This is a genomic window from Azospirillum cavernae (genome assembly GCF_003590795.1).
Taxonomy (GTDB): Bacteria; Pseudomonadota; Alphaproteobacteria; order Azospirillales; family Azospirillaceae; genus Azospirillum; species Azospirillum cavernae.
The window spans coordinates 398,358-480,000 of record NZ_QYUL01000005.1; the positions used below are offsets into that span (position 1 = coordinate 398,358).

Annotated in this window: 53 protein-coding genes, 1 tRNA gene, 2 rRNA genes and 3 pseudogenes (2 of these 59 only partly in view); 24 read left to right on the top strand and 35 right to left on the bottom strand. The window is 64.5% G+C overall.

The window, feature by feature from the left end; genetic code table 11:
• From D3877_RS27135 to D3877_RS27150, 4 genes are all read left to right on the top strand, one after another.
• Positions 1-440: the 3' portion of an amino acid ABC transporter ATP-binding protein gene (locus D3877_RS27135; protein WP_119833906.1), read on the top strand. 304 nt of this gene lie to the left of the window's left edge; only the last 440 of its 744 coding nucleotides appear in the window; its start codon lies off the left edge, out of view; it ends in the stop codon at positions 438-440.
• A gap of 33 nt (positions 441-473) precedes the next feature.
• Positions 474-1,181 (top strand): response regulator, encoded by a 708-nt coding sequence (locus D3877_RS27140; RefSeq protein ID WP_119833907.1) that lies wholly within the window; start codon positions 474-476, stop codon positions 1,179-1,181.
• A 412-nt stretch (positions 1,182-1,593) separates the two neighbouring features.
• Positions 1,594-3,795 carry a methyl-accepting chemotaxis protein gene (locus D3877_RS27145; protein ID WP_119833908.1) on the top strand — a complete coding sequence of 734 codons (2,202 nt, stop codon included), beginning with the start codon at positions 1,594-1,596 and terminating at the stop codon, positions 3,793-3,795.
• 60 nt (positions 3,796-3,855) lie between these two features.
• Entirely contained in the window at positions 3,856-4,899 is a 1,044-nt protein-coding gene (locus tag D3877_RS27150; protein WP_119833909.1) for an amino acid ABC transporter substrate-binding protein, read from the top strand.
• Between the two features lie 55 nt (positions 4,900-4,954).
• Here D3877_RS27150 and hisC read toward each other — a convergent pair whose 3' ends face one another.
• Entirely contained in the window at positions 4,955-6,046 is a 1,092-nt protein-coding gene (gene hisC, locus D3877_RS27155; RefSeq protein WP_119833910.1) for a histidinol-phosphate transaminase, read from the bottom strand.
• Positions 6,047-6,088: 42 nt separating this feature from the next.
• On the bottom strand, positions 6,089-6,964 hold the full coding sequence (pheA, locus tag D3877_RS27160; RefSeq protein ID WP_119833911.1) for a chorismate mutase: 876 nt from the start codon (positions 6,962-6,964) through the stop codon (positions 6,089-6,091).
• 143 nt (positions 6,965-7,107) lie between these two features.
• Here pheA and metX point away from each other — a divergent pair.
• The 4 genes and pseudogenes from metX (at position 7,108) to D3877_RS27180 (ending at position 9,607) form a co-directional block, all read left to right on the top strand.
• Positions 7,108-8,306, top strand: a pseudogene (metX, locus tag D3877_RS27165) (homoserine O-acetyltransferase MetX).
• A gap of 17 nt (positions 8,307-8,323) precedes the next feature.
• The gene (gene metW, locus D3877_RS27170; RefSeq protein WP_199721012.1) at positions 8,324-8,926 is read left to right on the top strand and encodes a methionine biosynthesis protein MetW; all 603 of its coding nucleotides are present in this window, start codon (positions 8,324-8,326) and stop codon (positions 8,924-8,926) included.
• Between the two features lie 76 nt (positions 8,927-9,002).
• A complete protein-coding gene (locus D3877_RS27175) occupies positions 9,003-9,302 on the top strand; it encodes a type II toxin-antitoxin system RelE/ParE family toxin (protein ID WP_338014634.1) in 300 nt (99 codons plus the stop codon).
• Between the two features lie 2 nt (positions 9,303-9,304).
• On the top strand, positions 9,305-9,607 hold the full coding sequence (locus D3877_RS27180; RefSeq protein WP_338014635.1) for an addiction module antidote protein: 303 nt from the start codon (positions 9,305-9,307) through the stop codon (positions 9,605-9,607).
• 20 nt (positions 9,608-9,627) lie between these two features.
• Here the strand turns inward: D3877_RS27180 and D3877_RS27185 are convergent, their stop codons facing one another.
• From D3877_RS27185 to D3877_RS27240, 12 genes are all read right to left on the bottom strand, one after another.
• A complete protein-coding gene (locus D3877_RS27185; protein ID WP_238475120.1) occupies positions 9,628-11,040 on the bottom strand; it encodes an MFS transporter in 1,413 nt (470 codons plus the stop codon).
• Between the two features lie 65 nt (positions 11,041-11,105).
• Complete coding sequence (locus tag D3877_RS27190) at positions 11,106-11,549, bottom strand: response regulator (protein ID WP_119833914.1); 444 nt, start codon at positions 11,547-11,549, stop codon at positions 11,106-11,108.
• Positions 11,550-11,650: 101 nt separating this feature from the next.
• Complete coding sequence (locus D3877_RS27195) at positions 11,651-12,661, bottom strand: NAD(P)H-dependent flavin oxidoreductase (RefSeq protein WP_119833915.1); 1,011 nt, start codon at positions 12,659-12,661, stop codon at positions 11,651-11,653.
• A gap of 4 nt (positions 12,662-12,665) precedes the next feature.
• Complete coding sequence (locus tag D3877_RS27200; protein WP_119833916.1) at positions 12,666-13,448, bottom strand: oxepin-CoA hydrolase, alternative type; 783 nt, start codon at positions 13,446-13,448, stop codon at positions 12,666-12,668.
• Positions 13,445-13,876, bottom strand: a complete 432-nt coding sequence (locus D3877_RS27205) for a PaaI family thioesterase (protein WP_119833917.1) — start codon at positions 13,874-13,876, stop codon at positions 13,445-13,447. The genes D3877_RS27200 and D3877_RS27205 overlap by 4 nt, the downstream gene beginning before the upstream one ends.
• 25 nt (positions 13,877-13,901) lie before the next feature.
• Positions 13,902-14,621 carry an ABC transporter ATP-binding protein gene (locus tag D3877_RS27210; protein WP_119833918.1) on the bottom strand — a complete coding sequence of 240 codons (720 nt, stop codon included), beginning with the start codon at positions 14,619-14,621 and terminating at the stop codon, positions 13,902-13,904.
• 13 nt (positions 14,622-14,634) lie between these two features.
• Positions 14,635-15,348 (bottom strand): ABC transporter ATP-binding protein, encoded by a 714-nt coding sequence (locus D3877_RS27215; RefSeq protein WP_119833919.1) that lies wholly within the window; start codon positions 15,346-15,348, stop codon positions 14,635-14,637.
• A complete protein-coding gene (locus D3877_RS27220; RefSeq protein WP_119833920.1) occupies positions 15,335-16,294 on the bottom strand; it encodes a branched-chain amino acid ABC transporter permease in 960 nt (319 codons plus the stop codon). The genes D3877_RS27215 and D3877_RS27220 overlap by 14 nt, the downstream gene beginning before the upstream one ends.
• An 8-nt stretch (positions 16,295-16,302) precedes the next feature.
• Entirely contained in the window at positions 16,303-17,181 is an 879-nt protein-coding gene (locus tag D3877_RS27225) for a branched-chain amino acid ABC transporter permease (protein WP_119833921.1), read from the bottom strand.
• 186 nt (positions 17,182-17,367) lie between these two features.
• Positions 17,368-18,549, bottom strand: a complete 1,182-nt coding sequence (locus D3877_RS27230) for an ABC transporter substrate-binding protein (RefSeq protein WP_119833922.1) — start codon at positions 18,547-18,549, stop codon at positions 17,368-17,370.
• 86 nt (positions 18,550-18,635) lie between these two features.
• Entirely contained in the window at positions 18,636-20,210 is a 1,575-nt protein-coding gene (locus D3877_RS27235) for a class I adenylate-forming enzyme family protein (protein ID WP_238475121.1), read from the bottom strand.
• A 2-nt stretch (positions 20,211-20,212) separates the two neighbouring features.
• Positions 20,213-21,364 (bottom strand): acyl-CoA dehydrogenase family protein, encoded by a 1,152-nt coding sequence (locus D3877_RS27240; protein WP_119833923.1) that lies wholly within the window; start codon positions 21,362-21,364, stop codon positions 20,213-20,215.
• 226 nt (positions 21,365-21,590) lie between these two features.
• On the opposite strand from D3877_RS27240, the gene D3877_RS27245 reads away from it, so the two are divergent.
• From D3877_RS27245 to D3877_RS27255, 3 genes are all read left to right on the top strand, one after another.
• A complete protein-coding gene (locus D3877_RS27245; RefSeq protein ID WP_119833924.1) occupies positions 21,591-22,298 on the top strand; it encodes a glutathione binding-like protein in 708 nt (235 codons plus the stop codon).
• A 193-nt stretch (positions 22,299-22,491) separates the two neighbouring features.
• The gene (locus D3877_RS27250) at positions 22,492-24,051 is read left to right on the top strand and encodes a bifunctional metallophosphatase/5'-nucleotidase (RefSeq protein WP_119833925.1); all 1,560 of its coding nucleotides are present in this window, start codon (positions 22,492-22,494) and stop codon (positions 24,049-24,051) included.
• Between the two features lie 22 nt (positions 24,052-24,073).
• Positions 24,074-26,500 carry a sensor histidine kinase gene (locus tag D3877_RS27255; RefSeq protein ID WP_119833926.1) on the top strand — a complete coding sequence of 809 codons (2,427 nt, stop codon included), beginning with the start codon at positions 24,074-24,076 and terminating at the stop codon, positions 26,498-26,500.
• Positions 26,501-26,518: 18 nt separating this feature from the next.
• On the opposite strand, the gene D3877_RS27260 is transcribed toward D3877_RS27255, so the two are convergent.
• Positions 26,519-26,851 carry a DUF1491 family protein gene (locus D3877_RS27260; protein ID WP_119833927.1) on the bottom strand — a complete coding sequence of 111 codons (333 nt, stop codon included), beginning with the start codon at positions 26,849-26,851 and terminating at the stop codon, positions 26,519-26,521.
• Between the two features lie 82 nt (positions 26,852-26,933).
• On the opposite strand from D3877_RS27260, the gene D3877_RS27265 reads away from it, so the two are divergent.
• The 6 genes from D3877_RS27265 to D3877_RS27290 all read left to right on the top strand — a co-directional run bounded on the left by D3877_RS27265 (position 26,934) and on the right by D3877_RS27290 (position 38,464).
• Complete coding sequence (locus D3877_RS27265) at positions 26,934-28,397, top strand: tetratricopeptide repeat protein (protein ID WP_119833928.1); 1,464 nt, start codon at positions 26,934-26,936, stop codon at positions 28,395-28,397.
• Positions 28,394-30,556, top strand: coding sequence for a tetratricopeptide repeat protein (locus D3877_RS27270; protein ID WP_119833929.1), 2,163 nt, complete (start codon positions 28,394-28,396; stop codon positions 30,554-30,556). The genes D3877_RS27265 and D3877_RS27270 overlap by 4 nt, the downstream gene beginning before the upstream one ends.
• Positions 30,557-30,784: 228 nt before the next feature.
• On the top strand, positions 30,785-33,427 hold the full coding sequence (locus tag D3877_RS27275; protein WP_119833930.1) for a flagellar hook-basal body complex protein: 2,643 nt from the start codon (positions 30,785-30,787) through the stop codon (positions 33,425-33,427).
• Between the two features lie 109 nt (positions 33,428-33,536).
• On the top strand, positions 33,537-34,946 hold the full coding sequence (flgK, locus tag D3877_RS27280) for a flagellar hook-associated protein FlgK (RefSeq protein ID WP_119833931.1): 1,410 nt from the start codon (positions 33,537-33,539) through the stop codon (positions 34,944-34,946).
• Complete coding sequence (locus D3877_RS27285; protein WP_119833932.1) at positions 34,943-36,991, top strand: flagellin; 2,049 nt, start codon at positions 34,943-34,945, stop codon at positions 36,989-36,991. Before flgK ends, D3877_RS27285 begins: the two co-directional genes overlap by 4 nt.
• Positions 36,992-37,153: 162 nt before the next feature.
• A complete protein-coding gene (locus tag D3877_RS27290; RefSeq protein WP_119833933.1) occupies positions 37,154-38,464 on the top strand; it encodes a tetratricopeptide repeat protein in 1,311 nt (436 codons plus the stop codon).
• A 43-nt stretch (positions 38,465-38,507) separates the two neighbouring features.
• Here the strand turns inward: D3877_RS27290 and D3877_RS27295 are convergent, their stop codons facing one another.
• Positions 38,508-40,457, bottom strand: a complete 1,950-nt coding sequence (locus D3877_RS27295) for an O-linked N-acetylglucosamine transferase family protein (RefSeq protein ID WP_238475122.1) — start codon at positions 40,455-40,457, stop codon at positions 38,508-38,510.
• A 174-nt stretch (positions 40,458-40,631) separates the two neighbouring features.
• Here D3877_RS27295 and D3877_RS27300 point away from each other — a divergent pair, with 174 nt between their 5' ends.
• The 3 genes from D3877_RS27300 to D3877_RS27310 are packed head-to-tail and all read left to right on the top strand — an operon-like array spanning position 40,632 to position 46,239.
• Positions 40,632-41,798 (top strand): glycosyltransferase family 4 protein, encoded by a 1,167-nt coding sequence (locus D3877_RS27300; protein WP_119833934.1) that lies wholly within the window; start codon positions 40,632-40,634, stop codon positions 41,796-41,798.
• A 9-nt stretch (positions 41,799-41,807) separates the two neighbouring features.
• Entirely contained in the window at positions 41,808-44,423 is a 2,616-nt protein-coding gene (locus D3877_RS27305; RefSeq protein ID WP_119833935.1) for a glycosyltransferase, read from the top strand.
• Between the two features lie 19 nt (positions 44,424-44,442).
• Positions 44,443-46,239: a tetratricopeptide repeat protein gene (locus D3877_RS27310; protein WP_119833936.1), complete on the top strand. Its 1,797-nt coding sequence runs from the start codon at positions 44,443-44,445 to the stop codon at positions 46,237-46,239.
• Positions 46,240-46,243: 4 nt separating this feature from the next.
• Here D3877_RS27310 and D3877_RS27315 read toward each other — a convergent pair whose 3' ends face one another.
• The 6 genes and pseudogenes from D3877_RS27315 to D3877_RS27335 all read right to left on the bottom strand — a co-directional run bounded on the left by D3877_RS27315 (position 46,244) and on the right by D3877_RS27335 (position 58,654).
• A complete protein-coding gene (locus D3877_RS27315) occupies positions 46,244-48,067 on the bottom strand; it encodes a tetratricopeptide repeat protein (protein WP_119833937.1) in 1,824 nt (607 codons plus the stop codon).
• Positions 48,068-48,214: 147 nt separating this feature from the next.
• The gene (locus tag D3877_RS27320) at positions 48,215-52,207 is read right to left on the bottom strand and encodes a beta strand repeat-containing protein (RefSeq protein ID WP_119833938.1); all 3,993 of its coding nucleotides are present in this window, start codon (positions 52,205-52,207) and stop codon (positions 48,215-48,217) included.
• 792 nt (positions 52,208-52,999) lie between these two features.
• Positions 53,000-53,584 (bottom strand): annotated as a pseudogene (locus tag D3877_RS27325) (IS5 family transposase); the annotation flags it as partial.
• Positions 53,585-53,666: 82 nt separating this feature from the next.
• Complete coding sequence (locus tag D3877_RS29650; protein ID WP_147395303.1) at positions 53,667-54,422, bottom strand: hypothetical protein; 756 nt, start codon at positions 54,420-54,422, stop codon at positions 53,667-53,669.
• A 45-nt stretch (positions 54,423-54,467) separates the two neighbouring features.
• The gene (locus D3877_RS27330; RefSeq protein ID WP_147395304.1) at positions 54,468-56,006 is read right to left on the bottom strand and encodes a hypothetical protein; all 1,539 of its coding nucleotides are present in this window, start codon (positions 56,004-56,006) and stop codon (positions 54,468-54,470) included.
• Complete coding sequence (locus tag D3877_RS27335; protein WP_119833940.1) at positions 56,003-58,654, bottom strand: vWA domain-containing protein; 2,652 nt, start codon at positions 58,652-58,654, stop codon at positions 56,003-56,005. The genes D3877_RS27330 and D3877_RS27335 overlap by 4 nt, the downstream gene beginning before the upstream one ends.
• Positions 58,655-58,912: 258 nt before the next feature.
• On the opposite strand from D3877_RS27335, the gene D3877_RS27340 reads away from it, so the two are divergent.
• Genes D3877_RS27340 through D3877_RS27350 form a run of 3 tightly spaced genes read left to right on the top strand, consistent with a single transcriptional unit; the run spans position 58,913 to position 67,217 of the window.
• Complete coding sequence (locus D3877_RS27340; protein WP_238475139.1) at positions 58,913-62,569, top strand: tubulin-like doman-containing protein; 3,657 nt, start codon at positions 58,913-58,915, stop codon at positions 62,567-62,569.
• Positions 62,566-64,362, top strand: coding sequence for a hypothetical protein (locus D3877_RS27345; protein WP_119833942.1), 1,797 nt, complete (start codon positions 62,566-62,568; stop codon positions 64,360-64,362). Before D3877_RS27340 ends, D3877_RS27345 begins: the two co-directional genes overlap by 4 nt.
• Positions 64,359-67,217 (top strand): hypothetical protein, encoded by a 2,859-nt coding sequence (locus D3877_RS27350; protein WP_119833943.1) that lies wholly within the window; start codon positions 64,359-64,361, stop codon positions 67,215-67,217. The genes D3877_RS27345 and D3877_RS27350 overlap by 4 nt, the downstream gene beginning before the upstream one ends.
• A 214-nt stretch (positions 67,218-67,431) precedes the next feature.
• On the opposite strand, the pseudogene D3877_RS27355 reads toward D3877_RS27350, so the two are convergent.
• From D3877_RS27355 to D3877_RS27400, 9 genes and pseudogenes are all read right to left on the bottom strand, one after another.
• Positions 67,432-68,174 (bottom strand): annotated as a pseudogene (locus D3877_RS27355) (IS5 family transposase); the annotation flags it as partial.
• Between the two features lie 93 nt (positions 68,175-68,267).
• Positions 68,268-69,626, bottom strand: coding sequence for an MFS transporter (locus tag D3877_RS27360; protein WP_119833944.1), 1,359 nt, complete (start codon positions 69,624-69,626; stop codon positions 68,268-68,270).
• Positions 69,627-69,920: 294 nt separating this feature from the next.
• Positions 69,921-71,633 (bottom strand): tannase/feruloyl esterase family alpha/beta hydrolase, encoded by a 1,713-nt coding sequence (locus D3877_RS27365; RefSeq protein ID WP_119833945.1) that lies wholly within the window; start codon positions 71,631-71,633, stop codon positions 69,921-69,923.
• 22 nt (positions 71,634-71,655) lie between these two features.
• Positions 71,656-72,867 carry a porin gene (locus D3877_RS27370; RefSeq protein WP_119833946.1) on the bottom strand — a complete coding sequence of 404 codons (1,212 nt, stop codon included), beginning with the start codon at positions 72,865-72,867 and terminating at the stop codon, positions 71,656-71,658.
• 397 nt (positions 72,868-73,264) lie between these two features.
• Positions 73,265-74,182: a helix-turn-helix domain-containing protein gene (locus D3877_RS27375; protein ID WP_158600018.1), complete on the bottom strand. Its 918-nt coding sequence runs from the start codon at positions 74,180-74,182 to the stop codon at positions 73,265-73,267.
• Positions 74,183-74,412: 230 nt separating this feature from the next.
• Positions 74,413-75,021 carry a DUF4435 domain-containing protein gene (locus D3877_RS27380; RefSeq protein ID WP_119833948.1) on the bottom strand — a complete coding sequence of 203 codons (609 nt, stop codon included), beginning with the start codon at positions 75,019-75,021 and terminating at the stop codon, positions 74,413-74,415.
• Positions 75,022-75,070: 49 nt separating this feature from the next.
• On the bottom strand, positions 75,071-75,364 hold the full coding sequence (locus tag D3877_RS27385) for an AAA family ATPase (protein WP_119833949.1): 294 nt from the start codon (positions 75,362-75,364) through the stop codon (positions 75,071-75,073).
• 426 nt (positions 75,365-75,790) lie between these two features.
• Entirely contained in the window at positions 75,791-76,270 is a 480-nt protein-coding gene (locus tag D3877_RS27395) for an FtsK/SpoIIIE domain-containing protein (protein WP_158600019.1), read from the bottom strand.
• 4 nt (positions 76,271-76,274) lie between these two features.
• Positions 76,275-77,312: an FtsK/SpoIIIE domain-containing protein gene (locus D3877_RS27400; RefSeq protein ID WP_274379653.1), complete on the bottom strand. Its 1,038-nt coding sequence runs from the start codon at positions 77,310-77,312 to the stop codon at positions 76,275-76,277.
• An 18-nt stretch (positions 77,313-77,330) separates the two neighbouring features.
• Here D3877_RS27400 and D3877_RS27405 point away from each other — a divergent pair.
• Positions 77,331-78,288, top strand: a protein-coding gene (locus tag D3877_RS27405; RefSeq protein WP_119829451.1) for an IS630 family transposase whose coding sequence is annotated in 2 segments (ribosomal slippage) — positions 77,331-77,672 and positions 77,674-78,288 — 957 coding nt in all. Because the reading frame shifts where the segments join, the coding sequence is not laid out codon by codon here.
• On the opposite strand, the gene D3877_RS30045 is transcribed toward D3877_RS27405, so the two are convergent.
• The 4 genes from D3877_RS30045 to D3877_RS27425 all read right to left on the bottom strand — a co-directional run.
• Positions 78,285-78,443, bottom strand: coding sequence for a hypothetical protein (locus D3877_RS30045; RefSeq protein ID WP_158600021.1), 159 nt, complete (start codon positions 78,441-78,443; stop codon positions 78,285-78,287). The two genes, D3877_RS27405 and D3877_RS30045, sit on opposite strands and share 4 nt — an antisense overlap.
• Positions 78,444-79,427: 984 nt before the next feature.
• Positions 79,428-79,504: transfer RNA gene (locus tag D3877_RS27415), tRNA-Met, on the bottom strand.
• A gap of 96 nt (positions 79,505-79,600) precedes the next feature.
• Positions 79,601-79,716: ribosomal RNA gene (gene rrf / locus D3877_RS27420) — 5S ribosomal RNA — on the bottom strand.
• 208 nt (positions 79,717-79,924) lie between these two features.
• Positions 79,925-81,643 (bottom strand): 23S ribosomal RNA (locus D3877_RS27425) (it continues 1,025 nt past the right edge of the window).

Genomic DNA, 81,643 nt, shown 5'->3' on the forward strand with positions numbered 1-81,643 from the left:
ATTTGACGCTCGCCCCGATCTGGGTGCGCGGCATGGCGAAGTCGGAGATCGAAGAGATCGCCATGATGTATCTGCGCCGCGTCCGCATCCCCGATCAGGCGCACAAGTTCCCCGGCCAATTGTCGGGCGGTCAGCAACAGCGCGTCGCCATCGCCCGCGCCCTGTGCATGCGCCCGGAAATCATGCTGTTCGACGAGCCGACCTCCGCCCTTGACCCGGAAATGGTCAAGGAGGTGCTGGACGTCATGATCGAACTGGCGGATGAAGGCATGACGATGGTCTGCGTCACGCACGAAATGGGTTTCGCCCGTTCGGTCGCCGACTCGATCATCTTCATGGCCGAGGGTACGATCATCGAGAGCGGATCCCCGGCGCAGTTCTTTGAAAACCCGAAAAGCGAGCGGACCCGCCAGTTCCTCGGCCAGATCCTGGAGCATTGAGGGCGGCGGGCGCGCAAGGCGAGAGGAGCGGCCATGGCGGCGACCATTGCCATCACCGACGACGACGCGGTGACGCGTGAAACCCTGAAATCCTATCTGATGGACGAGGGGTTCACCGTCCGGCTCGCCAAAAGCGCCGAGGAGTTGAAACTCCTGCTGGCCAGCGAAACCATCGATCTGGTGCTGCTGGACATCCGGCTGCCGCGCCAGGATGGCCTGACCCTGACCCGCGAACTGCGCGCGGTGTCGGAGATCGGCATCATCCTGGTGTCCAGCCGGGGGGAAAAGCTGGACCGCATCATCGGATTGGAGATGGGGGCCGACGATTACATCGCCAAGCCCTTTGAACCGCGCGAGATTCTGGCCCGCGTGCGGAACCTGTTGCGGCGTCTGAAGGCGCCTGGCAGCCCGCGCGACGACCGCCGCCGCTGCTTTTCCGGTTGGACGCTCTACCTCGACCGCATGCGCCTGACCGATCCGCAGGAGCAGCCGGTGCGGCTGACCGGGGCCGAGTTCGAGCTGTTGTCCACCTTCGTCTGCAACGCCGGGCGGGTGATGAACCGCGACTATCTGTTGACGGCGACGACGCGGCGCAAGACCGACGCCACCGACCGCACCATCGACAGTCTGGTCCGCCGCCTGCGACGCCTGATCGAACCGGACCCCGCCGACCCGCGCCTTATCATCACGGTGCATGGCACCGGCTATCTGTTCGCCGGAGACGTGACGCAGAGCGCTTGAGTTTTTTTGAGTTCTGAACCCCGGGCCAACTCCCCCGTCGCAAGCGTTTCTCGCGGCGGCCTCGCGCTCGGCAAACTGCCACGGACGCCCTGAGGCTTTGGCCTCATCGGCTTCCGTGGCTTATTTTTTATGCGAGCGTCCGCGTGGAATTTGTGCAACTGCACAATTCAGCGACAAGACAGAACCATGAGTTGTCTGGCTCTGATGATTGTCCACTTGAAACCACAAGATTTCAACTTTGCTTGCGCGTTGGGTTCTTGGTTAATCATTTAATTTCGGCGAAGAATTTTTTATCTATAGATGAAAAGTCACATCCTGTTCACATATTCCGCCTAAATTGTTCAAAGACTGAAGCGATGATGTCCGTGTTGCAATCCAACAGCCCGTCTTGATGGCGGCAAGGGGGTCGGACATGAAGGCGTTGGCGAAGGTGGATGAATCCGGGGCGCGTTTCCGCTTCTGGACCTTGCGGCGGGCGATGGTGTCGGTGGTCGGCGTTCTGGTCGCCGCGCTGTTCGGCAGCCAGGCTTGGGTGTCGCAACGCTACAGCGATTTTGCGGTGGCCACCTTCAACAGCAGCAGCGCCGCGACCCTCAGCGTGCTGGTCAACGACCGCATCCGCAAAAACTACACCGAATGGCTGCAAGGCCACGCCAACGAATGGAGCCGCGACGGCTTCCTGGTGGACAGCGTCAACCAAAAGGAATACGCGAAGGCGACGCTGGCGCTCAAGAACATCTCCTCCCGCCCGGTGGTGGTGGATCGCGAGGTGAAGCTGATTTCGGTTGGCGTCTTCGACGCCGACATGAAGCGCGTCGCGGAAACCGGCGGAACCCCGCAAGACAGCATCGCCAGCGTTCCCAGCCTGTATGAAGGCTTGAAAGCCCGCGAACTGGCCGACAAACGCCGCCCCGCCGGCCTGTTGTGGCGCAACGACAAGGGCCAACCGTTGTTCAGCATGATTATGCCGATCGGCGGCTTCCGGGTTTTGGGTTTTCTGGAGGTGGTGACGGATCCCCTGCCCGCGCTCAGCACGCTAGGCGCGGTTCTGAACGCCGACATCCGGTTCAAAGATTCCAGCGGATCCCTGATGTTTGAATCCAAGGGCGGCAAGGCGGCGGAAGAGGGCGAGATTTCCACCACCAGCGTCGCCATCGGCGGCGATGGCGGCCTGCCCTGGGCCACCGCCGAAATCTCCCGCGACATCGGCGAGTTCGTCGCCAACACCGAGCATTTGCGCAACGAGGCCATCAAGATGGTGGCGCTGTTCGCCCTGGCCGTGTCGGTCGCGGCGGCGCTGTTGCTGCGGATCGCCGTCTTCGCCAATCTGCGCAAATTCGCCCGCGCCATGGAGCAGATCGCGGCGGGCGATCTGTCCATCGAGATCCCCCGCACGGGCCGCGATGAACTGGCGGTGATGGGCGCCGCCCTGCGTCGCCTGCGCGGCAGCGTCGAACAGGTTCTGTTGATGAAGCGGATGGTCGATTCCAGCCCGGTGCCGACGGCGCTGCTGCGGCTCGACGGCGACGTTGGTTTCATCAACCCGGCGGCGCGGGCCTTCTGCGCTGATCACGGCATCGACACGACGTCCCCCGACCTGCTGGCGCAGGGGCCGGAGTTCACCCGGCAATGCACCGACCCGGCGGCCCCGCCCAGCCTGCGCCGGTCCTTGCGGGTTGGCGAAACCTCGGTCGAGGCGCATGTGGACACCGTGTGCGACGACCAGGGCAACGCCATCGGCAAAACCCTGTCCTGGACCGACGTGACCGAACAGGTCCGCTCCGCCGCGCTGGCCCGCCAGTTGATCGAGGATGTGCATCAGGTCGCCTCGGGCGTCGCCACCCAATCCAGCCAGCTCCGCAGCGTCGCCGACGCCCTGCGTCAGCAATCGGCCAGCACCATCGACAGCACGGTCAGCGCCGGCAGCTTCGTCGCCGAAAGCAACCGCAGCGCCACCACCTGCAACGGCAGCGCCGTCGCCCTGATGGACACCATCGGCACCGTGTCCGGCTTGGCGCATGAGGCCGCCGACGTGGTCGGCGCCACCATCAACGAGTTGACCGCCGCCCGTGGCGTGGTGGATCAGTTGGGCGAGAACACCGACCAGATCCGCAAGATCGTTGACGCCATCACCACCATCGCCCATCAAACCAAGCTGTTGGCCCTGAACGCCACCATTGAGGCGGCGGCGGCGGGCAGCGCCGGGCGCGGTTTCGCCGTGGTCGCGTCCGAGGTCAAAAAGCTGGCCGAGGAAACCGCCAACGCCACAGTGCAGATCGCCAGTTCGGTCGGGGCCATCAACGGCAGCATCCAGAACACCATCGGCACCTTCGCCCGGATCTCCAACTCGGTCGAGCGAATCAGCACGGTTCAGGATTTGATCGGCGACGCGGTGGCGCGGCAGAACGCATCCTCCTCCGACATTCTCAATCGGGTGGGCGAGATCGCCGCGACCTCCGGCGAGGTGGCGACGATCATCAAGGGGGTCAGCGCCCATGCGGTGCGCGCGGGCGACATCGCCGGAACCCTGACCGAGACCGCGAACACGCTGGCTGAAGAGGCTGGATCGCTGCATAGTCTGCTCAGCACGCTGCGCGCCCAACAGACGGCCTGATCGGCTGTCTGCCCACGGGTTGCGCCGCGTCACCATGGGCGGACTGGGCGCAGAGGCGGGATGGCGGTGGGGATGTGGGCGCGGCGGTTGATCGCCGCCGTGGCGTTGGTTTTGTGTGGCGGCGGGATCGCCGCGCAGGCGCGCGCCGCCGATGGCGAGACTCTGGAGCGCATCCGCAGCCGGGGCGTCATGGTTTGCGGCCTGCGCAGCGGCGTCAGCGGCATTTCCTTCACCGATCCGCAAGGTCATCTGGACGGCTTTCTGGTCGATGTCTGCCGGGCCTACGCGGCGGCGACGTTGGGCAACGCCCAGGCGATCCGCGTCGTCCGCCTGCCCGACAAGCCGCAGGAGTTCGAAGCGGTCGAAAAGCATGAGGTGGACGTCGCGTTGACCACCACCACCTGGACCTTCACGCGGGACGTGTCTTTCGACGTCGAATTTCTGTTGCCCCTGCTCTATGACGGCCAGGGCTTCGCCATTCTCAACGACGGGACGCCGCCGCCTTTGGACCGTCTGGGGCCGCAAACGGTTTGCGTGAAATCGCCGACGACCACCGTGCGCAATCTGCAAGACCACATCCGGCAGGCCGACCGGCCCTGGACCATGCGCATCTTCAAAACCTTCGACGAGGCGTTGCAAGCCTTTCTCGCCCATGAATGCGGGCTGTTGACCACCGACCGGACGGTTCTGGTGACGTCGCTGGCGGGATACCGCAAGGCCGGGATGGGCATTCACATCTACCCCGACGTGATTTCGCGCGAGCCGCTGACGCCCTACGTCGCGCGCGGCGACCGGCAATGGTACGACATCGCCCGCTGGGTGCTGCACGCGATGATTTTGGCCGACGCCAAGAACGTGACCGCCGCCGACGTTCAGGCCGGACGGCTGCCGGACGACCCGGAGCTTGACCGTATGCTCGGCCATGGCGGCGGGGTGAGCCGGATGCTGGGCTTGTCGGAGGATTGGGCCTTGCAGGTGTTGGCCCAGGTCGGCAATTACGGAGAGATCTTTGAGCGCAATCTGGGCCAGCCCTATGGGATGGAGCGCGGCTTCAACCGCCCCTGGTCGCGCGGCGGACTGCTCTACGCGCCGCCGTTCCGGTGATGTCTGAATAGGGTTCCCCAGCCCGCCATCGGCAGGCCGGGGAGAATCGCTCCGATCACGCCGCCAGGAAGGCTTTCAGCGTGTCGACGACGGTGCGCATTTCCGCTTCCGTGCCGATGGTGACGCGCAGGCAACTCGGCAGGCCGTAGGCGGGCATCTGGCGGACCAGGATGCCGGCGGCCTTCAGGAACTGGCGGGCCGCTTCCGCGTCGTCCTTGCCGGGCTTCTGGCCCTTGAAGTCGATCAGGATGAAGTTGGTCACGCTGGGGTGGATGGTCAGCCCCAGCGCCCGAACCTCTGTGGCGAACCATTCGCGCCAGGTGGCGTTGTGGCTGCGCGAGCGCTCCAGGAACTCGGCGTCCTCAAGCGCGGCGACGCCCGCGACATGGGCGGCGGTCGAAACGTTGAACGGGCCGCGCACCCGGTTCAGCACGTCGGCGATCCCCGCCGGGGCGTAGGCCCAGCCGATGCGCAGCGAGCCAAGCGCGAAGATCTTCGAGAAGGTCCGGGTCATCACCACGTTCGGGAATTGCTCCACCAGTTCCTCACCGGCGGTGTAATCCTCGTGGTTCATGTATTCGGCGTAAGCCGCGTCGATGACCAGAATGGCGTTGGCGGGCAAACCGGCGTGCAGGCGGGCCACCTCCGACGCGGGCAGATAGGTGCCGGTCGGGTTGTTCGGGTTGGCCAGGAAGACCAACCGGGTGCGCGGCGTGACGTGGGCCAGCAGCGAATCGACGCTGGCGGTCAACCCGTCTTCCGGGGCGACCACCGGGGTGGCGCCGACCGATTTCGCGCCAATCGGGTACATCAGGAAGCCGTGCTGCGAATAGAGCACCTCGTCCCCCGGCCCGGCGTAGGAACGGATCAACAGGCTGATAAGCTCGTCCGACCCGGCCCCGCAGACGATGCGGTCGGCGTCCAGGTTGAAGCGCTTGGCGATGGCCCCGCGCAGAGCCGCCGACCCGCCATCGGGGTAACGGTGCAGCGTGGCCGCAGCCGCCTGATAGGCCTCAACCGCGCGCGGGCTGGGGCCGAGCGCCCCCTCGTTCGACGCGAGCCGGATGTGCCCCTGATGCTCGCCGCCGACATAAGGAGCAATGTCGAGAATCCCAGGGCGCGGCACCGGGCCGTTCGGCTGTGTCATGGCGTGCAAACCTTGTTGCGGAGAGGGGTGTATGGAGAGAAATCAGGGAAGGTTCAGAGGAACCGCGTAGCCGCCCACCGTGTTGACCCGCACCGGGATTTCCCCGGACCGCTCGACCAGCGCGCTCAGGCGGGGGTCGGCGTGATCGACGAAATCGGCGATCTCGACCAGATGGATCGACGGCCCCGACATGCCCGACGAAGCGCCGTGGGCGTGCCAGGTGCAAAAGGCGACGGGCGGCAGCCCGCAGGCCTCCAGCATGTCTTTCAGGCGGCCCCGGCTGAGGTCGCCGCCGATTTCAATGCTCAACAACGTGCGGTCGTCGCCGGTCGGCTCATGCGCCGCCACGGCGATGGCCAGCGCGTCGCGGTTTTCGCCGCGCGCGTTGCCACGCCCGCCAAAGGGCAGCCGGGCGACCACGCGCGGACGATTCACGTCGGCGGACACCAGAAAGCGCCACCAGGGGTCATTGTCGTCTTCGGCGGGATAGGGCACCACACCAACGGTCGCGGTGCCGTCCGACACGGCGCGGAGCGCGGCGGCGGCGGTGTTGACGGCGGTCATCGGCACGAAGCTGCCGTAATGATCGCGCGCAATGTCCCAGAAGCCGCGCTTTTCCTCCGGCGCGTAGACGGCGACGGCGAACGGACCCTGGATGCGGGTCAAGGCCGTAATCATCTCCCGCCACATGCGGACGACGACCTGGGCGGGGAAGCCGCCGGAATGGCGGGCCATCAGGCGGCGCAGGATCGTCGCCTCCCGCGCCGGGCGCAGATAGACGGCCTGTCCGGGCGAGCCTTTGGCGGCGCCGATGCGCTCCACCACCGCCGCGCGGCGCATCAACAAGTCATGAATCGCGTCGTCGATCTGGTCGATCTCGCGGCGCAAATCGTCAAGCGGGGTGCGGGCGGGTGGCATGGGATCGGGAAACCATCGGATTCAGAGCCGGTAAGTAGTAGTCCGCATGGGCCGCGAAATCAAAGAAAACGTTGACACCCCGAACCCCGGCTTCGTAGCTATAGACTCATCATTCTGTCCCGAGGCTTGCCGTCATTCCGCCCATGTCCGCGACCCCGCCCTCCGTCGTCGTGCCCGCCGACGCGGGTTCCCTGCCTGGAAAACGCGTGACCTTGGGCGCAGACGTCCCAATGCGCCTGGACAGCGGGGCGGAGCTTGGGCCGTTCGAGGTCGCCTATCAGACCTATGGGACGTTGAACGCCGACAAATCCAACGCGATTTTCATCTGCCACGCGCTGACCGGCGATCATTTCGTGGCCGACAAGCACCCGATCACCGGAAAGCCCGGCTGGTGGGAAATGCTGGTCGGGCCGGGCCGTCCGGTGGACACCGACCGCTATTTCATCATCTGCTCCAACGTTGTCGGCGGCTGTTTGGGCAGCTCCGGCCCGAAGGACCTCAACCCGGCGACCGGCCAGCCCTATGGCCTGTCCTTCCCAGTCATCACCATCGGCGACATGGTGCGCGCCCAGAAGCTGCTGGTCGAACATCTGGGTATCGAGAAGCTGTTCTGCGTCGTCGGCGGCTCGATGGGGGGATGCAGGTGCTGCAATGGGCGGTCGCCTACCCCGAATCGGTGTTCGCCGCGATTCCCATCGCCACGGCGGCCCGCCATTCGGCGCAGAACATCGCCTTTCACGAGGTCGGGCGTCAGGCGATCATGGCCGACCCCGATTGGCGCAACGGCGCTTATCTGTTGGAAGGCACGCGGCCCGAACGCGGTTTGGCGGTGGCGCGCATGGCCGCGCACATCACCTACCTGTCGGAAACCGCCCTGCACCGCAAATTCGGGCGAAATTTGCAGGACCGCAAGGCCGTGACCTACGGCTTCGACGCCGATTTCCAGGTGGAAAGCTATCTGCGCTACCAGGGCGCGGCGTTCGTCGAGCGGTTTGACGCCAACAGCTACCTCTACATCACCCGCGCGATGGATTATTTCGATCTGGCGGCGGACGCGGGCGGCTCGTTGGCCAACGCCTTCCGCCCCGGCGGCAAGACGACTCCGGTGCGGTTCTGTTTGGCGAGCTTTTCCAGCGATTGGCTGTTCCCGACGTCCGAATCGCGCGCCATCGTCCACGCGCTGAACGCGGTCGCCGCCAACGTCAGTTTCGTGGAAATCGAGACCGACAAGGGCCACGACGCCTTCCTGCTGGACGAACCCGAATTTCACCAGGTCATTCGCGGCTTTCTGGAGGGCTGCGCCGAGCATCGCGGCCTGACCATCCGCCGCCGCGCCCGCTGACCGACAAAGGCGCCATCATGGACATTCGCGACGACCTCAAGCTGATCGCCGAAATGGTGGAGCCGAACAGCCGCGTGCTGGACGTCGGTTGCGGCGACGGCGCGCTGCTCGATTATCTGGCCCATGCCAAGAACGTCGATGGGCGCGGCATCGAATTGAGCATGGACGGCGTGCGGCAATGCGTGGCCCATGGGCTGTCCGTGATTCAGGGCGACGCCGAAACCGATCTGAAGGATTACCCCGCCGAGGCGTTCGATTATGTCATCCTCGGCCAGACCTTGCAGGCCATGCGCGACCCGCGCGGGGTGCTGGATCTGATGTGCCGGATCGGGCGGCGGGCCATCGTGTCGGTGCCGAATTTCGGCTATTGGCGGATTCGCCTGCAACTGTTGCTGACCGGACGGATGCCGGTGACGGAAAAGCTGGGCTACCAATGGTGGGAAACCCCCAACATCCATTTCTGCACGCTGCGCGATTTCGTCGCGCTGACCGAAGAGATGGGAATCCAGATTGAACAGACGCGCATCCTGAACCGCGCCGGGTCCGTCACCAGCCGCACCCATTCCGGCTTCGCCAATCTGATGGGCGAGCAGGGCGTCTTTCTGCTGAAGCGCAGCTAACGGCGAACGCAGGGATTTGGTCGTGGCGGGTCTTGCGGCGTGAGCGGGAATAGCCTTGCTTCCCCATTTGTAGCCCATGCGCTACAATCTCATCATGAAGGCGATCCGCACCACCCCTGAATACGATTCTTGGTTCGCCAACCTTCGCGACGCGCGCGCTCAGAACCGGATTGACGTCCGCCTGCACCGCCTTTCGCTGGGCAACGCCGGTGACGCCAAGTTCTTTGATGGAATCGGTGAACTGCGGATCGACTATGGCCCCGGCTATCGGGTGTATTTTGTGGAGCGCGGCGACGTGATCGTGTTGTGCGGCGGCGACAAGCGGACGCAACCCCGTGACATCAAGACCGCCCGAAAACTGTCCGAGGAGTATTGACCGTGGCAAAGGAAACCAAGCTGTGGGATCCGTCGGAACGACTGACCACGCCGGAGGCGATCGCCGACTACCTCGACGCGGCGTTTGAGGATGGCGATCCGCGCGTGATCGCCGCCGTCCTTGGCGACATCGCCAGGGCGAAAGGCATGGGCGACGTGGCGCGGGCTGCCGGGCTATCGCGGGAAAGCCTTTACCGCTCTCTCAGCAACAGCGGAAACCCGTCCTTTGCAACCGCTTTGGCGGTCATCAAGGCGCTTGGCTTGTCGCTGTCGGTGAAGGGCGCAGGCCACGCCGACGCGGCGTAGTCGAGATCCTCGGGAAATCATCAAGGCCGCGTTCCCGCGTCCCTGAGCCGTCGGCGCAGGCTGCCGGTGACGCTGCCAAACGCGCACAGCCCGGCGGCCAGCGTCAGGACCGTGGTCGCCCCGACCGCTTTGCCGAACAGGGTGAACATCACCCCCACGGTCGCCGCGCCGAGAGTCTGGCCAAGCAACCGGGCGGTGGCCTGGATGCCGCTGGCCCCGCCGCTGCGCTCCTTGGGCGCGCTGCTGACCAGAACCTTGTTGTTGGGCGTCTGGAACAGGCCAAAGCCGAACCCGGCCAGCCCCATGCGCCAGGCGATGTCGATGGCGGACGCGTCGGGCGCCAGAAGCGCAAGCGCGGCCAAGCCGACGGCGAACAGCGCCATGCCCAGTCCGCTCAACAGGCTGGGTTCGTAACGGTCGGCGAGCCAACCGGAAATCGGCGCGATGATGGCGACGGCGACCGGCCAGGGCGTCATCAACAGGCCGGATTCGGTCAGCGACCGCCCCAGCACGTCTTCAAAGTAAAAGGGCATGGTGACAAAGGCGATGTTCTGCGCCGCAAAGGAGCAGAGCGACGTCGCCACGCTGAGCGCGAAGATCGGGCGGCGCAGCAGATCGACCGGGAACAGCGGCGCCTCGCGCGACAGCTCGCGCCGCACCAGCGTGACGCCGACCAGCAGCGCGCCCAGAAATTCCAGAACGACCAGCCAGACCGGATCCGCGCCGTCCAACCCCTTCACGCTCAGGATCACCAGCCCCAGCATCAGCGCGTTGAGACCGGCGCTCAGCGCGTCAAAGCGATGGCCGGATTTGGGCGAGCGTGGCAGCGTTTTCGCCGCCACCACCAGCGCCACCAGCCCCAGCGGCACGTTGACGGCGAACAGCCAGGGCCAGGAGGCCACCGACAGGATGGCCGCCGCGAGGCTAGGCCCCGCCACCGTCGTCACCGCGACGATCATCGCGTTGTAACCAACGCCGCGCCCCAGGCTGGCGCTGGGGTAGATGTAGCGGACCAGCGCCATGTTGACGCTCATGATGCCCGCCCCGCCGATGCCCTGGACCACCCGCGCGACCGTCAGCAGCGGCAGCGTGTCGGACAGCGCGCAGGCCAGCGAGGCCAGGGTGAACAGCGCCAACCCGCCCCAATAGACCCGGCGATAGCCGAAAATGTCGCCCAGCGAGGCCAGCGGAAACAGAGAGAGAGTCACCGCCATCTGATAAGCGTTGACCACCCAGATGGCTTGCGCCGCCTCCACCGCGAATTCGCGTTGGATGGTGGGCAAGGCGATGTTGGCGACCATGCCGTCGAGCACCGCCATCACCAGCGCGACGGTCATCGTTCCGACCGCCCAATAGCGTTGGGGAATCGGCAGACCGTCAGCGACGGCGGGAACGGGCGAGGGCGTGACGGCGGGGGGCGGCGTGTTCGGCATGGCGCGGAGCATAAAAGCCGGGCGGCGCCACGCCGTCACTGTTTCTTCGCATGCAAGCCTTGCGCTCAAGCCCGCAATTTGGACGGCGCGGTCATCGCCGCGATGGGGCCGGAAAACAATTCCAGCGACGCCGGGACGGAGGAGGGGCGCAGGCCGCTCAAAATCTCGCCCACCGTGCCGACCGCGTCGATCAGCGTGTCGGGCATCACCGGCTTGCGCAGCAGGCCGACGGCGAAGGCGCGCGCCTCTTCGGCGTGATGGTCGAAGCCGGTCATCAACAGGGTGGGGATCATGTGGTCGTCCCACAGGCGGCGGGCCAGCGCCACGCCATTCTCGCCACCGGCCAGATTGACGTCGACCAGGGCCAGATCGGGGGCTTCGCGCGCGGCGACCCGCGCGGCTTTGACGGCGTCGCGCAGAGGACCGACGATGGTGTAACCGGCCTGCTCCAGAACGGTTTTCACCGCCGGACCGACCAGCGGATCATCCTCAACCAACAGCAGCTTCACAACGGCGCTCCCTGTTCGGTCCATCCCGCCGCCGGGCCGCAAGGCCGGTCAATCGGGTTGGTTGCAATGAACCGCCCATGTTTGTCGCGCGATGGTCGTATTCAAGAGGCTGCGGCGTGATTTCGCACGTTTGTCCCCGTGACAACGGACAGCCGGTCCAACGCCCGTTCGGCCTCCTCCTCCAACCGGGCGACGATGGCGGCCAGCGGTTCGACGCGGTCGGCCATGGCGACCGATTGGCCGACCGACAAGGCGCCTTGCGAGGCGTCGCCCGTCTCATAGGCCACCCGGCCCAGCTTGCCCGACACATGGGGCAACAGCGTGTCCAAGCCGCCCTGCCCCGCCGCTTCGATGGCGGCGACGCGGTCGCTCGTCTCGTTGCGCAGAACCCGCATGGTGTTGCGCAGGGAGGAGAGGATCAGCGCCGTGTCGGTTTCATCCGCCGCCAGCAGCCGTTCCTTGAAGCCCCGGTGCGCCCAAATCTCTTCGGCGACCAGAAAGCGGGTGCCGATGGTGACGCCGTCCGCCCCCATCGCCAGCGCGGCGACCAGTTGCTCGCCGCTGCCGATTCCGCCGCCGACCGCCAGCGGAATCGACAGGCCGCGCGCCGCCAGCACGGTTTGCACCATGGTGCCGACCAAATCCAAACCGGGATGGCCGCCGCATTCGGCCCCAACCACGGTGACGGCGTCTACCCCGACCGCCTCGGCCTTGCGGGCGAAGCGGACGGCGGGGACCTTGTGCATCACCTTGATCCCCGCCGCGTGCAGGCGGGGGATGTAGGCCTCCGGGTTGCGGCCGGAGGTTTCGACGAAGGGGACCCCTTCGGCGATGATCGCGTCGAACACCGCGTCGGTGCGCTCCCCCTGGACCAGCTTGGGCAGCATCGAGACGTTGACGCCGAACGGCTTGCCCTCGGCCAGATCGCGGCAGCGCCGGATCTCGTCGCGCAAAGCGTCGGTGTCGGGAAAGCTCGCCGCCGTGATGAAGCCGATCATCCCGGCCTTGGCCGCCGCCGCCACATAATCGGCGTTGGCCAGCCAATGCAGGCCCCCGGCGATGATGGGCAGACGGATGCCGAACAGGTCGGTCAGGGGGGTGCGAAACGCCATGGGATCAGCCGCGCGGGTAGTTGGGCGGGCGCTTTTCAAAGAAGGCGGTGATGCCCTCGGCGGCTTCCGGATGGTGCAGGGCCTCGACGAAGAAAGCGGCCTCGCGGTCCAACTGGTCGTCGGGTTCACCGAACCCAGCCTCGATCAGTTTTTTCGCCCGCCCGATGGCGACGGTCGGCCCCTCGGCCAGCCGGGCAGCCCAGGCGATGGCCTCGGTCAGCGTGGTCCCCGGCGTGACGATTCGGTTGACGATGGCCAACTGCGCCAGCCGCAACGCGCCGATCCGCCCGCCTTCAAACATGATCTCGGCGGCAAGCTGCGGCGTGGCGGCGCGGGCGAGAAAGGCGGAAGCGCCGCCGTCCGGGTTCAGCCCGACCTTGACGTAAGCCAAGGTGAAGGTGGCGTCTTCCGCCGCGACGATCAGGTCGCAGCCCAGCGCGATGGAGAACCCGGCCCCGGCGGCGGCCCCCTCGACGGCGGCGATCACCGGCTTGGGACAGCGCCGCATGGCGCGCACCCAGCCGTGGAAATGATCCAGATTGGATCGGGTGATCGACGGGTCGGCCTTGGCGTTGCCCAGCAGACGCCCGAGATTCCCGCCGGAGCAGAAGGTCCCGTTCGCTCCGGTCAGCACCACCGCGCCGATCTCCGGGTCGGTCGCCGCCGCGTTCAGCGCGTCGCGCGCCGCGCCCATCATCTCCGGCCCCAAGGCGTTCTTGGTCGCCGCATCGTCCATCGTCAGAATCAGCACGCGCCCCTGGCGCGCGACCGTCACTTGCCCCGTCATCGCTCGGTTCCCTCCCGGTTCTCGCTGCCCGGTCTGTATTTGAACATGCCTTCGGACGTCGCCAGCAGGGCGCCCGTTTCGGCGTGCCGGACCTCCGCCGCGACGCCGACGATCTTGCGCCCGCCGCCCCGGAAGCGTCCGATGGCGATCAACGTACCGTCCCGCGCCTGACCAAGAAAGCTTGTGGAGAGCGACAGCGTCACAACGCGTCTCACCCGCCCCTCGTGGGGACAGAATGTTACAGAGAATCCCGAAACCGTGTCCAAAAGCGACGTCAACACCCCGCCATGCACCACGCCGGCCCGGTTCAGGTGGCGGGCGTCCACCGGCATCGTCAGCTCCGCCGCCCCCTCCTCCCAGCGACTCAGGCGATAGCCCAGAAGCTCCTGATAGCCGGACGGGGGTTCACCGTTCAAAAGGTCGCTCATCGAAAGATCCTGTTCCGTCGGTCGCTCAGGCGGCGTCATGCGCGAAGTAAAGCGCGTGCAGCCGGTCCAGATCCACCGCGTCGCCGCGTTCGGACAGCACGACCTTGCCCGACTGCATCAGATGCACATGGTCGGCGATCTTCAGGGCGCGGCTGGTGTTCTGCTCCACCAGAATGATGGTCATCCCGTCGGCCCGCAATTGGCCGAGGATGCGGAAGATCTCGTCCACCACGACCGGGGCGAGGCCAAGCGACGGCTCGTCGATCAGACAGACGCGCGGCTGCTCCATCAGGCCGCGCCCGATGGCCAGCATCTGCGCCTCGCCGCCCGACAGGGTTCCGGCGATCTGGTCGCGCCGTTCGGCCAGACGGGGAAAAAAATCGAACACCATCGCCTTGTTGCGCTTCCACCCGGCCCGGCAGGCGCGCGGGAAGGCGCCCATCATCAGATTGTCCTCCACCGACATGTCAGGGAAGATCATCCGCCCCTCCGGGATCATCACCACCCCGTCGGCGACCGTGTCCCAGGTCTTGGCCCCCTTGCGGCTTTGGCCGTTGACGCGGATGTCCCCGGCGGTGACGGGAACCAAGCCCATGATGGCGCGCAAGAGGGTGGTTTTCCCGGCACCGTTCGGGCCGACGATCACCGTGGTCTTGCCGGTTTCGGCGGTCAGCGAGACGTCCCACAGCACGTTGATCGCGCCATACCCGGCGCGCAACGACACGACGTCCAGTGCGTTGGTCATGCGGAGTGGCCCTTCAAAGCGTGGTTTCGCCGGTGTAGCTGCGGATGACCTCCGGGTCACGGAACACGGCGTCCGGCGCGCCGTCGGCGATGATCTGGCCGAAATTCAGCACCAGCACGCGCGGGCAGAGCGCGGCGATGGTCGGAATGTCGTGTTCGATGATGACCATGGCCAGCTTGTAGCGGTCGCGCACCGCGCCCAGCCGCTCCATGAAGGCGCGCTTGCTGGTGGTTTCCAGCCCGGCCAGCACCTCGTCCAGCAGCAGCAGGCTGGGGTTGGTGGCCAGCGCCTTGCCGACCTCCAGCGCCTTGTGCTCCGTCAGGGCCAGTTCGGTGGTGGCGTCGCTGTCGGCCTTGTCGCGCAGATTGAGGATGTCGAGGATCTCGTCGATCCGCTGCGGGTCGTTGGTCCGCGCGCCGAAGCGCTGGGCGACGATCAGGTTTTCCCGCACCGTGCAATGGCCCAGCGGGCGCGGGATCTGGAAGCTGCGCCCGATGCCCAGCCGCGCCCGCTTCCATTCCGGCAACTTCAGCAGCGATTGGCCGCGAAAGTCCAGCCGCCCGCCGGACGGGCGGACGACGCCGGAAATCACGTTGAACAGCGTGGTCTTGCCCGCCCCGTTCGGGCCGACCAGCCCGATGCTTTCCCCCTCGGCGACGGCGAAGCTGGCGCTTTTCAACGCTTGCACCCCGCCGAAATTCACATGCACCCCCTCAAGCGTGAGCATGGCGGCCTCCTTCCGAACGGCGGCGGCGCAGCAGGACCGGCAGCAGGCCGCCGGGGCTGAGCAGGATCATGGCGCAGAGCAGCACACCCAACACCATCTGGTGGCCGTGCGGCAGGATCGGTTTGAAGACCAATTGGTCGAGCAGATAGATGACCAGCGCCCCCACCACCGGCCCCCACACCGTGCGATAGCCGCCGAAGATCGCCGCCGCGATGGGCAGAACCGTCCAGGTGCTGGAAAAGGCGTAATCTGGCTCCAGAAAGCTGATGAAATGGGCGTTGAAGGCCCCGACCACCCCGGTGATGAAGGCCGACAGCGCCAGCATCGCCGCCTTCAGATGGGTGCTGGGCACGCCGATGACGCGGGTGGCGATTTCGGTGTCGTGCATCGCCTTCAAGGCCAGCCCCCAAGCGCTGCGCCGCACCGCGTCATAGGCGAAGGCCGACAGCAGAATGATGGTCAGGATGATGACGTAGCCGCCGGTCTTGCCGCCGAACTCCAGCCCGAACAGGGTGGGAAAGCGCGGGATCGACAGCAGGCCGCCCGCCCCGCCGGTGATCGGCGTCATCTCCGTCGCCAAAATCTGGAAGATGTGGGCGTAGGCCAGAATGGCCAGCGCGAAATACGGCCCGCGCAGCCGCAAGGCGGGCAGCATGGCGACCGACGCCACAGCGGCTCCCAACCCGCCCAGCAGCAGGGCGGCGAACACCGGAACCCCGAGCTTCATCGACAGGACGGCGGACGTGTAAGACCCCACCCCGAAGAAGGCGGCGTGGCCGAAGCTGACCATGCCGCCGAGATTGCCCAGCAGCGCCCAGGCCAGCGCCACCCCGGCGATGGTCAGCGCCGCGACGATCAGCCCCATGACATAAGGCGTGCCGCCAAACAGCAGCGGAACGCCGACGTAAGCGGCGAGCAGCGCCGCGCCCAAAATCGCGTGTTTCATCGCGTGTTTCATCGCGCCAAGGCCCTCCGGCCGCCGAACAGGCCCGAAGGCGAGACGAACAGCACGACCAGAAACAGAAGCATCCCGGCCAACTCCTGCAAGGAGGCGGACAGATAGGTGACGGTCAGGGATTCGATCACCCCGATCATGATCGCACCGATCAGCACGCCATGGATCGACCCCATCCCGGCCAGCACGGTGATGATGAAGGCCTTGACCGTCAGCACATGGCCCAGCGACGGGAACACCGTTTTGCCGGTGTAGATCGCCACCCCGGCGAAGGTCGCCAGCAGGGCGGCGATCATGAAGGACAATATTTCCGTCTGGCGCGGGTTGACCCCCATCAGCATGGCCGCGTTGCGGTTGGACGTCAGCGCCCGCACCGCCCGGCCCTGCCAGGAATGGTTCAGCCACCAATAGACCCCGGCCATCAGCGCCAGCCCGCCGATGAAGAACGCGACCTCGGCGTTCATGGCGAACAGCGTGTCGGCGATCACCAGCGAATCCTGGAACCACGGGTTGGTCGTGGAATGGATGTCGGCGGCCCAGATGGTGAGGATGCCGTTGGTCATGATGATGCCGATGCCGAAGGTCAGGATCAGCGAGTTGATCTCGCGGTCGTGCTCAATCCGGCTGAGCAGCGCGTAGACGATGGCCGAGGCCGAGGCGACGACGACCAGCGCGATGGGGATCGCCATCACCGGGTTGATCCCATAGCGGGATTCTGCGGCGTAGGCGATGTAGGCGGCCAGCAGCACCAACTCGCCATGGGCGAGGTTGATGACCCGCATGGCCCCGAACACCAGCGCCAACCCCACCGCCACCGTGGCGTAATAGCCCCCGGCGAGCAGACCGGAGAACAAGGCTTGCAGCGTCAGTTCGATCATGGATGCGCCTTATGGGGGTGGACGGGAGAGAGCGGGGGAAACTGGACGCTTGCGCTTGCCCCCTCCCTAACCCTCCCCCGCGCAAGCGCGGGAGAGGGGATCTCCACCCCTCCATCGCCGTAGGCGGGGGAGGGAGGGACCCATGCTGTCAAGCATGGGAGGGAGGGGGCAAAGCGCTTCTCCGTCTCACCACGGCGTCGCCGGGAAGCGCATCGCGCCGTTGGCGAACTCCTTCGGCCAGACCAGCACCACCTTGCCGCCCTGGTGCTGGCCCATGCGGTGGGTGAAGTTGGGGTTGTCGCCCTTGGCGTCGAAGGTCACGCGGCCAATCAGGGTTTGCGCGTCGGTCTTGCGCAGCTCGTCGGGCAAGCCGCCGCCAGCCAGCGTTCCGGCAGCGTCGGCGCGCAGGATGGCGTCGATCAGCAGACGAGTCTGCACATAGCCGAACTGGCCCAGATAGTCGGGTTCCTTGTTGAACAGCTTTTTGTAGGTCGCGGCGAACTCCAGCGCCTCGGGCTGGGTGAACTCCACCGGGTAGGGCAGCATCGAGGTGCCGTGGACGTTTTCCATCAGATCGGGAAACTCCTTGGCCATCTGCGAGGTGGCGAGCGACCACACCCCGACCATCGCCTTGACGTCGGGCTTCAGCACCTTGGCGGCGCGCAGGATGCCGACATAGTCGTTCTCGTAGCCGACCATGGCGACCACGTCGGGCCGGTCCTGGAGCTTCACCTTGTTGATGAGCGGCTTGAAATCGCTGGTCGCCCCGTCGAACTCGTGCATCGTCACGGTGACGCCCTTGGCGCCCAGCGCGTCCTTGACCTGCTTGGCGAGGTTGCTGGTCGCCTCCTTGTTCAGATAGACGACGGACACTTTTTTGGCGGCCATGTCCTGCAACAGCCCGATCATCGCCAGCGCGTAGCCGTCGGTGTTGTTGATGCGGAAAAAGGTCTTGTAGCCGCGCCCCGTCAGATCCGGCGTCACCCCGCCCGAGGTGATGTAGACCACGCCGGCCTTTTGCGCGGCTTCCGACGCCGGGCCGATGATGTTGGAGCCATAGCCGCCGGTCAGCGCGACCACGCCGTCGCCGATCAGCTTTTCCACCGCCGCGACCGCCTTGGCGGGGGAGGTTTCATCGTCGATCGTGCTGACCTTGAAGCTGTGCTTTCCGGCCTGGGCCTTGTTGGCCATGTCGATGGCGACGGCGATGCCCTCATGCATCCCCTGCCCGACGCGGGCGAGGTTGCCGGTCAAGGGCAGCTCCGACCCCAGAAGGAAATCCTTGGCCTGCGCGGCGGGACCGCCCAGCGCGACCATCAAGGCGGCGGTGGCGACGGTGGCGGCGAGTTTGGCGAGCGTCCGCGTCATGGGTCGTTGTCCTCCGGTGTCGGGCCTGCGCCGGTTTCCAGCTTGGGGCCATGTCGTTGTGACGATGATGGGGCGATGTTCGGATGTCAGGCGGGTTTGGGCGCGCCCATGATGTCGGCGGCCAGCGCGCGCAGGCCGCTTTTCAGCAATTTTCCGGTCGGGCTGGCGGGCAAGGCGTCCAGCGCGACGATGCGGGCCGGGCGCTTGTAGGGAGCGAGACGCTCGGCGGCGTAGGCCTTCAGCGCGTCCTCGTCGGTCTCCTGTCCGGGAATGAACTGGACGAAGGCGACGACCTCCTCGTTCCCGGCCAGGGCGACGCCGACCACCGCCGCCAGCGTCACCGCCGGATGGCTGGTCAGCACGCCTTCGACCTCTTCGGGATAGACGTTGAAGCCGGAGCGGATGACGATTTCGCGGATGCGGCCCACCACGCTGACGCAGCCGTCCGGCTCCAACCGGGCGACGTCGCCGGTTTTCAGCCAACCATCGTCGGTGATGACCTGGGCGGTCAGCGCCGCTTCGCGGTAATAGCCGAGCATCACGTTGGGGGCGCGAACCCATAGCTCCCCGGCCTGCCCGTCCGCCACGTCCAGGCCGCTGACGTGATCGACGAAGCGCAGCTCGACCAACGGCAGGGCCGGGCCGATGCTGGCGTCGGCGCGCGGCGCGGACAGCCGGGTCTGCGTCACCGTCGGCGAGCATTCCGTCAGCCCATAGCCGTTGTGCAGCGGCAGGCCGAAGGCGCCTTCGACCGCCTGTTTCAGTTCCAGATCCAGAACCGACCCGCCCGAGGACAGGTAACGCAGGGCGGGCGACGCCGACAGGCCGCCGGTCAGGTTGCGGTGCTCGATCAGCTTGGCGTACATCGCCGGGACGCCCTGGAAGACGGTGACGCCATCCTCGGCCAAGGCCTTCCACACCGCCGCCGGGGCGAAGCGCGGCACCGTGTGCAGGCAGCCCCCGGCGTAGAGCGTGCCAAGGCAGGTGGAAGCCAAACCAAAGACATGGCTGACCGGCAGGACGCCATAAGTGTGATCGGCGTTGCTCAACCCGCGCATCCAACCCGAGACGGAGGCGACGAACAGCAACCCGCGATGGGACAGCATCACGCCCTTGGGCTTGCCGGTGGTGCCCGAGGTGTAGATCAACGCCCCAACCTGCCGGGCGTTGCCGCGATGGACCGGCTCCGCTTCCGCGTCCAGCAGGGGGCCGACGGCCATCGGCGGCAGAGCCGCGTCCGTCAGAGGCTCCGCGCCGTGCCGGGCGGCGTGGGCCGCCGCGTCCGGCGAAACCGCGTCGGTGTAGACGATCCGGCGCGGCTGGCAATGGTCGCGGATGGCGTCGATCTCACGCTCGGACAGCCGGGCGTTGACGATCACCGGCCAGACGTCGCGCTCGCTCGCCGCCAGAATCAGGATCACGGCGGCGGGGCTGTTCTCGCAGACGATCATCACGCGGTCGCCGCCGCGCGCGCCCAGCCGGTCGAGCCAAGCGGCGGCGGCGCGGGTCGCCTCGGCAAGCCGCCGGTAGCTCCAACGCTCCACCCCGTCGAACAGCGCGGGCGCGTCGGGGGTCGCCTCCCCCCAGGCCAACGCCGCGTGACTGATCCGCTCGGGCAGATCGGCGACCATCTTGGCAAAGTCGGGAGCGGAGGCGGCCACGATCAAGCGGCCTCGCGGATCATGTTGCGGGCGATGACCAACTGTTGGATCTGGGTGGTGCCCTCGTAAATGCGGAACAGGCGGACGTCGCGGTAGAAGCGCTCCACCCCGTAATCGGCGATGTAGCCAGCCCCGCCGTGAATTTGAACAGCCCGGTCGGCGACGCGGCCCACCATTTCGGTGGCGAACAGCTTGCAACAGGCGGCGTCGGTGTTGACGTTCTGCCCGGCGTCGCGGCGGCGCGCGGTTTCCGTCACCATGCAGCGGGCGGCGTAGGCCTCGGCCCGGCTGTCGGCCAGCATGGCTTGAATCAGTTGGAATTCGGCAAGCGGCTGACCAAACTGCTTGCGTTGCATCGCGTAGGCCAGCGCGTCGCGGGTCAACCGTTCGGCCAGACCGACGCAGACCGCGCCGATGTGCAGACGGCCCCGGTCCAAAACCTTCATCGCCGTCTTGAAGCCCTGCCCTTCCTTGCCGCCCAGAACGGCGCTGGCGGGCACCCGGCAATCTTCAAAAATGACGTCGCAGGTGTGCGCGCCCTTCTGGCCCATCTTCTTGTCGATGGGGCCGAGCGACAGGCCGGGCAACCCGGCGTCAACCAGAAAAGCCGAGACGCCGCGCGCGTCGCGGCTTTCCAGATCGGTGCGGGCGAAGACCGTGAACAGACCGGCCTGCGGCGCGTTGGTGATGAAGCGCTTGGTGCCGTTCAGGATGAAATGATCGCCGTCGCGGCGCGCCGTGGTGCGCAGGCTGCCCGCGTCCGATCCCGATTCCGGTTCGGTCAAGGCGAAGGCGCCGACGATCTCGCCGCTGGCCAGACGGGGCAGATAGGCGCGCTTCTGCTCCTCCGTCCCGTCGATGACGATGCCTTGCGAGCCAATGCCGTTGTTGGTGCCGATCAGCGAGCGGAAAGCCGGGGAGGTCTGGCCGAGTTGGAAGGCGACCTGCACCTCGTCCGCCATGGACAGGCCAAGCCCGCCATACTCTTCGGGAATCGACAGGCCGAACAGGCCCATCTCGCGCATCGCGGCGATGATTTCCGCCGGGATCGCGTCGTCCTCCGCCACCTTGTGTTCCAGCGGGACCAGCTTTTCGCGGACGAACCGCGCCAGCGTGTCCAGCAGTTGGGCCAACACATCCGAATCCAAAGCCATGCCGTCTCTCTCCGTCTGGGAGAAGGGGGGCGTCGCGGGTCGTCCGCGCCACCGTCATTGTTCGTTGGCCACACTGACAGCCGTTTTTGCCCCTGTCAACAAAATGAAATTCAATTTCGTATAACGAAATTATGGAGATCGCGCGAGGATCTGCCCCGCGCCGACGCGCTCTTGTCAGACGAGCGGCGGGGCCACAGATTTGGCGGACGTCAACGGAGGGTTTGCGATGATCGACCTGTATTTCTGGCCGACGCCCAATGGCCACAAGATCACGATGTTTCTGGAAGAAGCCGGGCTGGATTACAGCATCAAGCCGGTGAACATCGGGACCGGCGACCAGTTCAAGCCGGAGTTTTTGGCCTTCTCGCCCAACAACCGCATGCCCGCCATCATCGATCAGGCCCCCGCCGACGGCGGCGATCCGATCACGGTCTTCGAATCCGGCGCCATTCTTTTGTATCTGGCGGAAAAGACCGGAAAATTCCTGCCCGCCGACGTCCGGGGCCGCAAGACGGTGACGGAATGGCTGTTCTGGCAGGTCGGCGGCCTTGGCCCGATGGCTGGGCAGAACCACCATTTCGTCCAATACGCGCCCGAACGCATCCCCTACGCCATGGAGCGCTACGTCAAGGAAACCAACCGCCTCTACGGCGTGATGGACAAGCGTCTGTCGGGCAACGAATTTTTGGGCGGGGCCGACTATTCCATCGCCGACATGGCCAGCTATCCTTGGATCGTTCCGCACGAGCGGCAGCAGCAGAATCTGGATGATTTCCCCGGCCTGAAGCGCTGGTTCCAGGCGATCAAGGCCCGCCCTGCGGTCGTCAGCGCCTATGAAAAAGGGTCGGCGGTCAACCCGGCCAATCAGGCGACGGTGAACGACGAGAGCAAGAAGATCCTGTTCGGCCAGTCAGCGGACAGCCTGAAGCGTTGAGCGTTCGACCGGCTATCCTGTGTGATGACCTGACAAATGCTTGCCCGGTGGAATCAAACGATTGACGCGCGCCTTCACCGGGCATCGTTTGTGTGACAATCCAGTAACGCGGCTTTGCTTCTCCCCTGGCGCGCAAACGCGCATAATCGGCGTGTCGGACAAAACGAGACACCGGGGCGGAGGACAAGGCGGCATGTGGTCGGGCAAGGCAACGGTTCGGCTTGCGTGCTTCATCGCGACTCTGGCGTGCGCGGCGCTGCCTTTCCTTGTGATGGCGTCGGCGCAGGCCGAACCCTTTCGCTTCACCATACTCTACACGCAAGGCACCACAGAATTGGGGGAAACCCAAGGACGTGGCGGCATGGCCCGATTGGCCGCCCTGATCCGCAAGGAGCGGGAGGAGCGCGGAACCGTTCTGGTCCTGCATGGCGGGCAGACGCTGGCGCCCTCGGTCCTGGCCTTTTACGATCAAGGCGCGCACATCGTTGATCTCCTGAACGGCATGACCATCGACGCGATGGCCGCCCTGAATCGCGAGTTCCACCACGGCGACGACCGCCTGATGACCCGCGCCTTCGAGGCTGGTTTTCCGCTCATCACCACCAACGCGGTGGATCGTTCGACCGGCAAACCACTGGATGGGCTGGAGGATTCGGTCGTTTTGAAGGCCGGTCCCTTTCGCGTCGGGGTGCTTGCCGCGACTCCGACGCTGACGCGAGAGACCACCCGCGCGCCGCGCACCGAATTTCGGGATCCTGTGGTCGCCCTGACCGCGAAGGCCAAGGCGCTGCGCGCCGAGGGCGTCGATCTGATCGTCGCCATGACCGGCAGCGCGGGCGACACGCACAAAACGCTGATGGCCACCCGCACCCGTCCAGGCGGCCCCAATTTCGCCGACGTGCTGCTGTATCAGGACCGTGGGGTGCAGGCGAGCCACGCTTACAAAGACAATTTCCTGTCCGCGACCGTCGCCGGGCAAGGGGCCTGGGTTCTGGCGCTCGACATCACGATGGAACGGAAGGCGGCGGGCGCCGCCGTCTCAGCCCCCGTCTGGTCAGCCGTCGTCCGCACGCTGGATTCCGCGACGGTAACGCCCGATCCCGCCACAGACATTCGCGCCAAGGCTTACGCCGCGCGGCTGGATTCGATGCTGAACATTGAGGTCGGACGGCTTGATGGCGCTCTCGACACACGGCGCGAGGCGGTTCGCACCGGCGAAAACGCCTTCGCAAATGTGGTGACGGACACGCTGCGGACCGCGCTGGACGCCGATGTCGGTCTGTTCAACGGCGGCGGCATTCGCGGCGACCGGGAATACGCCGATGGCGCCATGCTGACCCGCCGCGACATCTACAATGAATTGCCCTATCACGACGTCGGAATGGTGCTGAGCGTCACCGGACAGCAGCTCTGGGACAGCGTCGAAGGCGGCTTGTCGGCGGTTGAGCAGGTGCAGGGCCGCTTTCCCCACCTGTCCAACGCCCGCGTCGTCGCCGATCTTGGCAGGCCGCCGGGCCAACGCGTGCAAAGCATCAGCGTCGGCGGGAATCCGTTGGACCGCAAGGCGCATTACCGGCTGGCGACCAGCAGCTTTCTGGCGAATGGCGGCGACGGCTACGCCGCGCTCAGCGTCGCGCCCCGCCTGGTCGAGGACCGCGCGGCCGATTTTGTCTCCACCCAACTCATCGCCCACATCGCGCGGACGGGCGTGTTCGCCCCGCGCCTGGATGGGCGGATGGTTGTGAAGCGGTGATGGTGAACGGGTGGATCCGGACATGACCCTCGTCACCCCAGCCCCGTCCGGGGCGTCCAACATCGACGCGCCGCGCAGCGTGTCGGTGGACCGTCCACCCACCCGGCGGCGGCGTCGCCTTGGCATCGCCTTGCGCATTTCGCTGGGGCTGTCGGTGATGGCGCTGCTGGTCCTGGTCATCGGCGGCGTGTCGATGTCATCCTTCCGGCTGTTCCGGTCCGAGGTGACGGCCTTGTCCGCCAACACCTTGCCGGAGGTCATCACCAGCGCTGAATTGCACGCGTCCTTGCAGAAGCTGGTCGCGCAACTGCCGCTGCTGTCCGGGGCAACCTCCACGCCGCAGCGCCGCTCGATCTATGACGGGGTGATCGCCGAGCTTGAATCGATGCAATTGCTGGTCGCCCGCATGCGAGGTCTGCTGGCCGAGGAACGGGACGATGACGGCGGTGGAGACGGCGACGTTCGCCTGTTGGAGCAAACCCGCTCCACCCTGTTGATCCTGGCGGCGACGGTCGCGGATCTGAACGCCGAGGTTGCCCGACAGATCGTCCATGGTGAACGGCAGGCGGAAGCGGCGATTGGATTGGGGCGGTTGTCCAGCGGTTTGGAAGGCCTGTCGGGACCGGACGTTGGGCCGTGGTCGGCGCGGGTCGGCGCGTTGATGGCGCGCGCCGCCGGATCGATTCAGCTGGAGCATCTCAACCGCCTGAAGGGCGAACAGCGCGCCGTCGAACGCACGCTGTTGGAGCTTGGTCAGATCGCCGGAACCACGACAGGGCCATCGGGCCAGACGATGGCGGTCATGCAGGAGGAGATGTTCTCTCTGCTGATCGGGCCGGGAGGCCTGTATGAGAGCGCGGCGGAACGGTTGCAGGCGCGCAATCGCGCTCAGGCGCTGACCGGACAGGCTCGGGTGTTGGTCGAAACCGTGGACCGTTCGTCCCGCGCGCTGTTCGATTCCATTCGGGACCAGTCGGCGGAGCGCACCAGCGCCTTGGGAGGCTTGATCGCCGAGCGGACGCGCGTTGTCATGGCGTTGGCCACCGCCTCGATTCTGTTGGTGATCGCCGTCCATTTCATCTTCCGGCGCTTTCTGTCGTCCCGGTTGGTCACGCTGAACCGTGCGGTGCTGGCGCGCCTGTCGGGCAATGGCGGCGAAACCGCCATCCCGGTGGATGGCGACGACGAAATCACCGACATCGGCGCGTCGATTCGCTATTTCCTCGACGAAATCGACCAGCGGCAACGCGATTTGACCGACAGTGAGCGGCGGTTCCGCAGTTTGGTCGAAGGGTCGATCCAGGGCACCATCATTCACCGCGATTTCCGCGCGGTGTACGCCAATGAGGCCTTTGCCGGGATGTTCGGCGTCAGCGTCGCCGACATCATGGCCCTGCCCTCCCTGCTGTCCCTGGTGGGGCCAGGGGAGCAGACCAAAATGATCGAGAACTACAATTATCTGTTGACCAGCGGCCAACCGACCGGACGCCGCCGCATCCGCGCCACCCGCCCGGACGGCGGCTGTCTGTGGGTGGAGTTGACCGGACGGCGGGTGGATTGGATGGATGGTCCGGCCATTCAGGCCGTGGTCGTCGACGTCACCCGCGAGGCGGAGGCCGAAGACGCGTTGCGCCAGTCGCGCGACGCCGCCGAACAGGCCCTGAATGCGTTGAAGGCGACCCAGGCCAGCCTGATCCAGGCCGAGAAAATGGCGTCGCTTGGCCAACTGGTCGCAGGCGTCGCGCATGAGGTGAACACGCCGATCGGCATCACCATCACCGGCGCGTCCCAATTGCAGGCGCTGATCGAGGAACTGGCGCGGGGGCACGCCGCCAGCACGTTGAAGAAGTCGGATTTCCAGCGCTTTCTCAGCGATGGGCTGGAGATGGCCAACCTGATCCTGACCAACAGCACGCGGGCGGCCAATCTGGTGCAAAGCTTCAAGCTGGTCGCCGTCGATCAATCGAGCGACGAGCGCCGCTGTTTTCTGCTGAAGGATTACATCGAAGAGCTGCTGCGCAGCCTTCACCCGACCTACAAGACCCGGATGGCGTTGACCATCGCGCTGGACTGCCCGACGGACATCGAACTGGATGGCTATCCCGGCGCCTTGTCGCAAATTCTGACGAATTTGATTATGAACGCGCTGATCCACGCGCTTGAGCCGGACAAACCGGGAACCATCACCATCGCCGCGCGTTTGGTCGATGAGGACACCGTCGAATTGTCGGTCGCCGACAACGGAAGCGGCATTCCACCGGACGTGCTGCCGAAGATTTTCGATCCCTTTTTCACCACCCGGCGGGGCAGCGGCGGCAGCGGGTTGGGGCTGCACATCGTCTACAACCTTGTGACCGGACGGCTGCACGGCTCCATCGCGGTGTCGAGCCATGCGAATGAGGGAACACGCTTCACCCTGCGTTTCCCCCGCGTGACCGCGTCGGCCTGATGGCAAAAGCGCTTCCGGTCAGCGGATGCTTCCCTCGAACCAATGGCGGCCCTGGCGATCCTCGACCTCCAGAACCCAGACGTCGGGGTCGTAGCGGGTCTGGCGGGCGATGTAGGCGTCGGCGTCGGCCTCCGGCACGGGATCGGGGCCGGTGCCACGCGACCAGAACAGCCGGTCGCCGTCATTCACCTGGACCAGCACGGAGAATGTCCGGTCCAGCCGGTTCAGCTTCAAGATGACGGTGCCCCGGCTGGGGTCGCCCTTGCGCACCACCATGATGGACACACCCTGCGCGTCGGCGGCGCGGATGTGGGCCATCACCCAGAGATGCGTCGGCAAGCGGTCATCCATGATGGTCGTCCATGATCGTCCATTCCGTCATCGGCCAAAGGGTGCTCGCCTAACCGGGGGGCGCCGGTGTAAACAAGAGGGCATGGCGACACTCCTGGACGCTCTCGACGCTGCCGTCAACCACCACATGGCTGGCCGCACCGACGCGGCGGAGCGGCATTACCGGCTGATCTTGGGCGCCGATCCGGCGCAACCCGACGCGCTGCATTTGTTCGGCGTGTTGCGGGCGCAAACCGGCGCTCCGGCTCTGGCGGTCGTTGCGATCACCCGGTCGCTCCGCGCCCGCCCGGCGGCGGCGCAACCCTGGGCGCATCTGGGGGCGGCCCTGCGCGCGGCCGAACGGCTGGAGGACGCCGAGACGGCGTTGCGCCGCGCCCTGGCGCTGGATCCGGCGTCGGCGGACGCGCTGGACGCGCTGGGGGCGACCCTGCACGGGTTGGCGCGTTACCCGCAGGCGCGAGGGTGGCTGCTGCGCGCCGACGCCTTGCGGCCCGGCCACGCCGAAACGCTGCTGAATCTGGGAACCGTGCTGCGCGACCAACGGCATTTTGCTGAGGCGGAACTCTGCTTTGACCGGGTGTTGACGGCCCAACCCACGCATGCGGGCGCCCAGTTGGCACGCGCGGTCGGTCGGCTGGTGCGTGGCGATTTGCGGGTCGGCTGGGAGGGGTTTGAGCATCGCTGGCGTCGCTTCTCCACGCCGCCCTGGGCGGGAGAGCCGTTGAACGGCGCAACCATCCTGCTGCACATGGAGCAGGGCTTTGGCGACGCCATGCAGTTCGTCCGTTACGCGCCCTTGGTGGCGCAAGCGGGCGGGCGGGTGGTGATCGAGGCCAGCCCGGCGCTGTTCCGCCTGTTCCAGGCCAGCTTTGACCCGTCCATTCAGGTGCTGGTGCGCGGGCCGGAACCGCCGCCGCATGATCGTCATTGCCCGTTGATGAGCCTGCCGCGCGCCTTCGCCACCGACCTGTCGAGCATCCCGGCGGCCATCCCCTATCTGGCGCCCGAGCGTGGCGACCGCAACCGCTGGCGCGATCAGCTCGCCACCGGGCCGGAAGGCTTGCGCGTCGGGCTGGTGTGGGCGGGCAACCCGCGTCACCGCAACGACCGCAACCGCTCGCTTCCCGTGACGGCGTTGCGCCCGTTGCTGGGCATTCCCGGCGTTCGCTTTTTCAATCTTCAGGCGGGAGAGGCGCGCGGCGAACTGTCGGCGCTGGCCCCCGGCAGCTTTGAGGATCCGATGGAGCGGGTGCGCGACTTCGCCGACACCGGGGCGATCCTCGCCAACCTGGACATGCTCATCAGCGTGGACACCGCCATCGTCCATCTCGCCGGGGCGATGGGGGTTCCAGCTTGGCTCTTGTTGCCCTACGCCCCCGATTGGCGTTGGCTGCTCGACCGGGCGGACAGCCCCTGGTACCCGTCGCTTCGGCTGTTCCGGCAACCCCGCCCCGGCGATTGGGCCACCATGATTGGCACCGTCACCGCCGTTCTGAAGGCGCTGGCCCGTCAGACAACGCCACGCCAGACGGCGAACCCGGCATGAGCGACAGCACGGAGATTCTCAAGCAGGGGCTGGCCGCCCACCAGCAGGGCAACCTGCCGGGCGCGCTGGCGCTGTACCGGCAGGTTTTGGCTCTGGACCGCTCCAACGCCGACGCCACCCATTTGATCGGCGTCATCGCCTATCAGACCGGCGATCCGATGACGGCGATCAACGTCATTCAACGGGCCATCGCCCTGGACGACCGCAATCCCGCCTTTCACAGCAATCTGGGAGAAGCCCTGCGCGTCACAGGCGCACTGGACAAGGCCATCGAGGCTCACCGCCAAGCCCTGAAGCTGGACGGCAACTTCATCGAGGCTCACCGCAATCTGGGGGTCGTCGAACTGGCGCGCGGCAACGCCCAAGCGTCGGCGGACAGCTTCCGGCGGGCGCTGGCCCGCGATCCGGTGTCGGCTCCGGCTTGGCATGGTCTGGGGCTGGCGTTGGAAGCGCTGGGTCGCAAGGCGGACGCGGCCAACGCCTACGATCAGTGCCTGCTCCATGATCCCACCCATGCTGACGCCCGGCAGCGCCGCGACGCGCTGGCCGTTTTCCTTCCGTCTCAAACCGCCCCAGCCACCCCCGGCGCCGCGTCGGCCGCTTGGTCGGGCGTGGCGTTGCAGGAATTGCGCGCGCAATGCTGTGATCCCAATGGCGGGTTGGAGCGGCTGGCGGTCATCGACCGTCTCTGCACGACGATGCTGGGGGATCGAACGGCGGTTTCTCGGGCGATTCTGGACGCGCTGGAGGAAGATCCGCTGTGCGGCGACCCAATCCTCGACGCGTCGGCGCAATTTCGTCTCAGCGGCGATCTTTATCATTATGAACGGCTGATTCACACGGTCATCGGCAATGGCGGGGATTGGCCGCTGGACGTGGCCCACGCCGTCTATTGGTCGATCAGCCGTCAGGTTTTTCTGGGTCGTCCGCTGGCCACCCGCCTTTCCGCCTTTACGGCGGGGGATTTGCCCCGCTTGTACCGCTGGATTTTGCGGGAAGTCCGCCATCGCTACGCCATCCAGATCGCCCCGGCCAAGATCCAGGCCGGAACGCCGCAACGCGTCGCCATCGTGACCAACCAGTTCACCCAACCGATGCACCAGCCGTCGCGCGACGCGTTCGACTACGCCCGTCGCCTGCAAGACGAGTTCGGTTGCACGGTGTTGTTGGTGAATGGCAATTTGCTGCCCAGCGTGGTGGTGACGGCCTTTGTGCCGCCCTTTCAAGCGATGGTCACGCCCAGCCTTGCCGGGGCCATGCCGGTGACGGACGGGGGGGCCAGCGTTCAAAGCTGGTCGTCGGTTGAACACAGCCTGTCGGAAAGCAAAATCCGGGGGTTGGTCGAGACCATCGAGCGCTTCAATCCTGATTTGGTGGTGTCGTTCGGCGGATCGGTGTTGGCCGCCGATCTCTTCGCGGGTGTGCGGCCAACCATCTGCATCCCAACCACCAGCGGGTTGACCTGTTCACAGGCCGACATCGTGCTGAGCTTTGACGGCGGCGATCCCACGGCGGGCGTTCCAGACGAGTATCGCGCGCCGTTTGCCGAACGTTTCCGGCCCTTTGTCTTTGGGTATTCAGCGCCGCCGCAGGCGCAGAACGCCAGCCGGGCGGCCTTTGGCGTGAGCGACGAGGCGTTCCTGTTCACCGTGGTTGGCGGGCGCCTTGACGACGAGGTGACGCCCCCCTTCGTCGAGCAGTTGGACCGCCTTCTTGATCTGTGTCCGAGGGCGGTTGTTGTTTTTGCCGGGCCGGTGGCGTCGCTGCCCGCCCGTCTGGGACGGGCGCGCAACGCCGCTCGCTTGCGGTGTTTGGGTTTTGTCGGGGAAATCCGCGCGCTCTATCACGTCGCCGACGCCTACCTCAACCCACCGCGCCAGGGCGGTGGCGGCAGCGCGGCCTATGCGCTGGCCGACGGGGTTCCTGTGGTCACGCTGAACCAGGGCGACGTCGCAGCGGTTGTCGGAGCGGCCCGCGCGCAAGACAATTTCGACGCCTATGTCGAGCGGGCCAAGCGTCTTTGTCAGGATCCGGGCTTTCGTCGGGACGAGGCGGTTGAGGCGCGCCGCCTGTTCGCCGCCGTCGACGCCCGTCACGAGGCGGTTGAACGGCTGCTGGCCTATGGCCGCGCTCTGACCGAGCGGTTCTCCACCCGCTGAGAGGAACGTTGTTGGGGCGGAATGAAAAGGGCAGACGGAGTTTTCTTCCCTTTCCGTTCCACCAACCGCTAGGCGAAACTTTCCCACTGCCCGGCAAAAACGTGCCCCTTGGGCAGATTGCCTGAAAAACTCATTCAAAAACAATGCGTTGAAGAGACGGCCTCAGTTGGCACTCCTTTTGCTTAGAAAGAGGCAACGACGTTCGACCTTTTTCGGAGACCACCGGCCATGAGCATCTTCGGTTCGATGACAACCGCCGTCCTCGGCTTGAGTGCCCAGTCGAAGGCGCTTGGCCACATCTCGGACAACATCGCCAACGCTTCGACCATTGGTTACAAGCGGGTCGACACGGCGTTCGAGACGATGGTTCTCCAATCGAGTCAGCGGCTTCATGCGCCGGGCGGCGTGACCGCGCAGCCGGTCTTCATGAACAACATCCAGGGCAGCCTGACCCAGGTGCAAAGCCCGACGAACATCGCCATCCAAGGCCAGGGCTTTTTCAGCGTCTCCAAGCTCAGCACCCAGGGCGCGACAGGCACCGTCCAGACGCAGACCGGAACGGTCAGCGCGTCGGCGTCCTACTACACCCGCGCGGGCGACTTTGAGTTGGACAAGAACCGCTATCTGGTCAACAGCGCGGGTTACGCGCTGAACGGCTGGGTGACGGATCCGGTGACGGGACAGTTGAAGAAGGATCAGGTCGCGCCCATCCAGGTCAGTTCGCTGATCGACAAGCCGACCTCAACCACTGGGATCGATCTGTCGGCCAACCTGCCCGCGACGCCGGCCAAGGGGCAAAAAGTTCCCGATTCCAGCATCCAGATTTTCGACACGCAAGGCAACCCGCGCACCGTCAATTTCAAATGGCGCCAACAGGCTGGCAGCGATTGGCGGATGGTGATCGACGCTCCCGGCTCCAACGCCAAGCCGGTCGATGGCAGCTTCGCCGGTTATCCGGCCACCGCGACCTTCGGGCAAAACATCGCCGGTGTGACGGCCATCGCCCAGGCCAACGCCGTGGTCATTTCCGGCCAGAACACCAACGGTCAGGACAATCTGCGGGTTGGCGAGACCTACACGGTGACGGTTGACGGCACGAATTACAGCCTGAAGATCACGTCGGACAACATCTCGTCGATCCGCACCTATTCGGGGCTGGCCGGCGCCTTGGCCAACCAAATCAACTCGGCGTCCCCGGCGGCTTCGGTGCTGGCGACGGTCACGAACAACGTGATCCATGTCTCGGCCCGCAACGCCGGAACCCCGTTCAAGATCAGCCAGAGCGTGTCCGGCGCCGCCCCAACCTCCAACACGATCACCGGGCCGACCTCCACGGCGGCGACCTCGACCGCCGGTCAAATCGACCGCTATTCCTTCCCGCAGTCGCAGATCGACGTCGGCGACGTCTATCAGATTCGCGTGCAGGTCGGCGGCGCCGCGACCAGCACGGTTCTGAGCGTCACCGTCACCGCGCAAACCTACTCCACCTACGCCAACGTCACCGGCGTGGTGCAGGAAATGGCCAACCGCATCAACGCGGCGGGGCTGGGCGTGACCGCCTCAGCCACCGGCGGCGTTCTGAGCGTTCAGAACAGCACGGCGGCGGGCACCATCACCGCGACGTCGAGCGGCGTCGTCAACTCCAGCGCCGCCGCGAACACGATGACGGGCGTCTTCTCGACCGCCAACGTCGCGGGCGTGCGTCAGACCCGCACCGTGACCCTGACCGGAACGCCGGGCGACGTCGGCACCCTCTATTCGTTGAGCGTCAACGGCACGCCCGTGACCTACAGCACGACCGGCGACGAACTGTCGATGGAGGACATCACCGCCGCGCTGGCGAACAAGATCAACTCCAACACCTCCTTGCCGGTGACGGCCACGGCGCAAGGCGGCGTCATCAGCGTCACCGCGAAGACGGCGACGGATCCGGCCTTCACGCAAACGATGACCGGCACCGGCACCGTGACGTTGGCTGGGGCCACCGTCACGGACATCGGCGACACCTACACGGTGACGGACGGCGTCAGCACCTATTCTCTCGCCATCACCGCCGCCAACCACGCCACTTACGGCACGCCCGCCGCCGCGATGGCCAATCTCGCCGCGCAGATCAACGCGGGCGGCGGCACGGCGACGGTGTCGGGCAGTCAGTTGACCTGGGCGGGCGCCACTGGCACCGTTACGAACACCACCGCTCAACAATTCACGCTCGATCAAACCTGCGTGGCTGGACAGACGCCGGCGCACATCGGCCTGACCTTTGGCAAGACGCCGGAAACCGTCGGCACGCTGACGAACATCTCAACCGCGCTGGTCGGCACCGGAACGGCGGTCAGCGCCGCCACCCAGGCCGCCGGGGCCGCCGCCAACGTCACCTTCACGGTTGATTACGGCTTTGGTCCGCAGCAGGTCACGCTGAACATGGGCAAGTATCAAAAGCCCGGTGGTCTGACCCAATATGCGGGCGAGCAGATCAACGTGACCCAGCTGGTCCAGAACGGCGCGCCACGCGGCCAGTTCAAGGATGTGGTGTTCGGCGACAACGGAAACGTGCTGGTCAATTACGACAACGGTCGCTCGAAGGTCATCGCCAAGGTGCCGATCATCACCTTCAACAACCCGAACGCGCTGCAACGTGAATCGGGCGGGGTGTTTCTGGAAAGCGAAGACGCGGGCAAGCCGAACTTCAACGACCCGGAGACCAACGGCGCCGGCGCGGTGATCGCCAACAGCACCGAAGGCTCCAACGTCGACATCGCCGATGAATTCACCAAGTTGATCGTGACCCAACGGTCTTACTCCGCGAACACCAAGATCGTCACGACCTCCGACGAAATGCTTCAGGAAGTCCTCGGTCTGAAGCGGTAATCGCGGTTTTTTAAACGCCTGAGGGGTGCAACTCAAAGAGTGCGTGTGATGGGAACGGCGGCGTCGCGCCGCCGAATCCCTCCCCCTGCCCGACGAAAGGTCAACGGCCATGTCCTCCCTCTTCAGCGCCTTGAACAGTGCCACCGCCGGTCTGCGCACCGTTCAGACCAACGTGAAGCTGGTCTCGGACAACATCGCGCGGGCCGACGACCCCAACCGCACCCGCCACACCGTCCAACAGATGGTCGATGGCAGCGGGCAGGTCATCAACACCCAGTACCGGCGCGAGGTTGACACCGCGTTGCTTGGGCAGGTCCAGGATTTGACCTCGCGCGACGGCGGTTCGGCCGTTCAATCGGCCTATATGCAGCAGTTGGGCGATCTGCTGCGGACCACCAACGGCACCCCGCTCATCAACAGCTACGCCGACAAGTTCCAGGCCGCCTGGAGCACGCTGGCCGCGTCCCCGGAAAACGAAACCGCCCAATACCAACTGGTCCAATCCGCCGACAATTTCGCGCGTGAAATCCGCCGCGTGTCGGAAGGGGTGGAGCAGATGGACCGCGCCATGACGACCGACATGGACAATTCGTTGACCAAGGTGAATGGCCTGCTGAAGGACATCAACCAGATCAACAACGACATGGTGTCGCTGAAAAGCCAGGGCGCGGCCGGAAACGAGGTGGCTGACAAGCGCGACGGTCTGATCCGCGAGCTGAGCGGCTACATGAGCATCCGCACGGTGGAGCGCCCTGATGGCCGCGTCGCCCTGTTCTCCCCGACGGGCCTGGCTTTGGTCGACGCCGAACCGGCAAAACTTTCCTTCGACGGCGGCAATATCAACCTACAGGTCGGCAACAATGTCACCTCGATCAACAACCATCTGAACGACGGCAAGCTGGGCGCGCTGTTGAAGATGCGCCAGGACGGCTCGCAGTCCGATCCGCCCAAGCCCGCCAGCGGCGATCCGACCGCCGAAGTGATCCGCAAGCTGCGCTCGCAGTTGGATCAATTCGCGTCGGCCTTCACCAGCGCGACCAAGCCCGGGGAGCCGACCAGCTTCAGGGACGCCTACGACAACGCCACGGCCAAGGACGGCGAACAATCCGACCAATTCTTCACCGGATCGGACCGCTTCACCATCTCGGTGAACGCTAAGCTGTTGGACAATACGGCAAAAGTGAAACGGCTGTCGATTGACGGCGTCACCGACGCGCTGAAGGCGCCGGGCCGCAACCTGACCGCCGACGGCCTGAACCTGACCGACACCACCTACAGCGGGATGGCCAGCGCCATCACCGGAACCTGGATGGGGACCGCCAAGTCGATCAACGACAAGCAGGCGGCGGACAAATCCTCGCTCCAGCTCCTGACCGAGCGCTATCACTCCAACACCGGCGTCAACATCGACGAGGAAATCGCCAATCTCCAGCAGCTTCAAACATCGTATCAGGCTTCGGCACGAGTCATGCAAGTGGCCAATGCAATGTATGATGCGCTGGAGGCTGTGGTCAGATGAGCTCGATAACGCAAGTAAGCAGCTACTCGCAGTATCTGAGTCTGGTCAGGAATCTGTCCAATGGCCAGAACAACGTGGATACGCTGTCGCAACAACTCACCACGGGCAAGAAGTCAACCGACCTCAACGCCTATGGGACCGACACGCAAAAGCTTCTGGACTTGCGCGCCGAGATGGCTCGACGCGACAATTACGTCCAGAACATCGACACGGCCAGCCCGCGCGTCGCCGCGTCGGACAAGGTGCTGACCGCGCTGGAGAAGTTGGCGTCGGACTGGCAGTCCAGCAACCTGATGCCGTTCGCGCCTGGACCGCCCAGCATCACGTCGGCCTACAACGCCAACCCCGACGCGATGAAGGTGGCGGTGGACACCACCAAATCCACCCTGACCGTCGGCGCCCGGTACACCGTCACCTCCATTCCGTCGCAGACCGGCAACAACGGCAGCTTCGACGTCACCGTGACCGACGGTTTGGGCGGCAAAACCACCCGCACGCTCAACCTGAAAACCACCCCGCCCAGCGATGGGAAGGGCTACAATTTCACGATGTCCGGCGGTCCGGGCGACGGCGCCGTGTTGAACCTGGATTTCGACAAGCTGTCGGCGGCGTCCAACAGCAGCTTCACGGTGGCGTTCCCGCAGGCCGACCAGATGAAGGACCGCGCCGAAGGGGCGATGCGCGACATTCAGGAATACATGAACCAGCGCTTTGGCGACCGCTATCTGTTCGCCGGGTCGCGCTACTCTCAAGAACCCGTCACCGACCTGATGGCCACCAAGCAGACCAGCAAGGTGACGTTCAACGGCGCGGTGACGAACACCGACGATTATTACGAGATGACGGTCAACGGCCAGACCTTTGGCTACCAGATTCAGGCCGCCGATCCCAAGACCCTGACCTTCATCGCGCAAACGCTCAGCACCCAGATCAACGCCGCCAGCCCGGCCTTGCCGATGACCGTGTCCACGGCAAACGGCATCATCACGCTGGTGGGCAACGATCCGGGGCAGTCCTTCACCGTGTCGTCCCGCGTCCAGAACACGGCCACGGTCGAGAACTCCACCGACGTGGCGTCGACGACGCAGACCCCCACGGCCACTCTGCCGCAGATTCAGCGCTTCACCCTGAACGGCGCCAACGTCGACATCGGCGACACCTTTGAATTCGAGGTGGCGGTCGGCGATCCTGACGACCCCTACAATCAAAAATATTACGCCGCCAACCCGACCGAGCCAAAGGATCTGCCGCCCTATCAGAGCTACAAGGTCAGCTACACGGTCAGCGACACCGACTACGCGGCGGGCACCACCACGGTCAGCGCGGTGGCGGACAAGCTGCGCCAGCAATTCGCGGCGACCAAACCGCAACCGCCCGTCACCATCGACGCGGTTGGCAGCGGCGCCGGCATCGGCCTGACCAGCACGACCAATCTGGACCCCAATCACCCCAGCCGCACCCAACTGTTCACGACAACGGCCAAGGTGACGAACGGGTCGTTGGACAACACGATGAGCGTGGCGACCCTGCCGCCGGAAGCCGACCCGATCACCGACGTGCCCTATGTCGATCCGCCAAATTTGCCCTTCTACGACACCGAATTTCTGACCAAGGGCAAGAACCCCGACGCCTATCGCAAATCACAGGTCAGCATCGACGATGGTCTGAACATCACCTACGGCGTCAGCGCCGATGAAAAGGGGTTCCAGACGCTGGTCCAAGCCTTCCGCATGGCGCGGGTCGCCGCGACCCATCCGGGGCAATACACCGAATACATCAACAAATCGCGCGAGCTGATGTCCCAGGCGAGCGACGAGCTGCGCTCCATCCACTCCAAGGTCGCGTCGGACATGGCGACCCTCGACAGCACCAAGAGCAGCCATACGGACGCCAAGGCCACCCTGACCGACCGCATCGCGGGCATCGAGGGCATCGACCAGACGGAAGTCGCCGCCCGGCTCAGCACCTCGATGAACACCCTGCAAGCCGCCTACACCGTGGCCGGTCAGACCAAGCGCCTGTCGTTGCTGAACTTCCTGTCCTGAGCGGCGGGAGGGCGCGCAAGCCGAACCGCGCCGGAGTTGTCGGCGGCGTCAAAGATCCCTCAGAGGCCTGATGGCTGGACGCCTTGCGTCCAAAGCCGGTAAATGATCGGCACGACGCCTGCCGTCTGCTTCAGGGAGGCGAGAATCGCCGACGATACGCTCATGGCCACACTGGACACGGTTCTAACAGCCAATCCCCGTGATGGTGGAGCCTGGAGCGCGCTTGGCCTTCTGCTGCGGCGGGACGGAAAGCTGGCCGGGGCCATCGCCTGCCACCGGCGGGGCCTGGAGTTCGCGCCCGAGATCGGCGGCATTTGGAGCAATCTGGGCAACGCCCTGGAAGAAGCCGGCCGGTTGGACGAGGCGGTGGCCGCGCAGCGCGAGGCGCTTCGTCTTGAACCGGAAAACCCGACGATCCTCTTCAACAACGTGGTGGCGTTGCGCAAGACCGGGCGTTTCCAGGAAACGCTGGCGATGATCGACCGGGCGCTGGCGGTGTGCCCCAACCTGCATGAATTGCGTTGGGAACGGGCGCTCACCCGGCTTCAGATCGGCGACTATGTGCATGGGTTGGATGATTATAAGGCGCGGCTGCGCCTGCCCTCCTACCATGGCCGACCAGCGTCGGAACAATCCTGGGACGGCGGCGCGCTGGACGGGCGCCGAATCCTCCTGTCGGTCGAGCAAGGGTTTGGCGACGCGCTTCTCGCGGCGCGCTATGCGCCGCTGGTCACGGCGCGGGGCGGTCGGGTGTTGTACGAATGCCACCCGGAATTGCGGCGCGTGCTGTCGGGGCTGGAGGTCGAAGCCTTCGTGCCGCCGCCCCAAGCCCGCTCGGGAGAGCCATTGCCCGCCTTCGACGTCGAGGCGTCGCAGATGAGTCTGCCCGGCCTGTTCGGTTCCACGCTGGCCTCGATCCCGCCCCCGGCGCGCCTCACAATCCCACAAGACTCGCGCGACAAGGCCGCTCGTCGTCTCGGCGCGCGGGAGCCGGGCGTTTTGCGGGTCGGCATCGTGTGGTCGGGGCGCGTGACCTTCGGCGACAACAACCGGCGCGCCACCAGCCTCGCCCGTTTTCTGCGCTTCGCCGAGTTGCCGGGCGTGCGACTTTACAGCCTTCAGAAAGGGCCACCCGAAGCGGAGCTTGCGGAACTCGGCGTCGCCGGTTCCTTGGTGACGCCGCTGGGGCCGGATTTGGAGGATTTCGCCGACACCGCCGCGATGCTGGAACAGCTTGACCTCGTCATCATGACCGACAGCTCCGTCGCGCATCTCGCCGGGGCGCTGGGCAAGCCGATCTGGAATCTGGTGCAGCACGTCCCCTATTGGATCTACGGCTTTTCCGGCGACCGCACGCCTTGGTACCCAACGATGCGCCTGTTCCGTCAAGGCGCCGACCTGGATTGGGGGCCAGTCTTCGCAAAGGCGGCGGAGGCCCTGCGCGACGAGGTCCGGCGCAAGACGGGCCGTTGAGGCGGTTGAGGCAAAATCTGGGGAGCCTCGCCAGGACAATGCTTCAGGCGCTGGACGGCGGCGGCGCGGCTTCTCCACCGTCGGCCCAGGAGCGCCACATTCCGCGATAGGCCTCCTCCACCGCGCGCGCGAAGCCTTGGTGGTCGAGCAGCGGGGAGGCTTGCAAGCGTCCCCGCAAGCTGCGGCGCAACAAGGCCAGACGCGGCATATCCCGCGCCAGCGACACCGCCGCCGCGCGGTAACGGCCCTCATCCTCGGCGATCAGGTCCGGCAACCCGCATTGGGTCAGCAGGCTGGCCCCCACCCGCGACACATGATGGCGACCGGCCAGCGCGATCACGGGAACCCCCATCCACAGCGCCTCGCAGGTGGTCGTCGCGCCGTTGTAGGGAAAGGGATCGAGAGCGATGTCGATGCGGTCATAGGCCCGCAAATGGTCGTCCACCGCGTCCAGAGGCGGCAAAAGCTCGATCCGTTCGGGCGCGACGCCGTTGTCGGCGAAGAGCTGGAGATAGCGGTCACGCGTCGGCGGATCGCCGAAAGCCTGGCTTTTTAGGAGCAATCGAGCCGACGGAACCTCCCTCAGGATCGCCGACCAGGTCCGCACCACCTCCGGCGTCACCTTGGCGGCGTTGTTGAAGGATCCAAACGTCACCCATCCGTTGGCCAAGGCCGGTGGTTCATCCCGAACGCCGACGCCGGGCCGGGGCTGGAAGGTGAGGAAGCCCGTGGGCAGGCGGATCAGCCTTTCGGCGTGCCAACCGTCGGCGCGGCCCGGCGGGTCGGCGACGGCGTCGGTCAGGCGGCCATCGATCGCCGGCATGCCGGTCGTGTCGGGGTAGCCGAGCCAGGACACCTGAACGGGGGCCGGTTTGCGGGCGAAGACCAGCGGTCGCCCGTCGGCGGTGTGTCCGGCCAGATCGACCAGGATGTCGATGCGGTCACGTTCGATCAACGCCGCCGCCGCCGCGTCGTCCAACCCGGCCAGCGGTCGCCACGCGTCGGCGAGCGCCTTGATCCGGTCGGTGACGTCGTCATGACGCCGCGATGTGGCGTAACAGACCAACTCCACCGCCGTTCGGTCATGCGCGCGCAGCAGAGGTTCGATGAAGTGGGCGCAGGCATGGGCGCGGAAATCGGGCGAGACATAGCCCACCCGCAGCCGACGGTCGGGATTCCGGTCGTTGGCGAAGCGCTTGCCGCGCGGCGTCAAAGGCCGAGCGTGCCGGTCGTTCCAGCAGGCGTGGGCGTGGGCGATGACCTCGGGCGGCGCGCAGGGCGTGTAATGCAGGGCCAACAGCAGATTGGAATGCAACAGGGCGAGATCGGGGTGACGCTCCAACCCGCTTTGGAAGGTCGCGAGCGCCTCGTGGATCCGCCCTTGCTCCTTCAGCGTTTCGCCCAGATTGACGTAGGGTTGCGGCAAATCCGGCTGCGTCCGCATCGCCGTCCGGTAGCAATCAACCGCGACGCTGGATTCCCCCAAGCGCCTGTGAACGTCGCCCAGATTGCTGTGCGCCGCGCCCATGCGGGGGTTCAACCGCAGCGCCCGACGATAGGCGGCTTTCGCGCCCGCGAGGTTCTGAGCGGTCCCCAGCAGATTGGCGACGTTGAACCAGGCGTCGGCATAGTCCGGGGACAGGGCCAGCGCCCGCCGCGTCGTCGCCGTCGCCTCGGCGATCCGATCCATGTCCGACAGCGCGCAGGCCAGATTGTTGCGGAGTTGGGCGTCCTCCGGCAACCGTGCGATGGCCCGACGACCGCAGGCGACGGCCTCCGGCAAGCGCCCCTTGGCGCGCAAGAGGATCGCCAAATTGTTGTTGGCGTGGGGATGCCGGGGGTCGGCGCGCAGGACCACAAGATAGCCATCCTCGGCCAAATCAAGGCGACCGGCCTGATGCGCGGCCAGGGCGGCGGCGAAGTCAGCCGCGAAGTCGGCCGCGATGGTTTCAAGCCGTTCCACGACAGCCTTCCCGGTGAGGTCCGTCATCATGGCGAAGACGCTTTGAGGAGACGGACGGCTCCCTCTTTTAACCGTTCGCCGCCGCCCTTGTCACCGAATTGCGGCGAGCGTCCGACCTGCCGGATTGGAGAGCGCCGTGCTATCATCAAACCCACCGGCGGCGTGGGACGAGGCTGGGAGCGGGGTGACGACGAAAGGCCGTGCGTGGAACAGAATCTGGCGTTGACGTGGCAGCTCTCGGAGATTCACGACTGGGGGCTGGTCGGCGTCCACACGGCGCTTCATCTGGTTGAGCAGGGGCGACCGCCGCTTTTGTTGGAAAAGCCGCTGATGAGCACCTTGCGACCGGAAAACCGGGACAAGCTGCATGTCCTGCTCGACGCCCACCAGCAAATCACCGCCATCGCCGCCCGCTCCAACAACCGGGCGCTCCGTCTCAACGACTGCACGGTTCTGCACGCGCTTGGCAACGGCTTCGTTCCGGGGCCGCTCTCCGCGCAGTTTCGCGGCAGCCGCAACATTGGCGTCATCGCCTTTGAGGACACCCGGTTCGACGAGGAAATCCGGCGGCAGGCGCGGAGCTACGACTCGCTCGTCGTGCATTCCACCTACAACAAAAATCTGCTGGCCGAGCAGGGCGTCGCCGAGGTCGCCTGCGCCTTTCAAGGCGTGGACCCGGACGAATTGCCGCTCGTCCCGCCCGCCAAACGCTTCGGCGACCGTTTCGTCGTCTTCGCGGGGGGAAAGCTGGAGTTTCGCAAGGGGCAGGACATCGCGCTCGCCGCTTTTCGGCGCTTCCACGAGCGTCATGCGGACGCGCTGCTGGTCACGGCGTGGCACAACCCCTGGCCGCACACATCCGCCGACATGGCGGAGTCCCTCCTGACTCCGGCCGCCCCCGCCATCGGCGACAACGGCAAGCTGCGCCTTGTCGAATGGGCGATGGCCAACGGCCTGCCGCCGGAGGGCTTCGTCGACATGGGCTTTCTCACGCGGTCGCAGCTTCCGGGAATTTTGGCGGAATGCCACGCCGCCCTCTTTCCCAACCGCTGCGAAGGGGCGACGAATCTGGTCGCCATGGAGGCGATGGCCTGCGGCGTGCCGGTCATCCTGTCGGCCAACACCGGCCATCTTGACCTGATCCGCGATGGAAACAGCCTGCCTTTGCGCCATCAAACCCCGGTGGCCGACCCCGCTGGCCGCCGCCGGGGTTGGGGGGAATCGTCCGTCGAGGAGGCGGTCGAACGGCTCGAAACCCTCTACACGGATCGGGCCGCCGCCCGCGCCTGCGCCGACAGGGCGCGCGCCTTCCTGCGCGGCGAGCGGACGTGGCGCGCCTTCGCCAAATCCTTCGTCGCCGCTGTGACCTAGGGGGCGGCGGTGAGCGATTCCCCATCGACCGACGACAGGCTGAGCCTCACGCTCAACCACGCCTTGCGCCTGATCCAGGAGGGGGCGGTCGAACAGGCCGAGGCGCTGTTGGCCCCCCTGGCGGGTCTGGCGCCGTCGCACAGCGACGTGGCGCGCGTTCTCGGCGTCCTGCGCCTGATCCAGGGGCGCGACGCCGAGGCTGAACAATGGCACGCGGCGCAACGGCGCGCGGGTTTGCGCGACGAGGATTCCGGCTTGGGCGTGGCCTTGCGGGGCATCGCGCGCCATCGGAGCGACCTGGACGCTCTGGGCTGCGTGGTCATCCCCGCGCACCGGATGGAGGACAGCGTCGCCCGGGCGCTCGACAGCGTCGCGGCGGCGATCCGCTTTTACCAGGCGGCGGCGGGGGACCCGCAGGCGCGGATTCACATCTGCGTCGTCGATGACGCCTCCCCCGACGACACGGCGGCGCGGGTTTTGCGTTGGGCGCGCGAGAATCCCGAACAGACGGTGACGTTGATCGTCAACAACCGGAATCAGGGGGCCGGACGCTCGCGCAACATTGGCGCCGCCGCCGGGCTTGGCCGTTACGTCTGGTTCCTGGACGCCGATGATTTTTATCTCGAACGGCACCTCTTCCTGACGGCGAGGGCGCTGGACCTGACCCCGGACGCCGGGTTCGTCCGCACCGGGATGCGGTTTGACGTGATCGACCAGCACGTCACCCCCGCTTGGCGCGCGGCGTCGGAAAGCAGCTACCCCTGCAACCTCTGCGTCCGGCGCGTCTGCCACGAGCTGATCGGCGGCTTTCCCGAAGAGGCGCCGTTCCATCCCGCCGTCGCCGACGACGTGGCCTATGGCCGCGCTCTCCACAGCCTGTTCGGTGGAATCAAGATCGCGGAAAAAACCGTCCACTACACCATGCGGGCGGGCAACGCCTTGGCGCGGCAGCGCCTGGAGATGACCGGGGCAGCCAAACCCGCCCCCGCGCCGCCGCCCGACACGCGTTTCATGGCCATCGAGATCCTGACCCAGCGCCGTCTTCAGGCGCTGAAGGCCAAGCAATCCGCGCTTGTCCGCGACGGTGGTTGGAACGGCCCGCCGTTTCTCACGCCCGCCACGCCGCCCGTCACGCCGCCCATCACCGCCGACAGCCTCGTCGCCGTTGGAAAAGACAGGCTCAAGGCCGGTCAACGCGACCGCGCCGTCGCCGCGCTGACCCGCGCCCTGGCCCTGGCCCCCGACCGCGCCGACGCGTGGTTCGAGTTGGGCGTCTGCGGCCATCAACTCCAGCGCGGCGCTCTCGCGCGGACGGCCTTCCGCGCGGTGGCGAGACTCCAACCGCAGACCGCCGAGGCGTGGTTCAATCTCGGCTCCATCCTGGTCGACGCCGACGCCTCGGCGCAGGCCCTCCCCCATTTGCGCCACGCGTTGGCGCTTCGACCGGACCACGCCAGCAGCTTCCTGCTGCTGGGCCGCGCGAAGCGGCGTCTTGGGGCGGCGCAGGCGGGTCGGCGGGATCTGGCGCGGGCGCTGCGGCTGGAGCCGACGCGAACCGACGCCCATGCGGCCAGCGCGGAGACCGCCCTGGAACTCGGCGACGGGGCCGACGCGGCGGCGCACGCCCGTCGGGCGCTGGGACTCAGCCCCGACCTGCATGGCGGCCACGTCGCGCTCGCCAGCGCCCTGGAAGCGCTCGGCCATCGGGACGCCGCGTTGGCGGCGTGGGAGCGGGCGATCCTGTGCAATCCCGGCTTTGGCGAGCCTTTCACCCGGCGCGCGGCGCTTCGGCTCACCCGCCGCTGGGGGCCGCCGCCCGCCCCCGGCGCGGCGGGCCAGCCGGGTCGGCGCCTGGCCTCGACCGCCCTTGGCCGCAACGGACGGTTCGGCAACCAGCTTCTCCAATATGGGGCCTTGCGCCTGTGCGCCGCCCGACAGGGACTGACCCTGGAGGCGCCCTATTGGATTGGCCGTCACCTGTTCGATCACGACGATCCCCTGCCCGGCCCGGCGCTGACGCGCCTGCCGGAAGCGGAGGGCGAGGCCGCCATCGTCGCCGCCTTGCGCGGCGGCGGCGACCGTCTGGCGGATCGGGACGTTGCGGGCTATTTCTGCGGCGACACCGGCTGTCTGGCTCCCTTCAAGGCGGAGTTCCGCGCCCTGTTCACGCCGGGCCGCCATCTGCGCCCCTTGGCCGACGCGGCGCTGGACCGCCTGCGCGCCGCTGGCCGCAGCATCGTCGCCCTGCACATCCGGCGTGGGGATTTCGGTTGGGGGCCTTTCTGGACCGCCCCGGAATCCTGGTATCTGCGCTGGCTGGAAAGCGTCTGGCCGACGCTCGACCAACCCGCCCTGTTCATCGCCACCGATGATCCCGGCTGCTTGCGGGCCTTCGCCGCCTACCGCCCCCTGATCGGCCGCGATCTGGCCGACCCCATCGACGGGGCCGAATTCTTCACCGATTTCCTCGCGCTGCGCCACGCCGACCGGGTCGCCATTTCCAACAGCAGCTTTTCCTTTGTGGCGACGATGCTCAATCAAAGGGCTGAGGCGTTTTTCCGACCGGACCGGACCCGTCAGGCCTTGATCGCCTACGACCCATGGTCCGCCCCGGTGTTGATCTGACCGCGAAAAGAACCGACGCATGGCCACACCAGCCGCATCCCCTGTGAATCATCCTGATCCGGCGGCCCTCGTCGCGGCGGGCCTCGCCCATCATGGGGCCGGGCGGCTGGCGGAGGCGGAGCGCGCCTATCAACGGATCCTCGACGCCCATCCCCAGCACGCGGACGCGCTGCATCTGCTGGGGGTGGTCGCGCTTCAGGACGGGCGCTTCACGGCGGCGGCGGAATGGATGGGCCAGTCCATCCGCGTCAACCCCGGCAACGCGGCCTGCTTCTCCAACCTCGCCAGCGCGCTGCGGCGGCTTGGCCGACGGGACGAGGCGTTGGCCTGCTGCCAACGCTCCTTGGTTCTCGACCCGGCTTTCAGCGACGTCCTCAACAACCTCGCCAACATCCTGACGGACCAGGGCAAGCACGCCGACGCCGCGACCGCCCTGCGTCGGCTTATGCGCCTCAAGCCCAGGCTGACCGAGCAGCGGTTGCTGCTTGCCCAAGCGCTTCTTACGGACAACCGCGCCGAAGAGGCGGCGGCGGAGCTGTTGACGCTGCTGGGCATGGCGCCGCTGTCGGTCGCCGCCTACGCCAATCTGGGCATGGCCTGCCGCCGCCTTGGCCGGGTGGAGGAGGCCATCGACTATTACCGCTGCGCGTTGGGCTTCGCGCCGGGCGACGCGGGCGTGTTGAACAATCTGGGCGTCGCGTTTCAGGAGCTTGGGCGGCTCGACGAGGCCGTCGCCTGCTTCCGCCAATCCATCGCGGTTCAGCCGGGCGCGGCGCACGCGCACCTCAATCTTGGCCTTGCGGCGCGGGACGCGATGCGGATCGACGAATCGATCACGATGGCGCGAACCGCGATCACGCTCGATCCGACGCTGGCCGAGGCCCACACCGCCCTTGGTTTCGGCCTGCTGCTCAAGGGCGAGTGGGTCGAGGGGTTCGCCGAATATGAATGGCGCGCGCGGATGGCCGATTTTCCGTCGCCCAAACGCCATTTTCCCTCCCCTCTCTGGGATGGCGGCGACATCACCGGCAAAACCCTGTTGATTCATGACGAGCAGGGGGTGGGGGACACGATCATGCTCGCCCGCTACGCGCCGCTGCTCCAGGCGCGCGGGGGGCGGGTCTTTGTCGAATGCAACACCCTGCTCGTCCGTCTGCTCGCCAGCATGCCGGGCGTCGAGGGCGTCGTCGGTCGGTTCGACGCGCCGCCACCGCATGACGCCCACATCGCGCTGGCGAGCCTGCCCCACCGGCTCGGCTCCACGCTCTACACCATCCCCGCCGCCGTTCCCTATCTGCGGGCCGAACCGGAGTTGTCAGCGGCCTGGGCGCGGCGCATGGGGCGCCCGCGTGGCTTGCGGGTCGGGTTGGTGTGGGCGGGCAACCCCAGCTTCAAGGCCGACGCCGTCCGTTCGCCGCGCCTGAAGGCGTTCTTGCCGTTGTTGGAAACGCCGGGGGTGGAACTGTTCGGGTTGCAGAAGGGGGCGGGACGCCAGGATCTGGACAGTTGCGGGCCGCTCCCCGCCTCCTTCACCGATCTGGGGGCGGAGATCGCCGACTTCGCCGACACCGCCGCGATCATGGACAATCTCGACCTTGTCATCAGTTCCTGCACGGCGCCCGCCCATCTGGCCGGGGCGTTGAACCGCCCCGTCTGGACGGTGCTGCCCTTCGCCCCGGATTGGCGCTGGCTGGAAGCTGGCGTCTGCACCCCCTGGTACCCGACCATGCGCCTGTTTCGGCAGGAGCGGCGGGGCGACTGGACGTCGGTCATGGCCCGCGTGCGAACCGCGCTTCAGGCCCTCGCCCGCGCGTGATGGATCAGGGCGTCCAGGGCGCGAAGGGCCGGATGCGCCGCGCCGCCATGTCCGGTTCGACGAACAGCCGGGCGCGGGTGTTGAGGCGGGCGGCGAGCAGGCTGAATCCGCTGGCGGCGCTGATCCCAACGACGTCGGCGTTCATCAACGCGTGAAAATCCTGGAGAAACTCCAGCCCAACCCAGTCCTCCGCCACGTCGGCCCGCGTCAGCGGGTGGAATTCGGCGAAGGCGTGACGGATCGCCGGAAGATCGTCGCTGGCCAAATACAGCACCGGATGTTCGAGCTGCGGCCACAGCGCGCGCAACCAATCGACATACCAAGCGGTTTCGGTGATCGGGTAATTGCTGGTGAGAAAATCGCCGCGCCGGACGTGGATCGCCACCACTGTGGCCCCGGCGGCCCGCAACAGCTCCATCATCGGATCGAGGTGGGGCGCCCAGACATGGCGCGGCTTCAGCCAGGATTGAACCCGTTCGCGGTACGCCTCCTTGTGCTCGAACAGGAACAGAGGCGACAGGATGTCCCGATGGACGATGGGCGCCCGCACGCAAGCGCCGCTGACCAGATCGTTGAGGATGCGGCGGGGGAACAGCAGGGGCGGCAGCGGTCCGCTTTGGGGCGGGTCGTTCAGCGCGAAGAAGGCGCCGCCCACCCAATCGGGGGTTTCCAGCACGCAGCCGTGCGTCTCCGCGTAAAGACGAAGCAGCACATACTCCAACACGGTGTGGGCGAAGCGGCCCTTGCTCGCCAAGGTGGAGGAGGTGATGCGCGGGGGCTGTCGCCCATTGGCGTCCATGGCGGCGGGCCGGATCAGCCGAAGCCCATGCGTCGCCAGGGTGCTGTGCAAGGCGGCCAGCGACTTCACGGTGAAGAACCAACCATTGTCGCCGCGCACCGCCGCCAAACGCGCGACGGCGGCCTGCGGCGCGCCATCGTGCAGATCAAGGGCGGCCAGAGCGGTCAGGCATTCCCCCCGACGCAGGACGCCCGCCAGCGGCGTCGAGGCCAGCCGCGTGAACAAGGCCCGCCCCTCGCCCGACCGACCGCTGCGCCGAAAGATGTCGGTCAACAGTTCGAGGCTGTTGGCCACATCGACGCCGGGACGCGTCAGGCTGTCGATCAGTTCAACCTCGGCCTCGGCCAATCGGTCCAGATCAATCAGCGCCGTCGCCACACGGGCCGCCGCGAGGGTCAACCCCAGCCTTGCCGAACGGCGGTAGGCCGTCAACGCGCCGCCCGCGTCGTTGTCGGCGTGCAGGGCGTTGCCAAGATTGTACCAGCATTCGGGGCTGGCCGGGCTGAGGGCCAAGGCGCGGCGCTGGCTGGCCTGCGCCCTGGCGGCGTCGCCGCGTTCAAGCAGGGCGTTGCCCAGATTCATATGGGCGGAGACGAAATCGGCCTTGAGCGTGACCGCCCGGATCTGGCTGTCCACCGCCTCGTCAAGCCGATCAGCGCGGCGGAGGGCCACCCCCAGATCGTGGTGCGCCTCGGTCAGCGTCGGATCAAGGCGGACGGCGCGGCGCAAGGCGTCGATCGCCCGTGACAGGCCAGCGTCGCCTCGGCTGCTGAAAACGACGCCAAGCCCATGCCACGCCATCGCCAAGCTGGGGTTGAACTGAAGCGCGCGACCGATCCGGTTCGCCCACCCATCCTGCGCCCCGGCCAGCCCCCCGGCCTGCCGCTCGATCAGGCCAAGCAGATGCAGGGCGTTGATGTTGGTTGGATCGCCGTCCAATATCCGGCGATAGAGCGCCCCAGCCTCGGCGAAACGACCAGCGCGATGATCGGCGAGCGCGTGCGACAGGGCTTCATCGACGGTGATCACGGCGGACTCCGGTTGGCGCGCCGACGGTCGGCCTCGTTCCTTCCGGCGATGGTTTCCCCCACGGCGTCGCCCTTTTCAAGCCATCCTGTCAAGCGACCCGCATGCAAGCCATCCTGTCAAGCGACCCGCATGCAAGCCGCTTGTCGGTCAATCGCCCTCAAACCAAGTGTTTTTCACCATGTCTTTTTGCACGCCGGTGAGGGTCACGTCATCGTCGCTGGAGAAAACAATCACCGCGTCGCCCGCGTCGTTGGCGCGCACCGTGTAGCTCGACAATCCGTTGCGCAGTTGAATGCGGTCGCCCTCCGCCGCGTTGAACCCGGTGATCACATCATGCCCGTCGCCGAGACCTTCGTTCAGGCGCGCGCCATAAACATACAGGTCCGCCCCACCGCCGCCGGTCAGCGTGTCGTTGCCCAGACCGCCGATCAGCCAGTCATCTCCGAGATCGCCGAACAGTTGGTCGTCATCCCTGCCGCCATACAGCGTGTCGCTTCCCTGGCCGCCATACAGCGTGTCTTGGCCCTTGTTGCCAAAAAGGGTGTCCGCGCCCAAATTGCCAGACAGCATGTCCACGCCGTCGCCCCCAACGACGGAGTCCGCTCCGACGCCGCCCGCGATGGTGTCGTCGCCAAGATCGCCCGACAGGCTGTCGTCGCCCAGATCGCCAGACAGCCGATCATTGTCGCGGCCCCCATGGAGGGCGTCGTTCCCCTGTCCGCCATACAGCGAGTCCTGCCCGGTGTTGCCATAGAGGGTGTCCGTGCCAATGTTGCCGTACAGCAGGTCGTTTTCCTCGCCGCCCTGAACGGTGTCGTTGCCGTCATCGCCGTAGAGAACGTCGTTTCCGGTTCGCGAACCGACGAAATCATCGCCGCCGCCGCCGTGGAGGGTGTCGTCGTCGGCGCCCAGCACGATGTGCTGGTTGGCGCTGTCGCCCCAGACAACCTGTGACCCGTCGCCGCCGCCCACGCTGACGGCGCCGATCACCACCGCGAATTCGACGTTCTGCAACTCGATCGAGGATCCGCTCGGCATGCTGCGCGTGTCGATGATCAACGCGCTGTACGGATTGTCGGCGTTTGTTTGGGTTCCCGTGATGACCAGCGGTTGGGCCGACGCCGTAGCCCCGGGGGTTGACGTCGGCACGATCGTTTGCACCAGCACCTGGGTGTTGGTCGGCAGGCTTTCCAGAAACCCCGAGCCGCCCCCGGTCAGTTGGTTCTGGTCGGTCGTGCCGGTCGTGGTGTGTTCCTGAATTTCGCGGATCAGGTCGGCCCGGGAGTTGACCGCCGTCTGCGTCGTGGTGGACCCGCTGACCTGCAACCCGACGCCGGTCGGCACCTGGGCGACCAGCAGGCTGACGCCCGCGTTGGTGGCGACAAGCGGGATGTCGGCCACGGCGTTGTTGCCGCTGACCTCCTGGCGCGTCGATGTGACCACCGGGACGGTGAGGCTGCGCGTGCTGCTGCCGTCGCTGTTCGTTGTGCTTCCCGTTTGCACCTGGACGCCGTCCACCGAGTTGACGCCCCCGGTGGCGACAGTCCCACCGCCGTCGTCCGACGTTGTCGGCGTCGGCGTCGGAACAACCGGCGGCCCCGAAAAACTGACCAGGGTGTCGACGCCGTTGAGCGCCAGAGTCTGATACGGGGTGTAAACGGTCTCGATGCCGGAAACGAACAGGGTTCCTTGATTGCCGGGCGGGGCGAAGGTCACAACGTCCGTTCCGGCCCCGCCGATCAGGCTTTCGACCAGCGACGTCGTCAGCGTGTTGCCGCTCGACCCCAGCGTCGCAACGTCGGTTCCAGCCCCGCCGATCAAGGTTTCCAGAAGCGACACCCGCAAGCTGTTGCCGGTCGCCCCCAACGTCACGACGTCGGCCCCAGCCCCGCCGGTCAGCGTCTCCATCGCCGACACCTGAAGCGTGTTGCCGGACGATCCCAACGTGGCGACGTCCGTGCCGAGATCACCCGTCAGCGTTTCCAACAGCGACACTTGAAGCGTGTTGCCGCTTGAACCGACGCTCGCCACATCCGTTCCGGCCCCGCCGATCAGCGTCTCCATCGCCGACACCAGCATCGTGGCGCCGGACGCGCCGAATATGGCGACGTCTGCGCCAAGATTGCCCGTCAGCGTTTCGACCAGAGACACTTGAAGCGTGTTGCCGCTCGACCCCAGCGTCACAACGTCGGTTCCGGCCCCGCCGATCAACGTCTCCAGCAGCGACACCCGCAAGCTGTTGCCGGTCGCGCCCAACGTCACCACGTCGGCGCCGACGCCGCCGGTCAGCGTTTCCATCGCCGACACCAGCAGCGTGTTGCCGGACGATCCCAACGTGGCGACGTCCGTGCCGAGGTTGCCCGTCAGCGTTTCCAGCAGCGACACTTGAAGCGTCGAGCCGCTCGAACCGACGCTCGCCACATCCGTTCCGGCCCCGCCGGTCAGCGTCTCGATCAGGGAAACGGTCAGCGTCGAACCCGCTGAACTCAAAAGGATGTTGTCGGCGCCGGCGCCGCCGATCAACGTTTCGACCGCCGACACCAGAAGGGTCACGCCGCCGGTTCCGACCGTCACCACATCGGTGGCGGCGCTGCCGGTCAGGGTTTCCAGAAGCCGGACCGTCATGGTCGAGCCGCCGGTTCCAACGCTGATGACATCCTTGCCGCTGCCGCCGATCAGCGTTTCAAGGGCTGACACCAGGGTCGTCGCCCCACCAGCGCCAAGTGTCACCACATCCGCGTTGGCGGCGCCAATCAGCGTCTCCAGCAGTTGGACCGTCATGGTCGAACCGCCCGAAGCGACGGAGATTACATCCGTGCCAGCGCCGCCAATCAGGGTCTCCAGCAAGGCGACCTGCGTCGTGTTCCCAGCAGAACCAAAGGTGACGCTGTGATCGACCGAATTTGTGCCAATCAGCGTTTCAATATTGGAAACGCCAACGATGTAGGTGCCTGAAAGGGTGACGATGTCTGTTGCGGATGATCCAAAAACCGTATCAAGATTGCTGACGGTCAGCGTTCCTCCAGACGTTCCAATTTGAGCGCTCAAAGTGCCGCTGCCGGAAGCGGTAATAGACTCGATATTATAAAGCGTTATTGATTCCGTTGTGGTCAATGAATAGGTGATGGCGTTGTTGCCGGATCCACCAATCAATGTTTCAATGGATTTTACCGTCAACGTGCTGTTGACGTCGTTCAGCGTAACAATGTCCGTGCCTGCGCCGCCAGTCAGCGTGTTCAGCAACGAGACTGACATCGTTGACCCGGCTGAGCCGATCGTGATCACATCCGAGCCGACGCCGCCGGTCAGGGACTCCAGCAGCGAGACCGCCATTGTCGTGCCAGCGGAGCCAATGGTGACGATGTCGGTCCCCGCGCCGCCGGTCAGCGAACTCAGCAACGACACCGACATCGTCGAGCCAGCCGACCCGATGGTGATCGCCTCGGCGCCAATGCCGCCGGTCAGTGTCTCCAGCAGCGAAACCCGCATCGTCGTGCCGGTCGATTTGATGGTGACGACGTCCGTGCCCGCGTCGCCGGTCAAGGTTTCCAGCAAAGAAACCGTGACGGTCGAGCCGCCGCTGTCAAGCGTCACCACATCAAGGCCGGAACCGCCGTTCAAGCTCTCCAGCAGCGAGACCTGCATGGTCGCGCCACTGGCGGTGATGGTGATGACGTCCGCGCCGGCTCCACCCGTCAGGGTTTCCAGCCGCGAGACCGTCATGGTCGAACCGGACGTGCCGATGGTGACGACGTCCGCGCCAGTTCCACCCGTCAGGGTTTCCAGCAACGAGACCGTCATGGTCGAACCGTCGCTGCCGAGCGTCACCACGTCGGTTCCAGAGCCGCCGGTCAGGGTCTCCACCAGCAAGACCTGCATGGTCGCGCCCGAACTGAGGGTGATGACGTCCATGCCATCGCCGCCGCTCAGGGTTTCCAGCAACCGAACGAGCGTTGTGTTCCCGCCGCTGCCAAGCGTCACAAAATCAACGACCGATCCCCCGGCGGAGCCAGCGATCGTTTCAATGCCGATGGCCGTTACGATCGCCCCGCCCGTCAGGACAAGAGAATCGGCGGCCCCAGTCCCCGTGACGGTGGCGTCTGTTGTAAAGCCGACGCCGTTGAGATTGGACTGTCCCATAGAAATCCATACCCACTATCTTGTTCGATGTGACGTCGCGCAGCGGTGATTCGTGCTTTTTATTCAACAAACAGGCCGATCATTGCACAAAAAACAACCTTCAGTGGTTGTTTTCTGTGCAGCTCCAACACGCTTCACATAGTGGCTCCCATCCTGAAATTCATCTGTCATCATATGACAAAGGGCAACGAAATCTGTCGGAGTGACCACCGCGTCAGCCAACGGGCGGAGCAGGGCGGTTGAGCGCCTCGCCCACAGGGATCCCTATCCGCGCAAATCCCCTGGCAATGCGGAAGCATCCGCGCAAGCGGCTTGAGACGATCATTGCCTCCAAACCCCAAAAAATGCCGATGAGTTTCATAAGCGGAACCGGCGACAGAACAACCTGAAATTTTAAGTCAATCGAGCAAATGAGGCGCCTTTTCCAGCAACGAGGGAAATTATTCTGCAACCGATATTCATAGACTCCGGATCAAGCCGGTCAACAAGAATATCTGTCAACATCAGAGCAACACAACCCCGGTTAATCATTTGTGAATATCGTAATTTTTTCCATCACGGTATATAACCAATAAATAATAAAAATCTTAGATGCGCGTATTATCAAATTTTTCATATTTTTGTTGCTATGATCTCAAGCATCTGGGGACTATGACGCTCTTGCCTGATTCCCTATGTCTGGTTGACGAGGGTGCCACCACGATGAGTGATTGGCCGGTTGCGGCACTGAACTCAGCCCGTGACGCGCCGGAAAGGCGTTGAAAACACGTCAGAGTCTGTTTGACAACCTGTTCAGTGGGATACTCGTCGAAGCAGCAGGGCGCTCATGGCGATCAGGATCATGCCGCCTGACACATCGATCCGTCGTTCGAAATCGCGGACCAATCGTCTCCAGCGTGTCATCCATCCAAAGGTTCGCTCGACAACTCAGCGTCTTGGCAGAAGCTTGAAGCCAGGTTCGGCATCGGTGCGTTTGACGATTTCGACGGTGAAGTCAAGGTAGGCGGCTTTGTCCATCAGCTTTATCCTGTCGCAACCGCCATCGGCGAACAGATGCTTCATCCAGGGCCAACGCTTTCTTATTCCTTCCAGAATTTTCTGCGCTCCGGCGGAGTCGGAGATATCGGCGGTGGTCAGATTGACCATGAGCAGTCGGCCATCGGTGTCCACGGCGATGTGCCGCTTGCGCCCAACGATCCTCTTCCCGCCATCGTAGCCCCGCTCCTTTGCCGCAGGAGCCTTCACCGTCTGACTGTCGACAACCCCAGCGGTTGGACTGGCTTCCCATCCCGCGTGTTTCCGATCCAGCATCAATTCCAAGTTGTTGATTGTCTGGATGAGGAGTCGCCGAACGAATTACCGGAACCACCAAAACACCACGGAAACCGCCTCACCGCACCAACACCGCGTCCATCCTTTCGGGTAACAGTCAGTATTGGTTGATGGTAGTTTGAGATCCTTATGATCCATCAACGTAAACAGCGCGAAGACTGACGGAGCGATAATGCTCAATCTCCTCAGTTGCTTGATGACCCGGCGGGCTTCCGCCACCGGCCCTAAAAGCCAAGGTTGATCCTCCAGAATATGGTACAAGATGTTCTTCTAGAAATTTTCTTTCCTCTGGAGTCCATTCATTGATATTCATAATAAATTCATAAACCTTCCAGGCACGAAGAATTGAAAGGCTCATATTGCATCGAGCACTTTTTGACCTGTCCGCATTTTTCCAGCCAGGACTGGCATGTGCTTCAATTCTAATTTCCGCAATTGGGTTTTGACCATTATTGGATTTTGGGTTGCTGATATTGTGTCTTATAAATCCTAAAGTTGCTTGTTTGTATGAACTCATATTGGAAAAATCCATTTTGATATTTGTTTGCTTATCGTAGAGCTTTTTGTCGGTTGTGTATGGGCTGCAAAGCTTATCATCCGGATCAACCTTCTCAAAATAAGTTTCTTTTTCTGTAAATTGATACACAGGTGCTCGAAAATTTGCAGCGTTTGATGGAGCAATCACACCGTTTTGGTTGCTTGTTAAGTTTGGCTTTATTTCAGAAGTATTGTTATAATTTTGTTGCTCCTTTGATCGCGACATGCTCAATGAAATGTAAAGGCCAACACCAGCCGTTGTGATTATTAAAATAATCGCTAAGAGCATATCAGAAAGAGGAAGCCAGACTTCATTTTCTTCTTCACCTTTATTTTTTCGCCTCATTTTTTACGTTCCTTTGATGATCGTTGTTGATCGGATGGCAATCCATTAAGGCATGCTCTTTATTTTTTCTACAGATTTGGTTACTTCACGGGCAATATGCTGTGCCTGAGTGACGAGTACGTCCATATTGCTTGTCAGGCCGCGAACGGATCCCTCTACCTGTTCGATGCTGCTGCGAAACACGGCGACCGCATCGCGCACTTCGCTCGCCGCGAGGTGGAACTCCTGCATCGTCGCCCGCGTGTCGCGATGCGTGTCACGGATTTGATGATTGAGAATCCTCAAACCTTCGATCATGTCTTGGCTGTACTTCCGCCAATCATGCATATGGGCGCCGACATCCTTCCAAGTCTCGGATGCTCCACTCCAGCTTTTGATGGCATCCAACAGTTCCGCATTCAGCCCGACTTGCCCTGGCGTCACCACCGTTTCGTCGATCAGAGCGACCGACTTGTCCTTGATCGCGGGCGTCGCTCGGCCGTTTTCAGGCGCGGCTGTTCCGGCGCCGTGGCCCCCGCCATTCCCCTGAGCAAAGGCTTGGGCCGCGTCTTCGATCGCTTTGTCGCGCCGTTTGATTGCTGCGTGGTCCTCGACGACATAATGATCGTGGATGGCGTGCATGACCCGCACCAGAACCGCCAACGCAAGACCGACGACGCTCGTTGCGAAGGCGGTTCTCAAGGCCGAGGCTTGGGGAGCCAGTTGGAGCTTCATCTCCGTCGCCCAACACCTTCGCATGACTTCACCGTTGCCTATGGTCTGTCCGGCCAGGGCATCGAATATTTCCTGGCTTGGGAATGCCCACATGGCCACCAGCAGCCCGGCGAATGTGCCCATGAACCCCAGCGAAACCAGAAAGCCGCTTGTGTTCCAGTACAGACTTTCGCCCATAGTGATCAACGACCATGCATAGCTTTTCGGGGGCGAATGTTCATCCGATGGGATGCGCCGACCGTGAAGGGCGACAGCGTCGATCTCCAGCTTTCTATGGGCTGTCCCCTCTTTCAACGGAAAAACGAAAAAACAAAAGAACATCACACAAGATACAAGTATGGAAAATTGCAAACCTATAAAAAATTCGTTAATCCTCTGAGAAAATACAGACAATCTCTGAATACTGTCATCAGCGTTCGATCTGCCAAAGGAGCCATATCCGTATAATTTCTTACCTTTCGCCCACTCTATAACGTCTTCATCGGGTTTTTTTGTCTTTAATTTCTTTTTCCCATTCTCCATGAAGATTTTTCCGTATGATGAATTGTCAATAATCTCCATGCAGTCGTACAAGTGTTCATAAATTTCCTCTTTCTTTTTTTCTTCGCTGTCGCTGTCACCGATCAGCACATCCCTCATGGAAAGGTCGGTGTGGAAAAGGGGACGTGAAATCGCATCGGCCATCGCCACGAAGCCATTCACGAACAGCGGATACTGGGCATAGGTCAGGAGAATGCAGGCCGGCACCGGAACAAGCAGCACGAACGCGGACAACCACAACCGCCAGCCCCGTGACGCCGTTGAACCCGAGCGGCTGGCCGGGCGCGGCGGAGAGTGAGAGGGGGGATCGGAAATCGTCTCGGCGCTCATGGGGCCTCGTCGGACAGGATCATGGTGATGTTGCGATCGTCATCGCGCAGAACCGTGCCCCAGTTGAGATCAATTCCGTCCATGCTTGTATCCTGTCGAAAGCGGTTGGCGATCAGGACGCGGCTCTGGTCGATGCGCAATGACGGGCTGTAATCTGATCGCCGGATCAGGCGCAGACCGCCCGAAATCGGTTCCAGCGTGACATACTGATCGCTGTAACGCTCCGGTCGGGGTTCGAACAGGCGTCGGCTGAACAGACTGTGGAGGAGCGGCTGGCGCAACGGGTGGGTTTCGGCGTTGATCCCGAAACGGTCATGCTGAACGCGCAGGAAGGCCCCTTTCGGGAAGCGCAGCCTGGACGCCTCCCACCAGCCGAAAGCGAGGCTGCCGAGCATCCACAGACCGCTCCAGCCCACAAGAGCGAGTTCGATCACGAGCAGGAACAGGCCCCACAGCAGGCCCGAGATCCCCGGAGCCAAAACATCCACGTTGATTGCGACCGTTGCCGAACGCCCCGTTTTGCGGCTTTGATAGGTGATGTGTCCCAGCTTGGATTCGAACGGCGGAAGCGCCACCAGAACGCGCAGCCAGTCGAACAGCCACCATTGCGAAACCGCGTCATGGTCGGGGACCAACAGGATGCGGCCGTCGGCGGCGGGTGACAAGCTCATCTGGATGGCCGGCAGGCCGAAGACGGAGACCTTCAGGACCATGTTGCCGCCCCCCAATCGCTCCTCCTCCAGCAGACCGTGGATCCTCAGTTCCGGCGCCGCCGACCCGGCATCGGCCGAACCGACGATGTGGGGCGCGAGCAGCAGCGGCGCCGATCCCGTGATGGCCTGACCATTGGCTCGGGTGACCACCAGCGGAGGCGTCACGATTTTGATCGCGCGGCCCGCCAAAAGAGGCAGCCCGACCGGCTTTTCGGCGGCCGGAATGCTGGCCACCAGTTCTGGCAGCCGCAACGCATTCGTGAGATCAGCGCCGGCCACGGCGACCTCCACTGTAAATCGTCCACCTTGGGCCTTGCGCATCCCCAACATCGCCCCGTTGCGGTGGTCGAGAACGACGGGCGCCCTTCCGTCGGCCATCAACCGGATGGTCACCCCATCGGGTGGCGCGTTGCTCAGACGCCATGTGACTGGGCCGGAGTAGGTCGCCGGCGTCAAGGTGAGCGGAATCAGAAGCCGGGCCGGTTCCGCCGTGGCGGAGCGATAGACGATGGGGACCTCGGTCTCACCGCAGTCGGAGCATGGGCTGAGATCGCCGGACGCTGCGTCTGCCCGCAGCCCCGGCACGATGGGCGGCGATACGTCGGCCCGCAACGGCCCCCCGTTGCTCTGATAAAGGCCGGGGTAGCGCAGGATGATCTGATATTCCTGCGTATAGTGCTCCGTTCCAGGTCGCGCGGGAAAATCGAGGGTGGTGACGAAGGCGCCGGACGACGGCTCCAGCGTCATCTCCCGGTCTGCCTGTCCCTTGCCGCGCAAGATGATCTTGGGCATTTCCGTCAGACGGTCCAGAGGCAGGGCGCCGCCCCCCTGCGCGTCCTCCGACAGCACGACCCGCAGCACCGCCTTCTGCCCTGCGGCCGCTTGCAGGCGCCCGTCGCTGTCGGACCATTGGACGTCGCCGATGTTCAGCGTCCATCGCGGCGTGATCCGGCTGTGGAACACAGGAAGCGCCTGAGAACCGAGAGGACCGTCGAAGGTCAGGCGATGCTCCCCGGCGGGGATGGGCTTGGCGGGCATGTACTGAACGACCGCCGAGGCCAACTGCGGCCAATCCGGACGATCGGGTTTCGGCATGGCGACCCGGATGCCGCTGACCCGGTCCTTGTCCGGATCGATCTCCGCCGCTCCCAGCGAACGGAGTTTGGGCACCCCCGGCGCGTTGGGAAACACCATGCCCACCCCCTCGATCGGAAAGGGCAGATTGATGCCGACGGACGTCCCCGACGGGATGAACTCGCGCGGGGACCGGCTTTCGAAATCGCCGCCCAACAGGGTGGTGACGATCTCGGTCAGCTTGCTGTGCAGGGCTTCGCCGCTGCGCACTTCGATGGTGTCATCGAATCTGCCGGTGCGCCCGAACTGGTCGGCAAGGCTGCGGGCGACGCCTTGGCGCTGGATGATCTCGCGAAAGGTCGATGCCTTGTTCCCTCCGCTCTTGGGCTTTTCCTCCGGGTTGATGGCCACGAAGAACACCCGCATGACGCGTCCTTGGAAGCGATCGCGCAGGACGGACAGTTCGTCGAAGAATTGCGGTTGAGGGTCGGGATCAAACTCCCCGTCGGTCAACAGGATCAGGGCGGCCTCTTCCCCCGGACGGGTCTCGCGCGCGATTCGATCAAGGATCCTCGTCACGCTCGACACCGGGGTTTTCGTGGCGCTGGCTTCCCAATCCTCCAGCGCCCTCAGCGACTCGCGCCGTTCCTTGTCGGTCGCGATCGGCAACGCCTCGATGGAGCCGGGATTCTTCATCCGGACGATGAAGGCGCGGTCTTCCGGCGGCAGAAGCGCGATCAGCAGGCGGGCGGCGTACAAGGTGGTGTTGAAGGTCGGCCTGAGGCTGCGCGAATCATCGAACACAATTCCCACGACCCGCGCGTCGGCCCCCCCGACGGCCAGCATTCCGGCCACGGCCATCAGCACAACCAGAAGGGAGCGGGCCGTCCACGATGGTCGAGCGCCATGCATCCTGCCAACCCTTATGGCGAATCCTCTCATCACCGCATCCTGCAAAGAGAAATCTAGGCTTCAATGCCGCCTACCCCTTTTATGATAGCCAAAATTATGTATAAATAAAGTGGAACCTTGATTGACAATTACATACAAAAGAATGCGCCTCCATCGTCCTGCCAATTTGCTGGTCGATGTTGTTGAAAATTTTTGGAGAGCGGGATGATGTCTGATGATGATTTTATCCCAGAACCAACGTTGTTGGTCGGTATTGGCGGTTCAGGATGCGCAATCATTGATCGCCTCTTGGGCAACGCCGAGCGCTCCAAGCGCGCTCCGGAACATCGCATCCAGGTTCTGGGCATCGACACCGATGTCGAGGATCTGAAGCATCACCGCTACCTGGGGCCGGAACACATTCTGCGCATCGGCGCCATGGACGACGTGTATCGCATGTGGGAACGGAATCGGCCCGGCGTGGAAAACTGGTTTCTCCACTACGACTCGATGACGCCGGACATTCGCCGCATGTCGGTGGGGACCGGGGCCGGACAAATCCGCATCCTGTCGACGCTCGCCTTTTCCGACGCCATGAATGACCGGTTGATCGAGGATGCCATTGATCGGGTGGTCAAGGGCATCAACCAACGGTCTTTGGCGCCCCTGTTGGTTGGCCCCATGAACATCATCATCGTCGGGTCGATGGCCGGGGGCACCGGGTCGGGGCTGTTCCTGGCCTTGGCGTGGCTGCTGATTCGTAAGTTCCGCTCGCTGGGCGGCGTGGTTCCGGTGGTGCGCGGTCTGCTGCTGATGGGTGACGTGTTCTGTCATGCCGCCCGTCTGCCGGCCGCCCAGATGGACAATGTTCGCACCAACAGCTACGCGGCGCTGACTGAACTCAACGCCGCGACGCTGGAGGCGGCGCGCAAATTGCCTCGGCCGGTCGATTTTCGCCATCTCAATCGCGGCACCAGAATCGCCGACGACAACTCGCCCTTCGAAGAGGTCATTCTTGTCGATTACAATGACAGGATGGGGGCCAGCCTGGGGCCGAATCTGGAAAATTACTATTCACGCTGCGCCAGCATCCTGCACTTCCTAACGTTCACCAGCGTCGGCAGCCGGTACCGCAGCCTGTTCGCCAATGAGATTTTAAGCCGCAGCTCCGGCACGGCCTGTGGTCGTCCCAAGATCTACACCGGCGTCGGGGTGTCGGATCTGTTCTACCCGCGCGACGACATCCTGCATTATCTGAGCCTGCGGACGGCGAAGCAGGCGATGCAGGACGATTGGCTGACCATAGACCGCGCGTTCGACGAGCAGAAGACGCTGTGGTTGCGCCGCCGCAAGGATGGCATTACCGAACCCGAGCCAGTGAAGGCCCGCTTCTTCACCGACATGGTTCGTGTCCGTGGGCGCGACAACGGCAACCATTTCTTCCGAGCGATCCTGCACGCCGTGGAAGTGCCGCCGCCGCCGTTGGATGAGCGCGGCGAACAATCCGCCGAGATCGACCGCACCTATGAAACATTCCTAAGCAGCTTCACCCGTCGCGCCGAACAGATCTTTTATGAGAGCCATCATTTTTTGGCCTCCTGGCGCAACGGGCCTGGCGTGGATTCCGATAATCCGCTGTCCAGCCTCGCCCAATGGGTCAATGAACGTGAGCGCAAGCTTAATCTTGCGGAAGAGAAGGTGTTCGATGCGCTTGTCGGTGCTCCGGCACAGACATTCCGGGATCTTTTCCTGACAAAGATCGATCGACACGAGTCGGATTTTCGACCGGAAGACATCGAGTATTACATCCTGCGCAATGGCGTGCATCCGATGCAGGTTCGTTTCTTCCTCTATGGTCTCTCGCTGGCGTTGGAACGGGAACTGAAACGGCTGGGACCGTCGGACGAGTTGGACCGCCTGATCGCGGAGGCGGCCAAAATGGCCAAGGCCTCCCTGTCCTCCGATCCCTCCAAAGGCGCGCTCGCCCGCTCGCGGCGCTCCTACACGGCGGCGATCGCCGACCGCGCGGACGACGCGGCGCGAACCACGGGCCTTCTGAAAGGCCGTCGCGTCCGGCGCGATTTCCTGGCGGAGTACCGGCGCCACTACGCCAGTTCGGCCGACATCATCAAGGCGATGATCGACAATGGTCTGCGGCGCGGGCTTTACGCCGAATTGCGGATGGCCGTCAACGCGATGGTCGCGGAACTGGAGGAGTTCTTCAAGGTCGTCGACCGCCTGTCCAACCGGATCGACCGGGACATCGATGAGCTGGAAAACCGCTATGATGGGGAGCGGGAAAGCGCAGCCACCGTGACCGGCAGCATCGCCAGGGCGGACGATCAACGGGCGTTCTGGGTCGGCAACGTTCCGGTTCATGCGTCCCGCACCGCCATGCGGTCGATCTGGAGCGATGTCGAGGAAAGCCAGAAGACGTTGCAGAGCCAGCCGATCCTAAAAGGTCTCGCGCGGACCCTGTGCCAGCGTTTCCGCGACGTCACCATGGGCCGCGACAACAAGGACGGGGTCGATTACGAACGGCTGTTCCGGGACAACGTGATCGATGGATATTGCCGCGACACCATTTCCCGGAACGCCACCAAACACTACGACTTCGACGTGATCACGGCGATCCAGCGGGAGGCCAAGGGTAGAAATCAGGATTGGCGACTTTGGCTGGCCGACCGGGTGCGGATTCTGCGGGAGCAATCGGCGCCGTTGATCGCCACCGAATCCGACCGCGCCGGATCGCGGGTGGTGATGTGGGCCATGAACATCAACGCGGCGGCGGGCCTTCTCGACCGGCATAAGGTGAATGTCGACAACATCGAATCCGATCCCGCGCTGACCAGCCTGTTCGCCGTCGAGCCGGGCGACCGGCTGGCCGTGCGGGCCATGTACGACCCGCAACGGCTGAGTTGCATCCAGTTTCGCAACAACCTGGAACTGACCGCGCTGGTGAAGCTGAAACCGGGATACCGGGACGAGCACCACAACGTCAGCAATCCCCCCGAGGGACGCTATCACCGCGCCTATCAGAGCACGTTGGAGCGCCTGCGCGGTCAGACCGGGGCGGACGGCACGGCGACGGTCTGCGCCGTTACCCCGCATCTTCACCGCGACTGGCATCTGCCCGGCTATCTGCCCGACATCTTCGAGGCGACCGCCCAATCCTGGCGCGAACGCAGTCTCCAGGCCTTTACCCAGGCCTTGGCGCTCGACCTGTTGAAGCAGAACCCCCATGGTTCCGACGAAGGGCCGTTCTGCTACGACGAGGCGGCGTGGCCGGGCGCCGTCGCCAGCCGTCGCAAGGCCATCCTGAAGGCGCGCAACGATTTCGAATTGAGCGCCGAGCTGGATCTCGATCCGCAGCTCGTCGAATGGATCCAGTCGATCTATGCCGCCGCCGTTCATGCCGCCTTGGGGGAGGCCGACCCGCTCGGCAGCCGGTTGTACGAGAAGCTCGGCAGCGCCGAACTGCCGTTCCGCATCGCCGGCATCGCGGTGGATCATCGTGGCGATGATGCCCGCACATTGACCCGCCACGTGATGAGCCGTGTCATCGACCTGCTGAGCGCCTTCGTCGATCTCGCGATGCGCGGTTCGGGAAACGCCATTCGTCGCAACAAGGTGCGCCTCACGCTGATGCAGGCGATCACGGACGCCGAACAGCGAAGCAAGGAGGCCGTCCCGGCCCGACCGACCGGAGACCGGACGGCGGGGCCCCGAGGCCGGGCGGGCACGCGCGGGAAAACCCCGGCGTTGGTGGCCGATGAGGAACGGAGAAAGGCTGAACAGGAACGGGAGGATCGGCGCCGGAGCATCCTGACGGACATGAAGGACACCGTCGTGAATTGGCAGCCGGAATCCAGCGGTTCCTCATGACCGTGCTGTTGTGCAACGCCGATCCCGACTGGCCGTTCGTGGACTTGGCGCGACGCCGGCTGATTCATCTTTGGCCGGAGCGGGCGGTGGCGATCTGGGATCTCTCGGCCGTTCCACAGCCCGGCGACGCGCTGTGGCCCGACTTGCCGAGGGTCGTGTCGCCGGAGGGATTCCCATTGGCCCTTGCCGGCTTCATTGCGGCGGCGGGGTTGGAGCCGGTCCAACTTCTGATTCATCTTGGTGGTCGCGGGACCAAGATGGTTGAGTTGAACGATTGCGCCGTTTCCGTCGCTCGTGCGCTGGGCGCCGAACAGCGTCTGAGCGTGGTCTTCGTTCAGCGCGCTGTCGACCATGCGGCTGAGCCGCCGGCAAACGCCCATGTGGCGATGCTGGTCGATCGGCCGGGAACCGGGGGAAATGATTCGCCGGACCAAGCGCATCGGCTCGATCTGCTTGGGTTGGCTGCGCTGCTGCTGCGGGCGAACGCCTTGATCGACCCACGTTTTCCCGCGAATCAATTCACGCTGAGCGCGGAGCCGGATCACGAGCAACCCTGGATGGCCGGCTGGCATGACCAGCTTGGCCGGATTCGGCATGGAGTGGAGCTTCATCGGCACGGCGCATCGCCGACGGAATTGCTGGAAGGGCCGCTGGCGCCGTTGAAGCGGGCGATGGAGTCCCTGCTGCATTGGACCTGCAAGGCTCCCCCTCCACCGGAACGGACGGAGCGCTTCGCCGAACCGGGGACGTGGCTGTCGCGGTTGCGGGTGCGCTGGTGGCGTCACCGCCGCCTGCCCGGCGATTTTGTCGAACGCGCCGCCGCTCTCTGGCCGAAGCTGGTGATGATCGATCGCGACGAGCGGCAGCGTGACGCACCGGCGCGCCGTCTGGCCTTGGCCGACCGGCGTTTGAGGGTGAAAGCCGCCGTGCGGGAAGTCGAAGCGACCACCCCGATCCGACCGCCGACGGTGGCGGCGGTCGAGGCCATCCGGACGTTGGCCGCCGATTGTCGCCGGGCCGCTTGGGCGGCGGCGCCGCGCGAACCATCGGCGGAGAGCGGTGCGGCGCTGTGGAACTCCTTCGGTCGGATCGTGCGCCGCACGGTGCGGGCTGGCCTCTGGTGGCCCCGGCTGTTGCCGCCGGTGCTTGGCGTGGCGCTGGTCGCGGTGGTGCCGGCTTTCATGGTCGTGACGACCGCCGCCCTCGTGTTCGTTCCGGGTGACGGCGCCATCGCCTCGACCTTCGGCCGACTGACGACGGCGGGAGCGGTCTTTCGCGGGACGGTCCCGCTCCTGGTCGCGCTGCCGGTCGCGATGGGAGCCGGCGGCGCCGCCGGATTGATGCTTTTTCTTCACCGGCGGCGGCGCACCGTGACGAACGCCCTTGGCCGTTCCACCGTCCGCTTCACGGAACTGGCCTCTTGGTTTCAGGAACGATTGGTCACCGACACGCAGGCTGGATGGCGCGCCATAGACCGTCATGGGCTGGATCTCGTCGAACGGCTGTTGATGCGCGAAGCCGACCTCCGCCATCGCGACATCGCCCTGGCCGCCCGCTTGCCGGTGGATTCGTCGGCAGCCGGTTCCCGGCAACCGACGCGCGACCGTCCGCTCGTGGATCCGCTGGGTCGTCCCCCCGGCCGCTGGCTGCCGGATGCCGCCGCGACCATGATCGAGGATCTGTCCGGCGAGCACGCCGTGGTGGTGCGCGACCACAGGTGGCCCATCATTCGTTCGGTCACGCTCGACGTCCCTGTAAAATACCGGGACGTCGAGATCGGGTTCTTAGGATGAATGCGGTTTTCTCCAGCATTCCCGCCTTCCTGTTGCTGTCGATCATTTCCCTGCTCGCTTATCGCCGGGCGCGGCGTTCTCCCAAAAAAGTGCGCTCCGTACTGCTTTATGGTTTCTTTGCGAACAACATTGCGGCCTACATGATTTATTGCTGGATCAGTCATGATCTTCATTATTTGATGGATGCGCCAAATGATCCCATTCGTATTTTCGGTATCATCCTGTTTGTCATCGGCCTTACTCTCAGGATGTTCGACTCGATCAATGACGTCACGAGAAGTCTTGGTGTCGAATTCGTCGGCGCGCAGGCTTTCTCCCTTGTTTTTCTCTTTGCTGTTTCCATTTTGGTCCCGACACTGGCTTTGTGGATTCTGAAGAGTGTCCACCGGCAGCTGATGAAAAAAGCGCAGCCATCCGTAAGAAATTCGCTCGACCTCATACAAAAATCCCTTAAAAAAATTCTAGAGATTCTCTTCGGTCAGAAAACACGCCTGTTGTTGCGGCCGAACAGGGTTTTCTTGATCCAAGTGATGGAAGGAGGGCTGTGCGGGCTTTGGGGTTTGTTTGCCGTGATGTTCCTGGAGATCGCGATCGATAGCGAGCACCCGATTGAAATGGCGATGTTCGAATTCATCATCCTGACCGGCCCATGGGTTTTTCTGATCGAATTTGTCGCCCTGTTCGCGCCCGATCGGGCAAGGTCGCGAAGGGAGGCGCTGCTGGTCACCGCCGCGTTTCCTGCCCCCCAACTTTGTGGGCGGACGTCCGCCGATCTGGCGGCTTTGCACCGGGCCTGCCAGACAGCGAAGGGGCCGAGACTGGTGTGGTCGCGTGGGCCGGATCCTTCCGGGCGCCGCTTCTCCAACCGTCTGCGCCCAGTACCCCGCCTTTCTCACGCCAAACACGACAGGTTGGTGTCGGAACCGATGAGTCGTCCGCTCGCCATCGCGATCCTGCGCCATCTGAAGGAACAGGTGGCGTTGGGACGGACCATTCTGCTGATCGCGCCCGAAGCATGGATCGGCAGCCTGGAACCGCTGATCGGGCGCTTCACCCGCAACAGCGAAACCCCGACCCATTTGGCTGTTCGCGGCCTTTGCACGGGGCAGGGCATGCCACGTCTCCTGATCGCCGGCTTCGACACTCTGGGCGCGCTGGCCGAGCGTTGGCCGACCCAGCCCAATGGCAAGGCCGTGCCGGTGGATCTCCTCGTCGCCGTGGGGTTGGAGCAGGCATCCGGCCAATTGCGCACAGCCATGACCATGTTGTGCTGCGCCATTGGGGCGGGACCATCGACGGTGCTGGCTCAGGCGGAACACCGCCGCCAGAGCGAAGCAGCCGTGCGCGATCTTCTGTTGCTGACGGATCGTTTGGAGGAGATCACGCTGCACGCGCCAACCGAACGGCGGCCTGACCATCTGCTTCTTTGGGAGGACGATCCCGAGGAGGGGGACATCGATGCCGGAAACGGCATGGAGGGGCCGCGTCCGGACACGGCGTTGCGGTTGGCGGCGATGGCTTGGGCGAAAGGCATTCCCTGCGCCTTGGCGCCGGTTCCCGACGCTCACGATGTCGATGCCCTTGAGCGATGCCTGCAAACCCGGTCGGGGGGGCGGCATGCCGAACGGCTCCGTTTCCCCGGGACGGATCTCGAGGAACGGGATGCCCCGGTTCGGATCACCTGGGATCACGGCAATTTGGCGGACGCCCTCAACCGCAGTCCGGCACGCCGCCGGGATCGGCCATGGATGCTCCATGTGCTGATGTCGCGTTACTCCTTGGCTGCGGAGATGATCGCCGCCTTGCGTTCCGGCAATGCCTTGACGGCGTGGGAACCGCTTGCCCCGCATCCCTTGGGCAGTGTCGTCGAATGGACCCTGGCGCTGAGGCGAGTCATGGCGCGCCCTCAAGGCCTGACCCTTGAGGAACTCGACACGGCATTCTCGTGGCGCCTTCCCCCCGGCATGCTGGCTGGTTTCGATCCACCTCATGCCTTGGGACCATTGGCTGCCATCATTGAGCAGGTTGATGGCCCTTCAGCGGGGCTGCGGCTTTGGTTGGGGAAAGACGGTCGGCCACGTTTGTCGGCGTCGCCGCCGACCGATCGTGGGCGTCTTGCCGTCGCGACGCTGGAGGGCGCGCTTGCGCGGACATCGCCGGTCGACATCGGCGATCACGGCTTGACCTTCACGGTTGGCACCATGCTGCGGTTCGATGGCAAGAATTACCGGATCGGCGCCGTCCAGGCCACGCGCCTCATCGTTCACCATGACGAGGCGAGCCACCCCGCAGCCCGATGTTCTTTCCAGTTCGAGCGGCATTATCGGCTCGTCGGACCGCAGGTCCTTCGGGAGTCGTCCAGCCTCGACGGCGGGCCGAAGGCGCTTCGCAGCCGCCAGCACCTTCATTCGACCATAAGTCGGACGACCATCGGCTATGTTGAACGGTCGATAGCCGGTCGGAGGCCCGAGCGCATGGTCATTCTTGCGCAGCCGATTGAAATCCAGCGCCGCTTCGTCTCCATCGGCTGGTTTCGTCTGAAGCGACCGGCCGACTGCTCGCGGGAGGCCATGTTGCGGATCTTGCGGGCGGCGCAGGATGTTCTCAGGCTTCTCTTTCCAGCGCTCCATGCGCGTTGCGCCGTCGTGATCAACAAACTTTCGGAGAGCGCAACGCATGACATTGACGGATCCGCGTATCTTGTAAATGACGGAGGAGTCATAGATGAGTGTGATGCTTGGCTGGATCTGCTTGTTATCGAAGATTCGGAGCAGGACCTCGGCGTCGTCCGTGCACTGATCTGGAACCCATGCCAGTTTATCGGAGAAACGGCCTTAGGCTCTGCGCAGGAATAACCGCGTCAGGTTTCTGGGCGAGGTGCGATGGTATAGTTCCACTCGGGATGGAAACTATCGCCTAATCAGGACGCGGAAAAACGGGCCGATGCGGTGCCCTTGCCTCCGCTGAGGCTTCAAAATGGCGTCTTCAACGCTCGTTTTTGTCGGGATGGAGGGTTTTTCCTCGCTCCGAGGCGCCCGGAGCCGCCGTTCAGGCGGACTCCGGGCGTGACTATGCCGCCGCCAGCAGCTTGGGCAAGCGGATCAGGTTGTAGGCGGTGGCGGTCAGAGTGAATGCCCAGCCGACGCGGGCCGTGCCGCGATGACGCGTTTTGCGCAAGCCGGCTCTCTTGATCCAGCCGAAGACCTCTTCGATCCGTTTGCGGATGCGCAAGGACACGGCGTAGCCGGGGTGGCGGGTGGTCCGACCGTCGATGGCCGAGCGGCGGTTGCTGGTGTTCTGGGCGACATGAGGGGCGGCGCCGAGGGCGCGCATGTCCGCCACGAAATCCTTGGTGTCGTAGGCCTTGTCGGCGCCGACCGTGATGCGGCGGCGGCCGGGGATGGCCTCGACCATGGACACCGCCGCCTCGCGTTCGGCGAAGCCGGTGGCCGCCGTCAGCCGGACATCCACCACCAAGGCGTGGCGGTTTTCCATCAACGCATGCCCCATGAAGGCCAGCTTCGCCGGTTGCCCGTTGCCTTTACGGTAGAGGCGCGCCTCGGGATCGCTGGTCGAGGCATGGGTTTCGTTGGACCGCTTCTCGCCATGAAAGTCGCGTTCGCCGTTGCGCCCCGGCCCCGGCGGCTCGCCGCTGCCGTCCTTGGGGCGGAAGCTCTTCACGCTGGCCCAGGCTTCGATCAGCGTGCCGTCACCGAGAAGTGCTCGTCCGACAGCAGCGCCTTGACCTTCGGCTGGCCCAGCACCGTGGCCAGGAACTTGGCGGCCACGTCGCCGTCCAGCAAACGTTCGTCCGATCCGCGCATCGCCCCCTCGTCGGCCGCATTCTCCTCAACCCGAGAGAATCACGACCGACCGGCCATGCACAGCCCTTTTTCCGCGTCCTGCTAATGAACAGCTGACGCCGCCGCCGCCGTGGTCGTCCCAACCCGTTGGGGAGCCGACGCCGCTTGCTTGACCCACAAGGCCGCCGCCGCCAGGAAGCCGGGGATGGCCAGGGCGATGAAGATCGATTCGAACGACATCTGGCGGCTGGCCAGTTCGGCCACCAGGAAGGACCCGGCGATGCCGCCGAAGCGTCCCAACCCCATCATCCAGGCGATGCCGGTGGCGCGCGCCTGCGTCGGGTAGTAGGCGGCGGCCAGCGACCCCAGCGACGATTGCGCGGTGTTCATCATCACGCCGACCACCAGGACCGTGACCGTCAGCGCCGCGACCTGCCCAGAGAATTGGCCGATGGCGACAAAGGCCACGCCGGACAGCGCGAAGAAAACCGCGACGATCCGATTGCCGTTGAAGCGGTCCATCAGCAAGCCGGAGAACAGCGATCCGACGCCGCCCAACGGGAACAGCGCCGAAACCAGCGCCGCCGTGGCCGGATTCAAACCGGCGTCACGAAACAGAACCGGCATCCAGTTGATCATGGCGTAGAAAATGACCAACCCCATGAAATAGGCGACCCACAGCATCAACGTGCCGACGATCAAGGACCGCGACAGGACCGAGCGGATCGCCCCTTGCCCGGCGACCGCCGTTTCCGGCAGGACGAAGCGGGTGGCGTCCGCCGCCGCCGCCCCAATCGGCAGCAACAGCTTGCGGATCGTTTCCACCGGCTTGTCGCGCGCCACGGCGAAGCGCGCCGATTCCGGCAGGGCCAGCAGCAGAAGCAGGGCCAGCAGCAACGGCGCGGCGCCGCCGACGATCAGCACGCTGCGCCAGCCAAAGGCCGGAATGACCCACGCCGCCAGAAAACCGCCCAGGGCCGCCCCCAGGGGAAAACCGCAAAAGACCAGATTGGTGATGAGCGACCGGCGGCGGGCGGGGGAATATTCGCTGACCAGGGTCAACGCCGTGGGCATCGCCGCGCCCAGGGCAAGGCCGGTCACAAAGCGCCACGCCACCAGCGTGTCCAAATCCTTGGAAAAGGACGAGGCGAGGCAGGCCGCCCCCATCACCAACACCGACCCGATCAAAATCGGTCGCCGCCCGATCCGGTCGCTCACCGGCCCCGCCGACAGCGACCCGATGACCAGCCCAAACAGGGCCGCGCTCAACACCGGAGCCAGGGCCGGGCGCTGGAGGCCCCATTCGCCCAGCAGGGACGGCGCGATGTAGCCGATGGCGGCGGTGTCGAAACCATCCAGCAGCACGACGCAAAAGCACAGAAGGATCACGCCGATCTGGCGCGAGGACAAAGGATTGTCGTTTATGAAGGCTTGAACATCGACGCTGCGTTCCACGGTCATGGGCTTCCTCTCCGTGCGGGTGCGGGGCCGCGTTGCGTTGGGGGGTTTTGGTCGCCATCCAATGGGATAAGCGTCCAATCCATCAATTTTTTCAGGTCTTTGCGCCGGATGATCGGCGCGTGGCGGGGCGCTGGTAACGGCGACGCGCATAACTGTTATTTATAATAACAGTTATTCTTAGTCAACAGCTCTGTTTCCGACTGTTCGGTGCCCGGCCAATGCGAGCGGAGCGGCGCGGGGAAACGCGGATGCGCGTCAGGCCCGTGTTTGGCCTGACGCGCGGCGCCTTATTGGTTATTGGCAATCGAAGCTTTCGGCCCGCTCCGGGTCGCCGCCGACGTAACGGGCAAGCTTGGGCCAGACACAGAGCGGACGAGTCCGCGTCTTGCTCCAGGCCGCAGGAACCTCGTCGTTTTTCTCGCTCACCGTGGCGATGATCCGATCCGGCGCCTTGCCGTGCTCGGCCCAATCGACGATGGCCCCCAAGGCGTCATAGGCGTCCGTCGCCGGACCGCCCCGGCAATGGCTCATGCCTGGAACCGCGAAGAAGCGGGCGAACGCCGCCGCCTCGCCCTTGCTGTTGGCGTTCAACGCCTCGTACCACCGGGCGGTGTCGTTGATCGAAAAGACGGCGTCGCTCTGGCCATGCACGACGATCATCTTGCCGCCCGACGCCTTCAACCCGGCAAGCGTGGGATTCGCCGCGTCGGGGGGCGTCATGAACTCCATGGCCGATTCGGCGTAGTCGATGGCCCGACCATCCACCATGGCGGGTCCCTTGGCGTGGATTTTGGGCGCGTCCCGGTCGAAATCGAAATTGGCGAGGAAATCGACCAACGCGGTCGGCGTTCCGGCCACCGGAGTCGGCGGCGTGGTGAAGATGTGGGACAGCGACGCCGCCCCCTGCACCGCGATCACCGGATAGCCGTCCCATGCGGGAATGCCTTCGACCTTCCAACTCCGCCAGTTTTTCGCCCCCATGCCGCCGTCGAACGACCAATCGGAATAGAGGGCCTCGCCCTTGCTGTTCACCGGCCCGGCGAAGGCCCGCTTCAGCGCCGTCACTTGGACGCCCGCCAGACATTGATCGGTCTTCTCGCCGACGCATTGCAGCGACGCCAGATCGAAGCTCTTCTGGCATGCCCGCAGATCCGACACCAACCCGTCGGCCAGCCCGTCCAGCCGGTCGCAGGCGTTCAACACCCCTTGGGCCACCAGCGTCATGTCGGCGGCGGAAAAGGACTTGCGGATGTCCAGGTTGACGCTGCGAAAGCTTTGAACATCCCAGGCGTGCTGCACCGCCGCCTTGGGCAGGTTGAAGCCGGGGGCGATGGCGACGAAGCCGTCATACTGATCGGGCGCGCGCGACGCCGTGACCATGGCGTGACGGCCGCCGTTCGAACAGCCGACCATATAGGAATGTTGGGGGCCAGCGCCGTAGACTTTGGCGATCAACGCCTTGCCCACCGCCGCCATCGTCGTGTCGGCGGCGTAGCCGTAATCGCGGCGCGCCTGGGGATCCAGGCCGAAGGCGGCGCCGGCGGCCAAACCCTTGTCGGCGTTGGCCGGATCCTTGTCAGCATGGCCGCCGTCGCCGCTCAACACCGCAAAGCCGCGCGCCAGCGCCGGGTTGTAGCCGACAGCTTGCAGATTGCGGGCGTCGCCGAGCGCCGGGATCACCACCCCTTCGTTGCCGCCATTGACCTGATGCAGGAACCGGCCGTTCCAGTTCACCGGCAACCGCATTTCAAAACCGATGGCGTAGGGTTTGCCGTCGGCCCCAACCCGTTGGTTGGCCTTGCCGCGCACCACGCAATGGGGCGGCAAGGGCGGCAGGCTCTTGTCCTCCGCCGCCAAAGCGGACGACAGGATGACGACGTTCGGCAAGCCGACCATCGCCGTGGTCACGGCGTCGCACGCCGGGAGCGCCCCAGCAGTCTGCGACGCCGCCGCTCCAACCACCGACAGGATGGTGGCCAGCGCGGTTCCTGCAAGGGCATGTCTCATGCGTGCTCCCCAACCAAAAGCGTCAGAAATTCAAGGCGACGTGCGAGAGCAGCACATTCCCGCGATCGTTGGGCGAACCCGACGACGCCGTGACGGTCCGATCCGACCGGGCGATGTAATGGGTGTAACGCAGACCAACCGCCAAGCCGGGGGCGACGCGGTAGAGCGTGCCCGCCTCATAGGCGCTGACCTTGCGGTTGCCCGGCAAGGTCGAACTGCCCGGATCGGTTCCCTCCATGTAGCTCAGAGCCAATCGGTAGGGTCCGAGGTCATAGGTGGCGCCCACGTCCCAGGCGCTGAACCGGGCGGTGTAGGCGTAGCGGAGATTTTGCCCGGATTTGCCGTGGTCGATGTAATCGGCGCCGAATTTCAGGCCGCCATAGTTGATCTGCGCGCCAATGTGCCATTCGCGCAGATCGGAAAAGCGGTCGGCGCTGTCGGTGGTCTGGCTGGCCTTGCCATAGGCGTAGGCGGCGCCCAGGCGCACCGTGACGTCGTTGAAGGTTTCGACGTAATTGGCGCCAAGCTCCGCAATGTCCTGGAACGAGCCGGTGAATTGCGCGGCGGGGGTGGAGGCCAGCTTGACCCGGTTCACGTCGGTGTTGACGCTGTCGGTGCGCGGGGTGTAGCTGCCGCCGACCTGGAAACCGCCGATACGCGGCGATTTGTAAAGCAGCTTGTCGGTCAGACCCATTCCTTCCAGCGCTGGCCAGATGATCGCAATCGTCAAGGTGGAGCCGATGCCCCCCGCCACATCGGCGCCGACATAGCGCCCGTTCGTGGCGGTTCGAATGGCCGGAACGAAGCCAACCCATTGGGAAAAAGACTGGTCTGGCAGATATTCCGGCGGCCGGGTGGCGTTGGCGCCTGGGCCGTTGATGTCGTCGTCAAAGCCGGGTTGCGCCCCCAGCCGCAACTCTCCCATCGAGCCGTTGAGGAACAGATAGGAGCGATCGTTGTCCACAACCCCACCCGCCACCGTGCGGATGCGCAGGCGGGCGCCATATTCCAGGCCGTTGTCGGCCACGCCGCGCGGGATGATGTTCATCCGGAAGCGGTTGCGCGCCTCCGTGGAACGCAGGCCCTCGTCGTTCGACTGAGACACGAAACCGTGCTCGTACCAGACATTGCCCGAGAGGGTGATGTCAAACTTCGGCTGGGCGTGCGCGGCGCCGCCCAACATGGCGACGCTGGTCGCCGTCAACGCGCACAGGGCGCGCAAAGACCGTCTCATGTTCTCTCCCCCGATGATCGGGACAACAGCGGACACACAGCCCCGACGCCGCGTTTGTCGGCGACAGAGTTCAGCCCCCTTGTGGCGCGCCCTTTGTGGTGGTTGCGACGGCGGACCCTGGGTTTGCGTCCACCCACGCCACCGCACGCGGCGATCCCCGCTTTGGCGGCCCCCGGCCACCCGCTTGGACACCACCGCTGGGAGCGCGCCCCCTTGACGGGCTTGCGCGTCGCTGGCCTCCCCTGGATTTTGGTGCGTTGTTCGCGCCGCCCCGGCGGATCCCTGACCGCGACGGCGCAGGAAAAGCAGTAACTGACTGATTGTTTGTCTTATAGACGATTATGGCCAAACCACGGGTTTCCCATGGCCGGAATCTTCCAAAATCACGCGGGACCGATCACGCCTTGGTGGCGCCCACAAGACGGGATTGCCCGACCTGCTGAATTCGGTAAGCGGACGGCGTCACCCCCGTCGCCTGCCGAAACACCCGAGTCATGTGGCTTTGATCGGCGAACCCGGTGGCGGCGGCGACGTCCGCCAGACAAAAGCGGTTGGTCGCGATCATGCCGCGCGCGCGTTCGATCCGCCGCGACAGCACGAATTGATGCGGGCTTTGCCCGGTGGCGGCGTTCAACGCCCGACGGAAATGGCGCAGGCTGAGTCCTACCAACCCGGCCATGTCGTCCAACGACAACGCCCCGTCCAACGCGCCATCCACATACTCGATCAGACGGGCCAAGTCCCGATGAGCCAGCGGCCCCGACGCCCGGACATCGGCGGGGCCGGGGGCGGGGGCGGACGTCGCCACCCCGTCCAGCCATGTCAGCAAGGCTGCGATCAGGGAGTCGCCCACCACGCTTCCCGCTGGCTGCCCCTGCTCAAGATCGTGCGAAAGCGCGGCCATGATGCTGTTGACCATCGGCGACGGGGTGATCGCGCCACGGAACCGATCCAAACAGCCCGACCGCAACGGGCGGTCGATGATCGCCTCGACGCGTTGGGTTTCAATGAACAGAAACTGATTCCGTGTCCTGGAACGCGTTTCGCAACGCTGCTCGTCACCGGGCAGATTCACGCGGCATCCAACCCCCCGCGTGGTCCACACGGCGTTTTTTTTCAGTGGCCTGTGCAGCCCGGGTTGGTGATAGAGCTGCAAGCAAAAGCGCGTGTGTCCATGGTCGGTCACGTTGTGGGGCGATCCCTGGACCTCAGCAAAGAAAGCCTCGCGCCAGCCACTGCGCTCGCTGGTCAGAAGGAAGGTGGGCGCGTTTGTCTGGGTGTAGAGACTTTCCGGCCCCTTTCCGTCAGCAATCATGGCCATCTCCCCGCCTGCAAGCACCCAGCGCGCACGAACGGACGCTCAAACCGTCATCCGGCGCGCCTTTGTGAACACCATGGATATTCCGATTTCATAACTGAGATGATTTATAACAAAATAGCACCCGCCCGTCCACGGCCTTGAAACGCTGAAAGGAAGCGTAGCCAGAGCTGTGAACGCTGCAACCGGGTGAGCTTGGATGGCCAAACCGGGGCGGCTGGACTCATTCACCGCCTGCCCGGCCATTTGGGAGGCTTTGGCGACTTGGCCGCCAATGCTGCGGCTGGCGGCGGCATTGCCCTGCAACTGGAATCCGGCAGCGCGTGGGGGTCCGTGCAGGGAGCGACAGGACAATCTCGCTCCGCCAGTCCGTGGGCGTGGGCCGTGCACCACGCGGCGGTAACGTGAAGCTCGGCGCGTGCGGCCTCGATCATTCTTTCGAGCAAGGCGTCCGCGTCCGGTGGCACCCCTGGCGGATCGCTCAAATTGGTGAATAGCCTCTGCACCGCAATAAAGTCAAATAAGTAATTCTCGATCTCCCACCGGGTCAGAACATGGAGTCCATCGACGCGTGTGGCTGTGGCGAAGGCCTCGTCGTCGATTTCAAACAATTCTTTCCACCGTTTGTCGCGCTTCAGCGAATCGCGGTCGATCAGACCGAAGACTTTGGGATTGATCGCCCGCTCCCTCTCCAACCGTGCCGTCATGGCCGCGCAACCGCCCACGCTTACAAAGCGGATTTCGGCCTTCATGCCTGGAAACATCCGTTCGAGAAATTTCTCGTCGGATTCACCCTCCACCAGCACCGTAACGGCGCCGCTGTGCAAGTGGATCAAAGCGGTCGTGTCGTGCTTTTTTTGCTGAAGCTTCCCATGGCTTTCGTCCTTATAAATCTCCGGCTTCGATCAAATATCCGCCCTTGACCAAGCCTTCTTCTGGTCGGTCGAACTCGAACGCCTCAAGCATTTCCGGGTTGTGGGTGGTGGCGATCACCGTCAGATCCGGCCATTGCCGTATCCAATCCTTCAGCAGGTTCATCAGGCGGTACTGCCAATTGGGATGCAGGTGGTTTTCCATCTCGTCGATCATCAGGATCGTGCTGCCGGTCTTGTGATAGGAGCTGCGCACCAGCAGATGCATCAAGCTGCGCTCGCCGTGGCTCAAATTGGCCGATGCCATGGCGGTATGTCGTACCGTCCTCGCGCTCCACCTCGATCACCGCCCCGAGGTTATGCCGGTCGATCTCTCGAAGCTTTTTGCCGGTTCCGGCGAACAGCAGGTCATTGACCAGCTTGGCGGCCTCTTCAAACAACCCGCCATCCAGCCATTCGTACCAGACCAGCAGCCCGTCCAAGGACGTCTCCCAACGGTCGCCGTCGGTGACGAATTTATGGGCGGGAGAATAGGCCAAGGCCGGTCGGCGTATGGCACGCTCCGATGAGGGCGGCTGGACGATGCGGCGGTCGGCATTTCGAACGAGCTGCGGAACGGCCCGACATTTTCAAGCTTTAGATGTAGAGGCTGGAAGCGCTTGAGCGACACGTCCGTTATCGCGATCACCGTCCGTGAAATGCACGTGAAAGCGCTACCTTACCCACCCACTCGCTACAACCATCTTTTGATGTCGCCTTGTTTCACCCGCGCACCGTGCGCGCGAATGGTGGGGCGGCCGGACAGGCGGATCAGCAAGTCGCCACGGCCCAGCAGCTTTTCCGCTCCCAACTCGTCGAGGATGATGCGGGATTCCTGCCCCGAACGGACGGTCAACGCGATGCGCGACGGCACGTTGGAACGCAGCAGACCGGGGAAGGTGTCGGAACCGGGGCGTTGGGTCGCCAGCACCAGATGGATGCCGATGGCGCGCGCCTTCTGCGCCAGACGAATCAGGGCGGTTTCGCTTTCCGGGCGTTGCATCAGCAGGTCCGCCAGTTCGTCCACCACCACCACCACGCGCGGCAACGCCGATCCCTTGGCCTGCGCTTCCGCCAGATTGGCCACGCCCAACGCGGCCAGCGTCTTTTGCCGGGCGTCCATTTCCGCCACCAGCCCGTCAAGCATTTCCCCCGCTTCCGCCGCCTCCGTCATCACCTTATCGCCCCACAGCCGTTTGCAGCCAGCGTAGGCGGCGAACTCGACCTCCTTGGGGTCGGATCAAGGCCAGACGGACGTTGCGGCCCGAGGCCAGCAGCGACAGCAGCAGCGCGTGCACGGACACGCTTTTTCCGCTGCCGGTGGTGCCGGCGACGAACAGATGCGGCGCTTCGGCAAGATCGAAGATCACCGGCTCACCCAGCACATCGACGCCGGGGCAGACCGACAGCGCTTCGGTTCGGTCACGCAGCCAGTCGGGAATGCCAGCGCCTTCCACCGGCATCCATTCCCGTTCCGGGCGCGGGACGTCGAGGGCCACCCGGCACTCGTCGGCCACGGTGCTGAGGGTCGCCGGGCGGTCGATGCCCAGTTCAAAGGGGATTTTGTCGAGGTCGCGGCGCAAACGGTCGAGGTCCCCGGCGGCCGACAGCCGCAGGGTGAAGCGGGTCAGGCGCGGGCCGGCGTCCACTTTTTCCACCTCCGCCCCGACGCCGATTTCCCCCAGCGCCCGGCGCAGGCGGGCGGGCAAATCGGCGGGCGCCGCAGCCTCGCCGACGCTGGAGCGCTCGAAGAACATTTCCTGATAGAGGTAATCGTGGAAATCATTGCCCTCACGCCAGGAGGCGCGGATTTCCGTCATGCCGCGCTGAATGTGCCGCTGCAACAGTTCGATGAAACGGGCGCGGTCGGCGAACAGGTCAACGTTATGGTAGAGCGACAGCAACAAACGAAAATCGTCGGTCAGATCCTCCATCGCCGGGTTGTTCTCTCCGGTCAACTGCTCCATGTGAATTTCAAACGCCCGCTCCCGCCTCACCGGCTTGCGCAATTCCTCATCGGGGAACTGCGGCATTTGCAGCGAGCGGGCAAAGGCCAACCGGGCGATGATCCAATGTGGCGCCCTACGGGATATGCCCAGGCCTTTTTCCCGTAAGGTCTGGGTGAACGCCTCGTCCCACGCCGGGATGAAGATTTTAGAGCATCGCGCGTGAAATCTGAATCGAAGGCTTGCGTTTGTTTTTTCGCCATGATTCACGGTAGTTGGAGGTGAAACATGGGTCAGAGCTATTCGTCGGATCTTCGTGTTCGGATTTACGGTGAGATCGAGCAAGGCGGGTCACGCCGGGCAGCGGCGCGTCGGTTTGACGTGAGCGCCAGCACGAGCATCCGCCTTGCCCAGCGGATGGCGACGACGGGATCGCTGGAACCAGCGCGGCAAGGACGTCCGCCGGGAGGCGGCAAACTGGCTCCCCACGCCGCGCTTCTGATCGGTTGGGTGGAGGCGCAGGGCGACATCACCATGCCGGAACTGGCGGCCAAGCTGAAAGCCGAGCGCGGGGTCACGGCTCACCCCGCCTCGCTGTCGCGCTTCCTGATCGCCAGCGGCTTCACCGTCAAAAAAAACAGTGCTGGCGACCGAAGCCGGTCGCGCTGATGTCGCTGATGACCGTCGGACGTGGCGAAGCCACCGCCAGCCCCGGATGCGCGAGGAACCGGATCGGTTGGTGTTCCTCGACGAAACCGCCACCACCACCAAGATGACCCGGCTGCGCGGGCGAGCCAAGCGCGGCCAGCGGTTCAAGGCCAAAGCGCCATTCGGCCATTGGGGCGCCCAGACCTTCATCGCCGCCTTGCGTTGCGATGGCCTTACCGCCCCCTGGATCATCAAGGGCGCGATGAACAAGGTTCTCTTCGAAACCTATGTCGAGACCCAGCTTGCCCCCACCCTGCGACCGGGCGACGTCGTCATCCTCGACAACCTGTCCAGCCACAAAAGCGAAAAGGCCAAAGCCATCCTCAAAGAAAAAGGAGCCTGGTTCCTTTTTCTGCCCCCCTACAGCCCCGACCTCAACCCCATCGAGATGGCCTTCGCCAAGCTCAAGGCACATCTCCGACGCATCGGCGCACGCACCATTGAGGAACTCTGGAATGCCGTCGGCTCCATCTGTGACCTCTATACGCATGAGGAATGCTGGAACTACCTCAAGCACGCTGGATATGCGCCAGATTAAGCGCTCGATGCTCTAAGCTGCGGTCGCACCCCCCAAGTGTTGAGGTCGGGGAAATCGCCTTCCAGTTCCAGCACCTTGGCGATCAGCGCCGGGTTGATTTCCTGTTCCGCCGCCATGTCGTCCAGCAACGCCCGGTCGTCCTCCCGCAGCGGCACGCTTTCCCCCTCCGCCAATTTTCGTCCGAAGCGGCGCGCCAGCGTCAGCGCCCTGTCCTCCAGATCGAATCCCCCTCGACCAGACCGTCTGTATGAAGCGAATTTCGTCGTCGGAGACAAGAGGCATACCGACCTTGCCTTCCCGCTCAAGTGGTTCTTCCAGTATTCTATGGCAGGCTTTGGCTGTGAAGGGTCCCGATCCCTGCGACCCGTCGCGACGCACCGCCATCCGCACGCCGTCCTGTTCGCGGTAATCCTTCAACCAGTCGCGGAAGTCCGCCAACGGCCGCATCCACTCTTCGCCGGTCTGAAGGAATCCTTCCATCGATTTGTCGGTCTTGACCACCGTGCACACCCAGCAGCCGAAACGGCTGCCACCGCAAGACGGGGTGTTCAAGTCCATCACCACCGGGCACTCGCCACCCAGGGCCTGCCGGTACAGCGTCAACATGGCGTCGTGCGGCGTGCCCCACGGCGGCGGGTTGTTCTCAAACAGATGGGTCCACACCTCGTCGTCGCTCCAATCGGCAATTGGATGAGCAAAAGCCATTTGAGTGACCAGGCCTTGCGGCAAATGGCCCGCAGCTGCGCCCTTGATCGCTCGGTTCCAGTCTGCTGAGGTTCGCCATGCGATCAATGGTGGTTGTGCCCGCGTTTGGCCGGTTACGCATCTTTCCGGGTGACTTGTCCTTTCGGTCGGCGTCTCCCATACTGATGTCAATCCTTGACATGAGGCGATGGCGATGGCGATGGCGATGGCGATGGCGATCATCGTACACCTTACCCCCGAACTGGAACGATTCGCCCGCGAATGCGTCGATGGCGGACGGTGCAACAACCGAATTCCCACCTCCGATACGCCGAATCTATCCGAATGCTTTCCCCCTGGCGCTTCCACGAGGCTTCCCGGGATCTGTTTCGTCGGTGAGCGCGTGAACAGCGAAAAGCCGCTGACCCATGTTCTGGATCAACGGCTTTTTGATTTGGTTGCGGGGGCAGGATTTGAACCTGCGGCCTTCAGGTTATGAGCCTGACGAGCTACCGGGCTGCTCCACCCCGCGAGTGTCTTTTGTGCGTGGTGCGCTGTGTGGAGATGGAGTTGTGAGATGAAGGCGCGATTTGTGTTGGACGGTGTTGTTGTCTCTTGTGCCTGAGCGACCTGGCGGCGACCTACTCTCCCACGCCTTAAGACGCAGTACCATCGGCGCAGAGGCTTTTCACGGCCGAGTTCGGGATGGGATCGGGTGTTTGGCGCCTCGCCATGACCACCAGGTCACTGAGGCACAAGACCGACAACCAACTGCTGCTTTTTCTGTTTCCAGAGAGGGCAGCCGAACCAACAATGTTTCGCGCTGTTTTGTGTGCAAGTGATCGGAGGATGTTTGTATCTGAACCGGCGGATTGTGTCAAGTCATTGTTTTGACTGACGTTGGCTGTGCGTTGAACAGGCTTGCCGCTGCGCGCGGCGCGTCTCGTTGTGTGAGATCAAGCCGATCGAGCGATTAGTAAGGCTTAGCTTCAGGCATTGCTGCCCTTCCACACGCCTCCTATCGACGTGATGGTCTATCACGGCTCTCAAGGGAGCTCTTGTTTAGAGGTGGGTTTCCCGCTTAGATGCTTTCAGCGGTTATCCCGTCCATACTTAGCTACCCGGCCATGCCACTGGCGTGACAACCGGTGCACCAGAGGTATGTCCATCCCGGTCCTCTCGTACTAGGGACAGATCCTCGCAAAACTCCTACACCCACGGCAGATAGGGACCGAACTGTCTCACGACGTTCTAAACCCAGCTCACGTACCACTTTAATCGGCGAACAGCCGAACCCTTGGGACCTGCTCCAGCCCCAGGATGTGATGAGCCGACATCGAGGTGCCAAACGACTCCGTCGATATGGACTCTTGGGAGTCATCAGCCTGTTATCCCCGGCGTACCTTTTATCCGTTGAGCGATGGCCCGTCCACATGGAACCACCGGATCACTATGGCCGACTTTCGTCTCTGCTCGACTTGTCAGTCTTGCAGTCAGGCGGGCTTATGCCATTGCACTCGACGAGCGATTTCCGACCGCTCTGAGCCCACCATCGCGCGCCTCCGTTACACTTTGGGAGGCGACCGCCCCAGTCAAACTACCCGCCATGCAGGGTCCCGGCCCCGGATGACGGAGCGCGGTTAGATGCCAGAGATCTCAAGGGTGGTATTTCAAGGTTGGCTCCACACGAGCTGGCGCCCATGTTTCCAAGCCTCCCACCTATCCTACACATGAGATCCCTAGCACCACTGCAAAGCTGTAGTAAAGGTGCACGGGGTCTTTCCGTCTGACCGCGGGAACTCCGCATCTTCACGGAGAGTTCAATTTCGCTGAGTTGGTGTTGGAGACAGCGGGGAAGTCGTTACGCCATTCGTGCAGGTCGGAACTTACCCGACAAGGAATTTCGCTACCTTAGGACCGTTATAGTTACGGCCGCCGTTTACCGGGGCTTCAATTCAGAGCTTGCACCCCTCCTCTTAACCTTCCGGCACCGGGCAGGCGTCAGACCCTATACGTCGCCTTGTGTGGCTTCGCAGAGCCCTGTGTTTTTAGTAAACAGTCGCTACCCCCTGGTCTGTGCCCCCCGCCCACGCTTGCGCATGAACGGGGCCCTCTTCTTCCGAAGTTACGAGGGCAATTTGCCGAGTTCCTTCAACACCATTCTCTCAAGCGCCTGGGTATACTCTACCTGTCCACCTGTGTCGGTTTGGGGTACGGTCTAACGCGGGGGCTATTTCCTGGAACGGGTCCACAGCAGGCTCAATCCGATAAGAGCCTACACGCTTTCCCATCCGTCACCACCCGCTGGCCCACGATTATTAACGTGGTTCCCATCGACTACGCCTTTCGGCCTCGCCTTAGGGGCCGGCTCACCCTGCGTGGATTAACCTTGCGCAGGAACCCTTGGACTTTCGGCGAGAGTGTTTCTCACACTCTTTGTCGCTACTCATGTCAGCATTCTCACTTCCGATACCTCCAGGCGGCCTCACGGCAGCCCTTCGCAGGCTTACGGAACGCTCCGCTACCACGTGATCAAAGATCACATCCGCAGCTTCGGTACACGGCTTGAGCCCCGATACATTTTCGGCGCAGGCCGGCTTAACTAGACCAGTGAGCTATTACGCTTTCTTTAAAGGATGGCTGCTTCTAAGCCAACCTCCTGGTTGTCATG

Excerpts from the sequence above, each read along its gene's own strand:
- D3877_RS27295 (WP_238475122.1), bottom strand. The coding sequence starts at position 40,457 with ATGATGACGGACCTCACCGGGAAGGCTGTCGTGGAACGGCTTGAAACC.
- D3877_RS27195 (WP_119833915.1), bottom strand. The coding sequence starts at position 12,661 with ATGGCGTTTCGCACCCCCCTGACCGACCTGTTCGGCATCCGTCTGCCC.
- D3877_RS27150 (WP_119833909.1), top strand. The coding sequence starts at position 3,856 with ATGGCGGTGGGGATGTGGGCGCGGCGGTTGATCGCCGCCGTGGCGTTG.
- D3877_RS27350 (WP_119833943.1), top strand. The coding sequence starts at position 64,359 with ATGAATGCGGTTTTCTCCAGCATTCCCGCCTTCCTGTTGCTGTCGATC.
- D3877_RS27270 (WP_119833929.1), top strand. The coding sequence starts at position 28,394 with ATGAGCGACAGCACGGAGATTCTCAAGCAGGGGCTGGCCGCCCACCAG.
- D3877_RS27340 (WP_238475139.1), top strand. The coding sequence starts at position 58,913 with ATGTCTGATGATGATTTTATCCCAGAACCAACGTTGTTGGTCGGTATT.
- D3877_RS27210 (WP_119833918.1), bottom strand. The coding sequence starts at position 14,621 with ATGACCAACGCACTGGACGTCGTGTCGTTGCGCGCCGGGTATGGCGCG.
- D3877_RS27320 (WP_119833938.1), bottom strand. The coding sequence starts at position 52,207 with ATGGGACAGTCCAATCTCAACGGCGTCGGCTTTACAACAGACGCCACC.
- D3877_RS27275 (WP_119833930.1), top strand. The coding sequence starts at position 30,785 with ATGAGCATCTTCGGTTCGATGACAACCGCCGTCCTCGGCTTGAGTGCC.
- D3877_RS27360 (WP_119833944.1), bottom strand. The coding sequence starts at position 69,626 with ATGACCGTGGAACGCAGCGTCGATGTTCAAGCCTTCATAAACGACAAT.
- D3877_RS27395 (WP_158600019.1), bottom strand. The coding sequence starts at position 76,270 with ATGACGGAGGCGGCGGAAGCGGGGGAAATGCTTGACGGGCTGGTGGCG.
- D3877_RS27310 (WP_119833936.1), top strand. The coding sequence starts at position 44,443 with ATGGCCACACCAGCCGCATCCCCTGTGAATCATCCTGATCCGGCGGCC.
- metW (WP_199721012.1), top strand. The coding sequence starts at position 8,324 with ATGGACATTCGCGACGACCTCAAGCTGATCGCCGAAATGGTGGAGCCG.
- D3877_RS27185 (WP_238475120.1), bottom strand. The coding sequence starts at position 11,040 with ATGCCGAACACGCCGCCCCCCGCCGTCACGCCCTCGCCCGTTCCCGCC.
- D3877_RS27385 (WP_119833949.1), bottom strand. The coding sequence starts at position 75,364 with ATGGCATCGGCCAATTTGAGCCACGGCGAGCGCAGCTTGATGCATCTG.
- D3877_RS27215 (WP_119833919.1), bottom strand. The coding sequence starts at position 15,348 with ATGCTCACGCTTGAGGGGGTGCATGTGAATTTCGGCGGGGTGCAAGCG.
- D3877_RS27175 (WP_338014634.1), top strand. The coding sequence starts at position 9,003 with ATGCGCTACAATCTCATCATGAAGGCGATCCGCACCACCCCTGAATAC.
- D3877_RS27205 (WP_119833917.1), bottom strand. The coding sequence starts at position 13,876 with ATGAGCGACCTTTTGAACGGTGAACCCCCGTCCGGCTATCAGGAGCTT.
- D3877_RS27230 (WP_119833922.1), bottom strand. The coding sequence starts at position 18,549 with ATGACGCGGACGCTCGCCAAACTCGCCGCCACCGTCGCCACCGCCGCC.
- D3877_RS29650 (WP_147395303.1), bottom strand. The coding sequence starts at position 54,422 with ATGAGGCGAAAAAATAAAGGTGAAGAAGAAAATGAAGTCTGGCTTCCT.
- D3877_RS27220 (WP_119833920.1), bottom strand. The coding sequence starts at position 16,294 with ATGAAACACGCGATTTTGGGCGCGGCGCTGCTCGCCGCTTACGTCGGC.
- D3877_RS27290 (WP_119833933.1), top strand. The coding sequence starts at position 37,154 with ATGGCCACACTGGACACGGTTCTAACAGCCAATCCCCGTGATGGTGGA.
- D3877_RS27375 (WP_158600018.1), bottom strand. The coding sequence starts at position 74,182 with ATGATTGCTGACGGAAAGGGGCCGGAAAGTCTCTACACCCAGACAAAC.
- D3877_RS27330 (WP_147395304.1), bottom strand. The coding sequence starts at position 56,006 with ATGAGCGCCGAGACGATTTCCGATCCCCCCTCTCACTCTCCGCCGCGC.
- D3877_RS27345 (WP_119833942.1), top strand. The coding sequence starts at position 62,566 with ATGACCGTGCTGTTGTGCAACGCCGATCCCGACTGGCCGTTCGTGGAC.
- flgK (WP_119833931.1), top strand. The coding sequence starts at position 33,537 with ATGTCCTCCCTCTTCAGCGCCTTGAACAGTGCCACCGCCGGTCTGCGC.
- D3877_RS27335 (WP_119833940.1), bottom strand. The coding sequence starts at position 58,654 with ATGGCCGTGGCCGGAATGCTGGCCGTCGGGGGGGCCGACGCGCGGGTC.
- hisC (WP_119833910.1), bottom strand. The coding sequence starts at position 6,046 with ATGACACAGCCGAACGGCCCGGTGCCGCGCCCTGGGATTCTCGACATT.
- D3877_RS27240 (WP_119833923.1), bottom strand. The coding sequence starts at position 21,364 with ATGGCTTTGGATTCGGATGTGTTGGCCCAACTGCTGGACACGCTGGCG.
- D3877_RS27140 (WP_119833907.1), top strand. The coding sequence starts at position 474 with ATGGCGGCGACCATTGCCATCACCGACGACGACGCGGTGACGCGTGAA.
- D3877_RS27285 (WP_119833932.1), top strand. The coding sequence starts at position 34,943 with ATGAGCTCGATAACGCAAGTAAGCAGCTACTCGCAGTATCTGAGTCTG.
- D3877_RS27370 (WP_119833946.1), bottom strand. The coding sequence starts at position 72,867 with ATGAGACGGTCTTTGCGCGCCCTGTGCGCGTTGACGGCGACCAGCGTC.
- D3877_RS27255 (WP_119833926.1), top strand. The coding sequence starts at position 24,074 with ATGACCCTCGTCACCCCAGCCCCGTCCGGGGCGTCCAACATCGACGCG.
- D3877_RS27260 (WP_119833927.1), bottom strand. The coding sequence starts at position 26,851 with ATGGATGACCGCTTGCCGACGCATCTCTGGGTGATGGCCCACATCCGC.
- pheA (WP_119833911.1), bottom strand. The coding sequence starts at position 6,964 with ATGCCACCCGCCCGCACCCCGCTTGACGATTTGCGCCGCGAGATCGAC.
- D3877_RS27200 (WP_119833916.1), bottom strand. The coding sequence starts at position 13,448 with ATGACGGGGCAAGTGACGGTCGCGCGCCAGGGGCGCGTGCTGATTCTG.
- D3877_RS27145 (WP_119833908.1), top strand. The coding sequence starts at position 1,594 with ATGAAGGCGTTGGCGAAGGTGGATGAATCCGGGGCGCGTTTCCGCTTC.
- D3877_RS27225 (WP_119833921.1), bottom strand. The coding sequence starts at position 17,181 with ATGATCGAACTGACGCTGCAAGCCTTGTTCTCCGGTCTGCTCGCCGGG.
- D3877_RS27365 (WP_119833945.1), bottom strand. The coding sequence starts at position 71,633 with ATGAGACATGCCCTTGCAGGAACCGCGCTGGCCACCATCCTGTCGGTG.
- D3877_RS27245 (WP_119833924.1), top strand. The coding sequence starts at position 21,591 with ATGATCGACCTGTATTTCTGGCCGACGCCCAATGGCCACAAGATCACG.
- D3877_RS27265 (WP_119833928.1), top strand. The coding sequence starts at position 26,934 with ATGGCGACACTCCTGGACGCTCTCGACGCTGCCGTCAACCACCACATG.
- D3877_RS27250 (WP_119833925.1), top strand. The coding sequence starts at position 22,492 with ATGTGGTCGGGCAAGGCAACGGTTCGGCTTGCGTGCTTCATCGCGACT.